This window comes from Kribbella ginsengisoli (assembly GCF_039537185.1).
GTDB classification, from domain to species: Bacteria; Actinomycetota; Actinomycetes; order Propionibacteriales; family Kribbellaceae; genus Kribbella; species Kribbella koreensis.
Map to the genome: position 1 here is coordinate 57,672 of NZ_BAABAA010000020.1, position 109,592 is coordinate 167,263.

At 68.1% G+C, this 109,592-nt stretch carries 115 protein-coding genes and 2 pseudogenes (2 of these 117 cut by a window edge); 67 read left to right on the top strand and 50 right to left on the bottom strand.

What is annotated here, in order from left to right; all coding sequences use genetic code 11:
• Together ABD768_RS39745 and ABD768_RS39750 are read left to right on the top strand one after the other, a co-directional pair.
• Positions 1 to 263: the 3' portion of an SDR family NAD(P)-dependent oxidoreductase gene (locus tag ABD768_RS39745; RefSeq protein WP_344849606.1), read on the top strand. The gene continues 505 nt to the left of window position 1, outside the view; 263 of the gene's 768 nt are visible here — the last part of the coding sequence; its start codon lies off the left edge, out of view; the stop codon is at positions 261 to 263.
• Positions 260 to 2,605 carry a helix-turn-helix domain-containing protein gene (locus ABD768_RS39750; protein ID WP_344849608.1) on the top strand — a complete coding sequence of 782 codons (2,346 nt, stop codon included), beginning with the start codon at positions 260 to 262 and terminating at the stop codon, positions 2,603 to 2,605. Before ABD768_RS39745 ends, ABD768_RS39750 begins: the two co-directional genes overlap by 4 nt.
• Here the strand turns inward: ABD768_RS39750 and ABD768_RS39755 are convergent.
• Positions 2,602 to 3,462: an SDR family oxidoreductase gene (locus ABD768_RS39755; protein ID WP_344849615.1), complete on the bottom strand. Its 861-nt coding sequence runs from the start codon at positions 3,460 to 3,462 to the stop codon at positions 2,602 to 2,604. The two genes, ABD768_RS39750 and ABD768_RS39755, sit on opposite strands and share 4 nt — an antisense overlap.
• A gap of 121 nt (positions 3,463 to 3,583) precedes the next feature.
• Here ABD768_RS39755 and ABD768_RS39760 point away from each other — a divergent pair, with 121 nt between their 5' ends.
• Complete coding sequence (locus ABD768_RS39760; RefSeq protein WP_343974561.1) at positions 3,584 to 3,955, top strand: winged helix-turn-helix transcriptional regulator; 372 nt, start codon at positions 3,584 to 3,586, stop codon at positions 3,953 to 3,955.
• On the opposite strand, the gene ABD768_RS39765 is transcribed toward ABD768_RS39760, so the two are convergent.
• Positions 3,956 to 4,873, bottom strand: a complete 918-nt coding sequence (locus tag ABD768_RS39765) for a LysR family transcriptional regulator (protein WP_344849616.1) — start codon at positions 4,871 to 4,873, stop codon at positions 3,956 to 3,958.
• Between the two features lie 224 nt (positions 4,874 to 5,097).
• Between ABD768_RS39765 and ABD768_RS39770 the strand changes: the two genes are divergently transcribed.
• Positions 5,098 to 5,967: a LysR family transcriptional regulator gene (locus tag ABD768_RS39770; protein WP_343974567.1), complete on the top strand. Its 870-nt coding sequence runs from the start codon at positions 5,098 to 5,100 to the stop codon at positions 5,965 to 5,967.
• Here the strand turns inward: ABD768_RS39770 and ABD768_RS39775 are convergent.
• The 4 genes from ABD768_RS39775 to tdh all read right to left on the bottom strand — a co-directional run bounded on the left by ABD768_RS39775 (position 5,964) and on the right by tdh (position 10,167).
• Positions 5,964 to 6,788, bottom strand: coding sequence for an aldo/keto reductase (locus ABD768_RS39775; RefSeq protein ID WP_344849618.1), 825 nt, complete (start codon positions 6,786 to 6,788; stop codon positions 5,964 to 5,966). The two genes, ABD768_RS39770 and ABD768_RS39775, sit on opposite strands and share 4 nt — an antisense overlap.
• A 62-nt stretch (positions 6,789 to 6,850) precedes the next feature.
• Positions 6,851 to 7,936 carry a winged helix DNA-binding domain-containing protein gene (locus ABD768_RS39780; protein ID WP_344849620.1) on the bottom strand — a complete coding sequence of 362 codons (1,086 nt, stop codon included), beginning with the start codon at positions 7,934 to 7,936 and terminating at the stop codon, positions 6,851 to 6,853.
• A 6-nt stretch (positions 7,937 to 7,942) separates the two neighbouring features.
• Positions 7,943 to 9,124 carry a glycine C-acetyltransferase gene (locus ABD768_RS39785; protein WP_343974575.1) on the bottom strand — a complete coding sequence of 394 codons (1,182 nt, stop codon included), beginning with the start codon at positions 9,122 to 9,124 and terminating at the stop codon, positions 7,943 to 7,945.
• A complete protein-coding gene (gene tdh, locus ABD768_RS39790) occupies positions 9,124 to 10,167 on the bottom strand; it encodes an L-threonine 3-dehydrogenase (protein ID WP_344849623.1) in 1,044 nt (347 codons plus the stop codon). The genes ABD768_RS39785 and tdh overlap by 1 nt, the downstream gene beginning before the upstream one ends.
• Positions 10,168 to 10,277: 110 nt before the next feature.
• On the opposite strand from tdh, the gene ABD768_RS39795 reads away from it, so the two are divergent.
• The 6 genes from ABD768_RS39795 (at position 10,278) to ABD768_RS39820 (ending at position 16,808) form a co-directional block, all read left to right on the top strand.
• The gene (locus ABD768_RS39795) at positions 10,278 to 10,910 is read left to right on the top strand and encodes a class E sortase (RefSeq protein ID WP_343974581.1); all 633 of its coding nucleotides are present in this window, start codon (positions 10,278 to 10,280) and stop codon (positions 10,908 to 10,910) included.
• Positions 10,911 to 10,921: 11 nt separating this feature from the next.
• Positions 10,922 to 11,470 carry an orotate phosphoribosyltransferase gene (pyrE, locus tag ABD768_RS39800; protein ID WP_343974584.1) on the top strand — a complete coding sequence of 183 codons (549 nt, stop codon included), beginning with the start codon at positions 10,922 to 10,924 and terminating at the stop codon, positions 11,468 to 11,470.
• Positions 11,471 to 11,475: 5 nt separating this feature from the next.
• Positions 11,476 to 12,159: a hypothetical protein gene (locus ABD768_RS39805; RefSeq protein ID WP_344849974.1), complete on the top strand. Its 684-nt coding sequence runs from the start codon at positions 11,476 to 11,478 to the stop codon at positions 12,157 to 12,159.
• A gap of 65 nt (positions 12,160 to 12,224) precedes the next feature.
• The gene (locus ABD768_RS39810) at positions 12,225 to 13,010 is read left to right on the top strand and encodes a LemA family protein (protein WP_343974587.1); all 786 of its coding nucleotides are present in this window, start codon (positions 12,225 to 12,227) and stop codon (positions 13,008 to 13,010) included.
• Between the two features lie 281 nt (positions 13,011 to 13,291).
• Entirely contained in the window at positions 13,292 to 16,276 is a 2,985-nt protein-coding gene (locus ABD768_RS39815; protein WP_344849627.1) for an AfsR/SARP family transcriptional regulator, read from the top strand.
• Between the two features lie 127 nt (positions 16,277 to 16,403).
• Positions 16,404 to 16,808, top strand: a complete 405-nt coding sequence (locus tag ABD768_RS39820) for a hypothetical protein (protein WP_343974593.1) — start codon at positions 16,404 to 16,406, stop codon at positions 16,806 to 16,808.
• 4 nt (positions 16,809 to 16,812) lie between these two features.
• Here the strand turns inward: ABD768_RS39820 and ABD768_RS39825 are convergent, their stop codons facing one another.
• Positions 16,813 to 17,502, bottom strand: a complete 690-nt coding sequence (locus ABD768_RS39825; RefSeq protein WP_343976807.1) for a DedA family protein — start codon at positions 17,500 to 17,502, stop codon at positions 16,813 to 16,815.
• A gap of 33 nt (positions 17,503 to 17,535) precedes the next feature.
• Between ABD768_RS39825 and ABD768_RS39830 the strand changes: the two genes are divergently transcribed.
• The gene (locus ABD768_RS39830; RefSeq protein WP_344849628.1) at positions 17,536 to 18,210 is read left to right on the top strand and encodes a TrmH family RNA methyltransferase; all 675 of its coding nucleotides are present in this window, start codon (positions 17,536 to 17,538) and stop codon (positions 18,208 to 18,210) included.
• Here ABD768_RS39830 and ABD768_RS39835 read toward each other — a convergent pair.
• Together ABD768_RS39835 and ABD768_RS39840 are read right to left on the bottom strand one after the other, a co-directional pair.
• Complete coding sequence (locus ABD768_RS39835; RefSeq protein ID WP_344849629.1) at positions 18,207 to 18,968, bottom strand: hypothetical protein; 762 nt, start codon at positions 18,966 to 18,968, stop codon at positions 18,207 to 18,209. The genes ABD768_RS39830 and ABD768_RS39835 overlap by 4 nt on opposite strands.
• A gap of 23 nt (positions 18,969 to 18,991) precedes the next feature.
• Positions 18,992 to 19,489 carry a SigE family RNA polymerase sigma factor gene (locus ABD768_RS39840; protein ID WP_344849630.1) on the bottom strand — a complete coding sequence of 166 codons (498 nt, stop codon included), beginning with the start codon at positions 19,487 to 19,489 and terminating at the stop codon, positions 18,992 to 18,994.
• 223 nt (positions 19,490 to 19,712) lie between these two features.
• On the opposite strand from ABD768_RS39840, the gene ABD768_RS39845 reads away from it, so the two are divergent.
• A complete protein-coding gene (locus ABD768_RS39845) occupies positions 19,713 to 19,994 on the top strand; it encodes a hypothetical protein (RefSeq protein ID WP_343974603.1) in 282 nt (93 codons plus the stop codon).
• Positions 19,995 to 20,042: 48 nt separating this feature from the next.
• The gene (locus ABD768_RS39850) at positions 20,043 to 21,308 is read left to right on the top strand and encodes an alpha-amylase family glycosyl hydrolase (RefSeq protein WP_344849631.1); all 1,266 of its coding nucleotides are present in this window, start codon (positions 20,043 to 20,045) and stop codon (positions 21,306 to 21,308) included.
• On the opposite strand, the gene ABD768_RS39855 is transcribed toward ABD768_RS39850, so the two are convergent.
• Genes ABD768_RS39855 through ABD768_RS39880 form a run of 6 tightly spaced genes read right to left on the bottom strand, consistent with a single transcriptional unit; the run spans position 21,298 to position 27,779 of the window.
• Complete coding sequence (locus tag ABD768_RS39855) at positions 21,298 to 23,025, bottom strand: FAD-dependent oxidoreductase (RefSeq protein ID WP_344849633.1); 1,728 nt, start codon at positions 23,023 to 23,025, stop codon at positions 21,298 to 21,300. The two genes, ABD768_RS39850 and ABD768_RS39855, sit on opposite strands and share 11 nt — an antisense overlap.
• A complete protein-coding gene (locus ABD768_RS39860; protein WP_344849635.1) occupies positions 23,025 to 23,897 on the bottom strand; it encodes an intradiol ring-cleavage dioxygenase in 873 nt (290 codons plus the stop codon). The genes ABD768_RS39855 and ABD768_RS39860 overlap by 1 nt, the downstream gene beginning before the upstream one ends.
• Positions 23,898 to 23,905: 8 nt before the next feature.
• Complete coding sequence (locus tag ABD768_RS39865; protein WP_344849637.1) at positions 23,906 to 25,111, bottom strand: thiolase family protein; 1,206 nt, start codon at positions 25,109 to 25,111, stop codon at positions 23,906 to 23,908.
• Entirely contained in the window at positions 25,108 to 26,223 is a 1,116-nt protein-coding gene (locus ABD768_RS39870) for a maleylacetate reductase (protein ID WP_344849639.1), read from the bottom strand. Before ABD768_RS39870 ends, ABD768_RS39865 begins: the two co-directional genes overlap by 4 nt.
• Entirely contained in the window at positions 26,216 to 26,968 is a 753-nt protein-coding gene (locus tag ABD768_RS39875) for a CoA-transferase subunit beta (RefSeq protein ID WP_344849642.1), read from the bottom strand. Before ABD768_RS39875 ends, ABD768_RS39870 begins: the two co-directional genes overlap by 8 nt.
• On the bottom strand, positions 26,961 to 27,779 hold the full coding sequence (locus ABD768_RS39880; protein WP_343974624.1) for a CoA transferase subunit A: 819 nt from the start codon (positions 27,777 to 27,779) through the stop codon (positions 26,961 to 26,963). The genes ABD768_RS39875 and ABD768_RS39880 overlap by 8 nt, the downstream gene beginning before the upstream one ends.
• Before the next feature lie 77 nt (positions 27,780 to 27,856).
• Between ABD768_RS39880 and ABD768_RS39885 the strand changes: the two genes are divergently transcribed.
• The gene (locus ABD768_RS39885) at positions 27,857 to 28,648 is read left to right on the top strand and encodes an IclR family transcriptional regulator domain-containing protein (RefSeq protein ID WP_343974627.1); all 792 of its coding nucleotides are present in this window, start codon (positions 27,857 to 27,859) and stop codon (positions 28,646 to 28,648) included.
• Positions 28,649 to 28,661: 13 nt separating this feature from the next.
• Here the strand turns inward: ABD768_RS39885 and ABD768_RS39890 are convergent, their stop codons facing one another.
• Positions 28,662 to 29,243, bottom strand: a complete 582-nt coding sequence (locus tag ABD768_RS39890; protein WP_343974630.1) for a hypothetical protein — start codon at positions 29,241 to 29,243, stop codon at positions 28,662 to 28,664.
• A 107-nt stretch (positions 29,244 to 29,350) separates the two neighbouring features.
• Here ABD768_RS39890 and ABD768_RS39895 point away from each other — a divergent pair, with 107 nt between their 5' ends.
• On the top strand, positions 29,351 to 29,728 hold the full coding sequence (locus ABD768_RS39895; RefSeq protein ID WP_344849646.1) for a winged helix-turn-helix transcriptional regulator: 378 nt from the start codon (positions 29,351 to 29,353) through the stop codon (positions 29,726 to 29,728).
• Positions 29,729 to 29,869: 141 nt separating this feature from the next.
• On the opposite strand, the gene ABD768_RS39900 is transcribed toward ABD768_RS39895, so the two are convergent.
• Positions 29,870 to 30,922: an SIS domain-containing protein gene (locus ABD768_RS39900; protein WP_344849648.1), complete on the bottom strand. Its 1,053-nt coding sequence runs from the start codon at positions 30,920 to 30,922 to the stop codon at positions 29,870 to 29,872.
• A gap of 113 nt (positions 30,923 to 31,035) precedes the next feature.
• Between ABD768_RS39900 and ABD768_RS39905 the strand changes: the two genes are divergently transcribed.
• Both ABD768_RS39905 and fbaA read left to right on the top strand, forming a co-directional pair.
• Positions 31,036 to 31,755: a GntR family transcriptional regulator gene (locus ABD768_RS39905; RefSeq protein WP_132156117.1), complete on the top strand. Its 720-nt coding sequence runs from the start codon at positions 31,036 to 31,038 to the stop codon at positions 31,753 to 31,755.
• A gap of 163 nt (positions 31,756 to 31,918) precedes the next feature.
• Entirely contained in the window at positions 31,919 to 32,944 is a 1,026-nt protein-coding gene (fbaA, locus tag ABD768_RS39910; RefSeq protein ID WP_343974638.1) for a class II fructose-bisphosphate aldolase, read from the top strand.
• A 28-nt stretch (positions 32,945 to 32,972) separates the two neighbouring features.
• Here fbaA and ABD768_RS39915 read toward each other — a convergent pair whose 3' ends face one another.
• Positions 32,973 to 33,593: a TetR/AcrR family transcriptional regulator gene (locus ABD768_RS39915; RefSeq protein WP_343974645.1), complete on the bottom strand. Its 621-nt coding sequence runs from the start codon at positions 33,591 to 33,593 to the stop codon at positions 32,973 to 32,975.
• A 75-nt stretch (positions 33,594 to 33,668) separates the two neighbouring features.
• On the opposite strand from ABD768_RS39915, the gene ABD768_RS39920 reads away from it, so the two are divergent.
• Both ABD768_RS39920 and ABD768_RS39925 read left to right on the top strand, forming a co-directional pair.
• Positions 33,669 to 34,112 carry a nuclear transport factor 2 family protein gene (locus ABD768_RS39920; protein ID WP_344849651.1) on the top strand — a complete coding sequence of 148 codons (444 nt, stop codon included), beginning with the start codon at positions 33,669 to 33,671 and terminating at the stop codon, positions 34,110 to 34,112.
• A gap of 227 nt (positions 34,113 to 34,339) precedes the next feature.
• Positions 34,340 to 35,206 carry an LLM class flavin-dependent oxidoreductase gene (locus ABD768_RS39925; protein ID WP_344849653.1) on the top strand — a complete coding sequence of 289 codons (867 nt, stop codon included), beginning with the start codon at positions 34,340 to 34,342 and terminating at the stop codon, positions 35,204 to 35,206.
• A 10-nt stretch (positions 35,207 to 35,216) separates the two neighbouring features.
• Here the strand turns inward: ABD768_RS39925 and ABD768_RS39930 are convergent, their stop codons facing one another.
• Both ABD768_RS39930 and ABD768_RS39935 read right to left on the bottom strand, forming a co-directional pair.
• The gene (locus tag ABD768_RS39930) at positions 35,217 to 36,269 is read right to left on the bottom strand and encodes a type IV toxin-antitoxin system AbiEi family antitoxin domain-containing protein (RefSeq protein WP_344849655.1); all 1,053 of its coding nucleotides are present in this window, start codon (positions 36,267 to 36,269) and stop codon (positions 35,217 to 35,219) included.
• Between the two features lie 91 nt (positions 36,270 to 36,360).
• Positions 36,361 to 36,810 carry an HNH endonuclease gene (locus ABD768_RS39935; protein WP_164601105.1) on the bottom strand — a complete coding sequence of 150 codons (450 nt, stop codon included), beginning with the start codon at positions 36,808 to 36,810 and terminating at the stop codon, positions 36,361 to 36,363.
• Between the two features lie 146 nt (positions 36,811 to 36,956).
• Here ABD768_RS39935 and ABD768_RS39940 point away from each other — a divergent pair, with 146 nt between their 5' ends.
• The 3 genes from ABD768_RS39940 (at position 36,957) to ABD768_RS39950 (ending at position 39,494) form a co-directional block, all read left to right on the top strand.
• The gene (locus ABD768_RS39940) at positions 36,957 to 37,364 is read left to right on the top strand and encodes a DUF3151 domain-containing protein (RefSeq protein ID WP_343974658.1); all 408 of its coding nucleotides are present in this window, start codon (positions 36,957 to 36,959) and stop codon (positions 37,362 to 37,364) included.
• Positions 37,365 to 37,377: 13 nt separating this feature from the next.
• Positions 37,378 to 38,151, top strand: coding sequence for a 2-phosphosulfolactate phosphatase (locus ABD768_RS39945; RefSeq protein ID WP_344849659.1), 774 nt, complete (start codon positions 37,378 to 37,380; stop codon positions 38,149 to 38,151).
• Between the two features lie 125 nt (positions 38,152 to 38,276).
• Complete coding sequence (locus ABD768_RS39950; RefSeq protein ID WP_344849661.1) at positions 38,277 to 39,494, top strand: MFS transporter; 1,218 nt, start codon at positions 38,277 to 38,279, stop codon at positions 39,492 to 39,494.
• Here the strand turns inward: ABD768_RS39950 and ABD768_RS39955 are convergent.
• Positions 39,485 to 40,306, bottom strand: a complete 822-nt coding sequence (locus ABD768_RS39955; protein ID WP_343974667.1) for a DUF6597 domain-containing transcriptional factor — start codon at positions 40,304 to 40,306, stop codon at positions 39,485 to 39,487. The genes ABD768_RS39950 and ABD768_RS39955 overlap by 10 nt on opposite strands.
• A gap of 88 nt (positions 40,307 to 40,394) precedes the next feature.
• On the opposite strand from ABD768_RS39955, the gene ABD768_RS39960 reads away from it, so the two are divergent.
• Together ABD768_RS39960 and ABD768_RS39965 are read left to right on the top strand one after the other, a co-directional pair.
• A complete protein-coding gene (locus tag ABD768_RS39960; protein ID WP_344849664.1) occupies positions 40,395 to 40,886 on the top strand; it encodes a VOC family protein in 492 nt (163 codons plus the stop codon).
• A 366-nt stretch (positions 40,887 to 41,252) separates the two neighbouring features.
• Positions 41,253 to 42,545: an adenylosuccinate synthase gene (locus ABD768_RS39965; protein ID WP_343974673.1), complete on the top strand. Its 1,293-nt coding sequence runs from the start codon at positions 41,253 to 41,255 to the stop codon at positions 42,543 to 42,545.
• A 90-nt stretch (positions 42,546 to 42,635) separates the two neighbouring features.
• Here ABD768_RS39965 and ABD768_RS39970 read toward each other — a convergent pair whose 3' ends face one another.
• Positions 42,636 to 44,675, bottom strand: coding sequence for a serine/threonine-protein kinase (locus tag ABD768_RS39970; RefSeq protein WP_344849666.1), 2,040 nt, complete (start codon positions 44,673 to 44,675; stop codon positions 42,636 to 42,638).
• Between the two features lie 156 nt (positions 44,676 to 44,831).
• Here ABD768_RS39970 and ABD768_RS39975 point away from each other — a divergent pair, with 156 nt between their 5' ends.
• Positions 44,832 to 45,137 carry a DUF1330 domain-containing protein gene (locus ABD768_RS39975; RefSeq protein WP_344849976.1) on the top strand — a complete coding sequence of 102 codons (306 nt, stop codon included), beginning with the start codon at positions 44,832 to 44,834 and terminating at the stop codon, positions 45,135 to 45,137.
• On the opposite strand, the gene ABD768_RS39980 is transcribed toward ABD768_RS39975, so the two are convergent.
• Entirely contained in the window at positions 45,130 to 45,933 is an 804-nt protein-coding gene (locus tag ABD768_RS39980; protein ID WP_344849668.1) for an alpha/beta fold hydrolase, read from the bottom strand. The genes ABD768_RS39975 and ABD768_RS39980 overlap by 8 nt on opposite strands.
• An 86-nt stretch (positions 45,934 to 46,019) precedes the next feature.
• Here ABD768_RS39980 and ABD768_RS39985 point away from each other — a divergent pair, with 86 nt between their 5' ends.
• On the top strand, positions 46,020 to 46,646 hold the full coding sequence (locus ABD768_RS39985; protein ID WP_343974683.1) for a TetR/AcrR family transcriptional regulator: 627 nt from the start codon (positions 46,020 to 46,022) through the stop codon (positions 46,644 to 46,646).
• 51 nt (positions 46,647 to 46,697) lie between these two features.
• Here the strand turns inward: ABD768_RS39985 and ABD768_RS39990 are convergent, their stop codons facing one another.
• A complete protein-coding gene (locus tag ABD768_RS39990; protein WP_344849670.1) occupies positions 46,698 to 48,767 on the bottom strand; it encodes a sialate O-acetylesterase in 2,070 nt (689 codons plus the stop codon).
• A gap of 213 nt (positions 48,768 to 48,980) precedes the next feature.
• On the opposite strand from ABD768_RS39990, the gene ABD768_RS39995 reads away from it, so the two are divergent.
• Positions 48,981 to 49,565 (top strand): DJ-1/PfpI family protein, encoded by a 585-nt coding sequence (locus ABD768_RS39995; RefSeq protein WP_344849676.1) that lies wholly within the window; start codon positions 48,981 to 48,983, stop codon positions 49,563 to 49,565.
• A gap of 1 nt (position 49,566) precedes the next feature.
• On the opposite strand, the gene ABD768_RS40000 is transcribed toward ABD768_RS39995, so the two are convergent.
• Positions 49,567 to 50,718, bottom strand: a complete 1,152-nt coding sequence (locus ABD768_RS40000) for a class I SAM-dependent methyltransferase (RefSeq protein WP_344849678.1) — start codon at positions 50,716 to 50,718, stop codon at positions 49,567 to 49,569.
• 79 nt (positions 50,719 to 50,797) lie between these two features.
• On the bottom strand, positions 50,798 to 51,499 hold the full coding sequence (locus ABD768_RS40005) for an SDR family oxidoreductase (protein ID WP_344849685.1): 702 nt from the start codon (positions 51,497 to 51,499) through the stop codon (positions 50,798 to 50,800).
• Between the two features lie 98 nt (positions 51,500 to 51,597).
• Here ABD768_RS40005 and ABD768_RS40010 point away from each other — a divergent pair, with 98 nt between their 5' ends.
• Positions 51,598 to 52,188 carry a TetR/AcrR family transcriptional regulator gene (locus ABD768_RS40010; RefSeq protein ID WP_344849687.1) on the top strand — a complete coding sequence of 197 codons (591 nt, stop codon included), beginning with the start codon at positions 51,598 to 51,600 and terminating at the stop codon, positions 52,186 to 52,188.
• Here ABD768_RS40010 and ABD768_RS40015 read toward each other — a convergent pair.
• The gene (locus tag ABD768_RS40015; protein ID WP_344849689.1) at positions 52,168 to 53,280 is read right to left on the bottom strand and encodes a glycoside hydrolase family 88 protein; all 1,113 of its coding nucleotides are present in this window, start codon (positions 53,278 to 53,280) and stop codon (positions 52,168 to 52,170) included. The two genes, ABD768_RS40010 and ABD768_RS40015, sit on opposite strands and share 21 nt — an antisense overlap.
• 180 nt (positions 53,281 to 53,460) lie before the next feature.
• Here ABD768_RS40015 and ABD768_RS40020 point away from each other — a divergent pair, with 180 nt between their 5' ends.
• Complete coding sequence (locus tag ABD768_RS40020) at positions 53,461 to 54,672, top strand: alginate lyase family protein (RefSeq protein ID WP_344849691.1); 1,212 nt, start codon at positions 53,461 to 53,463, stop codon at positions 54,670 to 54,672.
• Between the two features lie 111 nt (positions 54,673 to 54,783).
• Here ABD768_RS40020 and ABD768_RS40025 read toward each other — a convergent pair whose 3' ends face one another.
• Complete coding sequence (locus ABD768_RS40025; protein WP_344849693.1) at positions 54,784 to 55,620, bottom strand: siderophore-interacting protein; 837 nt, start codon at positions 55,618 to 55,620, stop codon at positions 54,784 to 54,786.
• 120 nt (positions 55,621 to 55,740) lie between these two features.
• Between ABD768_RS40025 and ABD768_RS40030 the strand changes: the two genes are divergently transcribed.
• From ABD768_RS40030 to ABD768_RS40040, 3 genes are read left to right on the top strand one after another with little or no spacing between them, the layout of a single operon-like run.
• A complete protein-coding gene (locus tag ABD768_RS40030) occupies positions 55,741 to 56,823 on the top strand; it encodes a FecCD family ABC transporter permease (protein WP_343974710.1) in 1,083 nt (360 codons plus the stop codon).
• Positions 56,823 to 57,875, top strand: a complete 1,053-nt coding sequence (locus tag ABD768_RS40035) for a FecCD family ABC transporter permease (RefSeq protein WP_343974713.1) — start codon at positions 56,823 to 56,825, stop codon at positions 57,873 to 57,875. Before ABD768_RS40030 ends, ABD768_RS40035 begins: the two co-directional genes overlap by 1 nt.
• Before the next feature lies 1 nt (position 57,876).
• Positions 57,877 to 58,791 carry an ABC transporter ATP-binding protein gene (locus ABD768_RS40040; RefSeq protein WP_344849696.1) on the top strand — a complete coding sequence of 305 codons (915 nt, stop codon included), beginning with the start codon at positions 57,877 to 57,879 and terminating at the stop codon, positions 58,789 to 58,791.
• Here ABD768_RS40040 and ABD768_RS40045 read toward each other — a convergent pair.
• The 3 genes from ABD768_RS40045 to ABD768_RS40055 form a co-directional block, all read right to left on the bottom strand.
• A complete protein-coding gene (locus ABD768_RS40045) occupies positions 58,788 to 59,405 on the bottom strand; it encodes a DUF2238 domain-containing protein (protein WP_344849698.1) in 618 nt (205 codons plus the stop codon). The two genes, ABD768_RS40040 and ABD768_RS40045, sit on opposite strands and share 4 nt — an antisense overlap.
• A 126-nt stretch (positions 59,406 to 59,531) precedes the next feature.
• Entirely contained in the window at positions 59,532 to 59,903 is a 372-nt protein-coding gene (locus ABD768_RS40050) for an FKBP-type peptidyl-prolyl cis-trans isomerase (RefSeq protein ID WP_343974722.1), read from the bottom strand.
• 35 nt (positions 59,904 to 59,938) lie between these two features.
• Positions 59,939 to 60,808 carry an alpha/beta fold hydrolase gene (locus ABD768_RS40055; protein ID WP_343974725.1) on the bottom strand — a complete coding sequence of 290 codons (870 nt, stop codon included), beginning with the start codon at positions 60,806 to 60,808 and terminating at the stop codon, positions 59,939 to 59,941.
• Positions 60,809 to 60,873: 65 nt separating this feature from the next.
• Here ABD768_RS40055 and ABD768_RS40060 point away from each other — a divergent pair, with 65 nt between their 5' ends.
• Positions 60,874 to 61,608: a hypothetical protein gene (locus ABD768_RS40060; protein WP_344849705.1), complete on the top strand. Its 735-nt coding sequence runs from the start codon at positions 60,874 to 60,876 to the stop codon at positions 61,606 to 61,608.
• Between the two features lie 151 nt (positions 61,609 to 61,759).
• The gene (gene purD, locus ABD768_RS40065) at positions 61,760 to 63,049 is read left to right on the top strand and encodes a phosphoribosylamine--glycine ligase (protein ID WP_343974731.1); all 1,290 of its coding nucleotides are present in this window, start codon (positions 61,760 to 61,762) and stop codon (positions 63,047 to 63,049) included.
• On the opposite strand, the gene ABD768_RS40070 is transcribed toward purD, so the two are convergent.
• Positions 63,046 to 63,705, bottom strand: coding sequence for a TetR/AcrR family transcriptional regulator (locus ABD768_RS40070; RefSeq protein WP_343974734.1), 660 nt, complete (start codon positions 63,703 to 63,705; stop codon positions 63,046 to 63,048). The genes purD and ABD768_RS40070 overlap by 4 nt on opposite strands.
• Positions 63,706 to 63,781: 76 nt before the next feature.
• Between ABD768_RS40070 and ABD768_RS40075 the strand changes: the two genes are divergently transcribed.
• The 14 genes and pseudogenes from ABD768_RS40075 (at position 63,782) to ABD768_RS40140 (ending at position 76,159) form a co-directional block, all read left to right on the top strand.
• Entirely contained in the window at positions 63,782 to 64,753 is a 972-nt protein-coding gene (locus tag ABD768_RS40075) for an NAD(P)-dependent alcohol dehydrogenase (RefSeq protein ID WP_344849709.1), read from the top strand.
• Positions 64,754 to 65,189: 436 nt separating this feature from the next.
• Positions 65,190 to 66,014, top strand: a pseudogene (locus ABD768_RS43200) (AvrD family protein); the annotation flags it as partial.
• A gap of 82 nt (positions 66,015 to 66,096) precedes the next feature.
• Entirely contained in the window at positions 66,097 to 67,140 is a 1,044-nt protein-coding gene (locus ABD768_RS40085; protein WP_344849718.1) for a beta-ketoacyl-ACP synthase III, read from the top strand.
• A 10-nt stretch (positions 67,141 to 67,150) separates the two neighbouring features.
• Positions 67,151 to 67,396 carry a phosphopantetheine-binding protein gene (locus tag ABD768_RS40090; protein ID WP_343974746.1) on the top strand — a complete coding sequence of 82 codons (246 nt, stop codon included), beginning with the start codon at positions 67,151 to 67,153 and terminating at the stop codon, positions 67,394 to 67,396.
• A gap of 126 nt (positions 67,397 to 67,522) precedes the next feature.
• Positions 67,523 to 68,389 (top strand): helix-turn-helix transcriptional regulator, encoded by an 867-nt coding sequence (locus ABD768_RS40095; protein ID WP_344849721.1) that lies wholly within the window; start codon positions 67,523 to 67,525, stop codon positions 68,387 to 68,389.
• Positions 68,386 to 69,165, top strand: coding sequence for an MBL fold metallo-hydrolase (locus tag ABD768_RS40100; protein WP_344849723.1), 780 nt, complete (start codon positions 68,386 to 68,388; stop codon positions 69,163 to 69,165). Before ABD768_RS40095 ends, ABD768_RS40100 begins: the two co-directional genes overlap by 4 nt.
• Positions 69,166 to 69,226: 61 nt before the next feature.
• Positions 69,227 to 70,681 carry an MFS transporter gene (locus tag ABD768_RS40105; RefSeq protein ID WP_344849725.1) on the top strand — a complete coding sequence of 485 codons (1,455 nt, stop codon included), beginning with the start codon at positions 69,227 to 69,229 and terminating at the stop codon, positions 70,679 to 70,681.
• Positions 70,678 to 71,670, top strand: coding sequence for an AvrD family protein (locus ABD768_RS40110; RefSeq protein ID WP_344849728.1), 993 nt, complete (start codon positions 70,678 to 70,680; stop codon positions 71,668 to 71,670). The genes ABD768_RS40105 and ABD768_RS40110 overlap by 4 nt, the downstream gene beginning before the upstream one ends.
• Positions 71,671 to 71,693: 23 nt before the next feature.
• Positions 71,694 to 72,383, top strand: a complete 690-nt coding sequence (locus ABD768_RS40115) for an AAA family ATPase (protein WP_344849733.1) — start codon at positions 71,694 to 71,696, stop codon at positions 72,381 to 72,383.
• Positions 72,384 to 72,453: 70 nt separating this feature from the next.
• Positions 72,454 to 73,185 carry an HAD family hydrolase gene (locus ABD768_RS40120; protein ID WP_343974763.1) on the top strand — a complete coding sequence of 244 codons (732 nt, stop codon included), beginning with the start codon at positions 72,454 to 72,456 and terminating at the stop codon, positions 73,183 to 73,185.
• Positions 73,182 to 73,724, top strand: a complete 543-nt coding sequence (locus ABD768_RS40125) for an AAA family ATPase (protein ID WP_343974766.1) — start codon at positions 73,182 to 73,184, stop codon at positions 73,722 to 73,724. The genes ABD768_RS40120 and ABD768_RS40125 overlap by 4 nt, the downstream gene beginning before the upstream one ends.
• Positions 73,725 to 73,950: 226 nt before the next feature.
• A complete protein-coding gene (purB, locus tag ABD768_RS40130; RefSeq protein ID WP_343974769.1) occupies positions 73,951 to 75,396 on the top strand; it encodes an adenylosuccinate lyase in 1,446 nt (481 codons plus the stop codon).
• 3 nt (positions 75,397 to 75,399) lie between these two features.
• Positions 75,400 to 75,756 (top strand): hypothetical protein, encoded by a 357-nt coding sequence (locus ABD768_RS40135; RefSeq protein WP_343974772.1) that lies wholly within the window; start codon positions 75,400 to 75,402, stop codon positions 75,754 to 75,756.
• A 1-nt stretch (position 75,757) separates the two neighbouring features.
• A complete protein-coding gene (locus ABD768_RS40140) occupies positions 75,758 to 76,159 on the top strand; it encodes a hypothetical protein (RefSeq protein WP_343974775.1) in 402 nt (133 codons plus the stop codon).
• Here ABD768_RS40140 and ABD768_RS40145 read toward each other — a convergent pair.
• Both ABD768_RS40145 and ABD768_RS40150 read right to left on the bottom strand, forming a co-directional pair.
• Positions 76,143 to 76,622 carry a ricin-type beta-trefoil lectin domain protein gene (locus ABD768_RS40145; protein ID WP_343974778.1) on the bottom strand — a complete coding sequence of 160 codons (480 nt, stop codon included), beginning with the start codon at positions 76,620 to 76,622 and terminating at the stop codon, positions 76,143 to 76,145. The two genes, ABD768_RS40140 and ABD768_RS40145, sit on opposite strands and share 17 nt — an antisense overlap.
• A complete protein-coding gene (locus ABD768_RS40150; RefSeq protein ID WP_344849737.1) occupies positions 76,622 to 77,110 on the bottom strand; it encodes a ricin-type beta-trefoil lectin domain protein in 489 nt (162 codons plus the stop codon). Before ABD768_RS40150 ends, ABD768_RS40145 begins: the two co-directional genes overlap by 1 nt.
• 171 nt (positions 77,111 to 77,281) lie before the next feature.
• On the opposite strand from ABD768_RS40150, the gene ABD768_RS40155 reads away from it, so the two are divergent.
• The 4 genes from ABD768_RS40155 to ABD768_RS40170 all read left to right on the top strand — a co-directional run bounded on the left by ABD768_RS40155 (position 77,282) and on the right by ABD768_RS40170 (position 81,618).
• Complete coding sequence (locus tag ABD768_RS40155; RefSeq protein ID WP_344849739.1) at positions 77,282 to 78,514, top strand: bifunctional glycosyltransferase family 2/GtrA family protein; 1,233 nt, start codon at positions 77,282 to 77,284, stop codon at positions 78,512 to 78,514.
• Complete coding sequence (locus ABD768_RS40160; RefSeq protein ID WP_344849741.1) at positions 78,514 to 80,556, top strand: glycosyltransferase family 39 protein; 2,043 nt, start codon at positions 78,514 to 78,516, stop codon at positions 80,554 to 80,556. Before ABD768_RS40155 ends, ABD768_RS40160 begins: the two co-directional genes overlap by 1 nt.
• Before the next feature lie 14 nt (positions 80,557 to 80,570).
• Entirely contained in the window at positions 80,571 to 81,107 is a 537-nt protein-coding gene (locus ABD768_RS40165; RefSeq protein WP_344849744.1) for a hypothetical protein, read from the top strand.
• A 91-nt stretch (positions 81,108 to 81,198) separates the two neighbouring features.
• Positions 81,199 to 81,618, top strand: a complete 420-nt coding sequence (locus ABD768_RS40170; protein ID WP_343974793.1) for a hypothetical protein — start codon at positions 81,199 to 81,201, stop codon at positions 81,616 to 81,618.
• Here the strand turns inward: ABD768_RS40170 and ABD768_RS40175 are convergent, their stop codons facing one another.
• Positions 81,619 to 83,010 carry an FAD-dependent oxidoreductase gene (locus tag ABD768_RS40175; protein WP_344849750.1) on the bottom strand — a complete coding sequence of 464 codons (1,392 nt, stop codon included), beginning with the start codon at positions 83,008 to 83,010 and terminating at the stop codon, positions 81,619 to 81,621.
• A 66-nt stretch (positions 83,011 to 83,076) separates the two neighbouring features.
• Positions 83,077 to 83,718, bottom strand: coding sequence for a TetR/AcrR family transcriptional regulator (locus ABD768_RS40180; RefSeq protein ID WP_344849752.1), 642 nt, complete (start codon positions 83,716 to 83,718; stop codon positions 83,077 to 83,079).
• Positions 83,719 to 83,764: 46 nt separating this feature from the next.
• On the opposite strand from ABD768_RS40180, the gene ABD768_RS40185 reads away from it, so the two are divergent.
• Together ABD768_RS40185 and ABD768_RS40190 are read left to right on the top strand one after the other, a co-directional pair.
• Positions 83,765 to 84,913, top strand: a complete 1,149-nt coding sequence (locus ABD768_RS40185; RefSeq protein WP_344849754.1) for an FAD-dependent monooxygenase — start codon at positions 83,765 to 83,767, stop codon at positions 84,911 to 84,913.
• On the top strand, positions 84,910 to 85,782 hold the full coding sequence (locus ABD768_RS40190; RefSeq protein ID WP_344849756.1) for a phosphoribosylaminoimidazolesuccinocarboxamide synthase: 873 nt from the start codon (positions 84,910 to 84,912) through the stop codon (positions 85,780 to 85,782). Before ABD768_RS40185 ends, ABD768_RS40190 begins: the two co-directional genes overlap by 4 nt.
• A 3-nt stretch (positions 85,783 to 85,785) precedes the next feature.
• On the opposite strand, the gene ABD768_RS40195 is transcribed toward ABD768_RS40190, so the two are convergent.
• Positions 85,786 to 86,634, bottom strand: coding sequence for a helix-turn-helix transcriptional regulator (locus ABD768_RS40195; RefSeq protein WP_344849758.1), 849 nt, complete (start codon positions 86,632 to 86,634; stop codon positions 85,786 to 85,788).
• A gap of 50 nt (positions 86,635 to 86,684) precedes the next feature.
• Between ABD768_RS40195 and ABD768_RS40200 the strand changes: the two genes are divergently transcribed.
• The gene (locus ABD768_RS40200) at positions 86,685 to 88,247 is read left to right on the top strand and encodes a tannase/feruloyl esterase family alpha/beta hydrolase (protein WP_344849760.1); all 1,563 of its coding nucleotides are present in this window, start codon (positions 86,685 to 86,687) and stop codon (positions 88,245 to 88,247) included.
• On the opposite strand, the gene ABD768_RS40205 is transcribed toward ABD768_RS40200, so the two are convergent.
• The 5 genes from ABD768_RS40205 to ABD768_RS40225 form a co-directional block, all read right to left on the bottom strand.
• The gene (locus ABD768_RS40205) at positions 88,244 to 88,732 is read right to left on the bottom strand and encodes a hypothetical protein (RefSeq protein WP_343974814.1); all 489 of its coding nucleotides are present in this window, start codon (positions 88,730 to 88,732) and stop codon (positions 88,244 to 88,246) included. The genes ABD768_RS40200 and ABD768_RS40205 overlap by 4 nt on opposite strands.
• 64 nt (positions 88,733 to 88,796) lie before the next feature.
• Positions 88,797 to 89,417, bottom strand: coding sequence for a CDP-alcohol phosphatidyltransferase family protein (locus ABD768_RS40210; RefSeq protein WP_344849779.1), 621 nt, complete (start codon positions 89,415 to 89,417; stop codon positions 88,797 to 88,799).
• Positions 89,417 to 90,787 carry a hypothetical protein gene (locus tag ABD768_RS40215; protein WP_344849781.1) on the bottom strand — a complete coding sequence of 457 codons (1,371 nt, stop codon included), beginning with the start codon at positions 90,785 to 90,787 and terminating at the stop codon, positions 89,417 to 89,419. Before ABD768_RS40215 ends, ABD768_RS40210 begins: the two co-directional genes overlap by 1 nt.
• Entirely contained in the window at positions 90,784 to 91,458 is a 675-nt protein-coding gene (locus ABD768_RS40220) for an ABC transporter ATP-binding protein (protein ID WP_344849783.1), read from the bottom strand. Before ABD768_RS40220 ends, ABD768_RS40215 begins: the two co-directional genes overlap by 4 nt.
• Positions 91,455 to 91,976 (bottom strand): PadR family transcriptional regulator, encoded by a 522-nt coding sequence (locus ABD768_RS40225; protein WP_343974826.1) that lies wholly within the window; start codon positions 91,974 to 91,976, stop codon positions 91,455 to 91,457. The genes ABD768_RS40220 and ABD768_RS40225 overlap by 4 nt, the downstream gene beginning before the upstream one ends.
• 113 nt (positions 91,977 to 92,089) lie before the next feature.
• On the opposite strand from ABD768_RS40225, the gene purS reads away from it, so the two are divergent.
• The 11 genes from purS to ABD768_RS40280 all read left to right on the top strand — a co-directional run bounded on the left by purS (position 92,090) and on the right by ABD768_RS40280 (position 101,846).
• Positions 92,090 to 92,344, top strand: a complete 255-nt coding sequence (purS, locus tag ABD768_RS40230) for a phosphoribosylformylglycinamidine synthase subunit PurS (RefSeq protein WP_343974829.1) — start codon at positions 92,090 to 92,092, stop codon at positions 92,342 to 92,344.
• Positions 92,341 to 93,012, top strand: coding sequence for a phosphoribosylformylglycinamidine synthase subunit PurQ (gene purQ, locus ABD768_RS40235; protein ID WP_343974832.1), 672 nt, complete (start codon positions 92,341 to 92,343; stop codon positions 93,010 to 93,012). The genes purS and purQ overlap by 4 nt, the downstream gene beginning before the upstream one ends.
• Positions 93,012 to 95,147: a hypothetical protein gene (locus ABD768_RS40240; protein ID WP_344849786.1), complete on the top strand. Its 2,136-nt coding sequence runs from the start codon at positions 93,012 to 93,014 to the stop codon at positions 95,145 to 95,147. Before purQ ends, ABD768_RS40240 begins: the two co-directional genes overlap by 1 nt.
• Positions 95,125 to 97,386, top strand: coding sequence for a phosphoribosylformylglycinamidine synthase subunit PurL (gene purL, locus ABD768_RS40245; protein WP_344849794.1), 2,262 nt, complete (start codon positions 95,125 to 95,127; stop codon positions 97,384 to 97,386). The genes ABD768_RS40240 and purL overlap by 23 nt, the downstream gene beginning before the upstream one ends.
• 1 nt (position 97,387) lies before the next feature.
• Complete coding sequence (locus tag ABD768_RS40250; protein ID WP_344849978.1) at positions 97,388 to 98,083, top strand: tyrosine-protein phosphatase; 696 nt, start codon at positions 97,388 to 97,390, stop codon at positions 98,081 to 98,083.
• A gap of 70 nt (positions 98,084 to 98,153) precedes the next feature.
• Positions 98,154 to 98,651, top strand: a complete 498-nt coding sequence (locus tag ABD768_RS40255) for a DUF1707 SHOCT-like domain-containing protein (RefSeq protein WP_343974841.1) — start codon at positions 98,154 to 98,156, stop codon at positions 98,649 to 98,651.
• 87 nt (positions 98,652 to 98,738) lie between these two features.
• Positions 98,739 to 99,518 (top strand): hypothetical protein, encoded by a 780-nt coding sequence (locus tag ABD768_RS40260; RefSeq protein ID WP_344849804.1) that lies wholly within the window; start codon positions 98,739 to 98,741, stop codon positions 99,516 to 99,518.
• Complete coding sequence (locus tag ABD768_RS40265; protein WP_344849824.1) at positions 99,515 to 100,246, top strand: DUF1707 domain-containing protein; 732 nt, start codon at positions 99,515 to 99,517, stop codon at positions 100,244 to 100,246. The genes ABD768_RS40260 and ABD768_RS40265 overlap by 4 nt, the downstream gene beginning before the upstream one ends.
• Before the next feature lie 69 nt (positions 100,247 to 100,315).
• Entirely contained in the window at positions 100,316 to 100,648 is a 333-nt protein-coding gene (locus tag ABD768_RS40270) for a YnfA family protein (protein ID WP_343974851.1), read from the top strand.
• 14 nt (positions 100,649 to 100,662) lie between these two features.
• Positions 100,663 to 101,214 (top strand): GNAT family N-acetyltransferase, encoded by a 552-nt coding sequence (locus ABD768_RS40275; protein WP_343974854.1) that lies wholly within the window; start codon positions 100,663 to 100,665, stop codon positions 101,212 to 101,214.
• Positions 101,211 to 101,846, top strand: coding sequence for a cupin domain-containing protein (locus ABD768_RS40280; protein WP_344849826.1), 636 nt, complete (start codon positions 101,211 to 101,213; stop codon positions 101,844 to 101,846). The genes ABD768_RS40275 and ABD768_RS40280 overlap by 4 nt, the downstream gene beginning before the upstream one ends.
• Here the strand turns inward: ABD768_RS40280 and ptsP are convergent.
• The 6 genes and pseudogenes from ptsP to ABD768_RS40310 form a co-directional block, all read right to left on the bottom strand.
• Complete coding sequence (gene ptsP / locus ABD768_RS40285; protein ID WP_344849983.1) at positions 101,837 to 103,780, bottom strand: phosphoenolpyruvate--protein phosphotransferase; 1,944 nt, start codon at positions 103,778 to 103,780, stop codon at positions 101,837 to 101,839. The genes ABD768_RS40280 and ptsP overlap by 10 nt on opposite strands.
• A gap of 48 nt (positions 103,781 to 103,828) precedes the next feature.
• A pseudogene (dhaM, locus tag ABD768_RS40290) lies at positions 103,829 to 104,263 on the bottom strand (dihydroxyacetone kinase phosphoryl donor subunit DhaM); the annotation flags it as partial.
• 7 nt (positions 104,264 to 104,270) lie between these two features.
• Positions 104,271 to 104,891, bottom strand: a complete 621-nt coding sequence (gene dhaL, locus ABD768_RS40295) for a dihydroxyacetone kinase subunit DhaL (RefSeq protein ID WP_343976816.1) — start codon at positions 104,889 to 104,891, stop codon at positions 104,271 to 104,273.
• 2 nt (positions 104,892 to 104,893) lie between these two features.
• The gene (gene dhaK / locus ABD768_RS40300; protein WP_343974860.1) at positions 104,894 to 105,898 is read right to left on the bottom strand and encodes a dihydroxyacetone kinase subunit DhaK; all 1,005 of its coding nucleotides are present in this window, start codon (positions 105,896 to 105,898) and stop codon (positions 104,894 to 104,896) included.
• A 40-nt stretch (positions 105,899 to 105,938) separates the two neighbouring features.
• Positions 105,939 to 106,502, bottom strand: coding sequence for a DUF4240 domain-containing protein (locus tag ABD768_RS40305; protein WP_344849833.1), 564 nt, complete (start codon positions 106,500 to 106,502; stop codon positions 105,939 to 105,941).
• The gene (locus ABD768_RS40310) at positions 106,502 to 107,062 is read right to left on the bottom strand and encodes an RNA polymerase sigma factor (protein WP_343974866.1); all 561 of its coding nucleotides are present in this window, start codon (positions 107,060 to 107,062) and stop codon (positions 106,502 to 106,504) included. The genes ABD768_RS40305 and ABD768_RS40310 overlap by 1 nt, the downstream gene beginning before the upstream one ends.
• 61 nt (positions 107,063 to 107,123) lie before the next feature.
• Between ABD768_RS40310 and ABD768_RS40315 the strand changes: the two genes are divergently transcribed.
• The gene (locus ABD768_RS40315; protein WP_344849837.1) at positions 107,124 to 108,833 is read left to right on the top strand and encodes a serine/threonine-protein kinase; all 1,710 of its coding nucleotides are present in this window, start codon (positions 107,124 to 107,126) and stop codon (positions 108,831 to 108,833) included.
• A gap of 85 nt (positions 108,834 to 108,918) precedes the next feature.
• Here ABD768_RS40315 and ABD768_RS40320 read toward each other — a convergent pair whose 3' ends face one another.
• A complete protein-coding gene (locus ABD768_RS40320; protein WP_344849839.1) occupies positions 108,919 to 109,521 on the bottom strand; it encodes an MFS transporter in 603 nt (200 codons plus the stop codon).
• 11 nt (positions 109,522 to 109,532) lie between these two features.
• Positions 109,533 to 109,592 carry the final stretch of an MFS transporter gene (locus ABD768_RS40325; RefSeq protein WP_344849841.1) on the bottom strand. Its footprint extends 759 nt past the window's final position, so only the last 60 of its 819 coding nucleotides appear in the window; its start codon lies off the right edge, out of view; the stop codon is at positions 109,533 to 109,535.

The window sequence follows — 109,592 nt, forward strand, 5'->3', positions numbered from 1 at the left end:
TCGCCGTGATGGCGCTGTGCCCCGGCTTCGTCCACACCGAGTTCCACGAGCGGATGAAGATGGACAAAACCATCATCCCATCGTTCCTCTGGCTCGACGCGGCCGACCTGGTAGACGCCGCCTGGACCGACCTCATGCAAGGCAAATCCATCTCAATCCCCTCCCGCCGCTACAAACTCATAGTCGCCGCCATCCGCTACATCCCCCGCACCCTGATCGCCCGAATCTCCACCATCGGCCTGGACGGCCGCCGGCGGGCATGACCGTCTCCTTCGGCCATCTGCTGAAGGGATTTCGGGCGCGGGCCGGCCTCACTCAGGAAGGGCTGGCCTACCGCGCGGACCTGAGCACCGAAGCGATCCGGGCGTTGGAAGGCAGCCGCCGTCGTCACCCGCGGTTGACGACGATCGCTCAGCTCACCTCGGCGCTTGCCCTCTCGCAGGCCGAGGCGGAGCAGTTGAGTGCAGCCGCGAGCCGGACACCCGGCAAAGTGTCCGGCGTACCGCAGCAACTACCGCCTGCGCTCGTCGACTTCACCGGGCGAACTGCTGAGCTGGGCGAGCTGTGCAGCCTGCTGGGAAAGGCCGGGGACTCGGTAGGAGTCGTGATCTCGGCTGTCGGCGGGATGGGTGGGGTCGGCAAGACAGCGCTCGCGGTCGAGGCCTGCCATTCGGTCGCGGACCACTACCCCGACGGGCAGCTCTACCTGAACCTGGGCGGTGGCAGTGCCCCAGTCGGTACCGCGGAGTCGCTGGCGACCCTCTTGCGATCTCTGGGTGTGCCGCCGAGCGGAGACCGCGACGACGTTCAGATGGCAGTCGGGCGCTACCGTACGGCCCTCGCGGGGCGACGCGTCCTGGTTCTCCTCGACGACGCGGCGAGCCTGGAGCAGGTGTTGCCGCTGATCCCGGGAACTGCGGGGTCCGCGGTGGTGATCACCAGCCGGATCCCGCTCACTGCGTTGCCCGGGGTTCGGCACCTGGGTCTGGAGGTGCTGAGCGAGGAAGAGGCGCTCCGGGTGCTGGGCGAGGTGGTGGGCCATGACAGAGTTCGCAGCGATCCGGAAGCGGCCCGCGAGGTGGTGAGGCGCTGTGGACTGCTGCCGCTGGCCGTCCGCATCGCCGGTGGCCATCCGAGCAGTCAGAACTCTGGTGGCCTGTCTGTCCTGGCCAGGCTGTTGGCCGATGACGGCGGGCGGTTCGCAGTACTGAGTGGGCCGGCTGCCGGTGTCGGTGTGAGTATCGGGCTCTCGGTCCAAGCGCTTGCCGAGAGCAACCGACCTGGCGACTCCGCCTGCGCGGAAGCGTTTGCGGTGCTTGCGCTGTTCGACGGTGACCGATTCCCGTTGCGAGCCGCGGCGAAGGTACTGGAGCTCTCGCTCGACGATGCGGAGAAACTGCTGGAGCGGTTGGTCGACGTGCAGTTGCTGGAGACACCAGCGTTGTACCAGTACCGCATGCACGACCTGGTCCGGGACGTGGGCCGTCAGCGCGCCGTCGCCACGCTGGCAGCTCAGGAGCGCAAGGCGATCTGGCGGCGTGAGCTGAGCTGCTACTCCTCGATGCTGTGGCGTTCGAGCGAGTTGCAAAGCCGGTACTCGCCGCCTGAGGCGGCTACATGGTCGACGGGCGCCCGGGACATCGCCGACGGCGACACCGCGGCCGACTGGCTGACGAGCGAGCTCGGAAACCTCGCCCGGCTGATCAGGACGGCGGTGGAGGGCGATCGCCAGGACCGGCTGACCGCCGCCCGGATGGCCTGGGGGATGCACCGGTTGGCGCTGGTACGGATGCACTACGCCGAAGCGCGTGACCTGTTGCTGGCGGTGCTCGGGGCGCTCGACGAGCCGGACAACGAGCTGGACGACCGGCTGCTGCTCGGCTTGGCCTACATGTACGCCTCGCTGGATCAGTACGCCCTGGCGGTCGGCTGCTTGGAAGCGGCCCTGCCTCTGGCGCGAGCCCGTGGCGACGATCGGCAGGTTCTCGCTTGCCTGCTCGATCTGGCCTACGCCCTGGTTCAGATCGGCAGGTCGGCCGACGCCGTCGGCGTGGGCGCCGAGATGATGGCGTTGCTGCCCGGACTGACTGATCAATCGCTGGCGCCGTCGGCCAATCTGGTGGCCGGAGTGGTGGCGGGTGCGACCGGAGACCTGGCGGGACAGCGGGCCGCGTTCGACCGGGTGCTCTCGATCCGCCGAGCCGGCGGCGCCGGAGACGGTCCGCCCATGCAGCTTGTCTACATGGGGTTCTCGTTGGTCGAGTCCGGTCAGTACGAGCGCGGTCTGGCGATGCTGACCGGCGTACTGGACCGGGCCCGCGCCGACGGGGTCGAGATGCTCGAACTCAGTGCCCTCGACCATCTCGGCCGCGCCTGGCAACAGCGTGGTGATCTGACCAGGGCTCGCGAGTACTTCGAGCTGGCCCTCCCGATCGCAATCCGCTCCCCGCGGGAGAACCGGGAAGCCGACCTGCGCCGCCGCCTCGGCACGATCGACGCGACTCTCGGTCGGCCAGACTCCGCCCGAAGGCACTGGGTGCAGGCGATCACGCTCTACGACCGGGTTGCCGATCCTGCCGCCGACGAGATCCGCGACTTGCTCTAGCTGAGCAGTTTGGTGATGGTGGTGGCGATCGGGGTGGTCGGGCGGCCGATGAGTTTGGTCAGGGTGCCGGGGGTGGCGGAGAGGGCGCCTGCGGTGGTCTGGACGTCGATGTCGGCCAGGACCTTGGCGAAGTCGGCGGGGATGCCGGCTGACTGGAGGCCGGCCAGGATCTCTTCGTTGGGGATGGACTGGTGGACGACGGGCTTGCCGGTCTGGCGGGTGAGTTCTTCGGCGAACTCGGTGAAGGTCCAGGCGGTGTCGCCGCCGAGTTCGTAGGCCTCGTTGAGGTGGCCGTCGGTGGTCAGTACTACGGCAGCCGCGGCGGCGTAGTCCTCGCGGGTGGCCGTGGCCAGGCGCGCATCCGGGCCGGCGCTGTTGACGATGACGCCGCTCTCGATGGCGGCGGGGAGGTCGCGGACTGCCATTTCGGAGTACCAGTTGTTGCGGAGGAACGTGTACGGAAGGCCGGACTCGCGGATGAGCTGTTCGGTGGCGTGGTGCTCCGCGCCGAGCAGCATCTTGTTGGCGGGGCCGCCGAAGATGCCGGTGTAGGCGAGCTGGGCGACGCCGGCTGCCTTGGCGGCATCGATGACCGCCGCGTGCTGGGGGATGCGTCGGCCGGGCTCGCTGCCGGAGATCAGCAGGACGCGGTCGCCGGCACCGAAGACGCCGGCGAAGCTCGCCGGCTCGTCGTAGTCGGCGACGGCGATCTTGACGCCCTGGGCCGCGAGGTCGGCGGCCTTCTCCTCGTTGCGGGCGACCGCGGTGATGCGGTCGGCGGGGACGCCCGCGGCCAGCAGGTCGGCGATGACGAGACGGCCGAGCTGGCCGGTGGCGCCGGTGATGACGATGCTCATATCTGGTGTCGCTTCCGCTAGAAGTTCTGTTGGCACTAACTTTATGATGGGTACTGTCTTCATTAAAGTACCCACTTCAAAGTAAGGTACTGATCTTCAGGTAAGCGAAAGAGAAACCGCCATGACCGAGACCCTCGTCCCCGACGTCAACCGGGCCGACTGCCCGTCCCGCGCGATCCTCGAACACGTCACCAGCCGCTGGGGCGTCCTCGTCCTCGCCGCGCTACTGGAGCGGTCGTACCGCTTCAGCGAGCTGCGCCGGCACGTCGGCGGGGTCAGCGAGAAGATGCTCGCCCAAACCCTCCAGTCCCTGGAACGCGACGGCTTCGTACTCCGCGACGCCAAGCCCGTCATCCCACCCCGCGTCGACTACTCACTGACCCCTCTCGGCCAGGACGTGGCCACCCAGGTCCACGCCCTCGCCCACTGGGTCGAGTCCAAAGTCCCCGAAGTACAAAAAGCCAACGCCACGTACGACGACGCCCGCGTCTAGCTAGAAGGTGACGGGGAGGGTGGTGGCGGTTTTTTGCAGGGCTGTGATGGTGGCGGTGATCAGGGGGTGGCCGGCTCGGGCTTTGCGGGTGGCGGCGAAGACTCGGCGGACTGGGGTGGGGGCTATCAGGGGGAGTAGGACGGCGTCGGCGGGGTTGTAGTCGGCGATGGCCAGGCGGGGGACCAAGGAGACGCCCGCGTTGGCGGCTACCAGGGCGGCTACTGAGCGGAAGTCGTCGGAGGTGTGGGCTACCCGGGGCTGGAAGCCGGCTTGTTCGCAGGCCAGGAGGACTACGTCTCGGATCGGGTTGCCGACCGAGGTCATCACCCAGTCATCGGTGGCGAGGGTGGTCAGGTCGACGGCGTCGGCAAGAGCGACGGGGTGGGAGCGGTGGACTACGGCGACGAAAGGCTCGGCGTACAAGGGGATCCGGGCCAGGCGTTCGTCGTCGGGGCGGGGGGAGCCGCGGTGTTCGACCGCGATGGCGAGGTCGATCTCGCCGTCCAGGAGGCGGGCGATCGCTTGGTTGCCTTCGGCGTCGCTGACCGAGAGGCGGAGGCCGGGGACGGACTCGCGCAGTACCGGCAGGGTGGGAGCGACCAAGAGGCTGATGGCGGTGGCGAAGGCTGCGATGCGGACCTCGCCGGTGGTGCCGTCGGCGTGCAGGCGCATGGCGTCTTCGGCGCGTTCGACCTCGGTGAGGATGAGGTCGGCGTGGGTGAGGAGGAGACGGCCGGCGGAGGTGATGGCCACCCGGCGGCCGCGGCGTTCGAGGAGTTCCTGGCCTACTTCGGATTCGAGGGCTGCCAGTTGCTGGGAGACGGCCGACGGGGTCAGGTGCAGGACCTCGGCGGCCGCGGTGACGGTGCCGTGGTCAGCAAGCGCTCGCAGGACTCGCAACCGGCGTACTTCGATCACGGGGGTCAGCTTCGCACAACGGTGCGGAGGGGCGAGAGCGGCGCCGGCGCCTGGGTTTGTCCGGTACTACGGGAGCGTCGGCCATCCCGGAGCGGGAGGACTTGGCGACGTTGCGGACGATGCTGATGGTGAAGGGATCCATACCTCGACGCTAGGTAAGCAATGATCATGCGTCCAATGAAAACAATAGCCAGAGTTCATACGGGAAGCGCATGATGTAGAGCATGGACCTGCGGTTGCTGGAGGCGTTCGTCGTGGTCGCCGATGAGCTGAACGTCGGGCGGGCGGCGGTGAAGCTGCATCTGACGCAGCCGTCGCTGAGCCGGCAGATCGCGGCGCTGGAGCGAGAGCTCGACGTGGAATTGTTCGCCCGAGTGAAGAAGCGGTTCGTGCTGACGGCGGCCGGCGCAACCTTCCTCAGGGGAGCGCGTGAGTTGCTCAAGCAGGCCGAGCTGACCAAGCGGGACGCGCAGCGGGTGCATCGCGGCGAGCTCGGCACGCTGAGGCTCAGGTTCGTCCAGTCAGCCACCTTCGAGGCGCTGCCGCGACTGCTCGGCGCGTTCCGCGAGGCGCAGCCGGACGTAGTACTCGATCTGGAGACGATGACCACGATCCGCCAGACCAGATCATTGAAAGAAGGCCGCATCGATGTCGGCCTCTACCGCCCGCTCCCCGGAAGCAGCGACGGCCTGAGCCGGCGGGTGATCTCCCAAGACCCGCTGGTAGCAGCGCTTCCGGCCAAACACCCACTGGCCAAGCGCAAACGCATCAGGCTCCAGGAGCTGGCCGGCGACGACTTCGTGCTCTACACCAGAGCGACCGGCCCGTCCGTCCACGACGCGATCGTCGGCCACTGCGAGCAAGCAGGTTTCACGCCCCGGATCGCGCAGGAAGCTGCCGACGTGCAGACGATCGTGTCGCTGGTCGCCGCCGGCCTCGGGGTGTCGCTGCTGATCGCGCCGACCCCACAGATCGATCCGGGCGCGGTCGTCTACCGCGAGTTGTCCGACGACCTGCCGCCCTGGGACCTCTGCGTGGCCTGGTCGCCGGACAATCCTTCGCCCGTACTACGACGCTTCCTGCAACTGATCTAGTCGACGAGATCCGGGTCGCCACCCGTACGTACGCCCGTCTCCAGATCGGCGATCGAGGCCATGTCCTCGTTGTCCAGCGCGAAGTCGAACACGTCGATGTTCTCGGCGATCCGGCTCGGCGTCTTCGACTTCGGCAGCACCACGTTGCCCAGCTGCAGGTGCCACCGGATCGCCACCTGCGAAGGTGTCTTGCCGTACTTCGCGCCGATCGCCTTCAGCGTCGGATCGTTCACCAGCCCACCCTGCGCCAGCGGGCTCCACGCCTGGGTGACGATGTCGTTCTCGGCGTTGAACGCGCGCAGCTCGTCCTGTGGCAGATGCGGGTGCAGCTCGATCTGGTTGACCGCCGGGCGCAGGTCGGTCTCCGCGAACAACCGTTGCAGGGCAGGGATATGGAAGTTGGAGACGCCGATCGCGCGCACCCGCTTGTCGGCGTACAGCTGCTCGAACGCCTTCCAGGTCTCGACGTACTTGTCCTTCTTCAGCGACTGCCAGTGGATCAGGTACAGGTCGACGTGGTCGAGGCCGAGCCGGTCCATGCTGGCGTCGAACGCCCGCAGGGTCGAGTCGTAGCCCTGGTCCTCGTTCTGCAGCTTGGTGGTGACGAAGATTTCGTCGCGCGGCAGCCCGGAGGCGACGACCGCCCGGCCGACGCCTGCTTCGTTACCGTATGCCGCGGCCGAGTCGATGTGCCGGTAGCCGGCCGCGAAGGCCGCCTCGAGGACGCCTTCGACGAAGGCGTCCTCGACCTGCCAGACCCCCAGACCCAGCTGCGGGATCTCGACGCCGTTGTCCAGGGTGATCATGGGGACTGTGCTCATCTGTCCATTCCACTGGCACAGAGCGCTCCAGCACAGTCATCCGACGTGTGACAACAACCTCATCAACCGGCCGTAACCAGCTCGTAGGTCTTCGCATCCGGTTCCAGGAACCGCAACAACGCGTCGCCTTCACGCTCCAGCTCGGTCGCGGTCTTCTTCAGCGTCCTACCGAACGGCGTCAGGGTGAGAGTGGCCACACCACGCTTCTTCTCGGCGGTCCACAGCCCCGCGACCAACCCGTCCACCAGGTACGTCGACTTGATCCGCAGGTTCTTCGTGAAGACGGCCGGACGGTGCTCATCGGCAATGATTCGTTGGCGTTTCGCGTGCGCCAGCAGCAGATTGTCGAACTCTGGCAGGAATCGAACCGGTACTTCGAAGTCCTCCGGCGGCCGAGGAGCAGCCGGTACGTCGTACAGCGCCTTGCCGTTCTCGTCCTTGAACACCTCGAGGTCCATGGAGTCGAACAGCTGCTTCCCCCGCGGCAGCCCGGACCACGTCTGGAAGTCGGCCGACGTGGCCGGACCGAACGCCTCCAGATAGCGGACGACCAGCTCCTGCGGCACGACCTTCCGGCCCAACTTCCGACCGATCCACTGCTCGGCCGGTGTGAACCGCGCGTTCGCGGTCCATCCCCAGCGAGTCTCGGACGGCGCGACGACCAGTGGCACCAGCATCCGTGCGCAGAACCCGAGCGCCCGGTCGTTCACGTCCGGGAACTTCGCCTGCAGGGCGTCCCGCACCTCGGTGAAGGTCAACGGTTCGACCGCCAGGAGCTGGCGTGCCGCGGCGGCCACCTTGTCGGGTTCGAGCCCCATGGCCCGGTCCCCGAGCAGCTTCAGCCCCGCTTCGAGCATCGGGCCAAGCGTCGTACGGAAGTGCAGGTAGTCATCAGCCGTGACCAGATGCAGCGTGCCGCGGTAGAACGTCGCCCGCACGACCTCATGCGCCTCAACGGCGGCGGTCAGATCGGTGTCGGCGAACCCGTTCAGCCGCGACCACAACCCGACGTACGGATGCTTCGGCTCCTGCCCCTGCATGCCCGCGAGCCGGTCGACCGCCTCGACCACGCCGAGGTCGCTGCGCTCCAGCAGGAGCTGTCGGGCGAGCGTCGCGCGGTTGATGGCCCGCGGGCTGAGAGTGTTCATGAAGGGTCAGGCTAGAGCAGCCCGGGCCTCGATGAAGGCGGCCACCACCCGCTCGACGTCTTCGGTCGAGTGAGCCGACGAGAGCTGGGTGCGGATCCGCGCCTTGCCCTTCGGGACGACGGGGTAGGAGAAGGCGATCACGTACACGCCGAGCTCGAGCAGCTTCTCGGCCAGCCGGCCCGCCTCAGCCGCGTCGCCGATCATCACCGGCGAGATCGGGTGGTCGCCCGGGAGGACGTCGAAGCCCGCCTCGGTCATCTTGGTCCGGAACAGCTTCGTGTTGGCGGTGAGCTGGTCGCGCAGCTCGGTCGAGCCGCCGATCAGCTGCAGCGCCTTCAGCGAGGCCGCGGTGACGGACGGCGCCAGCGAGTTGGAGAACAGGTACGGCCGGGATCGCTGACGCAGCAGCTCGACGATCTCGCGCCGCGCGGACACATAACCACCCGACGCGCCACCGAGCGCCTTACCGAGGGTGCCGGTCAGTACGTCGATCCGGTCCTGTACTCCGAACAGCGACGGCGTCCCCGCGCCGTCGGGCCCGACGAAGCCGACCGCATGCGAGTCGTCGACCATCACCAGCGCGTCGTACCGCTCGGCCAGGTCGCAGATCTCGTCGAGCGGGGCGACGTACCCGTCCATCGAGAACACGCCGTCGGTGGCGATCAGCCGGTACCGCGCGTCGGCCGCGTCCTTCAGCTGCGCTTCCAGATCAGCCATGTCGCGGTTCTTGTACCGGTACCGCTTGGCCTTCGACAGGCGGATCCCGTCGATGATGCTGGCGTGGTTGAGCTCGTCGGAGATGACCGCGTCCTCCGCGCCGAGCAGCGTCTCGAACAGCCCGCCGTTGGCGTCGAAGCAGGAGCTGTAGAGGATCGTGTCCTCCTGGCCGAGGAAGTCGCTCAAGGCAGCTTCCAGGTCCTTGTGGATCTGCTGGGTGCCACAGATGAACCGCACCGACGCCATCCCGAAACCCCACCGGTCCAGGGCGTCGCGAGCGGCCGCGATCACCTCGGGGTGGTCGGCCAGGCCGAGGTAGTTGTTGGCGCAGAAGTTCAGCACCTCGTTGCCTGAGGCAACCGAGATCGATGCGTTCTGCGGCGAGCTGATCACCCGCTCGGACTTGTACAGCCCGGCGTCGCGGATCTCGCCGATCGTCGTGGTCAGGTCGTCGCGCATCCGGCCGAACATCAGTGCTTCTCCTCCAGGTTGGTCCAGTCCAGGATCACTTTGCCGCAGTCGCCCCCGCGGGCCACGTCGAAGGCCTGCTCGAAGTCGGTGCAGTCGAACCGGTGGGTGATCACCGGGCCGAGGTCGAGCCCGCGCTCCAGCATCACCGACATCGAGTACCAGGTCTCGAACATCTCCCGGCCGTAGATGCCCTTGATGGTCAGCATGTTGAGCACCACCGTGCCCCAGTCGATCGCGATCTCGTCGGCGGGCAGCCCGAGCATCGCGATCTTGCCGCCGTGGTTCATGTTCGCCAGCATGTCGCGCAGCGCGGCCGGCTGGCCGGACATCTCCATCCCGACGTCGAAGCCCTCGCGCATACCGAGCTCGCGCTGCGCGTCGGCGATGCTCCGCTCCCGGACGTTCACCGCCTGGGTGACGCCGATCTTGCGGGCCAGGTCGAGGCGGTAGTCGGACAGGTCGGTGATCACCACGTTGCGGGCGCCGGCGTGCAGCGCGACGGCGGCGGCCATGATGCCGATCGGTCCCGCGCCGGTGATCAGTACGTCCTCGCCGACGACCGGGAACGACAGCGCCGTGTGCACCGCGTTGCCGAACGGGTCGAAGATCGCGGCGACGTCGAGGTCGACCGGGTCGCGGTGCACCCACACGTTGGTGGCCGGCAGCTTCACGTACTCGGCGAAAGCGCCGGCAACGTGTACGCCGAGGCCGCGCGTCTTGATGCACAGGTGGCGACGGCCGGCCCGGCAGTTGCGGCACCGGCCGCAGACGAGGTGACCCTCGCCGCTGACCAGGTCACCGACGGCGACGTCGCGGACGCCCGCGCCGATCTCCACCACTTCGCCGCAGAACTCGTGGCCGGTCACCATCGGTACCGGCACGTTCTTCTGCACCCAGGGGTCCCAGCTCTGGATGTGCAGATCGGTCCCGCACAGACCCGTCCGCTTGACCTTGATCAGTACCTCGTCCGCCTCGATCTGCGGCTCGGGGACGTCCTGCAGCCAGAGCCCCGGCTTGCTCTCGGCCTTGACCAGCGCCTTCACCTGCGTACCTCCAGAAAGTGGTTGCTCAGCACATCGTCGTCCCGCGCAACCACCCACGTCCATCGACACGACGTGCACAGCCTTTACAGCTCATCTGCATACTTAGGGTCATGGGTCGGGGCGTTGTACGTGGTCTGGGAGTCGTCCTGCTGGTGGCCGGGCTGGGGTTGCTCGGGTGGGTGGGGTGGCAGTACTTCGGGACCGGGATCACCTCGAACCACGCGATGGACGACCTCAAGCGCGACCTGCACGACGACTGGCAGCCGTCCGCGCAGAAACCACCGGCCGCACAAGCCGAGGCCGGTACGCCGATCGTGCTGCTGCGGATCCCCAAGCTCGGCAAGGACTGGGAGAAGCCTGTCGTGGAAGGAGTCGCGAAGAGCGACCTGACCAAGGGGATCGGGCACTATCCGCAGACGCAGATGCCGGGGGAGCCGGGCAATTTCGCCGTCGCCGGGCACCGGGTCACCCACGGTTCGCCGTTCCGCAAGCTGCTGGAGCTGAAGAAGGGCGACCAGGTGATCGTGGAGACCGCCGACACCGTCTACACCTACGAACTGGACGGTTCGCCCCGCGACCTGACCGTCGAACCGACTGACAACTGGGTGCTCGAACCGGTCCCCGGCAAGCCCCGTGAGACGCCGACCAGCTCGATCATCACCCTGACCACCTGCCAGGACCTCTTCCACTCCCCGGACCGCAGCGTTGCCTTCGGCCACTTGGTCAAGGCGGACAAGAAGTAAGCTGCGGCCTCATGACTTCTGATCGCGCTGCGCTGCTGGACCAGGTCAAGACCAAGGCGATCGTGCACGGGAAGGTCACGCTGGCCTCGGGCAAGGAGGCCGACTACTACGTCGACCTGCGCCGGATCACGCTGGACGCCGAGGCGGCGCCGCTGATCGGGCCGGCCCTGCTCGAGCTGACCGCGGACCTCGAGTACGACGCCGTCGGCGGTCTCACGCTGGGTGCGGACCCGGTGGCGATGTCGATGCTGCACGCGGCCGCCCAGCAGGGCCGCAAGCTGGACGCGTTCGTCGTCCGGAAGGCCGAGAAGACCCACGGGCTGCAGCGCCGGATCGAGGGCCCGGACGTGAAGGGCCGCCGGGTGCTCGCCGTCGAGGACACCTCCACCACCGGCGGCTCGGTCCTCACCGCCGTCGAGGCACTGCGTGAGGCCGGCGCCGAGGTGGTCGCCGTCGCGGTGATCGTCGACCGCGCGACCGGTGCTCAGGAGAAGGTCGAGTCCGAAGGGCTGGAGTACCGCACGGTCTTCGGCCTCGAGGAGCTGGGTCTCGACTCTTGACGATCGTGGTGGTGATCGCCGTCGGTCTGCTGATCGGCGGCGGGGTCGCCTACGTCAACTACCTGAACGCGAAGAAACGCCGCGAGGCGTTCGCTGCCTTCGCCGCTCGACAAGGCTTCAGCTACCAGCCGGAGAACCACGCCCTGGCAGGGCAATGGGCCGGTACGCCGTTCCAGGCCGGCGACCACCGGCGGGTCCGCAACGTCCTCACCGGCGCCCATCAGGGCCGCCAGGTCGTTGCCTTCGACTACAGCTACCAGACCCACACGACGCACAAGGGCCGGCGTACGACGACCACCCACAAGTTCGGTGTCGTGGTGATGCAACTGCCAGCCGCGCTGCCACGGCTGGAGGTCACCCAGGAGGGTCTGTTCGGTGGAGCCGTCGCCAACGCGCTGGGTTTCGGCGATCTGCATTTCGAGAGCGAGCAGTTCAATCGTTCCTTTCACGTGCTGGCCGAGGACGAACGCTTCGGGCACGCCGTGATCCACCCGCAGATGATGGAGATGCTGCTCGCCCGCGGCGAGATCGGCTGGCGGATCGAGGGCAACTCACTGATCGGCTGGGACGCCGGCCCGCACTCTCCCGGCGAGGTGATGAACCGGCTGGCGCTGCTCGATCTGGTCACCGACAACATCCCGCCGTACGTCTGGCGCGACTACGCGGGCATCGATCCTCGCGTCAACTGACTCCACCGGCCCCCGATCCGGTTAGAGTCGGCAACGAGTCGCAGCCAACACTCGGGAGCAGGGAAATGACCCTCGTCATCGTCATCATCGTCGCGGTCGTCGTGATTGCGGCCATCGCGCTGATGGTCTCGTACAACCGGTTCGTCAAGCAGCGGAACCTGATCCAGGAGTCCTGGCGGCAGATCGACGTCGAGCTGCACCGCCGCTACGACCTGATCCCGAACCTGGTCGAGACCGTCCGGGCGTTCGCCGCGCACGAGCGGCACGTGTTCGAGGAGGTCGCCCGGCTGCGCACCCAGGCGGTGAACGTGCAGGGCGCCTCGCCGGAGCAGCGGGCGGCGGCGGAGGGTGAGCTGTCCGGCGCGCTGCGCCAGATGATGATCTCGGTCGAGGCGTACCCGCAGATCCAGTCCAACCAGAACTTCCTCAACCTGCAGCGCGAGCTGACCGACACCGAGGACCGGATCGCGGCCGGCCGGCGGTTCTACAACGCCAACGTCGGCGACTACAACACCCGGGTCGAGTCGTTCCCGTCGAACGTGATCGCGGGCCGGTTCAAGTTCGAGAAGGCCGGCTACTTCGAGGTCAAGGACGAGCAGGTCCGCGCGGTCCCGCAGGTCTCGTTCGGCACCATCGGCTCGGTCGAGGGCGAGCAGGCGCCGCCGCAGATGCAGCCGGGCGCGCAGTCGTCGGGCCAGATCCAGCCGCAGATGCCGGGCCAGCCCCAGTACCAGCAGCCGCAGTTCCCGCCGGCTGGCCAGCCCCCCGTCGGCCAGCCCCCGGTCGGCGGGCCGCCTGCGGGATCCCCCGGTCCGCAGGACGGCCAGCCGCCCTTCACCGGTGGTCAGTAACCGGCCACCAGCGGTCAGATAGGGCGCTGAGCCTCCCTCCGGCCAGTGCCCCCACTAGGCCTGTACTCAGCGTCCTAACGTCAGTTCCGAATTCAGGCCCGGGGACGGCGACGGTCAGTTCGTCGCCCCCGGGCCTGCCCTCCCCCCGGTACCGCAGACCACGATGCCCGGCCCGGATACATCGCGCGTACATCGCGACGTACATCGCACCCGCCGAACCTTCCCGGCGGGGCGGACGGGATGACACCATGGGGCGGGCCAACAGTTGAGAGGGCGAGCAAGTGGACAGTCTGAGGTACGAGATCCTCGGACCTCTGCGCCTCGCTCACGTCCAGGGCCAGCCGCTACGCGCCAGTAAGCCGCGCCAGCTGCTCGCGACGCTCCTGCTGCACCCCAACCGGTTCGTCTCCACCGATCTGATCGCCGACGCGCTCTGGGAGGGCAACCCGCCCCGCTCGGCGACGGCGAACATCCGTACTTACGTCCGGGCCCTGCGCGGAGTGCTGGAGGACGCCGGACTGGTCGCCCCGATCGATACCTCAGCTGCCGGCTACAGCATCGCGGTGGGCGTCGATGAGCTCGATGCGAGCCTGTTCGAGTCCCTGCTCGCAGAGGGTGGTCACCTGCGTGATGCGGGTGACAAGCGCGAGGCCATGCTCGTCCTGTCGCGTGCGTACTCGCTCTGGCGCGGGCACCCGCTCGAAGACCTGACCATCCCGTCCGCGTGGGAGGGCTCGATCGCCCGCCTCGACGCGCAGTACCGGGGACTGGTCGACACCCTGCTCGACCTGCGCCTCGAGTACGGCGATGCCAGCGGAGCCGCCGTCCTGCTCAGCGGCCGCCTCACCGAAGACCCGTACGACGAGCAGCTCTGGCGGCGACTGGTTGACGCCCTACTGGCCGCCGGGCGGACCGGTGAGGCCAGGGCGGCCTACTCGAAAGCCGTGCAGACCCTGGCCGACGAGCTGGACGTCAAGCCCGGCCCGGAGCTCCAGGCGGCCGGCGCCCGCGCAGAGAACGGCCGCTCCGCCAACTGGCCCGACCCCGGCATCCCAGCAGCAACCCGTACGACCCAACCCGCTGCCCCGGAGCCCGCCACCGGCCCCATGGCGTCGCCAGTGCTCACCGAGCCGCACCGGCCGCCCAGCCAGCTCCCCATTGACCTGGCCGACTTCAGTGGACGGCAGCAGCACCTGGAGCAACTGCGCGACCTGGTGTGCGGCCGCGACCCGGTCCGCCCGCCGATCGCGGTGATCTCGGGTGCTCCGGGCACTGGCAAGACCTCACTGGCTGTCCGGCTAGGCCATCTGGTCCGAGAATCCTTCCCGGACGGGCAGATCTACCTGGACATGCGGGGCGCCACCGAGCCGCGTGATCCAGCGGCCGCGCTGACCGACCTGCTGCTGAGTCTCAACATGCCGGACTCCGCAGTACCGGCTGATCCTGAGCGGCGGTCGGCCACGTTGCGGTCGGAGCTCGCCAGCCGCCGGGTGCTCATCGTCCTCGACGACGTCGCCGCGGCGAGCCAGATTGCGCCGCTGATGCCCGGCACCGGAGCGTCGGCGGTCGTCATCACCAGCCGGAACCGGTTGATGGACCTGGCCGGCGCGGACAGTACGCCGCTGGACACCTTCGACGACGGCGAAGCGGCCGAGCTGCTCCGGCGGGTCGCAGGAGTGGGGCGAGTCGACACGAACTCCGCGGCGGTCAACGAGATCCTCGAGGCTTGCGGCAACCTGCCGCTTGCGATCCGGATCGTCGCCAGCCGCCTCGCCCAGCGCCCGGACCTCAGCCCTGCCGAGCTGGCCCGGCGACTCCGCGACGAGACGCACCGGCTGGATGAGCTGAGCATCGGCGAGCTCGCCGTCCGTACCAGCGCCGACCTGAGCTACGACGCGCTCAGCGCCGAGGAGGCTCGGCTCTACCGGCTGATCGGCCACTTCGCGGTCGGTGAGTTCTCCGCCCGCATCCTGGAGACCATCGCCACGCCTGCGTCGGTGCGGCGCAGCATGGACCGGCTGATCGAGGTCAACCTGGTCCAGATCAGCACAGTCGACGCAAACGGTACTGCGCGCTACCGCGTGCACGACCTGCTCCGCTTGCACGCCATCGGGGTCGGCGACGACGAGCAGAAGGCTCAGGCCATCAAGGACCTGCGCACTGTCTTCGAATCCCTGCTGCACAAGGTCCGCCGAGCCAGTGCGGCACTACCGTTCGGGTACTTCGGCACGCTCGAGCACACCGGTCCACTGCTCGCCCCCGACCCGCAGCCGTTCACCCCGTCCGACGCGATCGCCTGGTTCGACGCAGAGCGGTCCACCTTCGCCCCGGCCATCCGGGCGGCGGCGCAGAACGGGCTGCACGACTATGCCTGGCGGATCGCGGCCGCCTGGGGTCCGTACCTCGACATGCGCGCGTACTACGACGACTGGAACGAGTCGCACCAGCCCGGCCTGACCAGCGCGATCGCGTGCGGGGACCAGCGCGGCGAGGCGATCATCCGTCGCAACCTCGGCCAGCTCGCGATCTACCGGGACGATTGGGACGTCGCCTGGGAGCACCTCACCGAGGGCGCTGCGATCTTCGAGGAGATCGGTGACCGTCAGGGGGCCGGCATCGTCGCGGTCGGCCTCGGGACCTGGCTGCGCGAACGTGGGCGGCCGGACGAGAGCCTCGCGCAGTACGAGCGGGCCGTGGAGGCGCTGGTCGAGGTCGGCGACAAGAACGGCGAGGCGGTCGCTCGCAGCGCGGCCGCGTCGATCTGGCTGAGCCGCAACGACACGGTCGTCGCCGGCCGGTACCTGGCTGAAGCATTCCTGCTCGGAGTACGGCTCGGGGACTCACACCGCGAGGCGAAGGTCCGGCGCCGGATCGCGTCGCTGCGGATGCAGCAGGGCCGCAACGACCAGGCGGTGCGCCAGTTGCAGGCGTCCCTGGCGATCTTCAACAGCCTGGGTGACGACCACTGCGCGGCGTACGGGCGAGCGGAGCTGGGGCAGGCGTTCGTCGGTGTCGGCGACGAGGCGGCGGCCCGGCGGATGCTGCTGGACGCGATCGCGATCGGTCACCGGCTCGGCGATCGCAGTGTCGAGGGACAGGCGGCGTACGACCTGGGCCGGCTGTACGCGAGTGCCGACAATGTCGACTTCGCCCGCCGGTACCTCGACCGCGCGGCTCGTGTCTGGCAGCTCGTTGCCAACGACACCAAGGCCGGCCAGGCGCGCGCCGCGCTGGCGGAGCTGACCACGGATCTCGCGGCCGGCTGATTTCGCCTTCTACGCAACGGCTTCGTCGCCCTGTGTAGTTACATTGCGCAATGTACGGCGGCTGTATGCGCCCAGGACAGGCTTCTACTCACCACGGCACAGGCCGGAGGATGGGGGAGCACGGCCCATGGGGGAGATTGTTGTGGAAGGCCGAGCTGTGCAGTGGGCGGCAAACCCACGGGACACAGAGGCCGCGCTGAGCTGGCAGCTGGAACGGGTGGGGTCAGGGGCCTGGCAGGACTGGTCGCTGAAGTTCCAGCGGATGGCGTTCGGCTATGCCCAGGACAGCGGTTGGCACGATCCGGAAGACGCGTTGCGATGGCTCGACCACCACGCCCTGCTGCACGAAGGGGCTGCGCCACGGGGGGCGCTGGTCTGGTACCAGGCGGCCGACCGGATCCGGGTGGCATGTTCACTCGGTTCCGGTCAGGTGGTCGGGCCATTGCCTTGCGGTCAGGTCGACACCACAGACCTGACGGGGCTCAGCTCCGACTACGTCTGGTCAGACCCGCACTTTCCGTTCGGGCACTGACTGCTCAGTGCTTGCGGCGGTGCGAGGTGGGCTGCTCGAGCTGGGCCTCGACGCCGTCGGCGACGCTGCCGCGGCCGCGCCGCTTGGCCAGCACGAACTCGACCAGCATCGGGACCAGTGAGATCAGCACCAGCAGGATCAGGGCCGACTCGAGGTGGTCGTGGATGACCTTGACCTTGCCGAGGGCGTGGCCGAGCAGGGTGATGCCGCTGGCCCACAGGACGGCGCCGATCCCGGTCCAGAGGAAGAACTTCCGCGGGTCCATCCGGCCGGCCCCGGCCACCACGGTGATGAAGGTGCGCACGATCGGGACGAACCGGGCCAGCACCAGGGCGCGCGGACCGTACCGCTCGAAGAAGTCGTGGGTCTGCTCGATGTACTTCGGCTTCAGGAACTTGGCGTTCGGGTTCTTGAACAGCGTCGTGCCGAGCCCGCGGCCGATGTAGTAGCCGGAGACGTTGCCCAGGAACGCGGACACGGTGAGGATCACGCAGGCCAGCCAGAGCGGGACGTCGATGTTGCCGCGGGCGATGAACAGGCCGACCGCGAACAGCAGCGAGTCGCCCGGCAGGATCGGGAACAGCAGCCCGCACTCGATGAAGACGACCGCGGCGGTGCCCCAGAGTGACCAGTCACCCAGCCAGTTCAGCAGGTATTCCGGGTCCATCCAGTTCGGCATCAGCATCGCGACCATTGTCAGCACGCGGACAGGGTAGCGTCCCCACCCATGCAGGAAGCCAATCGTGACAACGCCGCTGACCTGGTCGGAGCCGACCTGGTCGGTACCGCAGAGGTCGGTGTCGGCCCGTGGCAGGGCGATCTGCCGGACGATCCCCGGTACGACCCGGAGCTGCTCGCGGCCGGCGATCGCCGCAACGTGGTGGACAAGTACCGGTACTGGCGGCTGGAGGCGATCGTCGAGGACCTCGACACCCAGCGGAACCCGTTCCACGTCGCGATCGAGAACTGGCAGCACGATCTGAACATCGGCTCGGTCGTCCGGACTGCGAACGCGTTCCTGGCGCACGAGGTGCATATCGTCGGCAACCGCAAATGGAACCGCCGCGGCGCGATGGTGACGGACCGCTACCAACATGTCCGCCACCATCCCCAGCTCGCCGACCTGGCCGCGTACGCCGAGCAGCACCAGCTGGCCGTCATCGGCATCGACAACCTCCCCGGCTCCGTCTCCCTGGAGACCTACGACCTCCCCACCGACTGCATCCTGCTCTTCGGCCAAGAGGGACCGGGCCTCACCGACGAGGCCCACAAAATCTGCACCGCCGTCCTCTCGATCGCCCAGTTCGGCTCCACCCGCTCCATCAACGCCAGCGCCGCAGCAGCCATCGCCATGCACGCCTGGATCCGCCGCCACACCTTCGGTCAGAAGATCCAGCCCTAGCTCGGCACCGAAGGTTCGGTGACCAGCCGCGGCCGGAAGAGCTTCTCGCTCTCGTCGATGAAGGCCTGGTCGAGCTTGAGTTGCCAGCGGGGGCTGGTGGCGATCGCTCTCAGTTGCGCGAGGGTGATCGCGGGGTGGGCCGGGTCGGTGTTGACCGCGATCAGGTTCAGGTTGAGACCGTCCGCCCGGGCCAGGTTGGCCTGAAGTTGCTGGTCGTCGCCGGCGTTGTCGGTCGCGGCGATCTCCGTGTTCAGCAGCCGGAGCTTCGAGCGATCGGCCAGGGTGGTCACCTTGCAGTAGGTGTCGCTGGCGAAGCACTGCAGGGGGACATCGTCCTTGACGATCTCGAGCCGCAGCGTCGCGCTGCCGTAGTCGGCGGTCGTGTAGACCCCGCGCACCGTGCCCATCCCGTCGAAGCCGCCGCGGAGGTTGGTTGCTTGGTGATCCTTGGGTAGCAGTTCGAGCAGAATCGCGAGCGCTGCCTGTGGGGTGAGCGCGCCCTTCTTCGACTGGACCGCCGTTGTGCTTTGTACTCCGGCAGGGCCGATGGTGGTCGGGCCGCCGAGTGTGCCGGCGTATGCGAAGGCGCCGCCCAGTACTGCGACGGTCGCGGCGCCCGCGAAGATGCGGGTCAGTCGCCGGCGGCGTACCAGCTTGTTGCCATAGGCAACTCCTCCGGCGAGTAGCAGATCCAGGTCGGCGGGGGTGTCGTCGACGCCGGCGTGGAGGCGGTCGCGGAGTTCGGTTTCGAAGCTCATCTGGGGTCCTTCTGGTTCCGGGCTCATCGCCCGCTCAACTCGCTGAGGTCGGTGCCGAGGCGCTCGCGCAGCTTGAGCAGCACGCGCTGGCTGCGGGTCCGGACGGTGCCGGAGCTGACGCCGAGGATGGTGGCGGTGTCCTCGACACTGTGGTCCTCCCAGTAGCGCAGTACGACGATCGCCCGGTCGCGCCCGGACAACTCGGCCAGCGCGTCGAAGAGGGTCAGCCGCAAGGCGGTGTCCTCGCCGTACCGTCCGCTGTCCGGTACTTCGGAAGTCGGGCGCTCCAGCCGGGTCCGGCGCTGGGAGTCGACATAGGTGCGGACCATGACGGTCCGGCTGTACGCCACCGGGTTGTCGGCCCGGCTGACCTTGGACCAGGACGCGTAGAGCTTGCCGAGGGTCGTCTGGGTCAGGTCCTCGGCCGCGTGCCGGTCGCCGGCCAGCAGGTACGCCATCCGGAACAACTGCGTGCCGCGGGCGGCGGCGAATTCGCTGAACTCCTCGAGATCGGCACTCACGATCACCCTTCCGTCGGTAACAGCCTGTCGAAGGAGTAAGAGCGGCCGCGGCCGGGTCTTGTTGCGGTTGAGCGCGAGAAAGTTGCCGGAAAAGTTGTTTGCGCAGGGGCCGTAACCCCGGGGTGGCGACCCGCGTTGGAGGTGTTGTCAGTCCCAACTCGGGCGGGGACGACGCTGCTTCAGCATGCGTTGGTTCGGGGTCAGGTGCGACCGTGGGGGAAGTATGAGTTCGAATTTGCATGTCCGTCGGGCCGTCGAGATCGGCGACATCGCGCAGGTGGAGATCGCCAGGCCGGCGAATCTCGCCCAGCTGGAAGAGATCTGGGGCGCGTTGGTGCACGAAGTCGCCACCGTGCAAGCGATCTCCACCGCCGCGGTGGAGGCGCGCAGTGATGAGTCACGGGTGGCTTTGCTCAAGCTGCTCGAGGCGGAGACCGCCGAAGTCGTTGCCCTGGTCGAGGAAGTCGGCCGCGAATTCCCGACGCCCGTGAGCCACGCCAGCTGAGGGGCGCTCTACTGTGTGTTCCTCCAGGGGTTTCGGGAGGAGTCGTCGATGGTGCCGTGGGCCGATCATGCGATCTGGTGGCACGTCTACCCATTGGGGTTCGTCGGTGCTGAGCCGGCAGCGTTGCCGACCGGCTTCCGGACGGCACGGCTCGGGCGGCTGGAGAACTGGCTCGATTATGTGATCGAGCTGGGCTGCTCCGGCCTGCTGCTGGGGCCGGTCTTCGAGTCGGAGACGCACGGCTACGACACGATCGACCACTTCCGGATCGACCCGCGGCTGGGCGACTACGACGATTTCGACTCGCTGGTTGCCGCGGCCAAGCAACGCGGGCTGCGGATCCTGCTCGACGGGGTGTTCAACCATGTTGCCCGCAGCTTCGTGGCGCCGCCGGAGTGGTTCAGGCAGTTGCCGGACGGGTCGATCGCCAACTTCGAGGGCCACCAGCACTTGCTGGTGCTCAACCACGAGGAGCCGGCCGTTCGCGAGCACGTCATCGAGGTGATGTGCCACTGGCTCGAGCGCGGCATCGACGGGTGGCGGCTGGACGCGGCGTACGCAGTACCGGCCGAGTTCTGGCGTGCGGTGTTGTCGGAGGTGCGTGAACGGTTCCCGGAGGCGTGGTTCGTAGGTGAGCTGATCCATGGTGACTACGCGGGCTATGCGGCGACGAGCACGCTGGACTCCATCACGCAGTACGAGCTGTGGAAGGCGATCTGGAGTTCGCTGAACGACCGGAACTTCTTCGAGTTGGCGTATGCGCTGGAGCGGCACCAGCAACTCGTCGACCCGCTGGTGCCGCAGACCTTCGTCGGCAACCACGACGTGACGCGCATCGCGAGCAAGCTGGACGATCCACGGCACCTGGGTCACGCGCTGGCGGTGCTGTTCTCGGTGGCCGGCATCCCCAGCATCTACGCGGGTGACGAGCAGGCCATGCAGGGCATCAAGGAGGACAGAGTCGGTGGCGACGATGCTGTCCGCCCTGAGTTCCCGGACAAGCCCAGCGAGTTGGCCAACCCCCATTGGGAGACGTATCGGTTGCATCAGCGGCTGATCGGCGTACGGCGTCGCAATGCGTGGCTGACACGGTCGCGGACCAAGGTCGCCCACCTGACCAACCAGGCCCTCGCACTGCGCTCCGGTGACGCGCGTGGCCAGCTACTGCTGCTCCTCAACGTAGGAGACGAGGCCTACCGCTTCCCAGTGGAAGTGGCAGGCCTCGTCATCGCAGCGCAGTCGGATCCTGGTCACCTACCGGAGGACCCGTTGCTGGTACCAGCGCACGGCTGGCTAGTGCTGGCTACCGGTTGAGCAGAGCCCGGAACGCGTCGCCCAGCGCAGCAGTGGGGTCGGCAGGCAGGTCATGCGACCGGTAGGCGATATGAGCGTCCGGCCGAACCAGTAGGCACCCGTTGTCGGTGATCTCGCGCAGTCGCGCCCAGTCGCCGTACAGGTCGTCCAACTCGCGACCAGGGCCGATCACGAACGCCTCCACCTCGACACCGGTCTCCTCGGCGATCGCCCGGGCCGCCTTGACCCAGGCCTCGCCGCCGATACCGGTGAGCAGGGTGAAGCGGCCCTTGCCGACCACATCCAGCGTGGAGACGGTCTCGGTGCCCCTGGTCAACCAGCAGTGCGGGATCCGCGCACCCGGCCAGGTAGTCGGGTGGTAGTAGAGCTCCGGATCCCTGGTGTACTCCGGCTCGTCAGTACCGTCCGAGATGACCGCACCCGACTTGTACCGCTGCCCGAGCTCCACCCCATGGGCGTTGAACTCGTAGTCCTTGAGCTCGATCGCCTTGCGCAACTCCTCGCGCTGCGCGGCGCCCTCAGGGCTGTCGTCCTTGCGCGAGTCGATCGTCCGGCCCGCCGGAGCGTCCGGAGTCATCCCGAGCGCATGGAAGATCTGCCCGAACTGCGTGCGGCTCTTGTTCGCGCGATCCACGATCTGCTTGGCGATCGGGGTGCGCTCCTCGTCATAGGTGTCGAGCAGCTTCGGCGACGCCTGGCCCTTGAGGACGAGCGCTAGCTTCCAGGCCAGGTTGTACGCGTCCTGGATCGACGTGTTCGACCCGAGCCCGTTCGACGGCGGGTGCCGATGGATCGCATCGCCCATGCAGAACACCCGGCCGACCGACGCCTTCTCGGCGTACATGTGGTTGACGCTCCACACCGAGGTGCCCTTCAGCTTCACGTCGATCGTGTCGTCACCCACCAGGTTGTGCACGATCTCGGTCGCCATCGCCTCGTCGACCACCGGCGCGGGCTGGTTGATGTCGTAGCCCCAGACGATCAGCCACTCGTTCCACGGCCGGACCATCCGGACCAGCCCGGCGCCGATGCCACCGATCTGGGCGCCTGGCTGAAGGACCCAGTAGAGGACGCTCGGCCGGTGCGCGACGTACTTCGACAGGTCGGCCTCGAAGACGATGTTCATCGAGCCTTCGATGTCCATCGCGCCGGCCATCGGCAGCCCGATGTCCTGGGCGACCTTGCTCCGGCCGCCGTCCGCGCCTATCAGGTACTTCGCCCGGATCTGGTACGTCTCGCCCGACAGCCGGTCGCGGACAGTCGCGGTCACCCCGTCGTCGTCCTGCTCCAGCGACACGTACTCCGTGTCGAACCTCAAACGCGCGCCGCGGCTGGCCGCAGTACTGACCAGGATCGGCTCGAACAGCGTCTGGGGCAGGTCGCAGGGCAGCGTCGGGCTGGCCTCGGTGTAGTCGGCCAGGCGCTGCGGATGCGTCCCCCAGGTGCGGATCCGGCCGATCTCCTCACCGGCGAGGCTGGTGCAGAAGGCGGTCTGGCCCATCAGCGCGTGCTCGGTGCCCTTGCCGATGATCTGGTCCTCGATGCCCATGTCGCGCATCAGCTCGATCGTGCGCTGGTTGGTGATGTGGGCCCGCGGAGTGTTGGCGGTCCAGCCGTAGCGAGTCAGTACTACGTTGTCGATCCCGTAGCTGGACAGGAAGAGCGAGGCGGCTCCTCCAGCCGGCCCGGTGCCGACGATCAGCACATCGGTTTCCATCACAATGCTCGGGTCTCCTCGTCGGTGGCGAGCACCAGGTCGTACTGGACGGTCGAGTAGGGCTGGTCGAGTACGCGGCCGTCAGGCGCCGTACCGGCCGGGTGCTCGGTGAACTCGGCGATCAGCGAGTCCTTCACGCCGAAGACGGCGTCGTCGTGCAGGTGCTCGTCGCCGGCCGCGAAGACGTGCGTGATGAGCCGGGAGAAACCGGGCGCGGTGACCATGAAGTGGATGTGGGCCGGGCGCATCGGGCCGCGGCCGCCGGCCCGCAGCAGCTCGCCGACCGGGCCGTCGTCCGGGATCGGGTAGGCGACCGGGCGCACGGCCCAGAACGAGTAGTTGCCATCGGCATCGGTGGTCAGATGGCCGCGGTTCTGCGGTCCGTCGAGGTTCTTCTGGACGTCGTAGAAGCCGTCCTCGTCGGCTTGCCAGGTCTCCACCAGTGCCCCGGCGATCGGCTTGCCCTGCAGGTCGAGGACCCGCCCCGACACCAGGCAGGGCTGGCCGGGCGCGCCGTTGGACAGGTCGTCACCGAGCTTGATCTCGGGTGAGCCCTCGACGAAGAACGGCCCGAACACGGTCGACTGGGTCGCCCCGGCCGGCTTCTTGTTGCCCAGGCCGACGGTCAGCATGGACAACCCGAGTACGTCGGACAGCAACACGAACTCCTGCCGCGTGCCGGTGGACGTGTGCCCGGTCCGGGTCAGGAAGTCGATCCCGGTGAACCACTCCTCCTCGGTCAGCTCGACCTCGCGGGCGAACTCGTGCAGATGCCGGACCAGCGCGCTCAGTACCGTCTTGGTGCGCTCGTCTTTGCTCCCGTCGAAACTCGCGACGACCGCGTCGGTGAGCTCGTCCCCAGCCAGATCCATGTCGCTCCTCATGCCTCGATGACCATCGCTGTTCCTTGGCCGACACCGATGCACAGGGTCGCCAAGCCGTAACCGCCACCACGGCGGCGCAGCTCGTGCGCCAGCGTGGTCAGAATTCGCGTACCGGAGCTGCCGAGCGGATGCCCGAGCGCGATCGCTCCGCCGTTCACGTTCACCTTCGTACGGTCCAGCTCAGGCCATTCGCCCAAGCAGGCAAGGCTTTGCGCCGCGTACGCCTCGTTGAGTTCGACCAGGGTGAGGTCGTCCCAGCCGATACCGGCCTTGGCGAGCGCCTTGCGGGAGGCCTCGACGGGGGCGATACCGAAGTACTGGGGTTCGACGCCGTGCACGGCCCGGCTGACGATCCGCGCCAGGGGAGTGATGCCGAGGCTCTGGGCAGTTGCCTCGTCGGCGATCAGTACCGCGGACGCGCCGTCGTTGAGGGTGGAGGCGTTGCCCGCGGTGACCGTGCCGTCGTCGCGGAAGGCCGGCTTGAGCTTCGCCATGACTTCCGGGGTCCCGCCGTCACGGATGGACTCGTCCCTCGACAGCGGTGTCGTCTTCTTCGGGAGGATCGGCGCGAGGTGCTCCCAGGGGACGATCTCGGCGTCGAACTTGCCCGCTGCCCAGGCCTTGCCAGCCTTCTCGTGGCTCTCCAGGGCGAAGAGGTCCTGCGCCTCGCGACCGACGTTGTACCGCTCGGCGAGCTGCTCGGTGGCCTCGCCGAGGGAGACGGTCCATTCCTTCGGCATCCGCGGATTGATGAGGCGCCAGCCGAGGGACGTCGACTCGGCCATCACGCTGCCATGGGGGTATGCCTTGTCGGGCTTTGGGAGGACCCAGGGCGCCCGACTCATCGACTCGACTCCACCGGCTACGACGAGAGATGCGTCGCCGGTCTCGATTGCTCTTGCCGCTTGGATCGCGGCCTCCAGTCCGGAGCCGCAGAGTCGGTTGACGGTGGTACCGGGGACGCTGGTCGGATAGCCGGCGAGCAATGCGGCCATCCTGGCGACGTCGCGGTTCTCCTCGCCGGCGCCGTTCGCGTTGCCGAGGAAGACGTCGTCGATCAGCGCCGGGTCGAGGCTGGGATGCCTGACCAGCAACTCGCGGAGGGTGACGGCGGCCAGATCGTCGGGGCGGCCGCCGGCCAGTGCGCCGCCCAGTTTTCCTACCGGGGTACGGACGGCGTCCAGCAGGTATGCGGAGCTCATCGTTCACCTGCCCAAGCTCGATGGAGGATTTCTCTGACGTCGACGGAAGTACTCGCTTGAAACCGCTCGGCCGCTTCCGCCGCCTGCTCTTCGGTGAGGCCGAGCTCCCGCAGACTCGTCGGGACTCCCGCGGCGCTGAACAGATCGAACAACCCGGTCGCCAGATCCTTTGTCTGCAACGCTTCTTCGAGCCTCGCCTTGGCGCGGGGGACCTCAGGCGCCTTCACCCTGGTCACCTGCGGAAGAACGGCTGCGTGGGTCTCCGCGTGCGGAAGGTTGTACATCCCACCGAGCAGGTGACAAAGCTTGTGATGCAACCCGGTGCCCGCACTGGCCATCGCCGACCCAGCCAGCGAAGCGCCGTACAAAAGGTTGCTCCGGGCATCCAGATCGGCGCTGCTCTCCAGCACCCGCAGGAGTCCTTCGCGCAGTGCCCGCGCCGCCTCGACCGCGATGACGTCGTTGATCGGATCGGCCTTCTCGGTCCAGGTCGCCTCGACACAATGCGCCAATGCGTTAGCCACACTTGCCGCAGTCACCTTCAACGGCAGCTGCCGACTGAGCACCGGGTCATAGACAACCGACTTCGGTAGAACCCGCAGGTCAGTGCCGGTGGTCTTGCTACCGCCCTCGGTCTCCCCCCAAACCGCCGTCATCTCTGACCCGGAGTAGGTAGTCGGCACAGCAACAATCGCCAGCCCCGCCCCTGCTGCACCCACATCCGCCGTGCTGGCGGTGCTCCCGCCCGCCCTCGCGGCTAGGCCGTCGCCTTCGGCGGCGTTGGTGGTGGTGAGAGCGATGGCTTTCGCGAGGCCGATGGCCGAGCCTCCGCCGATCGCGACGATTCCGGTGGCCCCCACCTCCCGCGCCTTGGCGCGGGCCGCATCGGCCATTTCCTTCGGGACGTGTTGGCGGACCTCGTCGATGCGGCCGGCGAACCGGTCGCCAAGGGAGCGCTCGACCAGATCAGCCGAGTCGCGGGCGGACCGTGTGGCGATCAGCAGCACCCGTTCGACGCCGAGCAGGCCGACCTCGTCGGCCACCCGATCGAGCGAGCCGGCGCCGAGGACGACCCGGCTGGGTAGTCCGACATGGGTGAAGGGCTCAGTCATCGAAGGGCTCCCGGTCGCGGAGTTTGCGGAGGGTGGCCAGCTCGTGGTCGGTCGGTGCCGGGACAGCTTCGATGCTGTCGGCAACCTTCAGTGGCCATCCGGTTGCCGCGATCGCCTGCTCGGCGGTGACGCCGGGGTGCAGGCGGGTCATGGTCAGCTCGTTGGTGTCGGGGTCTGGCTGAAGTACTCCGTGGTCCGTGATGACGAGCGTCGGCCCGGCGCCAGGTGCCTGTCGTTCGCGGCCGGTCGGGCCGTAGCCGACCGACGAGATGAAGTCGACCCGCTCGACGAAGGTCCGCGGCGACTGCTTGACGATCACGATCACCCGCCCGGCCGCCGCCGCGATCTCCGGCGCCCCGCCCGCACCGGGCAACCGCACCTTCGGATCCGCGTGCGCACCGATCACCGTCGTGTTGATGTTCCCGAACCGGTCGATCTGCGCCGCCCCGAGGAATCCGACATCGATCCGCCCGGCCCCGACCCAGAAGTTGAACATCTCCGGTACGGACACCACGGAGACCGCCGTCGCCGCCAGATCGTCGTCACCGATCGACAGCGGCAGCTTCTTCGGCTTCGCGTCGATCGCACCCGACTCGTAGACGAGCCGGCAGTTCGGCGCATGCGTACGCCGAGCCAGGTTGGCCGCCAGATTGGGCGGCCCGACACCGACCAGGCACACATCCCCGTCGAGCAACTCGCGCGCCGCCGCGACGTTCATCATGTCCGCGCTCGTCCACTCAGACATCGCTGGTCTCCTTGAGGTCGTTCTCGGCAGCCCAGGCGAGGAAGGACTCGCGATCGCGCGATACCGCATCCCACTGCTGGTAGAAGTCGTTGTCCCGCACGGAATACCCAGCGGCGTACGACGGCCAAGCGCCATTTGGTACGACGCTCACCGCCGACAGCACCCAGTTCGGCAGGATCACTGCACCAGTGCGCTCGGGGAACTCGTCCACCACCTCTTCCACGGTGACGATGGCCCGCTTGGCGGCGAGCACTGCCTCCCGCTGCACCCCAGTGATCCCCCAGAGCATCACGTTGCCGTCGCGGTCGGCCAGCTGCGCGTGTATCACCGCGACATCCGGGTTCACCGCCTTCACCGCGGCCAGTTCCTCGCCGGTGAAGGGGCAAGTGACCCGGCTGATGATGTCCCGCTGCTCCTCCAGATCAGTGCCGCGGTAGCCCCGCAGTACTGCGAACGGCAGCCGCGCAGCCCCGGCGGAGTACGCATTGGCCAGTCCTGCATGGCTGTGCTCGTGTACTACGAGCCGGTGCGGCCAGTGGTTCTCCACTGCATCGCGCAGCCGGTGCAGCGACCCCACACCAGGGTTGCCGCCGTACGAGAAGACGATCTCGTCAGCGCAGCCCAGACCGATCAGCTGGTCGTAGATGAGGTCGGGCGTCATCCGGACCAGCGTCAGGTGCCGCCGGCCCTGCCGAGCGATCTCATGGGCCGCAGCGAAGGGGATCAGATGCGTGAATCCCTCCAGCGCGACCGTGTCCCCGTCGTGGACGTGCGCGGCGATCGCCTCGGCGAGGGGCACTGGACTTGTCATCAGCAACTCCGCTGGAGATATTTAGTGCTAGGATTTCGCTCAGCGAAAGATTCTTCTTTCAACGAAAAGGCTAGCTCATGGTTGGTGATGCGTCTACAAGCTCGGGCGGCACGTTCCTCCAAGGGCTGGAGCGTGGGCTGGCCGTGATCCGTGCGTTCGACGCCGAGCAGCCGTCGCTGACGCTGAGCGAGGTGGCCCGAGAGGTCGGCATCACGCCGGCGACCGCGCGACGGATCTTGCTGACGCTCGAAGAGCTCGGGTATGTCCGGAGCGACGGGCGGCGGTTCTCGCTCACGCCGCGCGTGCTGGCTCTCGGCTGGGCCTACCTGTCCTCGCTGGACCTCGGCGACATCGCCGGGCCGTACATGGAGGAGCTGAGCCTCAAGACCCGCGAGTCCTGCTCGATAGCGACGCTTGACCTGCCAGACATCGTGTACGTCGCCCGGGTGCCCACCAGGCGGATCATGACCGTCGCGCTGGGCGTGGGGGCGCGCTTACCGGCGTACGTGACCTCTATGGGCCGGGTGCTGCTGGCCGATGCGTCCGCTGGCGAGGTGTCGGCGTACCTGGCGGCTCTGGAGCCGGAGGCGATGACGGAGCACACCGTGACGTCGGTGGAGGAGCTGGGGGAGCTGATCAAGCAGGCGGGGGTCGATGGCTATGCGCTGGTCGACCAGGAGTTGGAGCTGGGGCTGCGGTCGATCGCAGTACCGATCAGGGATTCGCGTGGCCGAGCCGTTGCCGCCCTCAACGTCTCGGCGCACGCATCCCGCTCTACCCGTGCGTCGTTGCAATGCGAAGTACTGGAGCCGCTACTGGAGTGCGCCGACCAGATCGGCACCGCACTGCGCCGGCGCGGACGGATCTAGAACTCTCTAGCTGCTAGCCGAGGCCGATCTGGGCGAAGAAGGTCTGGTTGTCCCAGAACAGGTACTCCTCGTCCATGGTGTTGCGCTTGTTCCAGATGCCGACGGTGGCCATCGGGAGGTTGTAGCTCTTGCCGGTGGGCTGGATGAAGCCGCCCTTGCCGTCCGGCATCGGCTTGGTGAAGGTGCCCTTCATGTAACCGGTGACCGCGGTGAGCTGGCCGTTGGCGAGCCGGAACGGGTGCTCCTGGATCCGGGTGTCCGGGGCCCAGACGAACAGCGCGGCCAGGTCGGCGATGTGCTTGTCGATGCCGTCGGTGAAGTGCCCGTCGGGCCAGTGCACGCGGATGTTTCGGGCGTGGCTCTCGTGCAGCCGGTCCCACTTCTGGCCGGTGAAGATCTCGAAGTCCAGCTCGTCGAAGATCTTCAGGTGCTTGCGCTCGGCGGCCGTGAGGTGGGCCGGGAAGCCGTCGCTGTGGCCGGTCTGGCCCTCGGTGGCGCCGTAGGCCAGCTCGCTGCCACTGCTCACCGCGGCCAGCGCCAGCGCGCCGAATCCTGCCGCGCTGCTGTTCCGGATCAGAGAACGTCGGTCGATCATCTGGGTCGCATCCTTCGGTGGAGGTCTGTAGTCACTTCTAGATACCGCTCTCCAGAAGGTACTACAACCTTCAAGTAACTGGTACCCCGCGGAGGTACGCTGGTGACATGGCTGAGGAGGTGGAGTACGACGTCTTCGGCGCCGCCTGCCCGTCCCGGCCGGTGCTCGAGGACGTGACCGGCCGCTGGGGATCGCTCGCGCTCGGCGCGCTGGCCGACGGCCCGATGCGCTTCAACGAGCTGCGCCGCCGGGTCGAGGGAGTCAGCCAGAAGATGCTGGCCCAGTCCCTGCAGGCGCTCGAACGCGACGGCCTGGTGATCCGGGAGGTCCACTCGACCTTCCCGCTGAAGGTCGAGTACAGCCTCACGCCGACCGGCGAAGTCCTGGCCGCCAAACTCCTCGACCTGATCGGCTACCTGACCAGCAGCATGCCCGGCATCCTCGACGCCCAGCACCACTACGACCAGTCCCGCGCCGAGGCCTGAACTCGTCCGAGCCCACATCTGATGGGCTCGAACAGTTTCCGGTGGCCGTGAACAACAAACGGTGGGCTTGAACAACAAACGGTGGGCTTGAACAAGGTCTGACTTGTTCATGGCCATCGTTTGTTGGTCGGTGGGGTGGTGTCAGTCCGTTTGGGTGACCTTGCGGAGGCCGCGGGGGGCGTCGGGGTCGAGGCCGAGCTTGCGGGCCAGGGCCTCGATCGCGCGCTGGGCCGGGATGATGAGGGCCAGCGGGGCGAGCGTCTCGGGCAGGTCCGGGCCGGCCAGGTTGACGTCGCACAGCGAGGCGAAGCGGGCGTCGCCGCCGATGCCGAGGATCTTGCTGCCCTTCTCGCGGACGATCGCGGCCAGCTCGGTCATGCCCGGCAGGGCGGGGCCTTCGCCGGCGGCGACCAGGATGGTGACCAGGTCGGAGTCGACGACGGCGATCGGGCCGTGCTTCAGGTCGGCGTACGAGAGGCCGCGGACCGGCTGCAGGCAGGTCTCCTCGAGCTTGAGGGCGACCTCGAGCGTCGTGCCGAAGGTGAGGCCGCGGCCGCTGGACAGTACGTCGTGGGCGCCGGCGAGCAGGTCGGCGGCGGCGTCGACCGAGCCTTCGAGCATCTTGGCGGCCGCCTCGGGGACGCGGGCGATGTCGGCGTCCAGGGTGCCCGGCTTCTGCGCCAGCGCATCGACGGCGACGGTGATCGCGGCGAGCTGGGTCGTGTAGGTCTTGGTCGCCGGAACGGCCAGCTCCTTGCCGGCCTGGGTGATGAGCGCGACATCGGCCACCGAGACCAGCGGGCTGTCGCCGTCGTTGGTGATGCCGACGATGGCCGCACCGTTGCGCTTGGCCCACTCGGCCGTGTCGACGATCTCCTGGGTCGCGCCGGACTGGCTGACCGCGACGACGAGCGAGTTCGACAGGTCGAGGTTGGCGCCGTACAGGGTGGCCACCGACGGCGCGGCCAGGGAGGCCTGCCGGCCGGCGTGGATCTCGGTCAGGTAGCGGCCGTACACGCCGGCGTTGTCCGACGAGCCCCGGGCCACGAAGATCACGTGCCGGCGGCCCGCGGCCAGCCGGGTGATCTCGTGCCGCAGCGGCAGCACGTGCTCGAACGTCGCGGCCAGCGCGGCCGGCTGCTCGGCGATCTCGCGTGCCATCTGGGTGGCAGGGACGGGGACGGGCGTTGACACCACGACGATCACTGGTCCTATCTGGTCTTAACAGGTATGCTGCGCACGATAGCAGTGAGCGGTGAATCGGGGCACCCCCCGAGTTCCGCCGAGGTCTGGAGGATCGAGTTTCGATGGTGGCGACCAAACGGGCCCAGGTCCGATCGGTACTGGAACGGCTGATCGACGTCGAGCTGCACCCGGGCGACCCGATCCCTTCCGAGCGCGCGCTGGTGGACAAGCTGAACGTCTCCCGGGTGACCGTCCGGCAGGCGATCAGCGACCTGGTCGAGTCGGGCGCGCTGGAGCGCGTGCACGGCAAGGGGACCTTCGTCACCGGCCCGCAGGTCGACTCCCAGCTGCACCTGACCTCGTTCTCCCGGGAGATGCGCGCCCGTGGTCTCGAGCCCGGCACGGTCGTCTTGTCGGCGACCGAGATCGAGGCGTCCGACGAGACCGCGAAGGGGCTGCGGGTCGCCAAGGGCACCAAGGTGATCCGGGTCGAGCGGCTGCGCACGGCCGACGCGTCGCCGATGGCCTACGAGGTCGGCTACTACCCGTCCGCGCTCTTCCCCGGCCTGCTCGGCCGCGAGCTCGGCACCCTGTACGACGTCTTCGCCAGCGAGTACGACGTCGTCGTCACCTCGGGTGAGCAGACCGTCCGGGCGGACAACGCCGACGGCCATGTCGCCCGGGTGCTCGGTGTGGCCAGGCGGGCACCCCTGCTGGTCCTCGAGCGCACGACCTTCGCCGGCCGCAAGGTGGTCGAGCTGTCCTGGTCGGCGTACCGGGCCGATCGGTACCGGCTGCACATGGCCCTCACCCCGCGCGGTCCGCGGTCGGGGTCCGCGTAACAAACTGGATCGGTCCTGTTCATCAACTGGTCTGTTCCCCTGCTGTTCGCTCCCCGGTCACCTGGCCGGCTCAGCAGGCGGGCCGCCTCGTCCGACGAAGTGTGCGGCGGCGATACTGGAGCTCAACCCACATGGAACTTTGCTGTGAGGAGTACCGCGAGACATGCCTATTGCCACCCCTGAGGTCTACGCCGAGATGCTGGACAAGGCCAAGCAGAACGCCTTCGCCTACCCGGCCATCAACGTCAGCTCCTCGCAGACGCTGACCGCCGCGATCCGTGGTTTCGCCGAGGCGGGCTCGGACGGCATCGTCCAGGTCTCCACCGGCGGCGCCGAGTACCTGTCCGGCTCGACCATCAAGAACATGGTCACCGGGTCGGTCGCGCTGGCGGCGTACGCGCACGAGGTCGCGAAGAACTACAACGTGAACATCGCGCTGCACACCGACCACTGCCCCAAGGACAAGCTGGACGGCTTCGTCCGGCCGCTGCTGGAGATCTCCGCCGAGCGGGTCGCCCGCGGCGAGAACCCGCTGTTCCAGTCGCACATGTGGGACGGCTCGGCCGTGCCGCTGGACGAGAACCTGGAGATCGCCAAGGAGCTGCTGGCCAAGGCCGCGGCGGCGAAGATCGTGCTGGAGATCGAGGTGGGGGTCGTCGGCGGTGAGGAGGACGGCGTCGCCAACGAGATCAACGACAAGCTCTACACCACGGTCGAGGACGGCCTGGCCACGGTCGAGGCGCTCGGCACCGGCGAGCACGGTCGCTACCTGACCGCGCTGACCTTCGGCAACGTGCACGGCGTCTACAAGCCCGGCTCGGTCAAGCTGCGCCCGGAGATCCTGAAGGACATCCAGGACGCGGTCGGCGCCAAGGTCGGCAAGGACCGCCCGTTCGACCTGGTCTTCCACGGCGGCTCGGGCTCGACGCTCGAGGAGATCCGCGCGGCGGTCGACCACGGCGTCATCAAGATGAACGTCGACACCGACACGCAGTACGCGTTCACCCGCCCGGTCGCCGGTCACATGTTCGCCAACTATGACGGCGTGCTGAAGATCGACGGCGAGGTCGGCAACAAGAAGGCCTACGACCCCCGCGCCTGGGGCAAGGCAGCCGAAGCCGGCATGGCCGCCCGAGTCGTCGAGGCCTGCGAGAACCTCCGCTCGACGGGCACCTCGCTGCTCGCGTAGTACCTGCTTTTACTGGAAGGGCTCGCCGTCAGGCGGGCCCTTCCTGCTGTTTGCGGGCTGCCTGGATTAGGGCTTGGGCGGCCCAGACCATGGTGTCTAGAGCTTCGCCGGGTTCCAGGCCGACGGCGTCTCGGGTGGCGATGACGGCTTCTACGCCCCAGACCAGCATCACCGCGTTCACCAGGCGGGCGAAGTCTTTCTTCGGTAGCTCGCCGGCCAGTGGGCGCAGCGCCAGTTCGACGCCGTCGCGGCGGGCGGTGGACCGTACCGGCACCATCTCGCCGCCGGCCTCCCACTGGGCGAACCACCGCTCCTGGGTCATCTGGAACACGCTCCGCCAGACCGGCTCGTCCGCGAACTGGAGTCCCGTGATCGTCCGGATCAGCAACTCGACCCGGACCAGCGGATCGTCGCCGGCGTCGGCCAGTACCTCCTCGAAGGTCGGGAAGTCGCGTGTCGCGAAGGTCGAGCCGTCGTCGCGCAACGACTTCGGATTCGGGAAGTACCGGTACGCCGTGGCGACCGAGATCCCCGCCTTCTCGGCCACCTGCTGAACGGTCGGCGATTCGCCGCCGTCGCGAACCATTGTCAGGTACGCGTCGATGAGCGCCTGCCGGGTGCGCTGCTTCTGCTGCTCACGGGCTGTCATCGAACACCCTTGACGTGAGAATGGTTTCTCATGATGATAAATCTATCGCATAACGACGAACCCTGGGGGATCGCAATGACACCAGCTGAGATGGACGCTGTTCTCGACCGGCACTTCGCCGGGGAGGCTGCCCACGATCTGGCGGCCACGCTCGCCACTCTGACCGAGGATGTCGAGCACGACGTCGTCGGGCTCGGCGTGCGCAAGGGGCATGCCGAGGTGGCGCCGGTCTACCAGGCGCTGTTCGACGGCGCGACGGACGAGATCTACGAACCGATCCGGCGGATGTACGGCGACGACTTCATGGTCGACGAGGTGATGATGACGCAGACCGTCGTCGGCGACCTGTACGGCGTACCGGGCAACGGGACCGTGGTCACCGCCCGGCTGCTGCACGTCCTCGAGTTCCGCGACGGCCTGATCAGCCGCGAGAACGTCTGGATGGACACCGGCGCCATCATCGCCCAACTCACCGCAGCCCAAGCCGCCGCCGACTCCGCCGCCGGGGCCGGGGTCTGATGAGTTCTTATCGGGTGACCTTCTCGACCCGGCCGTCGCCGAACCGCTCCGGCGGCAGCCGCACGGCCGGGGCATACCGGGTCCTCCGCAACCCACCCACCGACAAACCGCACCCCGCCAGACCCTCGTCCCGCTAGCGGACAGCCGTCTGAACATCGGGAACTCTGATCACCTCCATCAGAAAAGATCGCTATTCATGAACCCCTGCGCTTTCTACGGTGGGGGACATGACTTCGCTCAAATCTGCCGTCTGGATCCCGTTGTTCGACGAGCTGGCCGATCCGCGGGTGGTCGCGTCGCTGGCCGCGGCCGCTGAGGAGGCGGGGTGGGACGCGTTGTTCGTCTGGGACCACGTGCGCTGGCGCTCCCCGGTACGCGCGGTCGCCGACCCTTGGGTCGCTCTCACCGCCGCAGCGATGGTCACCGAGCGACTCCGGCTGGGCCCGATGGTCACACCGCTGGCCCGCCGTCGCCCGGCGGTCCTCGCCCGCCAGACCGCGTCCCTCGACGTACTGAGCAACGGGCGCCTGACCCTCGGCGTCGGCATCGGCGCCGACCGCTTCGGTGAAGAGTTCAGCCGCTTCGGCGACGAGCCCGACGACCGGACCCGGGCCGCCATGACAGACGAGTCACTGGACATCCTCCGCGGCGCCTGGACGGGCGAACCAGTCCATCACCAAGGCACCCACTACACCGTCAACGACGTCGAGTTCCTCCCCAAGCCGGCCCAGCCCGACGGCATCCCCATCTGGATCGCAGGCTTCCCCGGCAACACCCGCCCCCGCCGCCGAGCCGCCCGCTACAACGGCTTCTTCCCGGTGAACCTCACCTCCCCCGACGAACTAGCCGAAGCAGTAGCCGCAGTACAAACCTTCCGCACCGAAGCACTCCAATCCGACCCGCTCGCGCCACCATCCGACTCGGCCACGGCCGGTTCGGTTGCGCCGTACGACGTGGCGGTTGCGCTGGAGCCCGATGTCGACCCCGCCCCCTACGTCGCCGCCGGCGCGACCTGGTCCCTCACCGAGTTCGACCCACACTCCGTCACGCAGGCAGAGGTCAAGGCAGTGATTGCCGACGGCCCCTTCAGATAGCCGGAGGCTGTCAGCTGGGTTGGTCTGGGGTGGCGGTGGAGAGGTAGAGGCGGGAGCGGCGGAAGGCTGAGCGGGGGTGGCGTTGCCGGGTGGGGTCGAAGAGATGGACGCCGGTCTGGCGGGCGGCTCGGGCGAAGGTCGATCGGAGTTGGTCGACGACTGTGGTCGGGGTGTCCAGGTCGTGCCAGGAGATGAAGCAGTACTCGAGCGGGTCGGGTGGGTGGGGGTCCGCTGACGGGGTGGCGCCGAAGGCGCGATCGGCGGCGTCGGTCGCGTAGTCGTCGAATTCCTCACTCCAGAAGGGGAAACGGGGCTCGAACTCGACGACGGTCCGTTGGTCCGGGAACCAGAGCGCGCAGGCGAGATCGACCAGTTGATCGTCAGGCATCGGCGGCGGCGATGAGGACGGCGAAGGCAACCCTGCCTCGTTCAGGATCAGCCGAAGCCGAGACTCCGCCACCGAAGCCGACTCGGTACTGGCCAACTCGAGTACTCGTTGCACGCGAGCAAGTTCTTCTGGGCCGGCGAGCTGGGTGGCGGCTCGTTTGAGGGTGGGGTGGGTGGCTAGGCCGGCGTAGAGGGTGGCTTCGGTTAGGGCTACTGAAGGGGCTAGCGGGGCGGTTGCGGCCACTTCGGCCACGCAGCGGGCTGGGGTGGTCAGACGGAGTTTGTTCCAGGTGGTGATGCCGGGGCCGATGGGGTCTCGGACATGGAGGTGGGTGCCATCGGGGCTGGGGTGGGCGGTGCGGGTGGTGAGGTGGATGTGGGTGAGGTCCAGGCCCCAGAGGGGGAGGGCGTGGAGGGCTGCGGCTGATTGGTGGCTGGCGATCAGGCCGGGGTCGCCGCGACGTAGTACCTGGAAGAGGCGGCGGACGTGGAGCATGGCGTCGTCGACCAGGGTGAGGGTTTGGTGCGGGGCATAGGTGCCCGGCCTGATCCGGCGCCAGCCGCCGGTGTCCAGCAGGGAGTCGATGTCAGGGTCGGGGTAACCGCACGCGCGCGCATCGGCTCGCGTGAAGACCCCGCCGCGGATGTGCGTCATCACGCTGAGTTGTGGGTTCACACCTAAGAAGGTGCACCGGACACCGCCCCGGATCGGCGATCAGTTCAAAGCTGTGGACAGCCGACCGCGAAGAGGGCATAAAAATAGCCCGTCATGTCTGTATGACGAGCTCGGCGCGGGTTGGTACCCAGGGTTGCCAAAGGAGCGGCATGTTGGCCTCGGACGGCGTCCGGTTGCCTTTGCGCTCGTTGCACGAGGCATGGGCGGCGACCGCGTTCAGCCACTCCGTCCGGCCGCCTCTGGATCTCGGTTGGACGTGATCCATCGTGTCGGCGTTGGCCAGCCCGCAGTACGCGCAATGGAACTTGTCCCGGCGCAGTACGCCGTGCTTGCTGTACTTCATCCGGCCGGCGGCGTACCGCCAGTGCGTCACCACATAACGGACCAAGCGGAGCACTCTGGGCACCGGGAAGGGACCGATGGTCCGTTCACCATGCGCCTCTTCGACCACTGCGACCTCGCGGACCAGCATCCGGATGGCGTGCTGGATCGACACGGTGTGCAGCGGCTCGTATGACGCGTTCAGGACGATCACGCTCATCCGGTGCCTCCTTCCGGCCGTAGCTGGGAACCACGGCGGTCTCGACGCAAGGTCTCAAGCATCCGTGGCCATCAGGTGAACGGTCAACGGATTTCGACAGACGGTCACGTGCCGGGATGGCGGCGTGATCGGCGAAGATGTGCTTTATGGAATTGAACAATCTGCTGTCAGGCCCACCCGAGACATTACTCCCCGTCGACCCCGCCGCTGCGGAACTCGCCGCCGGGACCCCCGCAGTCGACCTCGCTGCCAAGTACCCGACCTCTTCGCTGGCCTGGTCGGTGCTCGCCGAGGAGGCCCTGGAGGCAGGGCGCACGATCGAGGCGTACGCCTATGCCCGGACCGGTTACCACCGTGGTCTGGACTCGCTCCGCCGCAACGGCTGGAAGGGGCACGGGCCGGTCCCGTGGGAGCACGAGCCGAACCGGGGCTTCCTGCGTTGCCTGGCCGTCCTCGGCAAGGCAGCGGCGATCATCGACGAGAAGGACGAGGCCGAGCGCTGCACGACCTTCCTCCGCGACTCGTCGCCGACCGCTGCCGACGTGCTTGCTTAAGTAGGTTGTGGGGGTGACCAGCCCCTACGCACAGCAGGGATTCCGCGTCGGCTTCGACTGGGGACCGGCCGGCGCGGCCGCTGTTCCCGGCAGCATTGTGGCGGTGGTGGATGTCTTGTCCTTCACCACTGCCGTCACGGTGGCTGTCGACCTCGGAATCGACGTGTACCCGTACCGCTGGCGCGACGAGACAGCAGTCGCGTACGCCGAACAGCTCGACGCCGTACTGGCCGTAGGCCGGTCGCAAGAGGGCATCACCCTCTCCCCGGCCTCCATCCGCCAGGCCCAGGGTGTGCGAAGACTGGTGCTCCCATCGCCCAACGGCTCGACCATCTCCCAGCAACTCAGCGACAGCGGCTCGACCGTCCTGGCTGTATCCCTGCGCAACACCTCCGCCGCCGCGGACTGGGTTGCTGCCCGGTTGACCGCTGACCCGTCGCTGACCGTGGTCGCGATCGCAGCGGGTGAGAGGTGGACCGACGGCTCGCTGCGCCCGGCAGTGGAGGACCTCTGGGGTGCCGGCGCGTTCGTGGCCGGCCTGGCTGACCGTGGAGTCGGCCCGCTGTCGCCGGAGGCTCGGGCGGCTGCAGCGGCGTACCGGGAGGTGGCGGGGGAGCTCCCCGAAGTGCTGCATGAGTGTGCTGGCGGGCGGGAGCTTGCGGCGTACGGGTTCGCTGGGGACGTGGTGGTTGCGGCAGAGGTGGACATAAGCGGGCTCGTGCCGGTGTTGCAAGGTAGTAGACTCAGCGAGTCATCAAAACCCTCGAGGTTCTGCCCGGTGACATAGCCGGCAGGCGGCGTGCGTCCCCGCTTCCTGCCGAACTTGGACGGTTGTAGGCGGCAACGACGGACCGGCGTAGTAGGACGCCCACGGTCAGGTCACCGCCCCGCCGGGCAGCGGAAGGTACTACCGTGCCGGCACTCACCGGACGGATCCGCACGCCCCAGCACGTGCAGCAGACAGAGAGCGGCTACCGAGTCGCCCTGCGCACCCCGGGAGCGTTGAAGTTCTACCTGGCCGCCGCACCAGCCCGGATCGGCATCGCCATGACCGGCCTGGGCATCGTCTGGCTGGTCCACGGCTCCACCGGCTCGTACGCCCTAGCAGGCGCAGTAACCGGCGGCTTCGCCGTCGCCGAAGCAGTAGGCGGCCCACAAGTAGCCCGCCTAATCGACCGCCACGGCCAACCCCGCATGCTCCCCATCACCCTGCTCCTGCACACCATGGCGATGGCGCTGCTCATCGCCCTGACACTGGCAGCCGCACCGCTCTGGATGCTCGTACTGGCCGGAGTGCTCGCTGGAGCTTCCCTACCCCAGATCGGGGCCCAGACGGCCGCCCGCTGGTCGCACGCTCTCCGGGGAGTCCCAGCTCTCTCCTCTGGGTTCGCCCTGGAGTCACTGGGCACAGGCCTGGCCTTCCTGGTCGGCCCAGCGCTGATTGGCACAGTCAGCGCTCTGGTGTCCCCAGTGGCCGGCTCCATCCTCGCGACAACCCTGGTAGTCAGCGGGGGTCTGTCTCTGGCGGTGCAACGCAGCACGGCGCCACCACCCACCGCCGGCGTCCGCGCTGAAGGCTCAGGACGCCTACTGACCAAGGGATTCCTGGCACTCGCCGGTACCAACGTCGGCGTCGGCCTGTTCTTCGGCAGCATGCAGGTCTCGGTGACTGCCTTCGCCGTCGGCAGAGACTCGGCCTCGCTCGCTGGACCGCTCTACAGCATCACCAGCCTGATCAGCCTGGCAGCCGGAATCGCCTACGGAGCAAGGCGCTGGCGCATGCCTGCCAGGACCCAGTTCGTCGCCGCCATGGCGATCCTGTTCGTCACCACCCTGCCGTTGCTTGCAGCAGACAGTCCGCTGACACTTGCGCTCGCACTGGCTCTACCTGGCTTGGCGCTCGCGCCGATCCAGGTGTTGTCGTCGGTGCTCGCCGAGTCGGAGGTCGAGCCCGCAGTACTCACCCAAGCCTTTACCTGGTTGAACTCTGGCAGTGCAGCCGGCATCGCAATGGGTGCTGCGGTCGCTGGTCGGGCAGTCGACACGCATGGATCGCAGCTGGGGTTCGCCCTCGCCATCGCCGCGACGCTGGTTGCCACCGGGATGGCTGTCGTGGTGCGTCAGCGGTAGGTGATTTGGGATTCGGCGGCGGCTCTGGTGGCGTACTCGGCTGGGGTCAGGCCTATTTGTTCTTTGAATTCGTGGGAGAAGTGGGCCTGGTCGAAGTAGCCGAGGGCGGTGGAGAGGGTGGCCAGGTCGGTGAGCTCGCCGCGGGCCAGCAGGTCGGCTCCGTCGTGGAGGCGGTAGCGGCGTAGGACCCACTTGGGTCCTACGCCGACGTACCGGCGGAAGAGGCGTTGGAGTTTGCGGATGGGGAGGTCGAAGCGCTCGGTGACCTGGTCGACGCGGGTCAGCTCGCGATCCTCGCTCATCGCCGCGATCACCGCCCGGACCAGCTCGTACTGCGCGTCCGCCGCCACCAGGTGATCGGACAGGTACGCCTCGAAGACGGCTCGGCGGCGGACGTCGTCGGACTCGGCGAAGACCAGGTCGGCCAACCGGTCGGCGTCGTCGAACACGTCGCGCAAGGGCAGCACCTGGTCGCGGAACGAGCCGACGTCGAGCCCGGTCATCGCGCCGAACCCGCCGGCCCAGAACTTCACCCCGAAGACCCGGCCCCGGCCGACCAGCTCCCGCTCGAACTTGCGGGTGCAGACCCCGTTCACGAACGCGCCGCCCGGCTCCTCGAACGTCACGTTGACGCACGGATACGGCAGCACCTCGGCCACGTACGGCTCCTGGAGGTCCCACTCGACGATCCAGTACCACTCCACGAACCGGTCGATGCCGGGGCTCGGGAGGAGCCGGCTCAGGCTCCGGTGCCGGGCCTGCTCGCGGGGATGCAGAATGCCGCGCTCGCTGTCGTACGGCTGCCTGGGCACTCCCCGAACCTACGACAACCCACCGACAGAAACCGGGCTGTCGCGTTCTTACAAGACCGGCCACACCTCGTTCGCGAAGACTGACGGCATGACGACGAACAAGGTGAACCCGATCCCGGCCGGCTACCACTCGCTCACCCCCTACCTGGCCGTTTCCGACGGCCCGAAGGCGATCGAGTTCTACACCGGCGTGTTCGGGGCAGAGGTGGTCAGCCGGCAGGACCTGCCCGACGGGCGGCTCGGCCAGGCGGAGCTGCGGTTCGGCGACTCGATGCTGCAGCTGAGCAACGAGATGCCACAGATCGGGCTGCAGGCTCCCACCGGCGAGTGGGTGCACTCGTCGCTGGTGCACTACGTACCGGACGTGGACGCGACCTTCGCGAAGGCGATCGAGGCCGGCGCCCGGCAGATCGAGGCGGTCCAGACGTTCATGACCGGCGACCGCTTCGGCACGATCATCGATCCGTTCGGCCACCGCTGGGCGATCATGACCAAGGTCGAGGACGTCTCCCCGGAGGAAGCCGACCGCCGGATCAAGGAGTGGCTGGCGTCCAACCCGGAGGGGCTCGATGCAACATGATCGACGCCCGCGGCAACGAGCTTGAGAGTTTGTGAATCGCCCGGAATCCCTTGCAGGCATGAAGAAAGCGGCCCGCCGGAACCGTCCCCTGCGGCAGTTTCGGCGGGCCGCTGACTAAGAGTGTGCACGTGATCACGGAAAATGGCAACCCGTCGTGGTGAATTGCGCGCTCGGTGTCACGTGTTGCCCACGCCGACGAGCAACTACGTGGTAATGCGCAGTTCCGGTAGGGTTGGGTCGCAAGAGCCTGGACGCGTCACCGAAGCGAAGCTTTGGTGAACGATGCCCGGGCTTCACCGTTTCTAGCGGCCGGCCACCGAACGGCGACGATGCCGTCCGGGCCGACGCGTGAAGAGGAGGGCTGAGATGCCCGCAATCGTGCTCGTCGGCGCCCAGTGGGGCGATGAGGGCAAAGGCAAGGCGACCGATCTGCTCGGCAACACCGGAGCGACGATCGACTACGTGGTCAAGTTCAACGGCGGCAACAACGCCGGCCACACGGTCGTGATCGGGGACGAGAAGTACGCCCTGCACCTGCTCCCGAGCGGAATCCTGACCCCGGGCGTGACCCCGGTGATCGGCAACGGGGTGGTGGTCGACCTCAGCGTGCTGTTCGAGGAGCTCGACGCGCTGCAGGTCCGCGGGGTGGACACGTCCCGGCTGCTGATCAGCGCGAACGCGCACCTGATCCCGCCGTACAACCGGACCCTGGACAAGGTCGCCGAGCGGTTCCTCGGCAGCCGGAAGATCGGCACCACCGGGCGCGGCATCGGCCCGACGTACGCCGACAAGATGAACCGGATCGGGATCCGGGTCCAGGACCTGTACGACGAGAAGATCCTCGAGCAGAAGGTCACCGGCGCGCTGGAGCAGAAGAACCAGCTGCTGGTGAAGGTCTACAACCGGCGGGCGGTCGAGATCGCCGAGGTGATGGACGAGCTGCTCGGGTACGCCGATCGCCTGCGCCCGATGGTCGCGGACACCCCGCTGCTGCTCGGCCGCGCCCTCGACGAGGGCAAGACGGTCCTGATGGAGGCCGGCCAGGCGACGCTGCTGGACGTCGACCACGGCACCTACCCCTTCGTCACGTCCTCCAACGCGATCTCGGCGGGCGCCTGCACGGGCTCGGGCATCCCGCCGACCCGGATCGATCGCGTGATGGCGGTCGTGAAGGCGTACACGACGCGTGTCGGCGAGGGGCCGTTCCCGACGGAACTGCTGGATGCCGATGGTGAGTGGTTGCGGCAGCAGGGGTTCGAGTTCGGTACGACGACCGGGCGGCCGCGGCGCTGTGGCTGGTACGACGCGGTGATCGCCCGGTACGCGGCGCGCATCAACGGGGTCACCGACTTCGTGCTCACCAAGCTGGACACGTTGACCGGGCGGGAGAAGATCCCGGTCTGCGTCGCGTACGAGGTGAACGGCGTCCGGTACGACGAGATGCCGATGACGCAGACCGACTTCCACCACGCGAAGCCGGTCTACGAGCAGTACGACGGCTGGAGCGAGGACATCACCGGCTGCCGGACCTTCGAGGACCTGCCGAAGAACGCGCAGACCTACGTGAAGGCGGTCGAGGCGCTCAGCGGCGCCCCGATCTCCGCGGTCGGCGTCGGCCCGGAGCGCTCCCAGATGGTCATCCTGGACAACCGCTTCTGATCCCAGGACCCCAGCTGGTCGGCTTGCCGCCGATCGGCTGGGGTTCGTCCTGTACGCCGTACTGCCTCGCGCAGCGTCAGGCGAGCCGGGTCAGCCGTTGCCGATGATGGGCAGGTCTCGGATGATCGGCCAGTCGCCGATGTCGCCGAGGCCGGGGCGGTTGGGGAGCTCCGGCGCTGTGATCGGCTGGCGGGCCCAGGCGGCGCCGTTGCCCGCCGTCGCGTCCTTGAAGATGAGCGCGCCCGCGCCGATCAGGATGGCGGCGATGAGCAGGCTCAGCCAGGCGGGGCGGACGGCTTTGCGGAGAGTGATCTTGGCGCCGCGGCGCAGCGACGTACCGCCTGGTCCCCACCACGCGGTGAACAGCCCGGCGATGCCACCGGCGCCGAAGCCGACCGCGGACAGCGGGACCCACTCGAGGCCGTAGGTGTTGGCGGCGCCGACGGTGACGAAGCCACCGACGATGAAGCCCATGATGACCGGCAGGATCAAGCAGAACACCGTGATCAGCGCCGCTGCGAGCAGGTGCATCGGACTGGCCGCGACCGCCACCAGTCCGTCCGACTTACCGCGACCACCGCGGACCTGACGGCGGCGCATGATCGCCGTACTGCCGCGATCCACGGTCCGTGCAAGAGCAATCAGCAACGCGGCCACCAGCACCCCGAAGCCCGGCGTGTACGCGATCAACCCACCCAGCGCCAGCATGAACCCAACCACCAGCACCGACCGAGCCACCTGCTGATCAGCCGACGCAGGCACATCCGCCCGAGCCACCGGCACAGCAGTATCCCGCCGAGCAACCTCACTCCCACGCTGCTCATAACCCCGAGGCTGAGGCTGGAACTGCGGCTGAAGCTGAGGCTGCGCGGGGTACTGCGGCTGAGGCGCCGGATACTGCGGCTGAGCCGGGTACTGCGGTGGTTGGTAAGCCCCAGGCTGATACCCCTGGTAGTTGACCGGCATCCCAGCAGGCGCAGCAGCGGTAGGAGTAGGACTGTAAGTAGCTGGATGAACAGGTGCTGCGGCAGCAGCGGCCTTCTTCGCCTTCTGCTTGGCGGCTACGTCGCGGAGCATGTCGCGGGCCGGGGCGAAGGCTGAGAGCGGCGGGATCACTGGTGGTACCAGCTGGGCGACCTCAGCGGGGTTGTGGTTGCCAGCAGCAGAGGCACCGGCAGCAGCGGCGGCTGCTGCTTCGTCTTCGGGCATGACCCGGGTCATCACCGCGGTTGGTGGGGTGATGAGGGCGGTCTTGGGGGCCGGTTCGCTAACAGCCTGGGGGTTGGGGATCAGGGCGTCGCGGCCTTCGGCGTAGCGGTTCAGGCCGGCCATGATCTCTGTTTGGGTGGGGCGGTCCCGGCGGTCGGGGGAGAGGGCTGCCGCGAGCAGGGGCTTCAGGCGGGGGTCCAGGCCCTCGAGGTCTGCCTGGCCGGAGTGGACTCGGTGGAGGACTACCTCAAAGGGGCCTTTGCCGAAGGGACGTCGGCCGGTCGCGGCGTAGGCGACGGTGGCCGCCCAGCCCCACCAGTCGGCGGACTCGGAGACCATCTCGCCCTCGATGAGTTCCGGCGCGAGGTAGCCCGGCGTACCGATCACCAGGCCGGTCTGGGTGAGGCGGAGGTCGTCGGCCGCCTGGGCGATGCCGAAGTCGATCATCACCGGCTTGCCGTTGAACATCATCACGTTGCCCGGCTTGAGGTCGCGGTGCACGACCCCCACCTGGTGGATCGCCTGCAGCGACTCCGCCAGACAGCCGGCCACCGGCAGCCAGCGCTGTGGCGTCAGCGGCCCGCGCTCGTCCACCTGCTCGTCCATGGGCCGCCCCGGGACGAACCGTGTCACCAGGTACGGCCGGTCGCTGTGCAGGTCGTGGTCAAGGATCCCCGCGACACCAGGGTGGTTCACCTTCTGCAGGGTCGTCGCCTCGCGCTGCAACCGGGCACGTGCGGTTGGGTCGTGCGCGACGTGCGCCCGCAGTACCTTGAGTGCCACCTCTTTGTGTTCAGGTCCTTCCGCCAGGTAAACGACACCCATGCCGCCCTGCCCGAGCCGTCGGATCAACCGGTACGGCCCGATCCGTTCCTCCAGCACCTCCGTTGGTGTCGAAGGCTGTCCCCCTGTACCTGACATGGCATCCACCGTACGTCGAGACCAGCCCAACCGCTGTCCCGCGACGGAGTCCTTTCGCTATGACCTCGGACGTAATCGTCCTAAAGCGCGTTCCGTCCCAAGCTGTTCTCATCCAAAGGAACGACAGGGAGACCAGCCCATGACGCACACTATGCGATCGCCAACCTGACCAACGTCCGGATGGGCACCGAGATCATCGAGTACCTGCAGAGGATCGACGCCACCCTGGCCCCCTTCGACGGGCACTTCATCGTGCACGGCGGCAGCCCGGAGCACGTCGAGGGGGAGTGGCAGGGGACCCTGATCGTGATCGAGTTCCCCGACTACCAGCACGCACGCGGCTGGTACGACTCCCCGGCGTACCGGGAGATCCTGCCGCTGCGCACGGAGAACTCCGACGGCGTCACGATGCTGCTGGCCGGCGTCGACCGCGAGCACCTGGCCACCGACGTGCTCAGCTGAAGAACCGCAGCAGCACCGGCGCGATCGCGTCCGCGGCCACGTCATGCGTCTGGCCGGGCAGTACTTCGAGAGTCGCCGACGGCAGCACCTTGGCGAGCAACTGGTCGCCTTCGATGATGGATGCGTCGGTCGCGTCGCCGTAGGCGACGAGCGTCTCAACCGCGAGACCGGCGTACCGATCGAGCGTGGTGGGGTCGCCTGACATCGTCTTGCCGACGATGGCGCCGTCGTTGGCGATGGTGTGCGCGACGTCCAGCATGGTCTGCCAGAACGGGCTCTCGATGATGCCGCCGAGGTACTCCTCCGGCATCCCGACCGCCTTGATCAGGAAGATCTTCGCGGCGTCTTCGCGGCGTCCATCGGCGATTGCGGCCTGCAGTTGCTCGACGTAGTCGTCCGGCAGCGGCGGGCGGATGTCGGAGACGATGAACGGCGGCTCGTAGACCGCCAGCTTGGTGATCGGCAGTCCGGCCCGAGCAGCCTCGAGCCCGAGGATCCCGCCCGACGAGATGCCCCAGACCGCGGCCGAACCGCCTGCTGCGGAGATGATCGCGGCGAGGTCGGCCAGTTCGTCGTCGTACGGCGTGGTCGAGGCCTCGTTCCAGCCGCTCTCGCCCCGGCCGCGGCGGTCGTAGGTGTAGACGGTGAAGGAGCCGGACAACAGCTCCGCGATCTGCGCCGAGGTCTGGTTGAAGGCGCGGAACCCGGTGGCCCCGTCGACCAGGATCACGGCCGGGCCGGACCCCACCTGCGAGTAGCCGAGCTCGGTGCCATCGGACGAACGAACAGTGGACATCGGATTCTCCTCACGCTTCGAGTACTGAACCGTACCGTACCCAGAAGAGTACGGTACTGTCTAGTACTGCCGAAAGGAGACGACCGATGCCAGAACTCACCGCCCGCGCGGCGCTCAAGCGCGAGCAGATCCTGGACGCCGCGCTGGAGGCGTTCCTGGAGAACGGCTACGTCGGCGCGAGCATGGACCAGGTCGCGGCCACCGCGTCGGTGTCGAAGCAGACCGTCTACAAGCAGTTCGCCGACAAGGAGCACCTGTTCCGGGCCCTGATCGTCGCGATCAGCGACCGGGTCGAGGACCCGTTCGCTGAGATCGGCCGCGAGGTCGCCGAGGCCGACGACATCGACGATGCGGTACGCCGGCTCGCCGACGCCTTCGTCGGCGGGATCATGACCGAGTCCGTGCAGCAGATGCGCCGGCTGGTGATCGCCGAGGCGGCCCGCTTCCCCGACCTCGGCCAGGAGTACTGGAACCGCGGCTTCGGCCGGGTCCTCCCGACGCTCGCCACCTGCCTGGCCAGGCTGGCCGAACGCGGCCTGCTCGACCTCAAGGACCCGGTGATCGCCGCCAACCACCTGGCCGGCCTGCTGCTCTGGATCCCGAGCAACCGGGTGATGTTCTTCGGCCGGATGGACGCCAACACACCCGAAGACCTCGCCCGCTTCACCGAAGCAGGCGTCGAGGCCTTCCTGGCTGCCTACAAGAAGCGGTAGTACTGGCGCGGCCAATGCCTCGGGGCGGAGGGCACCGGCCGCGCCCGGCTTTTAGGTGACTGGCAACGTGAAGGCGAGCAGCCCGGTCCCAGTGGCATTGGCGATCCAGGGCCCAGCGCCGTTGTGCCCCTGGTAGGTCAGAGCAGTCACACCCGTCGCAGGCCCAGACAGAGTCAGTACGAGTTTCCCGCCGGCCTGGTAGGCCACGGACGACACGGCAACCGCCGCACCGTCCACCCGGAAGTCAGCAGCAACGCCTGCGTCGACAGTCAGCACATCACTCGACCGCAGCTGTACTACGAGTTGCGACCCGCTAGCGCTGACGCGGGAAGGGTTAGGCGGAGCTACCCCAACGGCCGTCCCGCCGTAGAGATCGCGAGCCAGTACTGCGAACGTGTGGTCGCCCAAGTCGCGATACCCACCCAGGTACGCGTAGTGGCACCCGTCATGCCCCGACACCCCGTTGGTGGAGAGCACCGTGACCCCTGCCGTGTCGCCAAGCTCCCGCTGCGCCTCCCGCAAGCTCATCGCGGTCGTATTGCCACAGGGCGACGTGCGCACCTGGTACACGTAGTACCGGGCACTGCTCCCGAAGTCGGATCGCCAATCCTGAAGCAGGGCAGTGAATCCGGCGATGTGCACCGCAGCGTTGTCGTTGTCGGACTCGCCCTGGTACCAGAGCACGCCCCGGACCTGGCCGATCACTCCGGCGGCGCTCAAGCGCTGGCGAAGCCTGCCGTAGTTGGTGGTCACGTCATCGGGGTTAGCGTCGTTGCGCTGGAAGAAGCTGATCGGTTGCCCGCCGTGTGCTCCGTTGACGAGCGCCACCGGCACCTTGTAGGTGTCGACGATCCGCCGGCCCATCCGGATCGCCCACTGCCCGATCGAGCCGGACTGGTTGGTCACGTCACCGGTCGCGTAGTGCCAGACCCGATCGGCGCCCGAGATGCTGGGGTCCGAGGTCGGCGAGCCGTAGCTGCGCAAGTAGGGCGACTCCTCCACGTTGGCAGCGCCGTTGTACTTCGCCGCCTCCGAGTTGGACTGCCCCTGCACCACATAGACGTCACCGGACACCACACTGTCCCGCCGAGCCACTACCCGGTCGAAGCCCGGACCAGTAGCCCGCACCTCGAAGCTGTACTCCTGCAGGCCCGCTTTGATCCTCGGGGTGAACCGGAAGGTGCTCGATGTCGAGCTGTACGTGTCCGTGTGGCCGTTGCTGGTTACCCGCAGCTGCACCCGGCGTACTCGGGGATCGGTGACCCGCCCGGCCACCGGTACCGTCGAGCCGCCCTTGGCGTCGCGGGGGATCAACTGCCGGTCCTGCGGTGACTCGCTGAGCGCGACGACCACAGTACGGACGTACGCGGTGAATCGGCGCTGGGAGTAGCGGTTCGCGTTGTTGGCGAAGGTCCAGTCGGGTTGGCCCGTCAGGTTGGTGCCGATGCCGAGGGACAGCGTGCTGTTGTCCGACTCGGTGAACGTGTTGATCGCGAAGACCTGCTTGGCCGCGAGGTCCGACGGTCGGCTGGGCCCGATCTGCGCGACCTGGAACGAGCCGTAGCCGAGTGGCGAGGTCGGGTTGTCGTCGACGTCGAAGGTAATCGGCGACGCGTTCGAGACCTGGGTGCTGGCGCTCTCCTGGTACTGGTTCGGCCACATCTCCAGGTAGCCGGTCTGGCCGGTGCCACTCGTCACGCTGGGCACGTTCGACTGGACGTCCAGATCGCTCACGCGCTGCCGGACGAGTTCACCAGGCCTCGTCGGCAGTCCGATCCGCCTTGCGTCGCTGGAGAACGGCTCCATCGCCGTCCAGACCCACTGTGGTCCGTCGGGTCCGTTGAGCTCCACGCAGTAGCCGACCCGGTCGAAGTTGGCGCCGATCTCGGCGGTCCGGTCGAGGCTGTACGGCGGGGTCTCGTTGAGCCAGCCGGCCTGCTGCGGGATGTCCAGCTGGAGGACCGGGGTGAAGCCCGCGGCGGCGGTGTCGCAGCTGGTTGCGGCCGACTGTCCGGAGGAGGTCGCGACTGCCGGTGCCACCACCGCCTGCAGGGTGGCAGTGGTGGCGATCAGGGTGGTGGCGATGGTGACGATCGAGCCGGCGTTGACGCGTCGAGGCATGGGCGGACCTCCATGGGCGGGATGTCTCCACCATGGGTAGCGGGTCGCTCACCCTTCGTGCGAGCTTTCTGCGCTCAGCGGTCCGATCCCTGCGCCGAGCGGTTGTGACTACCACTTTCTGTGCGCCGGTGTTCGAGTGCGTTGGCTGGAATCTAGCGAACGATGTCTATCGCGCCACTTTCGCTGTGGCGGCGGTCACGATGAGCTGGTGCCATGCGAATCGAGATCCTGGTGTTCGACGGTGTGGACGAGATGGACGTGATGGGCCCGTTCGAGGTCTGGAGCCACGCGTCCCGCCGGCCGGAGTTCGAGCTGGCCCTGGTCGGGCTCGACGGCCCGGCGTCGGTGACCGGGTTGCACGGCCTGGAGTTCAAAGCGCCGGAAGGACTCGGTACGCCGGACGCGCTGTTCGTCCCCGGTGGCGGCTGGATGAACCGCGCCGAGCGCGGGTCCTGGGCGCAACGCGCGGTGTTGGCGCCGAGGATCGCCGAGGTCGCGCCCCACACCCAATGGATCGGCTCGGTCTGCACCGGCTCGATGCTGCTGGCCGAGGCCGGCCTGGTGAAGGGCCGCCCGGCCACGACGAACCGCGGCGCCTGGCATGAGCTGGAGACCTTCGGCGCCGACGTGAAGCACAACCGTGTCGTCGACGACGGCGACCTGGTGACGGCCGGCGGCATCACGGCCGGCATCGACCTCGCCCTGCACATCGTCGAGCGCGAGATCTCGGCCGAGGTCGCGGACGGCATCGCGGCGACGATGGAGTACGCCCGGGTCCGGGACGTCTACCGGAGCTGAATCACCTTCTGCGTAAGAGGATTCCGCGGCTGCCGCGTTTGCGGAGGTAGGCGCGGCCGTTGACGACCGTTTCGACTCGCGGGGTGACGAGGTCGAGTTGTTGCTCGACCGACCACGCAGGCGGCCAGGCCTGGTGCGCCAGGACCTCGGGGTCCATCGAGACGAAGAGGCGGTCGGTGGGGAAGCGGTCGAGGAGAGTGAGGTCCTGGCCGTAGTACAGCATCTCGATCAGCAGGTACGCCGAACCCGTCAGTCGCCGTGTCGTCGTCAGCTCCTCGAAGCTGTGCGGGTGGATCCGGACGGCACCCTCGACGTTCTCGTGCAGCCTTGCCAGGCTCTCCAACCGGGAAAGGAAGGCCGGATTCGGCTCGGTGGCATCGACCGAGTAGCCGTCGGCGAGCAGTCGCCGAGTCAGCGCGCCTTCGCACGCACCGACCTCGATGACCTGCCCGGCCGCCGGATCGAGATGCGCGCGTACCCAGGCTGCCGTCGCGTCCAGCCGCTCGATCTCGTACGCCGAAATCGCGAACTCCCACGGATCGGGCACGATCGCCGCGTCCGAACTCATGCTGCCCATCAACGCGAACAGCCGGGCGCGCTCGTCGCCGTCCGCGTCGAAGAACCGCTCGACCGAGTGGAGCCGACGCGTCACGAGGGCGTTCTCGTCCTCCTCGCCCAACAGGAGCAGGTCGGCGCAGTGCGTGTTGACGAAGTCGAGCTTGGCGTCGATGACCGGCTGCTCGAGCCGTACGTCGAAGTCGGACTTCCACTGGAACCAGTGCCCGTCGCCGACTGCATGCCGCACCGGCGCCCGCCCGAGTGCGGAAGCGAGGTCGAGCGCCCACCGGCCACGGCTCGAACGGGTGTCGGCGGGGGAGTGGGTCCAGACGGTCGCCCTGACGTCGCCGGTCTCGAGCGCGATCGCGTCGGCCGCGCTGCCCGGCGAGAACGGTTTCGCGCCCTCGCCGGACGTCTGCAGCAGGTCGGCCAGCGGCGCCAGGCGGCCGGCGAGCGGGACTCCCGCCGGCAGCTTCAGATAGGCACCGCGGTCGGCGATGACCAGATGCACTTCGCGGCCGGAGCCTGGATCGAGAACGGAGAGGAAGTCCACCACGACGTCCTCGGGACGCGTCACCGCAACGACATCAATCATCGAGAACCATTTTACGCAAGAAGGTTACGAAAAGACGTCCCGCGCGTGTCGCCTGGTGCCTCGAGTACCGGCGTGACGGTCAGCGCTTGAGTTCGGTGTAGACGTCGGAGATGTCGCCGGCGATCGCGGTCTTGGCCCAGCGGGCGGTGTCGTCGGCCAGTACTTCGTACGCGTTGGACTCGATGCCGTCGAGGGCTGCCTTGGCGACGTCGGCCGGGGCGGTCTTCGGCCCGGGAGCGTTGGCGGCCATCTCGGTGTCGACGTAGCCCATGTGCAGGCCGGTGACGTTGATACCGCGGTCGAGGACCTCGAGTCGCAGTGAGTTGCTGGCCAGCCAGAGAGCGCCCTTCGTCGCGGAGTACGCGCCGTGCCGGGCGACCCAGGACAGGGCCGAGTGGGCGTTCAGGATGTGGCCGCCACCGTTGCGCTCGATCACCGGGACGAGGGCGCGGGTCAGGTTCAGTGGGCCGAAGAAGTTGATCTCGAAGACGTCCCGGAGCGCCTCGAACGGCACGTCGAGGTAGGTGTCCGGCGAGCTGCCGCCGGCGTTGTTGATCAGCACGGTCACGTCCTGCACCTGGCTGACCAAGGCGTCGACCGAGGCCTGGTCGGTGACCTCCAGCGGCAGCGCGACGACGCGCGGGTCGGTGCTCGGCTTCGGGTTGCGGGCGGTCGCGTAGATCTTCTTCACGCCGCGGGTCAGCAGGTCGTCGACGAGTGCCTTGCCGATACCGCGCTGGCCGCCGGTGACGAGAACGACGGCGCCTTCGAGGGTGGTCATGTCAGATGCTCCTGGGGGGAGAAGGATGGAAACCGATCTGTTTCCAGACTCTAAACCGATCGGTTTCCAAACGCAAATCCAGCCGGTACGCTCGGGGTATGAACACCCAGGCGACACCCCGTGAGCGGCTGCTGGACGCCGCGGGCGAACTCTTCTACCGAGACGGCGTCAACATCGGCGTGGACGCGCTCTGCAAGGCGGCCGGCGTCTCGAAGAAGTCGATGTACCAGCTGTTCCGCTCGAAGGACGAGTTGATCGCCGAGAGCCTGGCCAGCGTCGGACCGGGGTACCAGCACGCGCTGGAGCCGGACGCCGGCGACGGGCCGACGCCGCGCGAGCGGATCCTGGCAGTGTTCGTGAAGCTCGACCAGCAAAGCCGCAAGGGCGACTTCTACGGCTGCCCGTTCGTCAGTACGGCGTTCGAGCTCAAGAACCCGGAGCACCCGGGCAGCGTGGTCGCGCGGCACTTCAAGCAGCGGCTGACCGACTTCTTCCTCGGCGAACTGGTGGCGGCCGGGGTCGACGACCCCGAGGGGATGGCGATCCAGCTGACGATGGCCTTCGACGGCGCGAGCGCCCGGGCCGTCGTACGGGCCCAGGCGCTCAACGGCGTCGGGATCAGGATGGCGGAGGCACTCCTGGATGCCGCCGGAGTGAAGGCTCCCGAGCTAGCCGGCCAGGCCCGCTAGTTCGGAGCCGGCGAGCAGGAAGCCGCCGACGCCGAAGTCGGCGGTCGAGTCGTAGGTGATCGGCTGGCTCGACTCCGGCCGGTCGCCGACCTTCTGGACATAGCCGAGGAAACCGTCCGGATGGACGGCCGTCGCGGCCATTCCGTTCCAGGCGCGCGCCGCCGTCGAGAGATAGCCACTGCCGGTCACCAAACCGGTTTTGATCGCGTATGCCGTGGCATAGGTGAAGAATGCCGTGCCACTGGTCTCCGGGCCGGGCAGATGTTGCGGGTCGGCGAGATTGACGTTCCAGAATCCGTCGGTCCGCTGGATCGGCCGCAACGCACCCACCAGTTGCGTCAGCGTGCTCCGGTACTCGGCCACATTCGCCTGGGTCGCGGGCAATGCCTTCAATGTCTTCACGTGCCCGGCTGCGACCCAGCCGTTGCCCCGTGACCAGAGCACCGGCTTGCCGTTCGGTGAGACGATCTTGCCGGGCAGGAACCGGTCGTCGCGGTACCAGAGGCCGCGCGACGGAACGTACAGACCGCGCCTGGTCTTGGTGTCGTTGTAGAGCTGGTAGAGCTTCGTCCAGTACGCCGGATCGCCGCGCAGCTTGCCGATCCGGGCGAACGGCGGCATCGCCATGTGCAACGCGTCGTCCCACCACCAGTCGTCGATCTTGCTACTGGCAACCATCAGGCTCAGCGTGTCCGTTGCCGCAGTCAACTTGTTGGCGGAAGGCTCTATTTCGTAGAGATCCAGGTAGGCCTGGATGGCCGTGTGGTTGTCGGCGTGCCGGGTGGTGACGCCGCCCATGATCCCGTACGAATGCTTCTCGGCCCAGCTGCGGGTGTAGTCGAGATAGCGCTTCTCGTCGGTCAGCCGGTAGGCGGCCATCAGACCGCTGAAGAAGGTCGCCCGGGCCCAGCCGTTGTCGCCGGAGTCGGGGTGGGTGGCGATCCATTGATCGGCGACCCGGCGTACCAGGCCGACGATCTGTGTTTTCGCCGGAAGAACGTCGGAGGGCGGGGCGGCGAAGGCGGTGACGGAGGGTAGTGTCGGGGCGGCCATGACGGCGGTTCCGAGACTCAGGAAGTGGCGTCGTTTCATGGGACAAGACCTCACTTTGTTCCAGATTTAATGGGACAAATCAGATTTCTGTTCCAGGGTGAAATTGGTGCTGGCTTGGATATTGACGCCTTCACCCTCTGTCGTCAAACTTCCGAAAAGACTCTTCGGTAGTGGGGGGAACCGGCGAGTCTTTCCGCCCCCACATGCAAGGACCCGCCCATGAAGAAGAAAGCAGTCGTTCCAGCCCTGGTCGCCGCTTGCGCGGCTTTGGTCGCCGGCTTTTTGACCAGCCCGGCCGTCGCCGCTCCGAAGGCGGAGGCAACGATCCAGGCGCCGCTCGCGCCGGCCACCTTCACGCACCCCGGCGTCGGCGTCAGCGCCGCGCAGCTCGACTTCGTCCGCGCCAAGGTCAACGCCGGCGCGCAGCCCTGGACGAACGCGTTCAACCAGGCCAAGAACAGCGTGTACGGCTCGCTGTCGCGGACGCCGAAGGCCCGAGCGGTGGTCGAGTGCGGCCCGTACTCCAACCCCGACATCGGTTGCCGCGACGAGCGCGGCGATGCGATCGCGGCGTACACGGACGCGGTGATCTGGTACATCACCCGTGACGATCGCTATGCCCAGAAGTCGATCCAGCTGATGGACGCCTGGTCGGCGACGATCCAGGACCACACCAACAGCAACGCGCCGCTGCAGACCGCCTGGTCGGCCTCGTCGTGGCCGAAGGCCGCCGAGATCATCAAGCACGTCTACGGCAACTGGCCGAACTCGGCCCGGTTCGGCACGATGCTGCGCAACGTCTACCTGCCCGAGATCATCAACGGCTCGAACTCCAACGGCAACTGGGAGTTGAGCATGACCGAGGCGATCCAGGGCATCGGTGTGTTCCTGGAGGACCGGACCGTCTACGACAAGGCGATCTCGCTGTACCGGGTCCGCGTCCCCGCCTTCGTCTATCTGGAGTCCGACGGCGCGCTGCCGAAGACCAAGCCGAGCCAGAACCTCAACACCCGCGACAAGATCGTCGCGTACTGGCAAGGCCAGGGCACCTTCGTCACCGGCCTGACCCAGGAGACCTGCCGCGACTTCGTCCACACCGGCTACGGCATCGCCGCGATCGGGCACGTGCTGGAGACGTCCCGAATCCAGGGCATCGACCTCTACCCCGAGTTCGGTGAGCGCCTGCGCCAGGCGCTCGGCTTCCAGTCCCGCTGGGAACGCAACCTGGAGCCGGTACCGTCCTGGCTGTGCGGCGGCAGCGTCAACCGCGGCCTCGGCCCGATCACCGAGGTCGGCTACAACGCCCTGCACACCCGCCTGGGCATCGCCATGGCCAACACCCAAGCCCTCACCGAATCCCGCCGCCCAGCCGGCACCAACGACCTCTTCGTAGCCTGGGAAACCCTCACCCACGCGGAAAACCCCAGCTGATCAACCGCCAGAAGTAGCGACCTCGAACACCCAGCGGCGACCTCGGACACGTTATTGCTTGTTCAAGGTCGCCGTTTGGTGTTCAAGGTCGCGTTGGCGGGCGATAGCGCGTCAGATCTGGGGTTCGCCGCGTTTCCAGTAGCCCTGGAAGGAGATGGCGGGTTTGGGGAGGCCGACGGTGTTGACGAGGTGGCGGCGGATTTGTTTGATCATGGCGGATTCGCCGGCTACCCAGGCGTAGTCGAGGTCGAAGGGGAGGGTTGCCGATTTGAGGGCCTCTGGCAACGACTGAGGGGTGTCGGTGGGGGCGCCGGTGTGGGGGAGCCAGGTGATGTCTACGCGGCCGGGGCTGGGGAGGGGGCGGATGTCGCGGATGTCGGGGACTTCGACGAAGACGGTTGCCTGTACGTGGGGTGGCAGCTGCTCGAGGATGCCGGCCAGGGCGGGGAGTGCGGTTTCGTCGGCGACCAGTACGCGGCTCAGGCTTGTTGCCGGGGGCACGTAGTCCACGCCGGACATCAGCAGGCCCTTGGTGCTGGTGGTGTCGACGGCGAAGGGCAGGATCAGGCCTGTCTCGGCGCCGACGGAGACGGAGCTGACCCAGGCTGAGGCCGGGCCGTTCACGCCATGCAGCACGAACTCGATGTCGAGCTCGCCGATCTCGGGGCGGAGTGCGCGCACCGTGTACGTCCGCATGATGAAGCGCTCGTCGGCGGGCTGGGCGCACCACTCGGCGTACCAGTTGTCGCCGGCGGGTAGCCGCAGCTCGCCGCCGTCGGGCGGGGCGAGCAGCACCTTGATGCGCTGGTCGGGGCCGGCCGTGACCGCGTCCGCGATCCGCGGGGCCACGAAGGTCACCCGGCGCAGGTGCGCGCTGAGGTCGTCGACCGCCGCCACGGTAGCCATCACCGCGCTGAAGTCGATCGGGCGCTCGAGCACTGTCGTCATGCCAGTGTCTCCGTCAGGGAAAGTAGTGACAAAGCAGGGGTTCAGGTGCAGGCCGGGAGCGAGCCGGGTTATGGTGAAGCACCTAAAGGTTAGCCTTACCTAAGAGGATCCTAAAGTCCAATGCCACCGCCCTCCGTGACCGACACGGCTTCCGCCGGCCATGCGGTAGCCGCTCCTGCCGGCGGTCAGCGGCGCCCGCGCGCCCGGCGTACGACGCTCATCATCGGCTTGATCGTCTGCGTAGCGCTGCTGGTCCTGGTCACGCTGCTCAGCATCGCGGTCGGCTCGAAGCAGATCCCGCTGTCGACCGTGATCGACGCCCTGCGCCATTACGACGCGGGCAACACCGACCACGTGATCATCCGGTCGCTGCGGGTGCCCCGGACCGCGATCGGCCTCATGGTCGGCGCGGCGCTCGGCCTGTCGGGCGCGCTGATGCAGGGCGTGACCCGCAACCCGCTCGCCGACCCGGGAATCCTCGGCGTCAACGGTGGTGCCGCCCTCTTTGTTGTCGCTGGCATCTATTGGTTCGGGCTGACCTCACTGACGGCGTACGTCTGGCTCGCCTTCGCCGGCGCGGCCGCTGCCTCCGTCGCGGTCTATCTCCTCGGCTCCCTCGGACGAGAAGGCGCGACCCCGGTCAAGCTCGCCCTGGCCGGCGCAGCACTGACCGCCATGCTCGGCTCGCTGACCACCGCGCTGCTGATCGGCGACGTCGACACCTTCGACCAGTTCCGGTTCTGGGCGGTCGGTTCGCTGGCCGGCCGCGGTTCGGACATCGCCGGCCAGGTCGCGCCGTTCATCCTGATCGGCATCGTGCTCGCGCTGATCTCCGGCCGCGTCCTCAACGCGCTCTCGCTCGGCGACGACGTGGCCCGCTCCCTCGGCCAGCGGGTCGGCATGGCGCGGATCTTCACCGCGATCACCGTCGTACTGCTCTGTGGCGCGGCGACAGCGGCCGCGGGACCGATCGGTTTCATCGGCCTCACCATCCCGCACATCGCCCGCCTGGTGACAGGCCCGGACTACCGCTGGATCCTGCCGTACTCGATGCTGCTCGCCCCGATCCTGCTGCTCGGCTCGGACGTGATCGGCCGCGTCGTCGCCCAGCCCGGTGAACTCCAGGTCGGGATCGTCACCGCCGTGATCGGCGCACCGTTCTTCATTGCCCTGGTACGCCGACGGAAGCTGGCGGACCTCTGATGGCCAGTGTCACCGCGGAGCACTCGCCCGCCCAGATCATCGCCCGGGCACGCGCCGTCCGGCAGGCTCGCAACCTGGCCGTGGTCGTCGTGCTGGCTGTCGTCGTCTTCGCCATCTTCTGCGTCTCGCTGTCGCTGGGCGACTTCAAGATCCCGGTCATCGACGTCGTCAAGACGCTCTTCGGCGGCGGCGACAAGGCGACCGAGTTCATCGTCAATCGGCTCCGGCTGCCGCGCGCGCTGACCGCGATCCTGGTCGGCGCGGCACTCGGCATCTCCGGCGCGATCTTCCAGAGCATCGCCCGCAACCCGCTGGCCAGCCCGGACATCATCGGCGTCACGTATGGCGCGAGCGCGTTCGCGGTCTTCGCGATCGTCACCCTCAGCCTGACCGGCTGGGCAGTGGCCGGCTTCGCGATCTTCGGCGCGCTGGTCACGGCGCTGACCATGTACCTGCTCGCGTGGCGGCGTGGGGTGTCGAGCTACCGGCTGATCCTGGTCGGGATCGGGATCGGCGCGATCGCCACCAGCATCACGTCGTACCTGCTGACCAAGGCCCGGGTCGAGATCGCCCAGCAGGCGTTCATCTGGCTGACCGGCAGCCTGAACGGGCGGGACTGGTCGCACGTCCGCATGATGGCGATCATGCTGGTACTGGCCGCGCCGGTGACGATGGTCCTGGTGCACCGGCTGCGCATCCTGCAGCTCGGCGACGAGACGGCGTACGGGCTGGGGCTGCGGGTCGAGGGCACCCGGCTGGGGCTGATCGTGGTCGCCGTCCTGCTGGCCGCGGTCGCGACGGCGGCGGCCGGACCGATCGGTTTCGTCGCCTTCGTCGCACCGCCGATCGCTCGCTGGCTGACCCGCTCACCAGGGCCGGCGCTGGTCGCGTCCGCGCTGATCGGCGCCTTGGTGATCGCTTTGTCGGACGTCGTCGCGCAGCACGCGCTGGGCCACACCCAGCTGCCGGTCGGGGTCATCACCGGGGTGATCGGCGCGCCGTACCTGATGTTCCTCTTGGCCCGGACGAACCGGATCGGAAGTGGTGGCTGACATGGAGACGCACGTGGAGCACAGCCTGTCGGCCGAGCACCTCGCCGTCGGATACGACCAGCGGGAGATCATCCACGACCTGTCGGTGCGGATCCCGACCGGCAAGATCAGCGTGATCGTCGGCGCGAACGCGTGTGGCAAGTCGACCCTGCTGAAGACGCTGGCCCGGCTGCTCAAGCCGAGCCGTGGCACCGTCCTGCTGGACGGCAAGAGCATCCAGTCGATCCCGACCCGCGCGGTGGCGTTGAAGCTCGGGCTGCTGCCGCAGTCGCCGACCGCGCCGGAGGGCATCACCGTCGCCGACCTGGTCGGCCGCGGCCGGTATCCGCGGCAGGGCTGGATCCGGCAGTGGACCAAGGGCGACGACGAGGCGATCGCGGACGCGATGCTGTCGACCGACGTACTGGAGATCGCCGACCGGCCGATCGACGAACTGTCCGGTGGGCAGCGGCAGCGGGTCTGGATCGCGATGGCGCTCGCGCAGGAGACCGACATCTTGCTGCTCGACGAGCCGACGACGTTCCTGGACCTGACGCATCAGTTCGAGGTACTGGATCTGCTGGTCGATCTGAACAAGCGCGACCAGCGGACCATCGTGCTCGTCCTGCACGATCTCAACCAGGCCTGCCGCTTCGGCGACCACCTGATCGCGATGAAGGACGGCGCGATCGTTGCTGAGGGCAACCCGAGCGAGGTGATCACCGAGCAGGTCGTCCAGGACGTCTTCGGCCTGGCGGTGAAGGTCATCCCGGACCCGGTCGCCGGTACGCCGATGGTCGTCCCGATCGGCCGCCACACGACCCGCACCGATCAGCCGGCAACCAACGGGCGGTTGGCTGCCGCGGAGAACCCAGCAGCCAAAGCCCTGGCCGCCTCCGCCGCCGCGAACGGAATCTGCCGGCCGACCGACCGCTAGGAATTCCTGCGGGATACCTGGAAGTAGATCAGGCCGGCCAGCAAGGCGCCCAGGGTGCCGAGGGTCAGGTCGCCGAGGGTGTCGGTGTAGGCGGTTTGCAGTTCGGGGGAGTGGCGGACGAAGGCGACGTACTCGCCGAGCTCCCAGATCACCGCAGCAGTGGCGCCGAAGCCCAGGGCAACGAAGGTGGTGAGCCCGCGGGTGAGGTCGCGCGGGGCGAAGGCGGTCAGGACTCCGGCCGTGAGCAAGCCCCACAGGATGAAGTGCATCGCGTCGTCCCACCAGTTGATGGTGTCGAACAGGTTGAGCCGGTTGCCGAGCAGGTCGACCAGCCACGGCAGCGTGATGAGCAGGTCGGCATGCCACGGGAAGGCCTTGTGCAGCTTGCTTCTCGTCCGGCCGTACGCGAACCACCACAGCGGAAGTACCAGCGCGCCGAGCGGGTATACGACCAGCCGGGCGCCGGAGGCCTTGCCCTTGATGCCGCTGAGGTCCGGCCAGATGATTGCTGTCAGCAACAAGGCGAACAGCGCGACCTTGGCCAGCAGGGCGGCGTACTTCGTCCAGTCGGTCCTGGCCGGTGCCGGAGCAGTGGTGGCAACCATCGTCGTCATGCCTCCCAGTCAACCGGCTCGAGCGGCGGCGCGGATGCGTAGTACTACGTAAAAGGCCCCCGATCGCGTCATTGTGACGCAACCAGGGGCCAGGCGTCAGCAGGCGACGCCGATGGTTTGGAGGGATCAGCTCACGCTGAGCAGGTCGACCACGAAGATCAGGGTCTCGCCGGGCTTGATCGCGTTGCCCGCGCCGCGGTCGCCGTAGCCCAGGTGCGGCGGGATGACGAGCTTGCGCCGGCCGCCCACCTTCATGCCCTGGACGCCGGTGTCCCAGCCCTGGATGACCTGGCCGACGCCGAGCTGGAAGGCCAGCGGCGCGCCCCGGTTGTACGAGGCGTCGAACTCCTCGCCGGTCGAGTGGGCGACCCCTACGTAGTGCACGTTGACGCGGGAACCGGCCTTGGCCTCGTCGCCGTCGCCCTCGGTGATGTCGGTGATCTCCAGATCCGCCGGCGGCGGGCCATCCGGAAAGTCGATCTCAGGCTTGTCAGTCATGTCTCCAGCTAACCAGATGGGTCCGGGCCGATCGGTCAGCGGGCCAGTACTTCGCGCAGGCGCGCCGCGAACTCGGCCGGCTGTCCGGGCATCCCGTACTCGTCGCCGAGGAAGCCGCCGTGGTTGCTCGGGAACACCACCGGGGTGAGGTCCAGCCGCTCGGCAACCGCCTTCCCGCCGCGGGCGGCGAGCTGCGCGCCGGACTCCTCGCCCACACCGATGACCAGCTTGGAGCCGGCCTTGCCGAGTGCGTCGAAGTCGGGCTGGTACGACGTACAGCCGCGGATGTTCTGCCCGAGCAGCGCGTCGTCGCGGGAACCGTCGTCCTCGGCCGGTAGCCCGAACATCGCCGGATCCGGCGCCGGCTGGTCGGTGTAGTCGGCCGGGATCTCGCCTTCGAAGCTGACGATCGAGATGAACTTGGCCATCCCGGCGCCCATCCCGTCGCGCTGGTAGGTCTGGTAGATGTCCTCGACGGCCTTGAGCGCCGCGTCGCGGTCGGAGGTCAGCGACACCAGGGGCGGCTCGTGGGCGACCAGGGTGCTGACCAGCTCGGGCCGTTGGGCCAGCAGGGCGAGCGCGTTGACCGCTCCGCCGCTGCTCGCGAACAGGTCGACCGGTCCGGCGTCGAGGGCCTCGATCAAGGCTGCCAGGTCCGCGGCGTGGTCGTCGGGGGAGAGTTCGCCGGCGCCGTCGGTCCGCGCGCTCCGCTCGACGCCGCGCGGGTCATACGTCACCACGGTCCGGTCGGTGAAGTGCGACGCCAGGGTCGGGAAGCCGCTGGCACCCATCGGAGAGCCGATCATCAGCAGTACCGGCTGTTCGCGGTCGTCGAGGTCGCCGCGCACGTCGTACGTGAGAATCGCGCCCGGTACGGCGAGGGTGTGGGTGACGGGTTCCGGCATGACAACTCCTCAGGTCGGTCTCGTTGCTGCACCCTTGCACCCTTCCAGGGCTAGCGTCGAGACCCATGCGGAAGAAACTCGTGATCCTGCTCGGCGCCGCGGCGATCGTTGCCGCGGCAACAGGTGTCTCCCTCGCCCGTCCTTCGGACGCGGCTTCAGTGGCTGGGGAGAACTACGGCCAGTACTCGCTCATGTTCGAGAAGTCCGCCGGCCAGTACTGGGCAGGCGGCGCCGCGGCCGGCCAATGGGCCTGGACGCCGCTGACCGCGACCACGTCGGACATCTCCTGGGGCGACCCCAAGACCTGGCCCCCCAAATCCGCCGAACACTTCATCCGCTCCGGCGACTGGGTCCTCCTGGACGGCTACAACGACGGCGCCGGTCGCCCCCTGACCCAAATCCAGCGAGTCACCTCAGAGAAGATCGGCGCCGCCAACTGCACCGGCATGCAGCCCCTGCCGTCAGCGTCCGGCCGCCAGCACTACGTCAAATGGACCATCCCCACCACCGGTTACTGCCTGGACGCCACCGGCACCATCAAGCCCCCCAACAACTCCACCACGGTCAACTTCCGCCACCTCCAAAAGTGGAGCCCGCCCCACCCCTGCTCCAACCAGTACTTCACCGGCCAGACCTGCATCACCCAGTTCGAACAGTGGTGGGACGACAACCACCACCCCTATTCATTGCAACTCTCCCGCACCCTGGAACTGGCCAGAGGCAAAGGCCCAGCCTTCACCAACCACACCACAGTCCCCGTCACCTGGAACGCAGAAGCCAGGTACTACTGGCACTACTGAGCCGTTCGCCAACCCCCTTGCTCTGAAGAGATCTGGCGGCATTCGGTCAGGCGCTCGACGACTCCGGAGGACGGCGACCGGGCAGGAGCGGCGGAGGAGCGGAAGTGGAGGGCGCGTGGGGAAATAGCTGGGTGCACTAGGCTCAGGGCTTGTGAAGGTTTTGGTTGTGGGCTCTGGTGGGCGTGAGCATGCACTGGTCTGGGCGTTGAGCCGGGATCCTGAGGTTGAGCAGGTTGTGGCGGCGCCGGGGAATCCGGGGATCGACGCCTTGCAGCCGGCGCACGACGGGCAAACGATTGTTTGCCGGTCGGTGGAGATCTCGGATCACGACGCGGTGGTGGCGCTGGCTCAGGAGGTTGGCGCCGATCTGGTGGTGGTCGGGCCGGAGGCGCCGCTGGTCGCCGGGCTGGCGGATCCGCTCAGGGCAGCCGGGATCGCGGTGTTCGGGCCGTCCATGGATGCTGCCCAGATCGAGGGGTCCAAGGCTTTTGCCAAGGACGTGATGGCTGCGGCCAGCGTGCCGACCGGGCGGGCCTACGTCTGTACGACGCCGGAGCAGGCGGCCGAGGCGATCGACGCGTTCGGGCCGCCGTACGTGGTCAAGGACGACGCGCTTGCTGCCGGCAAGGGTGTGGTGGTGACGTCGGACCGGGCCGAGGCGCTGGAGCACGCCGCGGGCTGTGACCAGGTGCTGATCGAGGAGTTCCTCGACGGCCCCGAGGTCTCGCTGTTCGCGATCACCGACGGCGTCACCGTACTTCCGATGCAGCCGGCGCAGGACTTCAAACGCCTTGCGGACAACGACGAAGGCCCCAACACCGGCGGCATGGGCGCGTACACCCCGTTGCCCTGGGCACCGGAAGGTCTGGTCGAGGAGATCACCGAGAAGGTGCTCCAGCCGACCATCGACGAGCTCCGCCGTCGCGGCACCCCGTTCAGCGGACTCCTGTACGCCGGCCTCGCCCTCACCTCCCGTGGCGTCCGCGTGATCGAGTTCAACGCCCGCTTCGGCGACCCGGAGACGCAAGCCCTGCTGCCGCTGCTGCAGACCCCGCTCGGTGGACTCCTGTACGCCGCCGCGACCGGCAAACTCGCCGACGCCGAACCCCTGCGCTGGAAGTCAGGCGCCTCGGTCGCGGTCGTGGTCGCGGCCAAGAAGTACCCGGCCAAGCCCCGCAGCGGTGACGTGATCAGCGGCATCGACCAGGCCGAGGCCGGTGGCGTCCGCGTCTTCCACGCCGGTACGACGCTCGAGGACGGCGAGGTCGTCACGTCAGGCGGCCGGGTCCTCGCGGTCAGTGCCACCGGCAAGGATCTCGACGAGGCTCGCCAGCGCGCCTACGCCGGCGTCGGCCAGATCCTCATCAAGGGCTCGCAGCACCGCACCGACATCGCCCTCAAGGCCGCCCGCGGCGAGATCCAGCTGGAACCGGTCAGCTAAAGCAATCGAGCAAGTCCGTCGAGGATCAGCGAAAGACCGAAGTCGAACTCGTCGCCGAAGTCGTAGCCGGGCTGGAGGACATGATCCACCGCCAGCTCGGTCAGGTGCGGATACTGTCCTGAGCTGAACTGCTCCATCATCCCGCCGGCGACCTCGGCGGCATCCTCGGATCCCTCGAACGGCAACGACGCTTCCTGTACTGCGAACCCGTACACGAACGCGTCGAGCAAGGCATAGGCGTGCGCCGTCTGAGCCACCGAGAACCCGGCCGCGCGAAAAGTCCCCACATTCGCGTCGTGATGCCGCAGCGTCGCCGGCCCCGGGCTGGTCCGCGACTCCATCAACGCGATCGCCCACGGATGCCGCCGCAACACCTCCCGCGCCGAGTGCGCCCGCTTGCCGATCTCCGCCCGCCAGTCACCGCCCGGCACCGGCAGCTCGATCTCGCCGAACACCAGATCGACGATCCCGTCCAGGATCTCGTTCTTGTTCGCGACGTAGTAGTAGACCGACATCGGCTTCACATCGAGCTGAGTGGCCAGTGACCGGATCGTCAGCCCGCCCAGTCCGCCGCCGTCCGCGACCGCGACGGCGGCACGTAGTACCCGCTCGCGGCTGAGTTGAGCGCGCTCCGTAGACCCCTGTGACCGTGGCATCGGAACGGACGATAGCAGTTTCGTACTAAGTACGATACGCTCCCCTTACTTAGTACGAAGCAGGGGAGACGGAAAGATGCGCGCAGTCGTGAGGGACAGCTACGGCACGGCCGACGTCCTGCGAGTGGCCGAGATCGCGAGACCGGCCCCAGGTCCCGGGCAGGTCTTGGTGCAGATCGAGGCGGCGGGGCTCGATCGGGGCGCCTGGCATCTGATGACCGGCAAGCCGTACCTCCTCCGTCTCGTCTTCGGCGTGCGCCGGCCGAGGAACCCCGTGCTCGGGCGGGAGCTGGCGGGTCGCGTCGTCGCCCTCGGTGAAGGGGTGACCACGTTCGCCGAGGGCGACGAAGTGTTCGGCATCGGCGAGGGAAGCTTCGCCCAGTACGCCGTTGCGCGCGCCGACAAGCTAGCCGTGAAGCCGGCCGGTCTCAGCTTCACTGAAGCCGCGGTGCTCGGGATCTCCGGGACCACCGCGCTGCAAGCGCTCCGCGACGGCGGCAACATCCAGGCCGGCCAGAGGGTACTGATCACCGGCGCCTCCGGTGGCGTCGGCTCGTACGCGGTCCAGCTCGCCAAGGCGTTCGGCGCCGAAGTCACCGGCACCGCCAGTACTACGAAACTCGCGCTGGTGCAGAAGCTCGGGGCCGACCATGTCCTCGACTACACCCGCGAGGACTTCGCTGACGGAGTCAACCGCTACGACCTGATCATCGACCTGGCCGGCACCCCGACGCTGAAGCGACTGCGTCGCGCACTCACCAAGACAGGGACCGCCGTCATCGCAGGGGGTGAGGGTGGCGGACCCCTCTCCGGCGGGATCGACCGGCAGCTCCGAGCGCAACTGCTGTCGCCGTTCGTCCGGCAGCGGCTGACCAGCCTGCTGGCGAAAGAGAACGCCGCTGACCTCGAGGTCCTGCTGGAGCTGGTCGAAGCGGGCAAGGTGCTGCCGAGTATCGACAGTGTGGTGCCGCTCGACGGGGTGCCGCAGGCTCTCGTCGACCTCGGCGACGGCTTGGTCAGCGGCAAGATCGCGGTCGCCGTCTCCTGATGTGGACGTCCCGACCCCCGGCGAGCACTCGCCGGGGGTCCCGTCTTGTTGCCGCAAAGCGCATCCCGTGAGTCGTCCGCGTTACCGATGGCAACGGACCGGAAATCCCCCGGCTGCGTGAAGCGTTTGACCTGGGCTCGGGCCGGCGGTCTGGTCAATTGTCCAGGAAATGCCCGGGAAATCGTCGGGTAATCCGCCGGTGATTGAGCGCCGATGGCGGGCTTGTAAATTCTGTAAAACGCCTCGGACTGGCCGGATCGATGGCCTACAGTCGCTGCTGAACAGTTCGAGCATGCCGCCCCGCTGGCTCGAAAGACCCTCCCAGGTCATTGTTGATTCATTTGTATTGCGGGGATTATTGATCCGTGGGGGATTGATCAGAATGCCTGTGAATACCACCTTGCCCGCTGTCGACGACATTCTCGGACCAGCGGGTATGCGATTCTTCGGCCGCGGCTTCCGCCGGGTCGGTTATGACGTCTCGGACCTGACGGCGGGCTGTGCCGATCAGATCCCCTGGGCCTCCGCCGGCGTCGACGTCAGTTATCCGAGCGACTGGTCGCGGAAGGCCGTCGGCACCGACCTCCGCCCGCACTTCAGCACCATCGACGCCCTGGTCCTCGGCGCCCAGTTGGCCGAGCACTGTCTGCAGTCTCCCGGTCAGGCCCCTGAGATCCTCGCCAACAGTTGGCTGCGCAAGGTCCGGATCACCGCCGGCAGCAAGCCGCAGGAAGACCTGGCCGGCCTGAAGGCGACGGCTCGCAGGAAGAGCGTCCAGCCGGCCGACGAGCCCGGCTGGACGGTCTCGGTCTTCGACTCCGCGATCGGCGCGATGCGTGTCCAGTCCGAGGTCGTGCATCCCGCCGCCACGCTCGCCGAGGGCGAGTGGACCCTCGAAGAGCTGCCCGAGGGCCGGTACTACGGCGCCGGGTTCAAGGCCCGGACCCAGCACATCCGCGACCTCGAAGTACAGGATCAGACCAAGGCCAAAGCCATCCTGGAGTTGTCCGACGACGGGCAGCCAAGCACCAGCGGACTGGAGGGCGCGTACCACCCGGCGCCTTCCATGGTCGACGCCTTCGTCACCGCGCTGCAGTTGGCGCAGGTGATGATGTACGACCTGGACGGCATCCCGAGGCAAGCCAGTGACACGTTGTGGATGCGCCAGACCACGATGACTGCTCCGAAGCCCAGCAAAACAAGGGATATCCCGGTCACGACCGAGCTGGCCGATCCCGCGTTGCTGCAGATGGCTGGCGACACCTGGCGTACCTTCACCGTGCTGGCAGATGTTGCCGGCATCAACGTCCGGTCCGCCGTCACCGACTGCCCGGGAGCGCGTGATGCGCGCCGCGGTCGTCTGCGGGCTGGGCGGGAGCCTGCCGCCGAGGATCGTCACCAACGACGAGCTGGCCCAGCGCCTCGACACCTCCGACGACTGGATCCGCACCAGAACGGGGATCGGCCGCCGACATGTCGTCGATCCCGGTACTACGACCAGCCACCTGGCCGCCGAGGCCGGTCTGCGAGCCCTGAAGAGTTCCGGCCACCACACCGTCGACCTGGTCGTCCTCGCCACGACGACCCCCGATCGCACCTGCCCTGGAACGGCTCCGACCGTTGCCGCGCGGATGGGGCTGACCGACGTACCGGCGTACGACGTGTCCGCCGTGTGCTCTGGTTTCGTCTATGCCCTGCAAGCCGGGGCCGGCGCGATCGTGGCCGGATTCGCCGAGCGGGTGATGGTGATCGGCGCCGAGTCGTTCAGCACGATTCTGGCGCCCGACGACCGGACCACGTCGGTGATCTTCGGCGACGGCGCGGGCGCGGTCATCCTGCGCGCCGGCGAACCCGATGAGCTCGGCGCCTTGCAGCACTTCGATCTGGGCAGCGACGGCAGCATGGCCGACCTGATCACGATCCGCGGCGGCGGCGCCGAGCAGCGGTCGAGCGGTTCCCCGGCCAAGCCCGAGGACGGCTACTTCCGGATGGACGGCAAGTCGGTGTTCTTCGCCGCCGTACGCCGGATGGCCGAGTCCTCGCGCGCCGTGCTGGCCAAGACCGGCTGGGGAATCGAGGACGTCGACCGGCTGGTCGCCCACCAGGCGAACATCCGGATCATCCACGCCGTCGCCGGGCAACTCGGCCTGCCACCGGAACGCGCACTGATGAACATCGAACGCGTCGGCAACACGTCCGCCGCGTCCATCCCGCTGGCCCTGGCCGACGGCTTCGCATGCGGATCGCTGCGGGCCGGCGACCGGGTCCTGCTCACTGCCTTCGGTGGTGGTGCGACCTGGGGATCGGCCTCGCTCGTCTGGCCGGCCCTTTCCTCCGAACTCACCCTGCCGATCGAAAACGCAACACCCCTGCTCACCGCCCATTGAGGAGAAAACAATGTCCGCTGACGTGACCGCCCAGATCCTCGACATTCTGATCACCAAGTACGACGTACCGGCCGACGAGCTGACCGAGTCGACCGTGTTCGAAGACGTCGCGATCGATTCGCTGGCGTTGCTGGAAATGGCGCTGATGCTGGAGAAGAAGCTCGGCATCCCGATCGCCGAAGGCACCCTCGGCGGCCATCAGACGATCGCCCAGGCCGGCGCCGCGGTCGGCGCGCTGCTGACCCCGGCGTCCTGACCAGCAAGGCAGACGGAAACTGGCGGGCGGTGATGAGACGTTTGCGGATCGTGTCGATCCGTAACCGGTTCCGTGAGATCATCGCCCCACAGTTCGGTTCGATGGCTGGGGGGACAGGAGCCGCTAATGACCGCCCTTGAGAGGACCACAGACACTGCCCGCGGGCACAGTTCCGATCGCTATCGCCGGTCCGAGCTGGCGGGCTTCCTGCGGGCCCGTCGCGAAGGGCTGACGCCGGACGAGGTCGGCCTGCCGCACGAGACCCGCCGGCGCCGTACGCCGGGGCTGCGCCGCGAAGAGGTCGCCGTCCTGGCCAACGTCGGCGTCACTTGGTACACGTGGATGGAGCAGGCGCGGGACATCTCGGTGTCCGCCGAGATCCTCGCGTCGGTGGCGAAGGTGCTGCGACTGACCGACGCCGAGCGCGACTACCTGTTCGACCTGGCCGGCCACGAGCGTCCGTCGACGACGCCCGAGGGTCCGGAATCCGTGCACGTACGGGAGTTGCTGGACAGCATCGCCGACCGGCCGGCGTACTGCGTCGACCGGTACTGGACGGTGCTGGCCAGCAACCGGCTCGGCGAGGTCGTCTTCGGTGCCGGCGCCGGCACGAACTGCCTGGAGCGGTTCTTCGTCGACGAGTCGGTCGCCGAGCGGTACCCGTTCCGTGAGGCGACCGCGAAGATGCTCATCTCGCAGTTCCGCGAGCAGGCCGCCCGGTTCGCCGGCGACCCCGGGTTCGGCGCGATGGTCGACCGGCTGGCTGCCCGGTCGCCGGTCTTCGAACACCTCTGGAAGTCTTATGTGGTTGGCGTTGCGCCGCACCTCGACCTCGTCTTCGACCACCCCGAAGCAGGCCGGATGAGCTTCTCGGCGAACGTACTGCGTCCGGTCGTCGACGACGACCGGCGGATCTTCGTCTACCACCCGAAGCCGCACACCCCGACCGCCACCGCGCTGGCCTCGCTGGCCGCCGAGGTGACCGCCGAGTGACCGCCGCCGAACGGTGGACCGCCGCGGCGGTCCACCGCACGATCACGCTCGGCGATGCCGAGATCAGCTACCTCCCCGACGGCCGCGTCGAGCTCGAACCCCATGGCTGGTTCAGCGTTCCCGATCTCGACGGCATCTCGCCGGAGTTGCTCACGCCCACGGGGTACCTGACCGGATCCATCGGCTCGCTGCTGATCCGTACGCCGGACTGGGTCGTCCTGATCGACGCGGGCTACGGACCACGCCAGCTCGCGCGCGAGCAATCCCATCCCTCGCTGGGCGAACTCACCGGCGGCGGCCTCGCGTCGTACACCGAGGAGTACGCCGACGTCGACGCGGTCCTCTTCACCCATCTGCACGACGACCACACCGGCTGGGCGATGGCCGGCTGGCCCGGCACCAGCCTGACCGAGCGGCCACACTGCGCAGGAGCCGCCGAAGCCCCGTCGAGCTTCCACGGCCTGGCCGATGGCGAGCAACTCTTCCCAGGCCTGACAGCACTCGCATCGCCGGGCCACACGCGCGGCCATACGTCGTACCTGATCGAGCGAGAAGGCCAACAACTGTTGGTGTTCGGCGATGTGATGCACAGTCCGGTCCAGGTCGCGCGTCCGGAGTTGAACTCCTGCTTCGAGGCTGATCCGGCCAGCTCTCTCAAGTCCAGGGCGATGACGCTGGAGTATCTCCAGCAGCCCGGGGTGATCGGGGCGGGCATGCATTTCGCCGACGTGGTCTTCGGTGCAGTGGCCGACGGAGCTTGGCAGCTAGCCAGGTAGTGCGCAGTACCCCCATCAGGACGCTCTGGATGGGATCGGCGTGGGTCGTCAACCTGAGAGCATGACCACCGAAACCCTGACCGGCCGGCAGCGCCTGATCATGTGCCTGCTGCTCGGTGCCCAGTTCATGTTCGCCCTGGACTTCTCGATCGTCACGGTCGCTCTGCCGGTGATCGGCGACGACCTGGACATGACACCGGCCGAGCTCTCCTGGATCGTCACGCTGTTCGCCCTCTCCGCGGCCGGCCTGATGCTCCTGATGGGCAGGATCGGCGACTACTACGGCCGCAAGCGGATGTTCCTGATCGGGATGGCCCTGCTGACCGTCGGGTCCGCGATCGGTGGGTTCGCGAACGAGCCGACACTGGTCTACGTCGCCCGGATCCTGCAGGGTGTCGCGACGGCTGTCACCGCCCCGGCTGCCCTCGCGCTCCTGACCACCTCGTTCCCGGAAGGCCCGCTGCGGAACAAGGCGCTCGGGCTCAACGGCGCCCTGCTCTCACTCGGCTTCGCCGTCGGTGCGGTGCTCGGCGGCGTACTGACCGACCTGCTCGGCTGGCGCTTCACCTTCTTCCTGAACGTCCCCGTCGGTCTGCTCGTCCTGGTTCTCGCCCCGGCGCTGATCAAGGAGTCCACCGAGCCGATCCGGCAGAAGCTCGACGTCCCCGGCGCGGTCACGATCTCGCTCGCGCTGCTCTCGCTCGTCCTCGGCTTCTCCCGCGCCGAGGCGAAGGGCTGGAGCTCACCGCAGGTGTGGATCCTGCTCGCCGCGGCCGCCGTCCTGTTCAGCTTCTTCTGGTTGATCGAGTCGCGGTCCCCGCACCCACTCGCCGCCGTCACCGTGCTCAAGCGGCCATCCGTTGCTCTCGGCAACCTCGGCGGCCTGCTCACCTTCTCGATGGAGAGCGGCAAGGTCTTCCTGCTGACCATCTACCTGCAGCGGGTGCTCGACAGCTCGGCCTTCCTGACCGGTATCGCCTTCGCCGTCCTCGGCGCCGGCGCGTTCACCGGTGGCATGGTCGCCGCCAAGATCATCAACAAGATCGGCGCTCGCAACACGCTGGTCTTCGGTCTGTTGTTGCAGGGGGCGACCGCCGCCACCTTCGTGCTGCTCGGCCACTCGTTCGCGGCCGGCTACGTGCACATCCTGGTGGCGACCGCTCTCGGTGGCTTCGGGCACGTACTGGCGATCGTCTCCTACACCGTCGCCGTGACGTCCGGCCTCCCGGACAGCGAGCAGGGTCTGGCCGGCGGGCTGAGCGCGATGACGCAACAGGTCGCCTTCACCCTCGGTACGCCGATCCTCGCCGCCATCGCCATCACGGCGGGGGCCACGGCCGGTGCGACCAAGGACGGGATCCTGGACGGCGTACACACCGGTCTGCTGGTCGACGCCCTTGCTCTCGCGGTCGTCGCCGGTCTGATCGCCGTGCTCTACAAGGTGCCCCGGGCAACGGCAGCGCCGGCCGAGCCCGTCCAGACCGTTGAGACTGCCGAGGCAGAGGTCGCTGGATGACGAACACAGCGCAGTTGCCGACGGACTACTGGCAGTCCATCGACGATGCGCTCGGCCCCGCGGCCGGCCGGTACTTCGGAACGGGCTACAAGCACACCGGGCCGTCCATCGGCCAGGTACAGGTCCGTCACGACGCGCAGGCCTCGAGGCTGGCCGGTCACGCCTCAGTGACCGGCGACCAACTCAGTACGACGGACGCGGTCGCGCTGGTCACCGAGGCCCTGGTGGGCCTGGTGGCCGCGCGGTACTGCCCCGAAGCGGCTCGCGAGACCCGGATGATCGCGCTCGATCTCCGGGCCTCGGCCAAACCGCTCGGAGCGCCGCTCGACGACTTCCCGGTGCACGCCAGGTTGTCGGACGAGAGTGGCGGGACGCTGTCCATCGAGGCCTCGATCGGCAACATCACGGCGGTCGGGCAGGTCGTCCGGCCCACCGAGGCCAGCAGCCTGGTCGATGTCGACTCGGCCGAACGGCTGCCGTCGCTGTTCGGCGTCGGGGAGGAGCTCGCCTACCAGCGCCGCACGGTGGCGCTGACCAGAGTCACCTCCCGCAGCCCCGCCGAAGCCGAAGCCGACTTCGAAGTCACCGCCGACCGATCCGCTGCCGACCGTCCCGCTGACGGCCGATCCGTCGCCGACCGATCCGCTGGCGCCCGGACGGGCGGGGGTCATCTCGGTGGCGACGACGTCGGGGAGGTCTGCTTCATTGATGCATTCGTGGGGGCGGTTCAGCTTGGCCAGTTGTTGCTTGCCCGGCTGGATGGGCTGGACGAGTTCGGTGGACTGTTCACCCGCCGGACCTCGTTCCGCGTCGATCGCCCGCTGCACACCGCGCAGCGTTCGTTGCTGCACACCCGGCTCGGCCGGTCCCGGATCGTCCGGCTCGAAGGAAGTCCCTGGCGCTGTGCCGACATCGTCGCAGGCGTCGGGGATGCCATGACTGTCACCTGTTCCGTCGGTCACCGCCTACCTGACACCCATCAGGTCTGACCACTCACACTGGAGAACACCTCATGCGACTAGCAGTCTCCGGAACGTACTCGACCGGCAAGACCATCACCACGACGGCTCTGGCCCACTACACCGGCATCCCCCGCAGCGCGGCCAAGACGATGCGGGAGCTGCTGCCCATCTCGGTGCCGGGCAAGACGCTCGAGCAGTGCACGGGGTCGGAGATCCTGATGCTGATCACCCGCCGCAACACCGAGCGCGCGGTGAACGAGTCGCACCTGGGCGACAGCTTCATCTCCGACGGATCGTCCATCCACGAATGGATCTACGGCACCGTCCGGGTGATCGTCGGCGTCAACCCGACCGCCAACACGACGATGGAGAACGTCGAGCGGACCGACGAGATCCGGTACTTCGAGGACGTGATCGACAAACTCGGCGTACCGGCCAAGCAGCATGCGCTGGCTAACTACGACGCCTTCGTCCGGCTGCCGATCGAGTTCCCGATGGTTGCCGACGGCCACCGTCCGGTGAACGAGCGGTTCCGGCTGCTGGCCGACGAGATGATCCAGGCCGAGGTGGACAAGCTCGGCATCCCGACCTTTACCGCCGGCGGCACGGTCGAGGAACGCCTGGTCTCGATCACCGGCCACTACAACCTGCCCACTGTGATCTCCATCGAGGAGGCGGTGGCCCGCGCCAAGGCCGACTACGACGCCATCGACACCCGCTCCGAACTCGAACGCGTCTGAATCCCACTCCCGGGCCGGAGCTCATCACTCCGGCCCGGGGCTGCCACGACCACGAACGGAGAATCCCCCAGTGGCCCCCACCCGTCCCGCTCCCGACGGTTTCGACGCCATCCCCACCACCGGCCGTTCGGCTCGTCCGCGGCTGGTGATCGCCGACGCGGACGGGACACTGCTCCGGATCAACTCACTCTTCTCGCTGCTCCGCTTCGACGCCCGCCGCCGCAACATCCGCGAACGCGGCGAGACCTTCCTCGCCGACCTGCGGGCCCACCGCGAGCGCGGCGCTCCCCGCGAGTTCACCAACCGCCGGTACTTCACCTGGTGGCAGGACCGCGAGGTCGACGAGGTCGCGAACCTCGCCCTCGACTGGTCGAGCTCAGCGCTCGGCCCACGCAGCTTCTTCCACCCCGGCGTGATCGCGCACGTCGCCAGACACGTCGCCGCGGGCCGCGACCTGGTCGTCCTGTCGGCCTCCTTCCGGCCGGCTCTCGAACCCATCGTCCGGCGCTTCCCGCAGGCCGAGGTGATCTGCACGGAGCCGACGGTCCGCGACGGCCGCTACACCGGCGAGGTCGAACTCCCGCTCGTCGGCGAGGCCAAGCGGCAGGCGGTCTGCGATCTGCTCCGGCGCCGCAACGCGGATCTGGCCGACTCGATCGGGTACGGCGATCACCACTCCGACGCGCCTTTCATGGCGTTGCTGGGGTCACGCGTGGTGATCGGCACCAGGTTCGACGACATCAGCTGGGCGCAGCGTGAGCTCGGCTCCTTCGAGCTACTGGACCCGGGCGGCAGCGAGTGAGGCTCGCGCTGGTCGGTGCGCATGGCGCCGGCAAGACGACCTTGGCCAATGCGCTGCACGCTCAGACCGGGATCGGCGTCGTCCAGCTCAGTCCGATGCGGGATCCACGACCGGGTCATCGGAAGGAACTGGCCGACTGCTCGGCTGCGGAGATCTGCCAACTCGCAGTACGGCGGTCGTGGGAGCGGGTGCGGGGCGAGACGGCTGCTCACTCCTTCATCTCGGACGGCTCGGTTCTGCACGAGTGGGCCTATCTGTTGGCCCGCCTTCCTGACAACGAGGCCGTACTCCGCGGCTTCGCCGAGGGGGTCGCCATCGACACGTGGACCACCCTGGGTGAGCGGTACGACCTGATCGTCTGGGTGCCGGTGGAGTTCCCGCTGCCGGCCGATGCGCCGATCACGACCGAGTTCCAGGCGCTGCTGGACAGCTATCTCAACTCGTGGGTGACGGCGAGCGGAGTACCGATTCTCACCGTCCGTGGCTCGGTGACGGAGCGGGTCGCGACCGTTGCTTACTTTCTGCGAGAAGCTGTCTGAAGAAACTTTTCACCCCAGGCAACTTTTCGGGCATTCGGCGCATGTACATAGGTATGCCGACAATGCTGGTTGTGGAGGAGATCGCCCCGGGCGACTCACACCCGATCACACCGCCGCCACCGCCCACCCAGACCCCACCCCAAGAACCCCTCGACCAGTACCTCCGCTGGCTCTGGCGCTGACCTGCCGTGCCCTGTTGACCGTGGGGCGGTGAGGTTGAGAGAGAATGGGGTACGTGCCGACTCCTCGTAAGCCCCGGATCCCGAACGTTCTTGCTGCGCGTTACGCCAGCCCGTCCATGGCGGAGCTGTGGTCACCGGAGTACAAGATCGTGCTGGAGCGGCAGCTGTGGCTGGCCGTGCTCGGGGCGCAGAAGGAGTTCGGCGTCGACGTGCCGGACGGGGTGATCGAGGACTACCGCAGGGTGATCGACCAGGTCGACCTGGAGTCGATCGCGGCGCGGGAGCGGGTCACCCGGCATGACGTGAAGGCGCGGATCGAGGAGTTCAACGCGCTGGCCGGGCACGAGCACGTGCACAAGGGCATGACGAGCCGGGACCTGACCGAGAACGTCGAGCAGTTGCAGATCCGGGCCGGCCTCGAGCTGGTGCGCGATCGCGCGGTGGCGACCGTCGTACAGCTCGGCCAGAAGGCGGCCGACCACGCGGCGCTGGTGATGACCGGCCGCTCGCACAACGTCGCGGCGCAGGCGACCACGCTCGGCAAGCGGTTCGCCTCGGCGGCCGACGAGCTGCTGGTCGCGATCGCCCGGCTCGAGGACCTGATCGACCGGTACCCGCTGCGCGGCATCAAGGGCCCGGTGGGTACGTCGCAGGACATGCTCGACCTGTTCAACGGCCAGGAGAAGCTGCTCGCCGGGCTCGAGTCGGAGGTCGCGCAGCACCTGGGCTTCCGCCGGGTGCTGACGAGTGTTGGGCAGGTGTACCCGCGGTCGCTCGACTACGACGTCGTCTCGGCGCTCGTCCAGCTCGCCGCCGGGCCGTCCAGCCTGGCGACGACGATCCGGCTGATGGCCGGGCACGAGCTGGTCACCGAGGGCTTCAAGGAGGGCCAGGTCGGGTCGTCCGCGATGCCGCACAAGATGAACACCCGGTCCTGCGAGCGGGTCAACGGACTGGCCGTCATCCTGCGTGGGTACGCGTCGATGACCGGCGAGCTGGCCGGCAACCAGTGGAACGAGGGCGACGTCTTCTGTTCCGTCGTACGCCGGGTAGCCCTGCCCGATGCCTTCTTCGCGCTGGACGGGTTGTTCGAGACGTTCCTGACGGTGCTGGACGAATTCGGCGTGTACCCGGCGGTCGTGGCCCGCGAGCTGGAGCGGTACCTGCCGTTCCTCACCACCACGAAGGTGCTGATGGCCGCCGTGAAGAACGGGGTCGGCCGGGAGACCGCGCACGAGGTGATCAAGGAGCACGCCGTCGCGGTGGCGCTCGACCTGCGCAAGGGGACCCCGGCGAACGACCTGTTCCACCGGCTCGGCGAGGACGGCCGGCTCGGGTTGACCGAGGAGCAGATCGTCGGCATCGTCGGCGAGCCGCTGTCCTTCACCGGAGCAGCCGTCGCACAGGTCAACGCGGTCGTCGCCACCATCGACACGCTGGCCAAGCGCTACCCCGAGGCCGCCGCCTACACGCCGGGTGACATCCTCTAGCTCGTGTACGAACCGCTCACCCTGGTCCTGGTGGCCCTGTCGCTGGCCGCGACGATCTTCGCGCTGTCGATCGCCGGGCTGGATCGCCGGATCAACTGGCCGTTGCTCGGCCTGACCGGTGTACTCGAGGTCCTGCTGGTCGGTCAGCTGGTGGTCGGGATCGTCCAGCTCGTCGGCACGGATCGCGATGTCTCCGGCCCGTTCTTCGTCGGCTACCTGATCGGCTCGCTGCTGATCCTCCCGATCGGCGCCCTCTGGGCCCTGACCGAGAGCAGCCGCTGGGGCGCCGGCGCACTGGCGATCGCCTGCATCGTCGTACCGGTGCTCGAGCTCCGGCTGCACGACCTGTGGGCGGTCTGAGATGGCCGACGCATCGGCGACCCGGCACGGCCCGGGCCGCATCCTGATCGCCGTCTACGGCCTCTTCGCCCTCTCGGCAACCGGCCGAGCCGCAGTCCAGATCGCCACCCAGTTCTCCGACGCCCCGATCGCCTACATCCTCTCGGCCGTTGCCGCAGTCATCTACTGCGCCGCCACCTTCGCCCTGGCCAAAGCAACCATCATCTCCCGCAAGGTCGCCACGGTGGCGATCATCATCGAGCTGATCGGAGTCGTCGGCATCGGCGCCTTCAGCTACACCACCCCCGAAGACTTCCCCGACGCCACAGTCTGGTCCCACTTCGGCCAGGGCTACGGCTACGTCCCGTTGGTCCTCCCCATCCTGGGCTTGCTGTGGCTGCGGCGTACTAGCGGTACCAGGTAACCCGAGCTCCGCTGTTGCAGTCGAGCCGCCGGATCCAGGAGTTGCCGGGCAGTATGCCCAGGCAGAGACCGTCATTGGAGAACCTGGTCGGCGTGCTGCCCTGTGCGAAGCCCCATCCTTGCTTCGGATCGTACGGCTGGCCGTTCTTCCACCAGCAGGGGTAGGTCTTGACCTGGCTGGTGTTCGGCAACGCCGCGATGCACCGCTTGAACTGCAGATCCATCAGGTAGTGGTTGTCCGGCGCGCTCTGCCATTGCTGCGCCTCACTCCCGTTGCAGGGCAGCTGAAGTACCGCGAAGTCGTAGCCCTCATTGGTGCCGGTCAGACAGAGCCCGCTGTCCGCATTGACCAGGTTCATCACAAACGGCTCAGTCGGCGGTTCCGCAGCCGCCACCCCGGTGCCGACCATCGCTACCGCAAGCGTCGCGGCTCCGATCGCAGCCAGTCGCCGTATCCCGCCCATCACCGGTACCAGACCGTGGTTGAGCCGCTGTTGCAGTCGAGGGCTCGGACCCAGGAGTTGCCGGGGAGGATGCCTAGGCAGAGGCCTCGGTTGTTGAACTGGGTGGGGTTGCCGCTGAAGTTCCAGGTCTGGGGTTTGCTTGCTTCGTACCAGGTGCTCTCGGGGCCGTTCCACCAGCAGTCCACAGTCTTCAGCTGTCCGGTTCCCAGCAGGGTGCTCAGGCAACGACCGGTCTGGACATCCTTCATGTAGTACGCGGTCCAGCTGCTCTCCCACTGCTGGGAGTTGCTCCCGTTGCACGGCAGTTGGAGCACGGCGAAGTTCTGGCTGGCGTCAGTGCCGGTGAGGCACAGGCCGCTGTTCTGGTTGACCAGGTTCATCCGGAACGGCGGCGGCTGTGGGTCGGCGGTTGCCGTGGTGGTGCCGAGGGTGGTGGCGGCGAGTAGGGCGGTGGTCAGGGCCAGTAGGCGGCGCGTAGTACGGAGCATCAGCTTTCCCCCAGGTGATCGGTCGACCTCTCAACCATGAGGGATGTGGGCTTGTCCGTGGGGTGGGTCTGCCCTGGTGGACGTGGGGGTTGGCGTGTTCGGGCGGGACTCCCAGGGAACTGCCAGGCGTGCACAGGGAGTGGCTAAGGTTCGCTGGACAGTATCGGGGGCATGCAGACATCAGGTCATCCTCGGGTCGAGATCGTCGTACCCGTTCGCAATGAGGAGTACGACCTCGGTCCCAATATTCGGCGGCTGCGCGCGTTTCTGGACAGTGCGTTCCCGTTTCCGGCCGAGGTCTGTATCGCCGACAACGGCAGTACCGATGCCACCTGGGAGATCGGGGCGCTGCTGGTGACCGAGCTGCCGGGGGTCCGGATCGTCCGGATCGAGGAGCCGGGGCGTGGTCGTGCGCTGAAGCAGGTGTGGTCGTCCAGCGAGGCGGAAGTCCTCGCCTACATGGACGTCGACCTCTCGACCAATCTCAATGCACTGCTTCCGCTGGTGGCTCCGCTGCTCGCGGGGCACAGCGACGTGGCGATCGGATCGCGGCTGGCGCGAGGGTCGCGGGTGGTGCGACGGCCCAAACGGGAGGCCATCTCCCGGGGCTACAACCTGTTGCTGCGGGCAACCTTGGGGACGAGGTTCTCGGACGCGCAGTGCGGGTTCAAGGCGATCCGGCGGGACGTCGCCGTCGAGTTGCTGCCGCTGGTCGAGGACACGAGCTGGTTCTTCGACACAGAGCTGCTGGTACTTGCCGAGCGGGCCGGTCTGCGGATCCACGAAGTACCGGTCGACTGGGTCGACGACCTCGACTCGCGGGTCGCGATCGCCAAGACCGTCGTCGAGGACCTGCGCGGGATCGCCCGGCTGAGCAAGAACCTCGGCCGCGGACGGATCCCGCTCGAGTCGGTGCGGCAGGCATTCGGCCGGCCCCCGATCGCCGATCCGCGGACCGCGCTCGCTGCTCGCGTACTGCGCTTCGCCGGCGTCGGCGTGGTCAGCACGCTCGCATACATCCTTCTGTACCTGGCTTTGCGGCACGCGATGCCGGCCCAGGTCGCAAACGTCCTCGCCCTGCTGATCACCGCGATCGGTAACACCGCACTCAACCGCCGCGTCACGTTCGGCGTACGGGGTGTGGAGAACCGCACCAAGCACCAACTGCGCGGACTGGTCACCTTCGGCATCGGCTGGGCGCTGACCGCTTCCGCGCTGTGGCTGTTGCACACGGCGGTCGCAGTACCGGCACACAGCGTCGAGATCGTCGTCCTGACGGCCGCCAACCTGGCCGCGACGATCGTCCGGTTCAGCCTCTTCCAGGCCTGGGTCTTCGACGACGAGGCGCCAACCTTCCCCACTCTCGAACCCCCGGCGGTTCTCGACAGCACCCGGAGCAATTGATGAGCACTCTGACCGAACCGACGACAGCGGCGCCGTCGCGCGCCGAACGCAGCCGGCCGGGGGCGCGCGTCACGGCCTACGCGATCAGCCGCGACAAGGCGCTGTTCGGTGGCCTGCTGGTCCTGACCGCGATCGCCTACCTGTGGGGGCTCTCGAAGAACGGCTACGCCAACGAGTTCTATGCCGCCGCCGTGCAGGCGGGCTCGACGAGCTGGAAAGCCTGGTTCTTCGGGGCGTTCGACTCGTCGAGCTTCATCACCGTCGACAAGCCGCCGGCCTCGCTGTGGGTGATGGGGCTGTCCGGACGGATCTTCGGCTTCGGCGTCTGGAGCATGCTGATCCCACAAGCGCTGATGGGCGTGGTGAGCGTCGGCTTCGTGTATGTGTCGGTACGCCGCTGGTTCTCGGCCAATGCCGGGTTGCTCGCGGGTGCCGTGCTGGCGCTGACGCCGGTGGCCGTGTTGATGTTCCGGTTCAACAACCCGGACGCGTTGCTGATCCTGCTGCTGGTGATGGGCGCTTGGGCGGTGACCCGGGCGATCGACTCGGAGAAGTACGCGTGGCGCTGGATGGCGCTGGCCGGGGCGCTGGTCGGCTTCGGATTCCTGACGAAGATGCTGCAGGCGTTCCTGGTCCTGCCGGCCTTCGGTCTGGCGTACCTGGTCGCGGGCAAGCCGGCGCTGGGGAAGCGGCTGGTGCACAGCTTGATCGCGCTGGCTGCGCTGATCGTCAGTGCAGGTTGGTGGATCGCGATCGTCGAGTTGATCCCGGCGTCGGCGCGGCCGTACATCGGTGGGTCGTCGACGAACAGCATTCTCGAGTTGACCCTTGGCTACAACGGGCTCGGCCGGTTGACGGGTAACGAGACCGGGTCGGTCGGCGGTGGCGTCGGCAACCCCGGATGGGGTGGCGCGACCGGGTTGCAGCGGTTGTTCGGTGGTGAGTTCGCGAGTCAGATCGCGTGGTTGCTGCCGGCCGCGTTGCTGGCGACCGCTGTGCTGATCGTTGCTGCGGGCAAGGGTGGACGGACGAATCGGACGCGGGCCTTCGCGATTCTGTGGGGCGGTTGGCTGCTGGTGACCGGGCTGGTCTTCAGCTTCATGCAGGGGATCATCCACAGCTACTACATGATCGCGCTGGCGCCGGCGATCGGTGCGTTGGTCGGTGCGGCGGCGATGGTGCTGTGGCGGCGGCGTAGTGAGTGGCTGGCCCGGGCGACGCTTGCGGGTGGAGCGTTGCTGACAGCCGGTTGGAGCTTCTCGTTGCTGAACGCGACGCCGACGTGGCAGCCGTGGTTGCGGTGGACCGTGCTGATCGTCGGTGTGGTGGCTGCTGGGCTGGTGCTGGTGCTGCCGGAGTTGACGCTGCATCGGACGGCGGTACGGCGTACCGGGCTGTTCGCGGCGACGCTGCTCGCGTTGACGGCGCTGGCCGGGCCGGCGGCATACTCGGTGCAGACGATCAGTACGACACACGCCGGCGCGATCCCGTCGGCTGGGCCCGCTGGTGCGGGTGGCCGTGGTGGGTTCGGCGGTGGCCGGATGGGCATGCCTCCTGGGCGGGCCGCCAATGGTGCGCCTGGAACGACTACTGCACCTGGCACCACGACCGCACCTGGTACTACCGGGCAGGGCGCTCCGACTGGGCGCACGCAGGGTGGCGGTGCGATGGGTGGCTTCCTTGGCGGTGGCGGGATCAGTGGGGTCTCCAGTGATCTGGTCTCGCTGTTGCAGCAGGGCGCCAAGGGGTACACCTGGGCGGCTGCGGCGATCACCTCCAATGCGGCGGCTCCGCTGCAGATCGCGGCCGAGGTCCCGATCATGTCGATCGGCGGCTTCAACGGAACCGATCCGGCGCCGTCGCTCGCCGAGTTCCAGCAATTGGTTGCCCAGGGCAAGGTCCACTACTTCGTCGGCAGCTCCGGCGGCGGCTTCGGCGGCGGCCGCGGCGGCACCTCGAGCGAGATCAGTACCTGGGTGGCGCAGAACTACACGGCGCAGACCGTCGGCGGCACCACCATCTACGACCTCAGCAGCAAGTGAACGGGAGCAGGAGAATGACTGAGACAACCAACGACACGAGCGCTCCGGTACCGCAGTGGGTAGGGGGTGCCCAGCACCAGCCACCGCCCGGTGCACCGACTCCGGCGCACACCGGTGGACCGATTCCGGCGCAGACCGGTGGTCCGGCGGGGCCGGGTGAGCCTGGCCAGGCTCCGTACCAGGTCCAGCAGCAGGCTCCGGAGAAGTCCGGCACGAAGCGGCCGAGTGGGCTGGTGCTGGCCGGGGCTGGGTCGTTGCTGGCGGTGCTGGCCTTCCTGGGTGGGACTGCGGTGGGGCATGCCTGGGGTGACGGCAGTGGGACCACGCCGACGCAGGGTGGGCCCGGTGGTGGATTCCCACAGTTCCCGGGGCAGGGGCAGTTCCCGGGGCAAGGGACCGTACCGGGGCAGGGCCAGCAGGGGACGGTGCCGCAGCAAGGCCAGCAGGGGACGGTGCCGCAGCAGGGCCAGCAAGGCGTCGTACCGGGGCAAGGGACCGTACCGGGGCAGGGGCAGCAGGGGACCGGGACCGGGCAGACTCGGACCAGTTAGTCGGGTGGTCTTGAGCGTGTCGGCCGTGTCTTGGGATGCGGGCGACACGCTCAAACGTTCGTTGGAGTGAATTGCGGGGTAAGGATCGGGCGTGGAATGGTCGAACGTCACCTGGTTCCTGACCGCGCTCGGGGCGGTCGTCGTGCTGCTGACGCGTGTCCGGCTGGGCGGTGATCCCGAGGGCACGTCCCGCTCCAGCGGTGTGGCGAGCTTCTCCGCCGCCTTCGTCAAAGTGCACACGACCGTCGGTGTGCTGACCCTGATCGCCTGGATCGTTGCCATGGTCACCGGGCGCAAGGAGATCGCGATCGGCGCGCTGGGCGGGTGGTACCTGCTCTCCCTGGTCGGATTGTTGCTGCTGGCCCGCTGGCTGCCGAGCGCGAGCAAACACGCGAGGGACAAGGCGACCGACGCCTGGGGCAGCGGCGCCGGCCTGTCCTTGCTCGGTCACCTCGGCATGGTCGTCGGCAGTGCGTACTTCACCTTCGTCACCTTCACCGACCGGCTCTGACTACGACGGCAGCAGGCGCAGTCGCAACGCGCGCAGTACGGTCTGCGGGCGGGAGAGCACGCTCGGATGGTCGAGCATCGTGGTCACCCGGGCCGACTGCAGGCCCAGCCCGGGATCCAGCGCCGCGGCTCGTGCCACGAGACCGGATCTCCACTGGGCCAGGCGATAGCCGCGCGGGTACGGACCGTCCACATGCGGCAACTCCAGGTCGGCGAACGTCGACACCCGCCACGCGGCGTCGACGACCAGCCGTACCTGCTCGAAGTACTGCCGAGCCGGCTTGTCCAGCGCCGGATCGGACCGCAGATAAGCGGACAAGCACGACGCGTGCAGCGTCGCCGACGTCATCCCCTGCCCATAGACCGGATTGAACGACGCGACCGCATCACCCGCGACGATCAGCCTGGCGGGGAAGCGCTTCAGCCGGTGGTACTCGCGGCGTCGGCTGTCCGCCTGGTGATAGGTGATCACGTCGCCGAGCAGCTCGCCATGGTCCGCGATCTGCCCGAAATCGGGCGGGAAGTCCTCCCGGCAGCGCTTCTTGAAGTCGCCGAGGTCACGGGTCGGCCGATCGTCGCCGTAGCCCGCGACCAGTACCAGCCAGCGATCTCCCTCGACGGCCAGTACGCCGCCTTGCCGTGGCGTGACCATGCGGCCGGCCTGGTTCTGCGCGATCGAGATCCCGACGTCGCTGATCTTCGGGTCCCGCCGGAACAGCGCGCTCGCGTAGTTGAGTTTGATCGGCATTCGCAGCATCGGCGGCTGCGGCCACCCGGCCGCGCCGAGCCAGTCACTCAGCCGGCTCGACCGTCCGGTCGCGTCGACCACCAGGTCCGCGGCCTCGACGACCAATTCGCCGCCCGCCGGTTGGTACCGGACCGCGCTCACCCGATCGCCGTCGAACTCGAGTCCGTCCGCCCTCCCGTGGACGACCTTGATGTTCTCGATGGCCAGGGTCCGTCGCCGCACGTGGTACTCGAGAAACGGCCGCGTGCTCACCAATGACTGACCGAGCGTGCCGGCCGGCGCCTGTGGGGCCATCACGCCGTTGAAGTAGTTGCGGATCTGCTCCGGCGGCGGATCCACCGCGCCATCCGCGAGCGCGGCGGCGGTGAACCCGGCGAACCATCGATCGAGTTGCGCATGTCCGGCCGGTAGCAGCGCATGTACCTGACTGCCCTGCGGTACGCCGGGGCGCGGCAACGCCGACTCCTCGGACCCGTCCCGCTCGATCACCAGTACTTCGTCAGCGTGGTCGCTCAGCACCCGGGCCGCCATCAGCCCCGCCATGCTCCCGCCGAGCACGATCGCGCGACGGAGCAGAACGCGTGTCTCCGCGGGCGGCTCCGAGGTCGCGATCCGGGCGAAGCGCTCCGCGATTGACTGTGCCATCTGGCCCCCAGGCGCTAAATACGGAAGTGACTGCCACTTTAGAGTCGGTGCCGGTAACTCGTTGTGCTAGGCGTGTCGCAATCCGCTCAACAGGGCGGCCAGGCTCTGCCGTACTCCGCTCTCGAAGGCCTCGGCCGACAGCGTCGTACCGGCGCCCGCGACCCGGTCGTAGAGCAAGCCGTCCATCATCGCGGCGACCGGCCAGGCGACGGTGTCGGCGTCCGGGACGCCCAATGCGGCGAGCAGGTCGGCGAGGCCTTCGCGGAGGAGTCGGCCGCCCTGGGTGATCGCGTCGCGCAGCTCTGGTTGACGGCTGGCCTCGAGGGAGAGTTCGTAGCGGGCGATGAGGTCGTAGGGGCGGTCGCGGGCCAGGTCGACGACCATGCGGACCAGGAGCTCGCGTAGCTCGGCGTCAGACGGCGGACCTGCGGGCGGGGTGGGGGATGGGTCAGTGGGGCGGTCTGTGGACGGCGGCCCCGCGGGCGGCGAGTTGCGGGCGAGGTCTCGCTCGAGCATGCGGTTGACGCAGGCGGTGAGTAGGGCGCCGCGGGTGCGGAGGTAGTACGAGGTGGAGCCCGGTGGGAGGCCGGCTTGCTCGTCGACCGCGCGGTGGGTGAGGCCGCGCAGGCCCCGGGTCGCCACGAGTTGGATGGCCGCGTCCGCGATGGCGGCCCGGCGGTCCTCGCCGAGCGGCACCTTTTTCGTCACGCGCATACTCTACTCATCCGGACTCTACAGATGTAGAGTCGGGAGCATGAGGACAGCGATCGTGGTGGGAGCGGGGATCGGTGGGGTGACGGCGGCCGTCGCACTGGAGCAGTGCGGCTGGCAGGTCACGGTGCTGGAGCGGTCGGCGGAGCTGGGGGAGGTCGGAGCGGGCATCTCGGTCTGGCCGGGGGCTGCTGCGGTGCTGGAGGAGTTGGGTGTCGAGGGGGTCGCGAAGGCCGCGCGGCTGGGGGAGGCGGCCGGGATGCGCCGGTGGGACGGGCGGTGGATCGTCGAGGCGGCCGAGCTGGGGATCGAGCTGCCGGTGATGCTCCACCGAGCCCAACTCCACCAGCTGATCACCGATCGGCTCGGCCCGGCGGTGACGATCCACACGGGCGCGACGGTGACCGGCCTAACGCAGGACGCGGACGGGGTCACGGTTACGGCAACCAGGGTGGGGTCGGGTGGTGCGGCGTCGGGCGAGGCAGGGGCTGGCGGCCTGGAGCCGGGTAGTGCGGAGTACCGGGCGGAGTTGGTGGTGGCTGCTGATGGGATTCGGTCGGGCATTCGTGGGTTGCTGGCTCCGGAGTACCAGGGGCCTCGGTACTCGGGCTATACGGCGTACCGGGGGATCGCCGAGCTGGAGGTCGAGGACAGTGGTGGTGAGACTTGGGGCCGTGGGCAACGATTCGGGTTCGCGAAGCTGATCGACGGCCGGATCTATTGGTATGCAACGGCTAATCGCGAACCGGGCGGTGCCGATGACGACGTAAAGACTTTGTTCGCCAACTGGCATGAGCCCATTCCGGCGTTGCTCGCGGCCACGCCGAACGTGCTGCGGAACGACATCTACGACCTGCCGACCCCGCTGCTCCCGTTCGTCCACGGCCGTGTGCTCCTGCTCGGCGACGCGGCGCACGCGATGACGCCGAACATGGGCCGCGGCGCCTGCTCAGCGATCGAGGACGCCGGTGCGCTCGCCCGCGTACTACGCGCAGGCAAGGACCTGACCGCGTACGACGCCGAGCGCCGCCCCGCGACGACCAAGCTGGTCAAGCGCTCGCACCAGATCGGCGTACTCGGCCAACTGGACAGCAAGTTCGCCTGCACACTCCGTGACGCCGTCCTCTCCGTGGGCGGCAAAACAGCCGGATTGCTGGCCAAGCGTCGCAAGGTGGAACAATCGCCGGTGTGATCACACCTCCGCAGGCTGTCGAGATCCCCGGTGCGAAGCATCTCCACTCCGGCAAGGTCCGGGATCTGTACGAGCTGGAGTCGGGCAATCTCCTGATGGTCGCGAGCGACCGGATGAGCGCGTTCGACTGGATCCTGGACACGCCGATCCCGGACAAGGGCAAGGTGCTGACCGCGATGAGCCTGTGGTGGTTCGAGCAGCTCGACGTGCCGAACCACATCATCTCGACCGATGTGCCGGCCGAGGTCACGGGCCGGGCGGTGATCTGCGAGAAGCTGGAGATGCTGCCGGTCGAGTGCGTCGCCCGCGGCTACCTGAGCGGCTCCGGCCTGCTCGACTACAACGCGACCGGCGAGGTCTGCGGCATCCCGTTGCGCGCCGGACTGGTCGAGGGATCCCGCCTGGACGAGCCGATCTTCACCCCGGCGACCAAGGCCGACCTCGGCGAACACGACGAGAACGTCTCGTACGACGCGGTCGTGGCGACCGTCGGCGCCGAGCTGGCCGGCGCGCTGCGGAAGCTGACGCTCGACATCTACTCGCAGGCACACGCGACCGCCGAGCAGCACGGGATCATCCTGGCCGACACCAAGTTCGAGTTCGGCACCCGCGCGGACGGGACGATCGTGCTCGCCGATGAGGTCCTCACGCCGGACTCCAGCCGCTTCTGGCCGGCCGCGGAATGGGCTCCGGGCAAGCAGCAGCCGTCGTACGACAAGCAGATCGTGCGCGACTGGCTGCAGTTCGACTCGGGCTGGGACCGGCACTCGGGGGAGGCGCCGCCGCCGTTGTCGGCCGAGGTGATCGAGCGGACGCGGTCGGCGTACATCGACGCCTACGAGCGCCTCACCGGCCAGAAGTTCAGCTAGGACTCACCAGACGAAATCGTCGCTGAGCTTGGCCAGCGCGCGCAGCTTCTCCTCGTCGGCGCCGTCCGGATCGGCGGTGAAGACGGCGAGGAACTGCGACCGGTCGGCGTCGACGACGAAGTCGCTGTTCAGCTCGAGCGGGCCAACCTCCGGATGGTTCAGGTGCAGCCGCGGCCAGTCCTGCGCGAAGACCGGATGCTCGGCCCATACCTCGGCGAACTCGGAACTCTTGCCCAGCAAGGTGTTCACCAGCGCGCCCGCCTCCGGCGCTGACGGATCGGCGCCGTGCGTCGCGAGCACCTCGGCAACGATCGCCCGGCCGATCACCGCGTGGTCCTGCACCGCGTAGAGCTCGCGCTCCGCGGGTTCGAGGAACCATCGATACGCCCAGTACCTGCGAAAGCCGCGGAACTGGGAGTGATCCCCGAAGACGGCGATCGCCAGCCGGTTCTGGACGAGCGTCTGGCCGAGGTGGCTGCAGATCTGCGCCGGGGTGTGTTCGAGCTGCCGCATCACCCGGACGAGGTTGTCGGCCGGCCGGTCGTGCAGGTACTGCGGAGGGTTGGGATACCCGGCGATCCGGAACAGATGATTGCGCTCGTCGTCCGACAGCCGCAGCGCCTCGCCGAGCGCATTGAGTAGCTGCTCGGACGGCCGCGGGCCGCGCTGCTGCTCCATCCGGCTGTAGTAGTCCGTCGACAGACCGGCCAGCTCCGCGACCTCTTCCCGGCGCAGCCCGCTCGACCGGCGGCGCGGCGCCCGGGGCAGGCCGACGGCCTCCGGCTGGAGTTGCTCCCGACGGGTTCGCAGGAAGTCTGCGAGCAGCGCCCGGTTCAGGGTGGGCTGGATCACAGGACAAAGTATCCCTGGTTGCCCGCACCGCCGATTGATGTGGTGGTGCCATGAAACGAATCCTGACCATCTTGGCGGCGGTCGTCCCGCTGGCCGCGCTGATGCCGCTGCCCGGCAGCTCAGCAGCGACCACCGCAGCCAGTACCGCCACTGCTTGCACCACCGTCTCCATCAAGGCGCCGCAGGGTGTCCGCATCGACTCGCTGACCGGTGTCGACCAGCCCGGCGGCACAGTCGTCATCCCGCCCAACCCGCCCTTCCCCAGTGGCCCGGTCACCGGCGTACCGGCGTACTGCGAGGTCACTGTCCAGCTCAGCCACCCGGGCGCGGGTGATCACGTCAAGACCGTGGTGTGGCTGCCCAAGACGGGCTGGAACGGCAGGTTCCAGGCCCTCGGTGGTAGCGCCTACCAGGCCGGTGAGTTCGGTATCCCGTGGGTGAACGCAGTGAAGGCCGGGTACGCCGTTGCCTCCACCGACGCCGGTGTCGGCCCGTCCCCGTTCACCGCGGACGCCTGGGCGCTCAAGGACGGCAAGGTCAACCAGGCCCTGCTGCTGAACTTCGCATCCCGCTCCCTGCACGACCTCGCGACCGTCGGCAAGGCAGTCACCAACCAGTACTACGGACATGCCGCCAACTACTCCTACTGGACCGGCTGTTCGACCGGTGGCCGTCAGGGGTACATCGAGGCGCAACAGCACCCGGACGACTTCGACGGCATCCTCGCGCAGTCGCCGGCCGTGAACTGGGATCGCTGGGGTGTGGCCGCGATCTGGCCGGCCGTGGTGATGAACCAGGAGCACACGTACCCGACGGCCTGTGTCTTCGACGAGTTCAACAAGGCCGCGGTGCAAGCGTGTGACTCGAAGGACGGGGTGGTCAACGGTGTCATCGACCAGCCGCAGAAGTGCACCTGGGCGCCGGAGCGGCTGGTCGGCAAGACAGTGCTCTGCGATGGCAAGCCGGTGACGATCACTGCCGCCGATGCCCGGGTCGTTCGCAAGATCTGGGATGGGCCGCGTGGGCTCTGGTACGGGTTGACCCGCGGTTCCGCGTTCGACGGGCTGGCTGCCACGGCGGATGGGAAGGCGGTGCCGTTCGTAGTACCGGACAGCTGGGTGCGCGACTTCCTGAAGCTGGACCCTGCGTTCGACACCAGCACGCTCACCTACAGCCAGTACGCCAAGCTGTTCCGGCAGTCCGAGGCGCAGTACAACGAGGTCATCGGTAGCGACGACCCGGATCTGTCGGCCTTCCGGCGCTCCGGTGGCAAGCTCCTGTCGTGGCACGGGCTCTCGGACTCGCTGATCCCGGCGCTGGGCACTGTCGACTACCGCAAGCGGGTCGAGCGCGAGCTGGGCGGCAGTACTCGGGTGAACGACTTCTACCGCCTCTTCCTGGCGCCGGGGGCCGGGCACTGCGGCGGTGGCATCACGCCGACCGACCCGCTGGCATCGCTGGTCAAGTGGGTCGAGCAGGGGCAGGCTCCTGCCACGTTGCCGGCGGCAACCGTGGATGGGACGGAGCGCCGCGACCTGTGCGCTTACCCGAGCGTTTCGAAGTACAAGGGGTACGGAGACCCGAAGCAAGCGAGCAGCTACCGCTGTAGCTAGAAGAGGCTGACACCCAGCGCAAGGGTGATGAAGCGGGCGGCGCGGCCGGCCAGGACGGACAGGGAGAAGGTGACTACGCCCATCCGGCTCGCGCCCGCTATCAGCGCCACCCCGTACAGGGGTGGGATGCCGACCGACGAGCTCAGCAGCGTGACCGGGATGCCCCAGCGCCGGTCGCTGAGCGCGTCGAGCAGGCGCTTGCTGACATCGCGGTTCCACTGGACGAACCGGCCGCGGCGGGTCCCGAGGTCGACCGGCTTGGGTGGCTTGCCCTTCTTCGCCGCATAGCCCGGCCGGTACCGCACCGCCAGGAACATCGCCACCTTGCCGATCGTCTGCCCGATCGACACCCCGATCGCGGCGACCACCGGATCGAGCTTGCCGGAGGCACCGACCCCGAGCACGTAGACCTCGGCGTTCAGCACAGGGATGACGGCGGACCCGATCCCGAATCCGATCGCCAGCACCAGTTGCCAAACCCACATGACCTCGAGGCTATGTCCCATCCCGGCCCTCGGCACGGGACTTAGCACCACTGTGCCCTGTCATCTACTTCACAGCCGGTACTGCGGGCCGCCGCCCCCGCACGATCGCGACCAGCCGCTCCAGCGACACCACCTTGACCACCACGCCCGCGAGCGCCACCTCGTACGGCAGCCAGGCGGCGTCGATGAAGGAGGCGATCAGCAGCGACACCACGACGGCTCCGGTGTTCAGCGCCTTGGCCACCTTGGACCAGTTCCAGCGGTAGATGTGCCGGTCGATCCGGTAGAAGTAGTTCGGGCTGATGCAGTCCGGCCAGAGCAGGAACGCCAGCGACAGCATCGTGTCGAGCACCCCGAACTGGATCAGGAAGATCGCCAGCGGCCCGATCACGGTCGGATAGGTGGCCATGAACGCCGCGGCGAGCAGGAAGCAGCAGGCCCGGTCGCAGACGATGTCGAAGACGGCGCCCGCGATCGTCTCCTCGTCGCGATGCCGCGCGACCGCTCCGTCGGCGATGTCGCCGATCCAGTACGCCGCATAGCCCGCGATCAGCCAGGCGAGGTCGCCGGTCGCGAAGGCCACCGTCGCGATCAGCATCGCCAGGACGGTCCGGGCCAGCGTGATCCGGTTGGGCAGCCCGAGCAGGAGTCCGGGCTTGTGCACGACCATCGGCGCGGTGCTCATCAGGCGGCCCGGAGGTTCTCGGGCGCCAACGCGTCCTGGACGTGATTCCGCAGTACGTACCCCGCGAGGTGGGCTCCGAGGAGGCCGAGGCCGGCGCCGACAGCGGCCAGCAACAAGCCGCTCAGGACCAGCAGCAACGGCCCGAAGCCCCCTCTGCTCAACCCCTGGAAGCTGATGGCGGGACCCATCACGAAGCCGAAGAACAAGCCGACCGCGAGCGCGGGACAGGCGGCGACCGCGAGTTGGCGTTCGAGGACCTGGCGCAGGAACCGGGCATCGACGCCGAACGCGGTCAGGCAGGCGAGCTGGCGACGGTGGTCGACGAGCTGGTCGGTGACGCCGACGAGCAGGACGACGAAGGCCGTCGCGACGATCAGGCCCAGACCGACTGTCGCGAAGGCGAAGCCGGTCAGATAGAAACCCTCGTTGGTCGACTCGACCGGGACCCGGCCAAGGTTCTGGCGGAGGTTCTCGTCGAGCGGGATCGGCCTCACGATCAGGTCCAGGATGTTGCTCGCCAGGAATCCGACCACCAGGCCACAGCAGCCGAGCAGGGTGCTCATCCGGCCGGTCGGCCGGGAGTCTGCGACCAGCCGTGCTCCGGCGAGCACATTGAGTGGTGCGGCGGACCGGATCAGGCGGCGTCCGATGCCGACGGTCATCCGTGAGCCGCCCAGCAAGGCGAAGACCGGTAGTACGAGCAGGACAAGGGCATAGCCGATGCCGAACGGCCCAGCGATCAACAACAGTGCCAGCAGGATCGTTGCGAGGGCTATCGCCAGCCGCAGACCGTTGGGGTACGACATGGGCTCGGCCGGGCTGCGATCGATGGTCAAGGACCAGCCGATCATCGCTCCGACTGCTGTAGTGAACAGGACACAAGCCAGCCAGGCCGGCAGGTCGAACAGGTCGGCTCCCGGTAGCAGCCTGGCCATCCGTGGCAGTGTCGCGAACACCAAGCTCAGGGCCAGGTAGATCGGTGCCGCCAGCAGGCCACCGGCAAGTCCTGCCAGTGCGGCGTCCGCCGCGCCCAGCTGCTTGATCTGCCGAGGCGTTCCGCCTGCCAGCCGTACTGCGGTCAATCGCCGCTCGCGTGCCGCGACGCCGATCCGCAACGACTGACCGGCCAGTCCTGCCGCAAGGACGGCCAGGATGACGAACACCGTGATGACGCCCGGTCGAAGGCCTTCCTCGGCCAGGTAGTTGCTGTAGGTGGACTTCGGCAGATCGCCGGGGCCGAGCCGGCCGATCCGGAGGGCGCCGATCACCAGGGCACCGGACAACCCGACTGCCACGGTGGTGAGCCGGATCCTGCTGCGGTCGGCCGGAGTACGGGACCGGGACAGTTGGATGGCGGCGGAGAGCTTCATGTGAGCCTCACTTCGTGCTGGATCACGCCGTCGCGGATCCGGACCTCGCGGTCGGCGACGGCGGCGATCAGGTTGTCGTGGGTGACCATCACCAGCGCGGCCCCGCGATCACGGGTCGCTTTGAGCAGTACGTCGAGCAACTCCTGTCCGGCCCGGCTGTCCAGACTCCCGGTCGGCTCGTCGGCGAGTACGACGGCCGGACCGGTGATCAACGCCCGGGCCACGGCAGCTCGCTGGGTCTGACCTCCGGACAGCTCGGCCGGGGTGGCTTCTGCCTCGTCGGCGACCCCTACCTGGTCGAGCCACTCGATAGCCGACGTACGCGCCGCTTGGCGGCTGTGGCCGTCCAGTAGAAGCGGTAGAGCGACGTTGTCGGCCAGCGACAGGTCAGGGACGAGTTGGCCGAACTGCAGGACCACACCGATACGGCTGCGCCGGTACTTGCTGCGCTCCTCCTCGGTCAGCGCCGACAGGTCTTGCCCGTCGACCCTCACCGTCCCGCTGTCGGGCTGGAGGATGCCGGCCGCGCAGTGCAGCAGGGTGGACTTGCCGCCGCCACTGGCTCCCGTGATCGCGACCACCTCGCCTGACGCGACGGTGAGAGTGACGCCGCGCAGGGCGACGTTGCGGCGGTAGCTGTACTCGACGTCACGCAGTTCCAGTGCAGTCATCGGCGGGGCTCCTTCTGCTCGGTGATGCGCTCCATGACGCTGTCGAGCCAGCGCAGGTCGGCGTCGAGATGGGCGACCGTGTACTCGCGGACCAGTGGTGAGGTGGGGTCGTCCCCGGTCGGGGTGGCGTTGAGTTCGCGGATCCGGCGCAGGTGGCTCGCCCGCTGCCTGGCCAGGAACTCGGTCGGGTCGCCTCCGGTCCGTACGGCGGCGACCAGCTTGCGGAGCATCTCGTCAGCACTGCCCCAGGCCGGTGGTACCGGATCGAGCAGCCAATCGGCGAGGTGCTTGCGGCCCTTGTCGGTGATCGCGTAGACGGTCCGCTCGGGCCCGCCCTCCGAGCCCCGGTCGACCACCTCGGCCAGGCCGTCGCGGGCCAGCCGGCCGAGCGTCGTGTAGACCTGCCCGAACGCCAGTGGCCGGTTGTCCGGGAACCAGGCGTCGTGGCCGCGCTTCACGTCGTACCCGTGCGCCGGGCCGTCGGCCAGCAGGCCCAGAACAAGCTCCGCGGTTGCCATGCGATCGACTATACACACGATGTATGTACTGAGTGAATAGTCGCCGATGCGGGCAGATCGGGCGGTGGTCGGTAGGATTCAGGCGTCATCCCCGGTCCGAACCAGGAGTTTCAGTGGCTCGCGTTGTCGTCGACGTCATGCTCAAGCCCGAGATCCTCGACCCGCAGGGCAAGGCGGTGCACGGCGCGTTCGGCCGGCTCGGCTTCGACGGCGTGGCCGATGTGCGTCAGGGCAAGCGCTTCGAGATCACCCTGGACGGTGAGGCGACCGAGGAACGGGTCGCCGAGATCCGCAAGGCGGCCGACACGCTGCTGGCCAACCCGGTGATCGAGGACTACACCCTGCACGTCGAGGCAGACGTCCAGTGAAGATCGGGGTCGTCACCTTCCCCGGCTCGCTGGACGACGCCGACGCCCGCCGCGCGGCAGCCGTCGCCGGCGCCGAAGCAGTCGCCCTCTGGCACGGCGACGCCGACCTGCACGGGGTCGACGCGGTCGTCCTGCCGGGCGGCTTCTCCTACGGCGACTACCTGCGGGCCGGCGCCATCTCCCGGTTCGCGCCGGTGATGGAGACCATCATCAAGAAGGCCGGCGAGGGAATGCCGGTGCTCGGCATCTGCAACGGCTTCCAGGTGCTCTGCGAGTCGCACCTGCTGCCGGGCGCGCTGATCAAGAACAACCACCGCAAGTTCATCTGCAAGGACCAGCCGCTGCGGATCGAGAACAACCGCACCGCCTGGACCAGCGACTACGACGCGAACCACGAGATCACCATCGTGCTGAAGAACCAGGACGGTGGCTTCGTCGCCGACGAGGCCACCCTGGACCGGCTCGAGGGTGAGGGCCTGGTCGTCGCCCGCTACCTGGACGACAACCCGAACGGCTCGTACCGCGACATCGCCGGGATCAGCAACGAGCGCGGCAACGTGGTCGGCCTGATGCCGCACCCCGAGCACTGCGTCGAGACCCTGACCGGCCCGAGCACCGACGGCCTCGGCTTCTTCACCTCGGTTCTGAAGGCCGTAGTCGCCTCCTGATGAGACCACCTGGAGTACGGCGGCTGCTGTCGGCCGCCGCCGTCCTCCTCGCCGCCTCCGCGTCGGCAGCCGGTACGGCGAACGCTGCGCCGGTCCCCGCTGAGCCGGCTCTCACCGGGTCGGCGCTGGCCAGCCCGGCGCTCAGTGAGCCGGCCAAGGTGATTGTGGTCGGGGTGCCGGGGTTGAGCTGGAACGATGTGAAGGCGTCGCCTGAGCTGACCGCGCTGGTCGGTCAGGCGAACGTCGGCTCGATCACCGTGAAGACCGCCGGTCCGCACACCTGCCCGATCGACGGCTGGCTGACCATCAGCGCGGGCACCCGCGCCTGGGGCAGCGTCCCGGACCAGCCCTGCGGCGACCTGCCCACGGTGACTGACGGCAAGATCCAGAACTGGCAGACGTACGTCGACCGCCAGGCCGAGCACCACACCGGCGCTCCGCTCGGCCGACTGACCGCGAGCCGTGACCGAGTCTGCGGCTTCGGCCCCGGCGCTGCGATCGCCACCGCGGCACCCGACGGCACGGTCGCCACCTGGAAACCGGCCTTCGACCGGGAGACCTTCGACGACAACTGCAGTGACGCGATCATCGACGCGGGCGCGCTCCCGCTGCGCGAGGGCCGCGACGAAGCGCGCAAGAAGGTCGCCGATCTGGTGCGGCAGGCCCAAGACACCTCGCCGGTCGCCTGGGTCCTCCTCGTCGGTATCAGCCAGGAGACCGCCAACGCGCACCAGGAGCCGCTGGTCGCGATGCAGTTCCCGCCGGCCGACGGTCCGCGCTGGCTCACCAGTGACTCGACTCGACGCCCTGGCCTGATCCAGCTGACCGACGTCACCGCGACCGTGCTCCGCGGCGTCGGCAAGGAGCTCGACCCGGCGGGCGAAGAGCAACCCGGCCCGCTCGACGGCAACCAGCTCGCCGTCGACGGCGACCGGCACGACCAGAGCGGCGCGGCAGGCAAGTCCACGGCCTCGGTGATCGAGGACCGGCTGGACACCAACGAGCGGTTCGAGCATCCGCGGCCGGTGCTGATCGCCGTCGCGATGACCTTGCTTGCGGCGCAGTTGATCGCCCTCGGGTGGTTTCTCAAGACGCGGAGCCGGCGGGCTCGTAGTACGAGTGAATTCACGTTGCTTGCCCAAGGCGGGTTCTTCATCGCGGTCTTCCTCTCCACTGCGACCGTGTGGTGGCGCTGGCCGTCGCCTGGGCTGTCCCTGTACTTCGTAGTGCTGGCGATCAGCGCTGTGTTCGCAGGCGTCGCCCGAGCGGTCCTGAAGCAATGGGCCGCGCTGGGGATCCTGCTAGCGGCGTACCTGATCCTGCTGGTCGACGGAGTGCTCGGTACTCCGCTGCAGTTCGGCAGCATGTTCGCCGACGGACCGGTGATCGGTGGACGCTTCTACGGCTTCGGCAACTCGACGTTCGCGACCCTGGCCGTCGCAGCCCTCGTCACGGCCGGATGGGTCGCGCAGCGGCTGCTGGACCAGAGCAGGGTGAAGGCGGCGCTCGCAGTACTGGCTATCGGCGGCCTGGCGATCATCGTGGACGGCAAGCCCGGCTGGGGGACCGACTTCGGCGGCATCATCGCGCTGACTCCCGCAGTACTGCTGCTGGCCTGGCTGACCTGGCGTGGTGGCATCACCCTCAAGGCACTGGTCGGCATCGGGGTCGCGGGCGTGCTCGCGGTGTCCGCTGTCGCCTTCCTCGACTTCCTCCGGCCGGAGGACCAGCGCAGCCACTTCGGTACGTTCGTGGCGCGGCTGCTCGACGGTGACGTGAGCGACGTACTGATCCGCAAGCTGCAGATGGCCCTGGCCTTCTTCCACACCCCGGCGGGCTGGTTCATGCTCGCCGGAGTCTTGCTGGCCATGTATGCGAGCGTCTGGCCGGACAAGGTGCCCTTCGAGGCGTACCGCCGCTTCTACGCCAGCCGGCCGATGGTCCGGCCGACACTGCTCGCGCTGTCGACCTGTGGTCTGGTCGGCATGCTGCTGAACGACGCCGGGGTCGCCCTGCCCGCGATCATGACCGGCTTCACCCTGCCCTTGCTGGTGGCCCACCTGCTGGCCGCTAGCGTTGTACCCGAGTCCCACCTAGTTCAGGAGTCATCAAGTGTCGACCGACACCGTCAGTAACGCGACCAGTACGCCGGACGTGGAGCAGCCGTGGGCGGAGCTCGGGCTGAAGCCGGACGAGTACCAGCGGATCCGCGACATCCTGGACCGGCGGCCGACCAGCTGCGAGCTGGCGATGTACTCGGTGATGTGGAGCGAGCACTGCTCCTACAAGTCGTCGAAGGTGCACCTCAAGCGCTTCGGTGAGATCCCGCAGGAGACCCCGGCCGGCAAGATGCTCGCGGGCATCGGCGAGAACGCCGGTGTGATCGACATCGGCGAGGGCTACGCGGTCACCTTCAAGGTCGAGTCGCACAACCACCCGTCCTACGTCGAGCCGTACCAGGGCGCTGCGACCGGCGTCGGCGGCATCGTCCGCGACATCCTGGCGATGGGCGCCCGCCCGGTCGCGGTGATGGACCCGCTGCGGTTCGGCCCGCTGGACGCGCCGGACACCAAGCGCGTGCTGCCCGGCATCGTCTCCGGCGTCGGCGGCTACGGCAACAGCCTCGGCCTGCCGAACATCGGTGGCGAGGTCGTCTTCGACGCGACGTACCTGGGCAACCCGCTGGTCAACGCGCTCTGCGTCGGCGTCATGCGGCACGAGGACCTGCACCTGGCCAACGCGACCGGCGTCGGCAACCAGATCATCCTGTACGGCGCCAAGACCGGCGGCGACGGGATCGGCGGCGTCTCGGTGCTGGCGTCGGAGACCTTCGCGGACGGTGGGCCGACCAAGCGTCCCGCGGTACAGGTCGGCGACCCGTTCATGGAGAAGCTGCTGATCGAGTGCACGCTCGAGCTGTTCGCGGCCCGGATCGTCGAGGGCATCCAGGACCTCGGTGGCGCCGGGCTGTCGTGTGCGACCTCCGAGCTGGCCAGCGCGGGCGACGGCGGTATGCACGTCTCGCTCGACAAGGTGCCGCTGCGTGACGCATCCCTTGCTCCGGAAGAGATTCTGATGAGCGAGTCGCAGGAGCGGATGATGGCGGTCGTCACGCCGGCCAACGTCGAGCAGTTCCTCAAGATCTGCGAGAAGTGGGACGTTCAGGCCGACGTGATCGGTGAGGTCACCGACACCGGATTGCTGCAGATCGACTGGCACGGCGAGCGCGTGGTCGACGTACCGCCGCGGACCGTCGCGCACGACGGCCCGGTCTACGAGCGTCCGTACGCGCGGCCGGCCTGGCAGGACGAGCTGCAGGCCGACGGCGCCGAGAAGTTGCCGCGAGCAACGACTGGCGAGGAGCTGCGGGACACCCTGCTCAAGCTGATCGCCTCGCCGAACCTGTGCGACAAGTCGTGGGTCACGGACCAGTACGACCGGTACGTGCTCGGCAACTCGGTGCTCGCGCAGCCCGAGGACAGCGGGATGATCCGGGTCGACGAGACGAGCGGCCTCGGCGTTGCAGTCTCCACCGACTGCAACGGCCGCTTCGCCAAGCTCGACCCGTACACCGGCGCCAAGCTCGCGCTGGCCGAGTCGTACCGCAACGTCGCCACCACCGGCGCTCGCCCGGCGGCGGTCACCGACTGCCTGAACTTCGGCTCGCCGGAGGACCCGGGCGTGATGTGGCAGTTCACCGAGGCCATCCGTGGCCTGGTCGACGGCTGCATCGAGCTGGGTATCCCGGTCACCGGTGGCAACGTGTCGTTCTACAACCAGACCGGTGAGACGCCGATCCTGCCGACGCCGGTGGTCGGCGTACTCGGTGTCATCGACGACGTCACCCGCCGGACCCCGATCGGTTTCACCGCCGAGATGGAGGGCCACCAGCTCTACCTGCTCGGCGAGACCGAGGAGGAGCTGTCGGGCTCGGAGTGGGCGCACGTCATCCACGGCCACCTCGGCGGTCGCCCGCCGGCGGTTGACCTGGCCCACGAGCAGCAGCTCGCGGACATCCTGATCAACGCCTCCCGCGACGGTCTGATCGACGCGGCGCACGACGTCAGCGACGGCGGTGTCGCCCAGGTACTGGTCGAGTCTGCTCTTCGCGGCGGCGTCGGAGCCCGCGTCTGGGCGCCGGACGGCCTCGACCCGTTCCTGTTCCTCTTCGCCGAGTCGGCCGGCCGCGCGGTCGTCGCCGTACCGCGCACCGAAGAGATCCGGTTCACGGACATGTGCACCGCTCGCCGCTTCCCGCACACCAAGATCGGTGTCGTCACCGGCGAGTCCCTCGACGTACAGGACCAGTTCGAGGTCTCTCTGGCCGATCTCCGCACCACCTGGTCCGCGACGCTGCCGGCCGCTCTTGGCTGACGTGAGCCGCGACCTCGACTGGGACGGCGCGGTCAACGCACGGGATCTCGGTGGACTGCCGGCTGGGTCGGGAACGATCCAGCCGGGCCGGGTCTATCGGTCAGCGCGCCCGGACCTGCTGACCGACACCGGGTGGAAGCAGCTGGCCGAGGCGGGCGTCGGTACCGTGATCGACCTGCGGAACGACTACGAGCGGCTCGAAGTACGGGTGCTCGATGTCATTCAGCACCACCCGATCGAGGACCCGCAGGACGCCGAGTTCATGGCCGTGTGGGGTGACCGGCTGGACAGCCCGGCGTACTACTCCGAGGTGCTCCGGCGCTGGCCGGGGCTGGTCACCTCGGTGTTCGCCCGGATCGCTGACGCCCCGGAGGGCGGCGTACTGGTCCACTGCAAGGCCGGCCGGGACCGTACCGGCATGATCATCGCGATGCTGCTCCAGCTGGTCGGCACCCCGGTCGCCGACATCCTCGACGACTACGAGCTGGGCCTGCGGACCATCAACGCGTACTACGAGGCGACTCCCGCGGCCGGCGAGACGCCGCTGGACCCGGACGCGCTCGAGCAGCACTGCGCGGACAACTGCCTGGCGATGGTCGCGTTCCTCGGGTCGACCGATGTCGCGGGGTACCTGACCAACAGCGGCCTGACCTTCGAACAGCTCGACCGGCTCAGGGAACGGCTGACCCTTCCCTGATCTGTCTCAGCTCCGGTTGGGTGTTGCCCTCATCGCTGGCACACTCGGGAAGAAGGAGTGGGGTGTGAGGATGACCGATCGGTACAAGGGCCGTCCGCGGGCTGACCTGGCGAACCTGGCCGGTATGGCCGCGGCAGCCGGGCAAGAGGCGCGGGCCGTTGCCGCGCGCCGCCGCATGCAGCCGCTGCGCCTGACCGACGAGGAACGCCACCTCGCCATCGACGAGCTCTCCGAGCAGTTCGCCATCGGCCGCCTCGACGAGGTCGAGCTCCACCGCCGCGTCGACATCGCCAACGAGGCCGTCACCCACGCCGACCTCCAACCCGCCTTCCACGGCCTCCCACAGCCGGCTCTCTACACGCCCACCCCACGCCAACCAGGCCGCTGGCGCTGGGCCGCCTTCATCGGCGCAGTCTGGCTGGCCCTGCCGTTCTTCCTGACCGGCCTGGTCTTCCTGGTCTTCGGCCGCGAGATAGCCGCCGCAGTCTTCGCCGTACCGGCCCTCGCCTGGACCGCCGTCATCTGGCGCTGGGCCAAAGCCCCCACCCGCCGCTCCCGCCGCTCCTGACTGCAGCAACCTGCAATCGGTCCGTCGCCGCGGTGACCGTCTGAGCTGGGAAACTACTGGCTGTGCCGATCTGGGGTGGATCGGCGGATGCTGGGGGCGCGAATGGCCGAGACGACCGAAGCTGAGTACCGGCTGCTCAACGCGATGTCGGAGACGACCCAGTACTCGCTGGTCGAGCTGGTCGAGAGCTCGGGGGTCAGGCGCGAGCGGGTCGGCCGGTTGCTGGCGGAACTCATCGGCGACGGGTATGTCACGAAGTACGGGCAGGGTGAGCGCACGGAGTACCGGCTGAGTCCCACCGGTGTCGGCAAGCGGGCGATGATGCGCGGCATCGCGAAGGACGGCCCGGTCGGCTGGGGCGAGTTCCTGAAGGCGGCGTCGACGGCCCATCACCAGGCCGGCATCGCCGCCACCCGCGAGCAGATGGCCGAGGTACCGCTCACCGACTACGACCGGGACCGCTGCGACGCCTCGTTGAGGCTGCAACACGAGCAGCGTGCCTTCGACTCCGCCGAGCTGATCAGAAGACAACGCATGCTGGCCGCGGCGGTCACCCACGGACAGCTCCTGGACGTCTTCGACGGCCTGCAACCGCCGGCTCTGTACGGTGACGAATCGGCGCCACCTGCGGCGCACCCGTTGCAGAAGGCGGGCTCCGCCTTGCAGACCGGGTTCATGGTTGTGAGGCTGCTCTTCTGCCTCCCGTTCTTCCTCGCGGGCATCGGGATTCTGACCGGCGCCTCGAAGCCGGAGGAGTACCTCGGCGCCGCGATGTTCATCGGCGGTTCCATCTTCTTCGCCTACCCCGTCCTGCGGACGGTCTTCGACAAGGTCTGGGCGTCCCGAACCAGAAGGCCACCGCGGTGAGCCCGGGGTCGGAGTACCACTTGCTCACTGCGCTGTCGCTGACCACACCGCGCTCGGTGATGGTGCTGGCCAAGATGTCGGGCATTTCTCGTGTGCAGATTCGAGGACTGCTCCAAGAGCAGGTGCGCGAGGGTTTCGCGGCGGTACGGCGACAGCCTGGACGGGTGGAGTACTTGCTCACGCCCCGCGGCGCCGGGCGTCTGGCGGTGTTACAACCCATGACGAAGGAAGGCTCGGTGACTTCCGGCGATCACTGGGCCGCCTCCTATCGAGCGACGATCGCCACGAGTCACGCGGAGGCGGTCAGCAAGGAGTGGGCCGGCAAGTTGCTGTCCGACGAGGATCGGGCCCGGTGTGCGGCGGAACTGACACGACAGCACAAGATGGAGCTCTTCGATGACGACGAGCTGGGCAGGCGGCAAGCCGAGCTGCGCGCGGCAGTCACCCGCACACAGCTCGTCCAGGTCTTCGACGGACTCCCGGCGCCGCGGGTGGACGGTCTGCAGTTCGCGCCGGTGCGGACCAGCCTCTGGCTCAAGAAGGGGCCGGTGCGCTTGTTCTATGTGCTGTTCGCGGGTTACGGCATTTTCAGGCTGGTCACGGCGTCGGACTGGAACGACTACACCATCGGTGGAGTCGCCATCCTCCTGGCTCTCGTCCACAGCCGCGGGACCATCCGCTGGCTGGCGGCCACTCTGAGGCAACGTCAACGGCAGAAGCCCCACTAGCCTTCGGGCGGAGCTACCTGGCAAGCCGTCTGCACTGGGTGCTCGGCCGGATCACATAGCCTCCGACGCATGACGGTGCTGCGTTCGATCGGGTTGTTCGGGGTGGCTGCTTTGGCCGAGATCGGTGGGGCTTGGTTGGTGTGGCAGGGGGTTCGGGAGCATCGGGGGGTGTTGTGGGTGCTTGGTGGGATGGTTGCCTTGGGCGCCTATGGGTTTGTGGCGACGTTGCAGCCCGATGCGAACTTCGGGCGGATTCTGGCGGCGTACGGGGGAGTGTTCGTGGCCGGGTCGCTGGGCTGGGGGATGTTGGTTGACGGGTTCCGGCCGGATCGGTGGGACGTGGCCGGGGCGGTCGTCTGTCTCGTGGGGGTAGGGCTGATCATGTACGCGCCCCGGGGCTGAAATAGCCTGGGGACGTGGAGCCGTTGCTGCGACTTGCCGTGCCTGGGGATGCGTCTGCCATCTCGGAGTTGATGCGGGCGTCCGTGCTCGACCTCTTCCCGGCGTACTACGACCAGGTACAGGTAGCGAGTGCCGAGGTGCACATCGCGGGGCTGGACCTCGCGCTGATCGAGGACGGCACGTACTACGTGCACGAGGCGGCCGGCGAGATCGTCGCGTGCGGTGGGTGGAGCCGGCGCAACAAGCTCTTCAACGGTTCGGCAGCCGGCGCCGACGACCGGTTGCTCGACCCGGCGACCGAACCGGCCAGGATCCGGGCGATGTTCGTCCGTGGCGACTGGACCCGGCGCGGACTCGGCCGGGCCATCCTGACCGCCTGCGTCGACGCGGCCCGCGCCGCCGGGTTCAGCCAGTTGGCGCTGATGTCTACGCTGCCCGGCGTACCGCTGTACAAGTCGTTCGGCTTCACCGAGCTCGAGGCCGCCGAGCTGACGATGCCCGACGGCGTCGTGCTCGGCGGGGTCGCGATGGAACGCCCAGTTGATCTGATCGGAGACGCACGATGACCGCAGGCACCACCGTCCAGGCCCCCGACGGCACCGAGGTCGTGCTCGGCGAGATCGGTACCCGGGTACTGCTGGAGAATTCCCGCGTCCGCGTCTGGGAGGTCTCCCTGGCGCCGGGGGAGGCCCAGGCCTGGCACCTGCACCACAACCCGTACGTCGTCCTGTGCCTGGCGACCTCGCCCTGCCACATGGACTGGCTCGACGGCAGCGCGGCCCGCGAACTCAGCGAGACCGTCGGCGGCTCGGTCTACCGCCCGGTCTCCCCGGTCCACATGCTCACCAACGACGGCGACTCGCCGTACCTGAACCGGCTGATCGAGCTCCTCGACCTCGGCGAGGAAGCCTCCGGCGAGCCGTACCCGTCCGGCGAAGGCGTCGGCCGGTTCTCCGAGGTCGGCGAGATCCCCGCCAAGGTGGTCGTCGACGACACCGACGTACAGGTCATCCACGTCACCCCTGACGCCGGCGAGACCTACACCTGGAACACTGGCGCCCACCCGACTCTGATCGTCGACCTCGACCTGGACAGCCCAGACGTCACCTACCTCCAGCCAGGCGACGCCTACGCACTACCGCCGAAGCAGACCCGCACCAGCGGCTTCAACGTCGTGGAGCTCCGCTACTACAGCTGATCCCTGACGGCGCTCGCGCTGGGCAGCGTGAGCGCCGCGGCAGCAAGTGTCGCGGCGTCTTCGAGGTTGGTCTGTCGCAGCCGGGCCTTGATCGTCGGTACCTGCGGACCGACAGCACTCAGCTCGTGAACACCTAGCCCCGCAAGCACCACCGCAGCGGCCGGATCGCTTGCCAGATCCCCACAAACCGCCACCTCGACGCCGTCCGGCACGCCGCGGACCACGCGATCGATCAGCTGCAGCACGGCTGGATCCAGCCCGTCCGCGAGGACGGCGACCTGGCTGTTGCCGCGGTCGGAGGCTGTTGTGTACTGCGTGAGGTCGTTGGTGCCGATGCTGACGAAGTCCAACCCTTCGGCCAGCGTCGCGATCCGCAGCGCGGCTGCCGGTACCTCGACCATGATCCCGACCTTCAAGCCTGGTGGCGGCTTCAGTGCGGCCAATTCCGTCCGTGCCCACGCGACCTCTTCGGCCGTCGTGATCATCGGGAACATCACCTGTACCGGAGTCTCTGCAGCTACCTGGCAGATCGCCTTCAGCTGATCGCGCAGCAGCTCCGGCCGCCGGCGGAAGACCCGGATCCCGCGCTCACCCAGGAACGGATTCGCCTCCCGCTCCTGCGGCAGAAACGCAAGCGGCTTGTCACCCCCGATATCCCAGGTCCGGATGGTGATCGGCTTCCCACCAAACGCCGCCGCAATCGCCCGAAACGCCCCCACCTGCTCCTCAACAGTCGGCGCGACCCGCCACTCCCCGAACAACACCTCGGTCCGCACCAGCCCAGACCCATCGGCGCCCCGAGCATCCATCGCATCCTGCACCGACCCGACATTCGCCAGCACGGTGATCGTCCGTCCGTCGAGCGTTACCGCAGGCTGTTCAGCCTCGACCAGTGCCGCGTCGCGCTCACCAGCCCGCTCCCGTACGACGCCCCGCAACCGCTCCCCACCATCCGCCGGGTCGACCACGAACTCCTGAGCCCGCGCATCGAACCCCACCAACGCCCCGGCCGGCACCGCCACATCCCCGATCCCGGTCATCAAAGGAATCCCTCGAGACCGAGCCACGATGGCTCCATGCCCGGTGGTCCCAGCGGCCCGCACCGCGATCCCGACGACCCGCTCGGCATCAACCCCGGCAGCGGTCGCCGCATCCAGCTCCCGCACAACCAGCACCCCACCCGCCGACTGCGCCCCGTCGTCTGCCGCTGCGCCGCTGCCAGCCGCGTCCTGGCCGACCAGCGCGCGGAGTACCCGATCGCGAACACTCCGGACATCCTGAGCCCGCTCACGCTGGTACGGGTCGTCCAGTTGCTCGAAGTCTGCTGCAACCGCGTCCAGCGCAGCTTTCCACGCGTCCGGCGCGCTCTTGTCCTCGCCTTGCGTGATCGCCCGGAAGACCGCGTCCTGCACCATCACATCGCCGAGCAAAGCCAACTGGGCATCGAAGATCGACGCCTCCGCGGCACCGACCGTCTTCGCCGTCTCGTCCCGCAGTGCGGTCAACTGCTCCTCAGCAGCCCGCATCCCATCCTTCGCCCGCTGCCGCTCGACATCGACATCACCAGGCCGGTACTCACTCAGGTCAACGTCTTGATCAGCCACGATCGCCGGCCCAACAGCAACATCCAGACCCGACCCGCCCTTACCTACAGGTCGAGCCGCACTGGCAGGCGTCGGTACGTCGTCGAATCCGCGATCGGCCAACGCACCAAGGGCTGCCACCGCGGCGTCCGCCTCAGGCCCGCTAGCGCTGATCCGCAACCGATGCCCCTGCTGGGCATTCAGGGTCGCGACCATGCTCAAACTGCCGGCATCGACCGGGCCATTCCCAGTCGTCAGATTGGTCAACGCCACTTGCGCCTGGAAGCTCTGAGCAACCCCGACCACCTTCGCCGCCGGCCGCGCATGCAACCCATGCTCGTTGCGCACCACGACTTCCGCAAAACTATTGCCCTCAGCAACTACTGACTCCGGGGCAACCGCATCGCCAAGGTGATTCTGCTTCCCGGCCAACCCACGTGAAGCCTCGGTCAGTACCGCGTCCAGCGATGCCCCGGTCGACGCTGTCACCACGGCCGCCACAAGCCCTTCCACCAAAGGCGCGCTGGACAACTTCACCCGACCGGCAACCTCAGGATCCACAAACTCCAACGCCATCTCGGCACTCAGCACCGCACTACCCAGATCAAGCAGTACCAAGACCCCATCGGCACTGTCCGCGACCTCGATCGCCTCGGCAACCGCCGCCGCATCCGTCCCGAACGTCGTCTCGTCCAGCCCAGCCGCCACCGCGATCACCGGCCGATCGCCCTCGGCAACCATCTCCGAGGCCAACCCAACAGCCGCATCCGCCAACGCCCGGCTGTGCGACACCACCACGATCCCGATCACGCGATCACCGCACCAGGCCCGCAGCCAGCCCTCATGCCAGCGTGCGCGCGGCCGACTCCAACAGGAGCGTCGTACTGGTCGCCCCCGGATCCTGATGCCCCGCACTGCGCTCGCCGAGGTAACTAGCCCGACCCTTCCGCGCCACCAACGGCGTAGTGGCGTCCCGCCCCTTCGCGGCAGCCTCAGCCGCCGCCGTGAGCGCTCCGCCGACATCCGCCCCGCCCGCGACCGCCGAGTCGTACGCCTCCAACGCCGGCGCCCAAGCGTCGTACATCGTCTTGTCGCCCAACTCCGCCTTGCCCCGCGCCAAGATCCCGCCGACCCCGGCCTTCAAAGCCTCGCCAACAGTCGCAGGAGTGATCTCAGCTCCAGCCAAAGCCGCCCCGAAGCGCAGGAAGAACGTCCCGTACAGCGGCCCGCTCGCCCCGCCGACCTTGCTGACGAGCGTCATCCCCGCCTTCTTCATCAGCTCGTCGACAGACTCGAAGCTGCTCTCATCCAGCACCGCGACAACGGCAGCGAACCCACGATCCATGTTGCTCCCGTGGTCCGCATCCCCGATCGCCGCGTCCAGCTCGGTCAGGTACGCCGCGTTCTCGTGCAGCACACCTGCGGCATCCCGCATCCAGTTGGCGAAATCATCCACTCCCATGCTCACGCGCCCCAGCGTAGGCCGGGGGTGTTCACTGGGGCGTCCCAGAGGCGTACCAGTTCGTCGTCCACCTTCAGCAGGGTGACCGAGCAGCCGGCCATCTCGAGCGAGGTGATGTAGTTGCCGACCAGCGAGCGCGCGACCGTGATGCCGGCGCGGTCCAGCAACTGCTGCACCTCGTTGTACATGAGGTAGAGCTCGAGCAGCGGCGTACCGCCCATGCCGTTGACGAAGGCGATCACCGAATCACCTTGCTGGTAAGGCAGATCGGCAACCACGGGATCGACGAGCAGGGCAGCGATGTCCTTGGCCGGTGCCAGTGGCAACCGTTTCCGGCCGGGTTCGCCGTGGATGCCGATGCCGACCTCCATCTCGTTCTCGGCCAGCTCGAAGGTCGGCTTGCCGGCGGCCGGTACGGTGCATGACGTCAGCGCCATCCCCATACTGCGCCCGTTGTCGTTGACCCGCTTCGCCAGATCGGCCACCTGCTGCAACGGCATGCCTTCCTCGGCCGCCGCCCCGACGATCTTCTCCAGCAGCACGGTCACGCCGACCCCGCGACGCCCGGCCGTGTAGAGGCTGTCCTGCACCGCGACGTCATCGTCGGTGACGACGGACAGTACTTCGACACCGGCATCGGCCGCAGCCAACTCCGCCGCCATCTCGAAGTTCATCACGTCACCGGTGTAGTTCTTCACGATGTGCAGTACGCCGGCGCCCGCGTCGACCGCCTTCGTCGCCGCCATCATCTGGTCCGGCACCGGCGAGGTGAACACCTCACCCGCACACGCCGCATCCAGCATCCCGAGCCCCACGAACCCACCATGCAGCGGCTCATGCCCCGACCCGCCCCCGGAAATCAGGCCGACCTTCCCAGATCTGGGCGCTTCCTTGCGATAAACGATCCGATTCTCCAGATCCACCCGCAGGCGATCCGGATGCGCCGCGGCCATCCCACGCAGCGCTTCACTCACAACATCGGCAGGGTCGTTGATGAGCTTCTTCATGCCACCCATCTGAGCACACCGAAGGCGTTTCGGGGAGCCCCTACCGATCGTTGCGTACAGGGTCCTTGGGCTCGGTGGAGAGCGGCCCGTAGACCGCGGTCAGCCGCGGATAACGCTCCGCCATCACTTCCACACTCTCCTCGAACCGCACCCCAGCCAGATCCTCCTGGAACTCCACCCCGTCCCGCTCCGGCAGCGCGTCCCAGATCTCTGTCCCCACCAACTCCTCGAACACCACCGCCGCAACCCCGGCATAGACCTCGGCGTCACCGAGCTCCTCCTGGTCGTCGAGCCCGGCCTCCACGATCGAGTCGGGATCCGCCCGGAAGCGCTCGTACGTCGTCCGGCCCTGCGCGATCACCCAGGACCGGAAGTCGGTGAAGGTGTCGTCGCCGACCCAGCCGAGCATCACCGTGGCGGCACCGCAATGCTCCCAGCTGTAGATCGCCCGGCTGGCTTCGGTGAAGGCGGCGTCGAAGGCGACGACCTGGTCCTGGCCGAGCTCGAGCAGCGCGTCGCCCAGTTGCTCGGCCTGGTCTTCCAGGGATCCGTCCGACGCCTCGCGGGATGCTTCGACGATCGACCAGAAGGTGGTGTCGTCCATCAGTCCTTCGGGCGGAGCAACGGGCGGACTACCTCGCGGGCGTCGTGGATGCGGGACTTGATGGTGCCGAGCGGGGCGCCGACCTCGGCGGCGATCTCCTCGTAGGAGAGTCCGTAGACGTCTCGTAGTACCAGCGGGGTCACCATCTGGGGGCGGTCGCGCTCGAGCGTCTCCAGGGCTTCCAGGAGGTCCAGGCGGGTGCCGGCGATGACGCTGGTGGTACGCGGGTCCGGCTTGTCCATCTGCTCGGGGTTGTGCGCCGCCTGGGCGGTCCGCTTCAGCTTGCGGTACGTCGAGCGGGCCGAGTTCGCCGCGACCGAGTGGACCCAGGTCGAGAAGCTGCTGCGGCCGGAGTACGTGTGGATCTTGGTGGCGACGTTGAGCAGCGCCTCCTGAGCCGCGTCCTCGGCGTCCGCGGAGTACGGCAGCACGCTGCGGCAGATCCGCAGGACGCGCGGGTAGACCAGTCTGAGCAGGTCGTCCATGGCGTTCTTGTCACCTGCGGCGGCACGCTCGGCCAGGACGGCCAGTTCGTCGGTCGGGCTGCTGCTTTCGCTCATCTGCGCCTTCGTTGTCTTGGTCCCCAGGGCGTAGGACTCCGCGTGCACCATAATGCCTTGTATGGGGGTCCCATCCAGACTAGGCCGGTACGTCGTGCGCCGCCGCCTGGGCTCAGGCGGTTTCGCCACCGTATGGCTGGCGCACGACGAGCAACTTGACGCCGAAGTGGCGGTCAAGGTGCTGGCGGACAACTGGGCGCATGACGACTCGGTCCGCCGCCGCTTCCTCGAGGAGGGGCGGTTCCTGCGCCGGGTCGAGTCCGAGCATGTCGTCCAGGTCCACGACGTGGGGGAGCTGGAGGACGGCAGACCGTTCCTGGTACTCACGTACGCCGACCGTGGCACGCTCGCTGACCGGCTCAAGAAGGAGCCGCTCGCGCTGGAGCCGGCGATCGGGGTCATCGTCCAGGTCGGGCGTGGCCTGCAGGCGCTGCACCGGCGTGGGCTGCTGCACCGGGACGTGAAGCCGGCCAACGTGCTCTTCCGCAGTACCGACGACGACGGCGAGCGCGCCGTCCTGTCCGACCTGGGCCTGGGCAAGTCGCTCGACGAGGTGTCGAGGATCACCATGCCCGGCGGGACTCCGTCGTACGTCGCACCCGAGCAGGCGATGGGGGAGCGGCTCGACCAGCGCGCAGACCAGTACTCCCTGGGCGCGGTCGCCTACGCAGCGTTGACCGGCCGGTCCCCGCATCAGGTGGACGGCCTCGGCGCTGCCGGACGGGTGAAGGCAGCCCCGCCACCCAGCTCACTCGGCTTCACCGTCCCCGACCGCGTCGATGCGGCGATCGTCCGTGCCCTCGACCCGGACCGCGAGAAGCGCTGGCCCGACATCGAGTCCTTCACCCGAGAACTCGTCGGCGGCCTCGACGAAACAACCCAGAACTTCATCGCCTCAGTCGGTACTCCGGTAGCCGCGCTGGCGACGATCGCATCGAGCTCCCCGTCCGCGGGCGCGGTCTCCGCCACGGACGAGACCGAGGTAGGCGAGAAGACCGCCCTGAGCGAGTCCAACGCCCCGACAGTCATCAAGACCGGTACGACGACGGTCGCTGCCGACGCCGCGGGCAACCCAGTGGCCGACACCGAAGCTGCCGAGGAAACCACCGCAGCCGCCGGAACAACGACCGCTGCCGCACCCACCGGCACAGCTGGAACAACTGAAGCCTCCCCGGCCCCCACCAATGCTGCCTCGACCAGCGACCCCGCAGTGGCCTCGCCGCCGCGTCGGCGGCGTGGGCGGTGGGTGTTGGCTGCTGTGTTGGCGTTGGTGCTGGGGGCCGGTGCTGGATTCGGAGTGCAGCGGTATCTGGAGACGACGAGCGGGTTCGCAAAGATCACCAAGGACCACTTCTCCGTGAAGACGCCGCGCAACTGGATGGGCGTCGTCTCCGCCTCGACCTGGCTCCCGCCGGGCTCTCAGCAGGAACGCCAGGCCCTGCTGGTCAGCAAGAACACGAACTGGAGCAACCCGAACAACGACACCCCGGGCGTCTTCATCGGCCAGCTGGCGACCCCCTTCAGCCCGTCCAAGGTGCTGGTGGACCCGAAGAAGTACGGCTGCACCACGGTCGGCAACCCGACCACCACGACCGAGGGCGCGAAGACCTACCTGGACCAGATTTCGGAGAATTGCGGAAACGGCACTACGCTGCTCCAGCGAGTAGTCAGCACGGGGAATGACAACTCGCTCCTGATCCAGGTCCAGGTGCCTGGATCCGAGCGCGACAAGGCCGTTCAGGTGGCCGAGTCGGTCACCTTTACCAGCTGAAGGATCCCCCGTGAGAGTTGTCGTCGCCGAGCGACTCCGTCCGTCCCCTGCCTTGGTCCAGTCGAGCCGCCGCCGCTTCTACCGCCTACGCTCGGCGATCTTCCGCACCATCTGGCCCGTCGACGCCTGCTGACTCAACGGTCACCCAGGTGACCACGAGCCCGAGCAGCCAAAGCCCGGCCCCGATCCACGCCAACTGGTGCAACCCACGGATGAACCCTTCATCCGTGGGACGCCCGGCCACCGCACCGTAGAGGCCGATCCCAACCGCCCCGACCGCCTGCCGAGCCGTGTTGTTGACCCCACTCGCCAGTCCGGCGTACTGCGACGGCAGCGACCCGATCGCCGCACTGACCACCGCGGCGGTCAGAAAGCCCATCCCGAGCCCCAACCCAAGCTCAACCGGTACTACGGCCGCATACCCGCTATGCGCCCCCACCAGCAGCAAGCAGACCGACCCACCAGCGCCCAAGACCAGCCCCGCACTCATAGGCGCCCGCGGCCCGAATCGCGCCGTCACCCGACCCGCCACCGGCCCAAGTACCGCCAGCGGGACGAACAGCGGCAGCATCTCCAGACCGGCCCGCAGAGCACTGTGCCCCAGCCGCTCCTGCAGGTAGAGCGTCATCACCAGCACCGTCCCCAGACCCACGAGGTTCATCAGCCCTGCGACCAGGTTGCTCCCCAAGAACCCAATGGTCAGCCGCGGCCGCCGCAAGTGACCGACAGGCCGCTGCCCTGCAGGTCGCCAGCGGACGA

What these genes read in the sequence shown, in the direction of transcription:
- ABD768_RS39750 (WP_344849608.1), top strand. Translation starts at nt 260, where the DNA reads ATGACCGTCTCCTTCGGCCATCTGCTGAAGGGATTTCGGGCGCGGGCC.
- ABD768_RS39755 (WP_344849615.1), bottom strand. Translation starts at nt 3,462, where the DNA reads ATGAGCATCGTCATCACCGGCGCCACCGGCCAGCTCGGCCGTCTCGTC.
- ABD768_RS39760 (WP_343974561.1), top strand. Translation starts at nt 3,584, where the DNA reads ATGACCGAGACCCTCGTCCCCGACGTCAACCGGGCCGACTGCCCGTCC.
- ABD768_RS39770 (WP_343974567.1), top strand. Translation starts at nt 5,098, where the DNA reads ATGGACCTGCGGTTGCTGGAGGCGTTCGTCGTGGTCGCCGATGAGCTG.
- ABD768_RS39775 (WP_344849618.1), bottom strand. Translation starts at nt 6,788, where the DNA reads ATGAGCACAGTCCCCATGATCACCCTGGACAACGGCGTCGAGATCCCG.
- ABD768_RS39780 (WP_344849620.1), bottom strand. Translation starts at nt 7,936, where the DNA reads ATGAACACTCTCAGCCCGCGGGCCATCAACCGCGCGACGCTCGCCCGA.
- ABD768_RS39785 (WP_343974575.1), bottom strand. Translation starts at nt 9,124, where the DNA reads ATGTTCGGCCGGATGCGCGACGACCTGACCACGACGATCGGCGAGATC.
- ABD768_RS39795 (WP_343974581.1), top strand. Translation starts at nt 10,278, where the DNA reads ATGGGTCGGGGCGTTGTACGTGGTCTGGGAGTCGTCCTGCTGGTGGCC.
- pyrE (WP_343974584.1), top strand. Translation starts at nt 10,922, where the DNA reads ATGACTTCTGATCGCGCTGCGCTGCTGGACCAGGTCAAGACCAAGGCG.
- ABD768_RS39810 (WP_343974587.1), top strand. Translation starts at nt 12,225, where the DNA reads ATGACCCTCGTCATCGTCATCATCGTCGCGGTCGTCGTGATTGCGGCC.
- ABD768_RS39820 (WP_343974593.1), top strand. Translation starts at nt 16,404, where the DNA reads ATGGGGGAGATTGTTGTGGAAGGCCGAGCTGTGCAGTGGGCGGCAAAC.
- ABD768_RS39825 (WP_343976807.1), bottom strand. Translation starts at nt 17,502, where the DNA reads ATGGTCGCGATGCTGATGCCGAACTGGATGGACCCGGAATACCTGCTG.
- ABD768_RS39830 (WP_344849628.1), top strand. Translation starts at nt 17,536, where the DNA reads ATGCAGGAAGCCAATCGTGACAACGCCGCTGACCTGGTCGGAGCCGAC.
- ABD768_RS39835 (WP_344849629.1), bottom strand. Translation starts at nt 18,968, where the DNA reads ATGAGCTTCGAAACCGAACTCCGCGACCGCCTCCACGCCGGCGTCGAC.
- ABD768_RS39845 (WP_343974603.1), top strand. Translation starts at nt 19,713, where the DNA reads ATGAGTTCGAATTTGCATGTCCGTCGGGCCGTCGAGATCGGCGACATC.
- ABD768_RS39850 (WP_344849631.1), top strand. Translation starts at nt 20,043, where the DNA reads ATGGTGCCGTGGGCCGATCATGCGATCTGGTGGCACGTCTACCCATTG.
- ABD768_RS39855 (WP_344849633.1), bottom strand. Translation starts at nt 23,025, where the DNA reads ATGGAAACCGATGTGCTGATCGTCGGCACCGGGCCGGCTGGAGGAGCC.
- ABD768_RS39860 (WP_344849635.1), bottom strand. Translation starts at nt 23,897, where the DNA reads ATGGATCTGGCTGGGGACGAGCTCACCGACGCGGTCGTCGCGAGTTTC.
- ABD768_RS39865 (WP_344849637.1), bottom strand. Translation starts at nt 25,111, where the DNA reads ATGAGCTCCGCATACCTGCTGGACGCCGTCCGTACCCCGGTAGGAAAA.
- ABD768_RS39870 (WP_344849639.1), bottom strand. Translation starts at nt 26,223, where the DNA reads ATGACTGAGCCCTTCACCCATGTCGGACTACCCAGCCGGGTCGTCCTC.
- ABD768_RS39875 (WP_344849642.1), bottom strand. Translation starts at nt 26,968, where the DNA reads ATGTCTGAGTGGACGAGCGCGGACATGATGAACGTCGCGGCGGCGCGC.
- ABD768_RS39880 (WP_343974624.1), bottom strand. Translation starts at nt 27,779, where the DNA reads ATGACAAGTCCAGTGCCCCTCGCCGAGGCGATCGCCGCGCACGTCCAC.
- ABD768_RS39885 (WP_343974627.1), top strand. Translation starts at nt 27,857, where the DNA reads ATGGTTGGTGATGCGTCTACAAGCTCGGGCGGCACGTTCCTCCAAGGG.
- ABD768_RS39890 (WP_343974630.1), bottom strand. Translation starts at nt 29,243, where the DNA reads ATGATCGACCGACGTTCTCTGATCCGGAACAGCAGCGCGGCAGGATTC.
- ABD768_RS39895 (WP_344849646.1), top strand. Translation starts at nt 29,351, where the DNA reads ATGGCTGAGGAGGTGGAGTACGACGTCTTCGGCGCCGCCTGCCCGTCC.
- ABD768_RS39905 (WP_132156117.1), top strand. Translation starts at nt 31,036, where the DNA reads ATGGTGGCGACCAAACGGGCCCAGGTCCGATCGGTACTGGAACGGCTG.
- fbaA (WP_343974638.1), top strand. Translation starts at nt 31,919, where the DNA reads ATGCCTATTGCCACCCCTGAGGTCTACGCCGAGATGCTGGACAAGGCC.
- ABD768_RS39915 (WP_343974645.1), bottom strand. Translation starts at nt 33,593, where the DNA reads ATGACAGCCCGTGAGCAGCAGAAGCAGCGCACCCGGCAGGCGCTCATC.
- ABD768_RS39920 (WP_344849651.1), top strand. Translation starts at nt 33,669, where the DNA reads ATGACACCAGCTGAGATGGACGCTGTTCTCGACCGGCACTTCGCCGGG.
- ABD768_RS39925 (WP_344849653.1), top strand. Translation starts at nt 34,340, where the DNA reads ATGACTTCGCTCAAATCTGCCGTCTGGATCCCGTTGTTCGACGAGCTG.
- ABD768_RS39935 (WP_164601105.1), bottom strand. Translation starts at nt 36,810, where the DNA reads ATGAGCGTGATCGTCCTGAACGCGTCATACGAGCCGCTGCACACCGTG.
- ABD768_RS39940 (WP_343974658.1), top strand. Translation starts at nt 36,957, where the DNA reads ATGGAATTGAACAATCTGCTGTCAGGCCCACCCGAGACATTACTCCCC.
- ABD768_RS39960 (WP_344849664.1), top strand. Translation starts at nt 40,395, where the DNA reads ATGACGACGAACAAGGTGAACCCGATCCCGGCCGGCTACCACTCGCTC.
- ABD768_RS39965 (WP_343974673.1), top strand. Translation starts at nt 41,253, where the DNA reads ATGCCCGCAATCGTGCTCGTCGGCGCCCAGTGGGGCGATGAGGGCAAA.
- ABD768_RS39970 (WP_344849666.1), bottom strand. Translation starts at nt 44,675, where the DNA reads ATGTCAGGTACAGGGGGACAGCCTTCGACACCAACGGAGGTGCTGGAG.
- ABD768_RS39980 (WP_344849668.1), bottom strand. Translation starts at nt 45,933, where the DNA reads ATGTCCACTGTTCGTTCGTCCGATGGCACCGAGCTCGGCTACTCGCAG.
- ABD768_RS39985 (WP_343974683.1), top strand. Translation starts at nt 46,020, where the DNA reads ATGCCAGAACTCACCGCCCGCGCGGCGCTCAAGCGCGAGCAGATCCTG.
- ABD768_RS39990 (WP_344849670.1), bottom strand. Translation starts at nt 48,767, where the DNA reads ATGCCTCGACGCGTCAACGCCGGCTCGATCGTCACCATCGCCACCACC.
- ABD768_RS39995 (WP_344849676.1), top strand. Translation starts at nt 48,981, where the DNA reads ATGCGAATCGAGATCCTGGTGTTCGACGGTGTGGACGAGATGGACGTG.
- ABD768_RS40000 (WP_344849678.1), bottom strand. Translation starts at nt 50,718, where the DNA reads ATGATTGATGTCGTTGCGGTGACGCGTCCCGAGGACGTCGTGGTGGAC.
- ABD768_RS40005 (WP_344849685.1), bottom strand. Translation starts at nt 51,499, where the DNA reads ATGACCACCCTCGAAGGCGCCGTCGTTCTCGTCACCGGCGGCCAGCGC.
- ABD768_RS40010 (WP_344849687.1), top strand. Translation starts at nt 51,598, where the DNA reads ATGAACACCCAGGCGACACCCCGTGAGCGGCTGCTGGACGCCGCGGGC.
- ABD768_RS40015 (WP_344849689.1), bottom strand. Translation starts at nt 53,280, where the DNA reads ATGAAACGACGCCACTTCCTGAGTCTCGGAACCGCCGTCATGGCCGCC.
- ABD768_RS40020 (WP_344849691.1), top strand. Translation starts at nt 53,461, where the DNA reads ATGAAGAAGAAAGCAGTCGTTCCAGCCCTGGTCGCCGCTTGCGCGGCT.
- ABD768_RS40025 (WP_344849693.1), bottom strand. Translation starts at nt 55,620, where the DNA reads ATGACGACAGTGCTCGAGCGCCCGATCGACTTCAGCGCGGTGATGGCT.
- ABD768_RS40030 (WP_343974710.1), top strand. Translation starts at nt 55,741, where the DNA reads ATGCCACCGCCCTCCGTGACCGACACGGCTTCCGCCGGCCATGCGGTA.
- ABD768_RS40035 (WP_343974713.1), top strand. Translation starts at nt 56,823, where the DNA reads ATGGCCAGTGTCACCGCGGAGCACTCGCCCGCCCAGATCATCGCCCGG.
- ABD768_RS40040 (WP_344849696.1), top strand. Translation starts at nt 57,877, where the DNA reads ATGGAGACGCACGTGGAGCACAGCCTGTCGGCCGAGCACCTCGCCGTC.
- ABD768_RS40045 (WP_344849698.1), bottom strand. Translation starts at nt 59,405, where the DNA reads ATGACGACGATGGTTGCCACCACTGCTCCGGCACCGGCCAGGACCGAC.
- ABD768_RS40050 (WP_343974722.1), bottom strand. Translation starts at nt 59,903, where the DNA reads ATGACTGACAAGCCTGAGATCGACTTTCCGGATGGCCCGCCGCCGGCG.
- ABD768_RS40055 (WP_343974725.1), bottom strand. Translation starts at nt 60,808, where the DNA reads ATGCCGGAACCCGTCACCCACACCCTCGCCGTACCGGGCGCGATTCTC.
- ABD768_RS40060 (WP_344849705.1), top strand. Translation starts at nt 60,874, where the DNA reads ATGCGGAAGAAACTCGTGATCCTGCTCGGCGCCGCGGCGATCGTTGCC.
- ABD768_RS40070 (WP_343974734.1), bottom strand. Translation starts at nt 63,705, where the DNA reads ATGCCACGGTCACAGGGGTCTACGGAGCGCGCTCAACTCAGCCGCGAG.
- ABD768_RS40075 (WP_344849709.1), top strand. Translation starts at nt 63,782, where the DNA reads ATGCGCGCAGTCGTGAGGGACAGCTACGGCACGGCCGACGTCCTGCGA.
- ABD768_RS40085 (WP_344849718.1), top strand. Translation starts at nt 66,097, where the DNA reads ATGCGCGCCGCGGTCGTCTGCGGGCTGGGCGGGAGCCTGCCGCCGAGG.
- ABD768_RS40090 (WP_343974746.1), top strand. Translation starts at nt 67,151, where the DNA reads ATGTCCGCTGACGTGACCGCCCAGATCCTCGACATTCTGATCACCAAG.
- ABD768_RS40095 (WP_344849721.1), top strand. Translation starts at nt 67,523, where the DNA reads ATGACCGCCCTTGAGAGGACCACAGACACTGCCCGCGGGCACAGTTCC.
- ABD768_RS40105 (WP_344849725.1), top strand. Translation starts at nt 69,227, where the DNA reads ATGACCACCGAAACCCTGACCGGCCGGCAGCGCCTGATCATGTGCCTG.
- ABD768_RS40110 (WP_344849728.1), top strand. Translation starts at nt 70,678, where the DNA reads ATGACGAACACAGCGCAGTTGCCGACGGACTACTGGCAGTCCATCGAC.
- ABD768_RS40115 (WP_344849733.1), top strand. Translation starts at nt 71,694, where the DNA reads ATGCGACTAGCAGTCTCCGGAACGTACTCGACCGGCAAGACCATCACC.
- purB (WP_343974769.1), top strand. Translation starts at nt 73,951, where the DNA reads ATGGGGTACGTGCCGACTCCTCGTAAGCCCCGGATCCCGAACGTTCTT.
- ABD768_RS40140 (WP_343974775.1), top strand. Translation starts at nt 75,758, where the DNA reads ATGGCCGACGCATCGGCGACCCGGCACGGCCCGGGCCGCATCCTGATC.
- ABD768_RS40145 (WP_343974778.1), bottom strand. Translation starts at nt 76,622, where the DNA reads ATGGGCGGGATACGGCGACTGGCTGCGATCGGAGCCGCGACGCTTGCG.
- ABD768_RS40150 (WP_344849737.1), bottom strand. Translation starts at nt 77,110, where the DNA reads ATGCTCCGTACTACGCGCCGCCTACTGGCCCTGACCACCGCCCTACTC.
- ABD768_RS40155 (WP_344849739.1), top strand. Translation starts at nt 77,282, where the DNA reads ATGCAGACATCAGGTCATCCTCGGGTCGAGATCGTCGTACCCGTTCGC.
- ABD768_RS40160 (WP_344849741.1), top strand. Translation starts at nt 78,514, where the DNA reads ATGAGCACTCTGACCGAACCGACGACAGCGGCGCCGTCGCGCGCCGAA.
- ABD768_RS40165 (WP_344849744.1), top strand. Translation starts at nt 80,571, where the DNA reads ATGACTGAGACAACCAACGACACGAGCGCTCCGGTACCGCAGTGGGTA.
- ABD768_RS40175 (WP_344849750.1), bottom strand. Translation starts at nt 83,010, where the DNA reads ATGGCACAGTCAATCGCGGAGCGCTTCGCCCGGATCGCGACCTCGGAG.
- ABD768_RS40185 (WP_344849754.1), top strand. Translation starts at nt 83,765, where the DNA reads ATGAGGACAGCGATCGTGGTGGGAGCGGGGATCGGTGGGGTGACGGCG.
- ABD768_RS40200 (WP_344849760.1), top strand. Translation starts at nt 86,685, where the DNA reads ATGAAACGAATCCTGACCATCTTGGCGGCGGTCGTCCCGCTGGCCGCG.
- ABD768_RS40205 (WP_343974814.1), bottom strand. Translation starts at nt 88,732, where the DNA reads ATGTGGGTTTGGCAACTGGTGCTGGCGATCGGATTCGGGATCGGGTCC.
- ABD768_RS40210 (WP_344849779.1), bottom strand. Translation starts at nt 89,417, where the DNA reads ATGAGCACCGCGCCGATGGTCGTGCACAAGCCCGGACTCCTGCTCGGG.
- ABD768_RS40215 (WP_344849781.1), bottom strand. Translation starts at nt 90,787, where the DNA reads ATGAAGCTCTCCGCCGCCATCCAACTGTCCCGGTCCCGTACTCCGGCC.
- ABD768_RS40220 (WP_344849783.1), bottom strand. Translation starts at nt 91,458, where the DNA reads ATGACTGCACTGGAACTGCGTGACGTCGAGTACAGCTACCGCCGCAAC.
- ABD768_RS40225 (WP_343974826.1), bottom strand. Translation starts at nt 91,976, where the DNA reads ATGGCAACCGCGGAGCTTGTTCTGGGCCTGCTGGCCGACGGCCCGGCG.
- ABD768_RS40240 (WP_344849786.1), top strand. Translation starts at nt 93,012, where the DNA reads ATGAGACCACCTGGAGTACGGCGGCTGCTGTCGGCCGCCGCCGTCCTC.
- ABD768_RS40255 (WP_343974841.1), top strand. Translation starts at nt 98,154, where the DNA reads ATGACCGATCGGTACAAGGGCCGTCCGCGGGCTGACCTGGCGAACCTG.
- ABD768_RS40260 (WP_344849804.1), top strand. Translation starts at nt 98,739, where the DNA reads ATGCTGGGGGCGCGAATGGCCGAGACGACCGAAGCTGAGTACCGGCTG.
- ABD768_RS40270 (WP_343974851.1), top strand. Translation starts at nt 100,316, where the DNA reads ATGACGGTGCTGCGTTCGATCGGGTTGTTCGGGGTGGCTGCTTTGGCC.
- ABD768_RS40280 (WP_344849826.1), top strand. Translation starts at nt 101,211, where the DNA reads ATGACCGCAGGCACCACCGTCCAGGCCCCCGACGGCACCGAGGTCGTG.
- dhaL (WP_343976816.1), bottom strand. Translation starts at nt 104,891, where the DNA reads ATGGGAGTGGATGATTTCGCCAACTGGATGCGGGATGCCGCAGGTGTG.
- dhaK (WP_343974860.1), bottom strand. Translation starts at nt 105,898, where the DNA reads ATGAAGAAGCTCATCAACGACCCTGCCGATGTTGTGAGTGAAGCGCTG.
- ABD768_RS40305 (WP_344849833.1), bottom strand. Translation starts at nt 106,502, where the DNA reads ATGGACGACACCACCTTCTGGTCGATCGTCGAAGCATCCCGCGAGGCG.
- ABD768_RS40310 (WP_343974866.1), bottom strand. Translation starts at nt 107,062, where the DNA reads ATGAGCGAAAGCAGCAGCCCGACCGACGAACTGGCCGTCCTGGCCGAG.
- ABD768_RS40315 (WP_344849837.1), top strand. Translation starts at nt 107,124, where the DNA reads ATGGGGGTCCCATCCAGACTAGGCCGGTACGTCGTGCGCCGCCGCCTG.